This window comes from Microbacterium sp. GW823-FHT02G05 (assembly GCF_058797175.1).
Map to the genome: position 1 here is coordinate 908,750 of NZ_JBXAJK010000001.1, position 112,363 is coordinate 1,021,112.

At 67.5% G+C, this 112,363-nt stretch carries 108 protein-coding genes (2 of these 108 cut by a window edge); 65 read left to right on the forward strand and 43 right to left on the reverse strand.

The window, feature by feature from the left end:
- Together AC1REM_RS04270 and AC1REM_RS04275 are read right to left on the reverse strand one after the other, a co-directional pair.
- Nucleotides 1–480, reverse strand: partial view of a GntR family transcriptional regulator gene (locus AC1REM_RS04270; protein WP_492513485.1) — the 5' portion only. 240 nt of this gene lie to the left of the window's left edge; only the first 480 of its 720 coding nucleotides appear in the window; its start codon is at nt 478–480; the stop codon falls past the left edge of the window.
- 167 nt (nt 481–647) lie between these two features.
- Nucleotides 648–1,475, reverse strand: coding sequence for a BtpA/SgcQ family protein (locus AC1REM_RS04275; RefSeq protein WP_492513486.1), 828 nt, complete (start codon nt 1,473–1,475; stop codon nt 648–650).
- A 253-nt stretch (nt 1,476–1,728) separates the two neighbouring features.
- Here AC1REM_RS04275 and AC1REM_RS04280 point away from each other — a divergent pair, with 253 nt between their 5' ends.
- The 6 genes from AC1REM_RS04280 to AC1REM_RS04305 are packed head-to-tail and all read left to right on the forward strand — an operon-like array spanning nt 1,729 to nt 8,959.
- A complete protein-coding gene (locus AC1REM_RS04280; RefSeq protein ID WP_492513487.1) occupies nt 1,729–3,012 on the forward strand; it encodes an ABC transporter substrate-binding protein in 1,284 nt (427 codons plus the stop codon).
- Between the two features lie 14 nt (nt 3,013–3,026).
- Complete coding sequence (locus AC1REM_RS04285) at nt 3,027–3,995, forward strand: carbohydrate ABC transporter permease (RefSeq protein WP_378788087.1); 969 nt, start codon at nt 3,027–3,029, stop codon at nt 3,993–3,995.
- Nucleotides 3,995–4,894: a carbohydrate ABC transporter permease gene (locus AC1REM_RS04290; protein ID WP_492513488.1), complete on the forward strand. Its 900-nt coding sequence runs from the start codon at nt 3,995–3,997 to the stop codon at nt 4,892–4,894. Before AC1REM_RS04285 ends, AC1REM_RS04290 begins: the two co-directional genes overlap by 1 nt.
- Complete coding sequence (locus AC1REM_RS04295) at nt 4,891–6,345, forward strand: sulfatase family protein (RefSeq protein WP_492513489.1); 1,455 nt, start codon at nt 4,891–4,893, stop codon at nt 6,343–6,345. Before AC1REM_RS04290 ends, AC1REM_RS04295 begins: the two co-directional genes overlap by 4 nt.
- Entirely contained in the window at nt 6,342–7,661 is a 1,320-nt protein-coding gene (locus AC1REM_RS04300) for a glycoside hydrolase 5 family protein (RefSeq protein ID WP_492513490.1), read from the forward strand. The genes AC1REM_RS04295 and AC1REM_RS04300 overlap by 4 nt, the downstream gene beginning before the upstream one ends.
- Nucleotides 7,658–8,959, forward strand: coding sequence for a sulfatase family protein (locus AC1REM_RS04305; protein WP_492513491.1), 1,302 nt, complete (start codon nt 7,658–7,660; stop codon nt 8,957–8,959). Before AC1REM_RS04300 ends, AC1REM_RS04305 begins: the two co-directional genes overlap by 4 nt.
- 17 nt (nt 8,960–8,976) lie before the next feature.
- Here the strand turns inward: AC1REM_RS04305 and AC1REM_RS04310 are convergent, their stop codons facing one another.
- Nucleotides 8,977–9,468 carry an FBP domain-containing protein gene (locus AC1REM_RS04310; protein WP_492513492.1) on the reverse strand — a complete coding sequence of 164 codons (492 nt, stop codon included), beginning with the start codon at nt 9,466–9,468 and terminating at the stop codon, nt 8,977–8,979.
- A gap of 83 nt (nt 9,469–9,551) precedes the next feature.
- Between AC1REM_RS04310 and AC1REM_RS04315 the strand changes: the two genes are divergently transcribed.
- Nucleotides 9,552–10,094, forward strand: coding sequence for a TetR family transcriptional regulator (locus tag AC1REM_RS04315; RefSeq protein WP_492513493.1), 543 nt, complete (start codon nt 9,552–9,554; stop codon nt 10,092–10,094).
- A 28-nt stretch (nt 10,095–10,122) separates the two neighbouring features.
- On the opposite strand, the gene AC1REM_RS04320 is transcribed toward AC1REM_RS04315, so the two are convergent.
- Nucleotides 10,123–11,145, reverse strand: a complete 1,023-nt coding sequence (locus AC1REM_RS04320) for a LacI family DNA-binding transcriptional regulator (protein WP_492513494.1) — start codon at nt 11,143–11,145, stop codon at nt 10,123–10,125.
- Between the two features lie 68 nt (nt 11,146–11,213).
- Here AC1REM_RS04320 and AC1REM_RS04325 point away from each other — a divergent pair, with 68 nt between their 5' ends.
- Complete coding sequence (locus tag AC1REM_RS04325; RefSeq protein WP_492513495.1) at nt 11,214–14,204, forward strand: alpha-mannosidase; 2,991 nt, start codon at nt 11,214–11,216, stop codon at nt 14,202–14,204.
- Between the two features lie 68 nt (nt 14,205–14,272).
- Here the strand turns inward: AC1REM_RS04325 and AC1REM_RS04330 are convergent, their stop codons facing one another.
- The 5 genes from AC1REM_RS04330 to AC1REM_RS04350 all read right to left on the reverse strand — a co-directional run bounded on the left by AC1REM_RS04330 (nt 14,273) and on the right by AC1REM_RS04350 (nt 19,796).
- The gene (locus AC1REM_RS04330) at nt 14,273–15,733 is read right to left on the reverse strand and encodes a sulfatase family protein (protein WP_492513496.1); all 1,461 of its coding nucleotides are present in this window, start codon (nt 15,731–15,733) and stop codon (nt 14,273–14,275) included.
- Between the two features lie 71 nt (nt 15,734–15,804).
- The gene (locus AC1REM_RS04335; RefSeq protein WP_492513497.1) at nt 15,805–16,836 is read right to left on the reverse strand and encodes an aliphatic sulfonate ABC transporter substrate-binding protein; all 1,032 of its coding nucleotides are present in this window, start codon (nt 16,834–16,836) and stop codon (nt 15,805–15,807) included.
- A 23-nt stretch (nt 16,837–16,859) separates the two neighbouring features.
- Entirely contained in the window at nt 16,860–17,675 is an 816-nt protein-coding gene (locus AC1REM_RS04340; RefSeq protein WP_492513498.1) for an ABC transporter ATP-binding protein, read from the reverse strand.
- Nucleotides 17,672–18,526: an ABC transporter permease gene (locus tag AC1REM_RS04345; protein ID WP_492513499.1), complete on the reverse strand. Its 855-nt coding sequence runs from the start codon at nt 18,524–18,526 to the stop codon at nt 17,672–17,674. Before AC1REM_RS04345 ends, AC1REM_RS04340 begins: the two co-directional genes overlap by 4 nt.
- A 25-nt stretch (nt 18,527–18,551) precedes the next feature.
- Nucleotides 18,552–19,796, reverse strand: coding sequence for an ROK family transcriptional regulator (locus tag AC1REM_RS04350; protein WP_492513500.1), 1,245 nt, complete (start codon nt 19,794–19,796; stop codon nt 18,552–18,554).
- A gap of 249 nt (nt 19,797–20,045) precedes the next feature.
- Here AC1REM_RS04350 and AC1REM_RS04355 point away from each other — a divergent pair, with 249 nt between their 5' ends.
- Complete coding sequence (locus AC1REM_RS04355) at nt 20,046–20,456, forward strand: MmcQ/YjbR family DNA-binding protein (protein ID WP_492513501.1); 411 nt, start codon at nt 20,046–20,048, stop codon at nt 20,454–20,456.
- A gap of 39 nt (nt 20,457–20,495) precedes the next feature.
- Here AC1REM_RS04355 and AC1REM_RS04360 read toward each other — a convergent pair whose 3' ends face one another.
- Nucleotides 20,496–21,086 (reverse strand): hypothetical protein, encoded by a 591-nt coding sequence (locus AC1REM_RS04360; RefSeq protein ID WP_492513502.1) that lies wholly within the window; start codon nt 21,084–21,086, stop codon nt 20,496–20,498.
- Between the two features lie 148 nt (nt 21,087–21,234).
- On the opposite strand from AC1REM_RS04360, the gene AC1REM_RS04365 reads away from it, so the two are divergent.
- The 3 genes from AC1REM_RS04365 to AC1REM_RS04375 all read left to right on the forward strand — a co-directional run bounded on the left by AC1REM_RS04365 (nt 21,235) and on the right by AC1REM_RS04375 (nt 24,882).
- Nucleotides 21,235–22,458, forward strand: coding sequence for a glycosyltransferase (locus AC1REM_RS04365; protein WP_492514468.1), 1,224 nt, complete (start codon nt 21,235–21,237; stop codon nt 22,456–22,458).
- Nucleotides 22,459–22,461: 3 nt separating this feature from the next.
- Nucleotides 22,462–23,685: a glycosyltransferase family 4 protein gene (locus AC1REM_RS04370; RefSeq protein ID WP_492513503.1), complete on the forward strand. Its 1,224-nt coding sequence runs from the start codon at nt 22,462–22,464 to the stop codon at nt 23,683–23,685.
- Between the two features lie 222 nt (nt 23,686–23,907).
- Nucleotides 23,908–24,882, forward strand: coding sequence for a GlxA family transcriptional regulator (locus AC1REM_RS04375; RefSeq protein WP_492513504.1), 975 nt, complete (start codon nt 23,908–23,910; stop codon nt 24,880–24,882).
- Between the two features lie 44 nt (nt 24,883–24,926).
- On the opposite strand, the gene AC1REM_RS04380 is transcribed toward AC1REM_RS04375, so the two are convergent.
- Nucleotides 24,927–25,712 (reverse strand): ABC transporter ATP-binding protein, encoded by a 786-nt coding sequence (locus AC1REM_RS04380; protein ID WP_492513505.1) that lies wholly within the window; start codon nt 25,710–25,712, stop codon nt 24,927–24,929.
- Between the two features lie 69 nt (nt 25,713–25,781).
- On the reverse strand, nt 25,782–26,729 hold the full coding sequence (locus tag AC1REM_RS04385) for an ABC transporter substrate-binding protein (RefSeq protein ID WP_492513506.1): 948 nt from the start codon (nt 26,727–26,729) through the stop codon (nt 25,782–25,784).
- 40 nt (nt 26,730–26,769) lie between these two features.
- Between AC1REM_RS04385 and AC1REM_RS04390 the strand changes: the two genes are divergently transcribed.
- The 3 genes from AC1REM_RS04390 to AC1REM_RS04400 are packed head-to-tail and all read left to right on the forward strand — an operon-like array spanning nt 26,770 to nt 29,697.
- Nucleotides 26,770–27,816, forward strand: a complete 1,047-nt coding sequence (locus AC1REM_RS04390; RefSeq protein WP_492513507.1) for a FecCD family ABC transporter permease — start codon at nt 26,770–26,772, stop codon at nt 27,814–27,816.
- Complete coding sequence (locus AC1REM_RS04395; protein WP_492513508.1) at nt 27,813–28,886, forward strand: FecCD family ABC transporter permease; 1,074 nt, start codon at nt 27,813–27,815, stop codon at nt 28,884–28,886. The genes AC1REM_RS04390 and AC1REM_RS04395 overlap by 4 nt, the downstream gene beginning before the upstream one ends.
- Nucleotides 28,879–29,697, forward strand: coding sequence for a siderophore-interacting protein (locus AC1REM_RS04400; RefSeq protein ID WP_492513509.1), 819 nt, complete (start codon nt 28,879–28,881; stop codon nt 29,695–29,697). Before AC1REM_RS04395 ends, AC1REM_RS04400 begins: the two co-directional genes overlap by 8 nt.
- Here the strand turns inward: AC1REM_RS04400 and AC1REM_RS04405 are convergent.
- A complete protein-coding gene (locus AC1REM_RS04405) occupies nt 29,694–30,395 on the reverse strand; it encodes an NRDE family protein (RefSeq protein WP_492513510.1) in 702 nt (233 codons plus the stop codon). The genes AC1REM_RS04400 and AC1REM_RS04405 overlap by 4 nt on opposite strands.
- Nucleotides 30,396–30,483: 88 nt before the next feature.
- On the opposite strand from AC1REM_RS04405, the gene AC1REM_RS04410 reads away from it, so the two are divergent.
- Nucleotides 30,484–31,554: a PucR family transcriptional regulator gene (locus tag AC1REM_RS04410; RefSeq protein WP_492513511.1), complete on the forward strand. Its 1,071-nt coding sequence runs from the start codon at nt 30,484–30,486 to the stop codon at nt 31,552–31,554.
- A gap of 11 nt (nt 31,555–31,565) precedes the next feature.
- Here AC1REM_RS04410 and AC1REM_RS04415 read toward each other — a convergent pair whose 3' ends face one another.
- Nucleotides 31,566–32,489 carry an aminoglycoside phosphotransferase family protein gene (locus AC1REM_RS04415; RefSeq protein WP_492513512.1) on the reverse strand — a complete coding sequence of 308 codons (924 nt, stop codon included), beginning with the start codon at nt 32,487–32,489 and terminating at the stop codon, nt 31,566–31,568.
- 200 nt (nt 32,490–32,689) lie between these two features.
- On the opposite strand from AC1REM_RS04415, the gene AC1REM_RS04420 reads away from it, so the two are divergent.
- Genes AC1REM_RS04420 through AC1REM_RS04435 form a run of 4 tightly spaced genes read left to right on the forward strand, consistent with a single transcriptional unit; the run spans nt 32,690 to nt 36,295 of the window.
- Nucleotides 32,690–32,917 carry a ferredoxin gene (locus AC1REM_RS04420; RefSeq protein WP_492513513.1) on the forward strand — a complete coding sequence of 76 codons (228 nt, stop codon included), beginning with the start codon at nt 32,690–32,692 and terminating at the stop codon, nt 32,915–32,917.
- Nucleotides 32,918–32,919: 2 nt separating this feature from the next.
- Nucleotides 32,920–34,050 carry an NAD(P)/FAD-dependent oxidoreductase gene (locus AC1REM_RS04425; RefSeq protein WP_492513514.1) on the forward strand — a complete coding sequence of 377 codons (1,131 nt, stop codon included), beginning with the start codon at nt 32,920–32,922 and terminating at the stop codon, nt 34,048–34,050.
- A 17-nt stretch (nt 34,051–34,067) separates the two neighbouring features.
- Nucleotides 34,068–35,114 carry a zinc-binding dehydrogenase gene (locus AC1REM_RS04430; RefSeq protein ID WP_492513515.1) on the forward strand — a complete coding sequence of 349 codons (1,047 nt, stop codon included), beginning with the start codon at nt 34,068–34,070 and terminating at the stop codon, nt 35,112–35,114.
- An 11-nt stretch (nt 35,115–35,125) separates the two neighbouring features.
- Nucleotides 35,126–36,295 carry a cytochrome P450 gene (locus AC1REM_RS04435; protein ID WP_492513516.1) on the forward strand — a complete coding sequence of 390 codons (1,170 nt, stop codon included), beginning with the start codon at nt 35,126–35,128 and terminating at the stop codon, nt 36,293–36,295.
- A gap of 72 nt (nt 36,296–36,367) precedes the next feature.
- On the opposite strand, the gene AC1REM_RS04440 is transcribed toward AC1REM_RS04435, so the two are convergent.
- The gene (locus tag AC1REM_RS04440; protein ID WP_492513517.1) at nt 36,368–38,914 is read right to left on the reverse strand and encodes a lamin tail domain-containing protein; all 2,547 of its coding nucleotides are present in this window, start codon (nt 38,912–38,914) and stop codon (nt 36,368–36,370) included.
- A 136-nt stretch (nt 38,915–39,050) separates the two neighbouring features.
- Between AC1REM_RS04440 and coaBC the strand changes: the two genes are divergently transcribed.
- The 4 genes from coaBC (at nt 39,051) to AC1REM_RS04460 (ending at nt 44,275) form a co-directional block, all read left to right on the forward strand.
- A complete protein-coding gene (coaBC, locus tag AC1REM_RS04445; RefSeq protein WP_492513518.1) occupies nt 39,051–40,271 on the forward strand; it encodes a bifunctional phosphopantothenoylcysteine decarboxylase/phosphopantothenate--cysteine ligase CoaBC in 1,221 nt (406 codons plus the stop codon).
- A gap of 173 nt (nt 40,272–40,444) precedes the next feature.
- A complete protein-coding gene (locus AC1REM_RS04450; protein ID WP_492513519.1) occupies nt 40,445–41,668 on the forward strand; it encodes a hypothetical protein in 1,224 nt (407 codons plus the stop codon).
- Complete coding sequence (locus AC1REM_RS04455) at nt 41,604–43,748, forward strand: ATP-dependent Clp protease ATP-binding subunit (protein ID WP_492513520.1); 2,145 nt, start codon at nt 41,604–41,606, stop codon at nt 43,746–43,748. The genes AC1REM_RS04450 and AC1REM_RS04455 overlap by 65 nt, the downstream gene beginning before the upstream one ends.
- Before the next feature lie 62 nt (nt 43,749–43,810).
- Nucleotides 43,811–44,275 carry a hypothetical protein gene (locus AC1REM_RS04460; protein ID WP_492513521.1) on the forward strand — a complete coding sequence of 155 codons (465 nt, stop codon included), beginning with the start codon at nt 43,811–43,813 and terminating at the stop codon, nt 44,273–44,275.
- 17 nt (nt 44,276–44,292) lie between these two features.
- Here the strand turns inward: AC1REM_RS04460 and AC1REM_RS04465 are convergent, their stop codons facing one another.
- The 4 genes from AC1REM_RS04465 to AC1REM_RS04480 form a co-directional block, all read right to left on the reverse strand.
- The gene (locus AC1REM_RS04465) at nt 44,293–45,342 is read right to left on the reverse strand and encodes a hypothetical protein (RefSeq protein WP_492513522.1); all 1,050 of its coding nucleotides are present in this window, start codon (nt 45,340–45,342) and stop codon (nt 44,293–44,295) included.
- A gap of 121 nt (nt 45,343–45,463) precedes the next feature.
- Nucleotides 45,464–46,042 carry a nitroreductase family protein gene (locus AC1REM_RS04470; RefSeq protein ID WP_492513523.1) on the reverse strand — a complete coding sequence of 193 codons (579 nt, stop codon included), beginning with the start codon at nt 46,040–46,042 and terminating at the stop codon, nt 45,464–45,466.
- Between the two features lie 125 nt (nt 46,043–46,167).
- The gene (locus AC1REM_RS04475) at nt 46,168–46,896 is read right to left on the reverse strand and encodes a hypothetical protein (protein ID WP_492513524.1); all 729 of its coding nucleotides are present in this window, start codon (nt 46,894–46,896) and stop codon (nt 46,168–46,170) included.
- Between the two features lie 50 nt (nt 46,897–46,946).
- Nucleotides 46,947–47,807 carry an ROK family protein gene (locus AC1REM_RS04480; protein WP_492513525.1) on the reverse strand — a complete coding sequence of 287 codons (861 nt, stop codon included), beginning with the start codon at nt 47,805–47,807 and terminating at the stop codon, nt 46,947–46,949.
- A gap of 176 nt (nt 47,808–47,983) precedes the next feature.
- Between AC1REM_RS04480 and AC1REM_RS04485 the strand changes: the two genes are divergently transcribed.
- From AC1REM_RS04485 to AC1REM_RS04525, 9 genes are all read left to right on the forward strand, one after another.
- Complete coding sequence (locus AC1REM_RS04485; protein ID WP_492513526.1) at nt 47,984–48,769, forward strand: ABC transporter permease; 786 nt, start codon at nt 47,984–47,986, stop codon at nt 48,767–48,769.
- Nucleotides 48,759–49,589 carry an ABC transporter permease gene (locus tag AC1REM_RS04490; RefSeq protein ID WP_492513527.1) on the forward strand — a complete coding sequence of 277 codons (831 nt, stop codon included), beginning with the start codon at nt 48,759–48,761 and terminating at the stop codon, nt 49,587–49,589. Before AC1REM_RS04485 ends, AC1REM_RS04490 begins: the two co-directional genes overlap by 11 nt.
- Nucleotides 49,576–50,382, forward strand: coding sequence for an ABC transporter ATP-binding protein (locus AC1REM_RS04495; RefSeq protein ID WP_492513528.1), 807 nt, complete (start codon nt 49,576–49,578; stop codon nt 50,380–50,382). The genes AC1REM_RS04490 and AC1REM_RS04495 overlap by 14 nt, the downstream gene beginning before the upstream one ends.
- A 63-nt stretch (nt 50,383–50,445) precedes the next feature.
- Nucleotides 50,446–51,501: an ABC transporter substrate-binding protein gene (locus AC1REM_RS04500; RefSeq protein ID WP_492513529.1), complete on the forward strand. Its 1,056-nt coding sequence runs from the start codon at nt 50,446–50,448 to the stop codon at nt 51,499–51,501.
- A gap of 19 nt (nt 51,502–51,520) precedes the next feature.
- Entirely contained in the window at nt 51,521–52,579 is a 1,059-nt protein-coding gene (locus tag AC1REM_RS04505) for a Gfo/Idh/MocA family protein (RefSeq protein ID WP_492513530.1), read from the forward strand.
- On the forward strand, nt 52,576–53,616 hold the full coding sequence (locus AC1REM_RS04510; protein ID WP_492513531.1) for a Gfo/Idh/MocA family protein: 1,041 nt from the start codon (nt 52,576–52,578) through the stop codon (nt 53,614–53,616). Before AC1REM_RS04505 ends, AC1REM_RS04510 begins: the two co-directional genes overlap by 4 nt.
- Entirely contained in the window at nt 53,604–55,157 is a 1,554-nt protein-coding gene (locus AC1REM_RS04515; RefSeq protein ID WP_492513532.1) for a DUF3604 domain-containing protein, read from the forward strand. Before AC1REM_RS04510 ends, AC1REM_RS04515 begins: the two co-directional genes overlap by 13 nt.
- Nucleotides 55,157–55,870, forward strand: a complete 714-nt coding sequence (locus AC1REM_RS04520; RefSeq protein WP_492513533.1) for a hypothetical protein — start codon at nt 55,157–55,159, stop codon at nt 55,868–55,870. The genes AC1REM_RS04515 and AC1REM_RS04520 overlap by 1 nt, the downstream gene beginning before the upstream one ends.
- 44 nt (nt 55,871–55,914) lie before the next feature.
- Nucleotides 55,915–57,105 (forward strand): ROK family transcriptional regulator, encoded by a 1,191-nt coding sequence (locus tag AC1REM_RS04525; protein WP_492513534.1) that lies wholly within the window; start codon nt 55,915–55,917, stop codon nt 57,103–57,105.
- A 53-nt stretch (nt 57,106–57,158) separates the two neighbouring features.
- Here the strand turns inward: AC1REM_RS04525 and AC1REM_RS04530 are convergent, their stop codons facing one another.
- From AC1REM_RS04530 to AC1REM_RS04545, 4 genes are all read right to left on the reverse strand, one after another.
- The gene (locus tag AC1REM_RS04530) at nt 57,159–57,692 is read right to left on the reverse strand and encodes a gluconokinase (RefSeq protein WP_492513535.1); all 534 of its coding nucleotides are present in this window, start codon (nt 57,690–57,692) and stop codon (nt 57,159–57,161) included.
- Nucleotides 57,689–58,927, reverse strand: coding sequence for a D-mannonate dehydratase ManD (manD, locus tag AC1REM_RS04535; RefSeq protein WP_492513536.1), 1,239 nt, complete (start codon nt 58,925–58,927; stop codon nt 57,689–57,691). Before manD ends, AC1REM_RS04530 begins: the two co-directional genes overlap by 4 nt.
- Nucleotides 58,928–59,028: 101 nt before the next feature.
- Entirely contained in the window at nt 59,029–60,168 is a 1,140-nt protein-coding gene (locus AC1REM_RS04540; RefSeq protein WP_492513537.1) for an N-acetylglucosamine-6-phosphate deacetylase, read from the reverse strand.
- Nucleotides 60,165–60,959 (reverse strand): 6-phosphogluconolactonase, encoded by a 795-nt coding sequence (locus tag AC1REM_RS04545; protein ID WP_492513538.1) that lies wholly within the window; start codon nt 60,957–60,959, stop codon nt 60,165–60,167. The genes AC1REM_RS04540 and AC1REM_RS04545 overlap by 4 nt, the downstream gene beginning before the upstream one ends.
- Before the next feature lie 71 nt (nt 60,960–61,030).
- On the opposite strand from AC1REM_RS04545, the gene AC1REM_RS04550 reads away from it, so the two are divergent.
- The 7 genes from AC1REM_RS04550 (at nt 61,031) to AC1REM_RS04580 (ending at nt 68,693) form a co-directional block, all read left to right on the forward strand.
- On the forward strand, nt 61,031–62,035 hold the full coding sequence (locus AC1REM_RS04550; protein WP_492513539.1) for a LacI family DNA-binding transcriptional regulator: 1,005 nt from the start codon (nt 61,031–61,033) through the stop codon (nt 62,033–62,035).
- Between the two features lie 32 nt (nt 62,036–62,067).
- A complete protein-coding gene (locus tag AC1REM_RS04555) occupies nt 62,068–63,069 on the forward strand; it encodes a Gfo/Idh/MocA family protein (protein ID WP_492513540.1) in 1,002 nt (333 codons plus the stop codon).
- On the forward strand, nt 63,066–64,061 hold the full coding sequence (locus AC1REM_RS04560) for a Gfo/Idh/MocA family protein (protein WP_492513541.1): 996 nt from the start codon (nt 63,066–63,068) through the stop codon (nt 64,059–64,061). Before AC1REM_RS04555 ends, AC1REM_RS04560 begins: the two co-directional genes overlap by 4 nt.
- A gap of 64 nt (nt 64,062–64,125) precedes the next feature.
- Nucleotides 64,126–65,418, forward strand: coding sequence for an ABC transporter substrate-binding protein (locus AC1REM_RS04565; RefSeq protein ID WP_492513542.1), 1,293 nt, complete (start codon nt 64,126–64,128; stop codon nt 65,416–65,418).
- An 11-nt stretch (nt 65,419–65,429) separates the two neighbouring features.
- Complete coding sequence (locus AC1REM_RS04570) at nt 65,430–66,353, forward strand: carbohydrate ABC transporter permease (RefSeq protein ID WP_492513543.1); 924 nt, start codon at nt 65,430–65,432, stop codon at nt 66,351–66,353.
- A gap of 76 nt (nt 66,354–66,429) precedes the next feature.
- Entirely contained in the window at nt 66,430–67,278 is an 849-nt protein-coding gene (locus AC1REM_RS04575; RefSeq protein WP_492514469.1) for a carbohydrate ABC transporter permease, read from the forward strand.
- 56 nt (nt 67,279–67,334) lie between these two features.
- Complete coding sequence (locus AC1REM_RS04580; protein WP_492513544.1) at nt 67,335–68,693, forward strand: mannitol dehydrogenase family protein; 1,359 nt, start codon at nt 67,335–67,337, stop codon at nt 68,691–68,693.
- 41 nt (nt 68,694–68,734) lie between these two features.
- On the opposite strand, the gene AC1REM_RS04585 is transcribed toward AC1REM_RS04580, so the two are convergent.
- The 3 genes from AC1REM_RS04585 to purL all read right to left on the reverse strand — a co-directional run bounded on the left by AC1REM_RS04585 (nt 68,735) and on the right by purL (nt 71,745).
- Nucleotides 68,735–69,169, reverse strand: coding sequence for a VOC family protein (locus AC1REM_RS04585; RefSeq protein WP_492513545.1), 435 nt, complete (start codon nt 69,167–69,169; stop codon nt 68,735–68,737).
- Between the two features lie 114 nt (nt 69,170–69,283).
- A complete protein-coding gene (locus AC1REM_RS04590; protein WP_492513546.1) occupies nt 69,284–69,421 on the reverse strand; it encodes a hypothetical protein in 138 nt (45 codons plus the stop codon).
- A complete protein-coding gene (gene purL, locus AC1REM_RS04595) occupies nt 69,418–71,745 on the reverse strand; it encodes a phosphoribosylformylglycinamidine synthase subunit PurL (protein WP_492513547.1) in 2,328 nt (775 codons plus the stop codon). The genes AC1REM_RS04590 and purL overlap by 4 nt, the downstream gene beginning before the upstream one ends.
- A gap of 295 nt (nt 71,746–72,040) precedes the next feature.
- On the opposite strand from purL, the gene AC1REM_RS04600 reads away from it, so the two are divergent.
- Nucleotides 72,041–72,568: a hypothetical protein gene (locus AC1REM_RS04600; protein ID WP_492513548.1), complete on the forward strand. Its 528-nt coding sequence runs from the start codon at nt 72,041–72,043 to the stop codon at nt 72,566–72,568.
- A 344-nt stretch (nt 72,569–72,912) separates the two neighbouring features.
- A complete protein-coding gene (locus AC1REM_RS04605) occupies nt 72,913–73,392 on the forward strand; it encodes a hypothetical protein (protein WP_492513549.1) in 480 nt (159 codons plus the stop codon).
- A gap of 52 nt (nt 73,393–73,444) precedes the next feature.
- On the opposite strand, the gene AC1REM_RS04610 is transcribed toward AC1REM_RS04605, so the two are convergent.
- Together AC1REM_RS04610 and AC1REM_RS04615 are read right to left on the reverse strand one after the other, a co-directional pair.
- Entirely contained in the window at nt 73,445–73,927 is a 483-nt protein-coding gene (locus AC1REM_RS04610) for a pyridoxamine 5'-phosphate oxidase family protein (RefSeq protein WP_492513550.1), read from the reverse strand.
- A 148-nt stretch (nt 73,928–74,075) separates the two neighbouring features.
- On the reverse strand, nt 74,076–75,044 hold the full coding sequence (locus AC1REM_RS04615; protein ID WP_492513551.1) for a sugar-binding transcriptional regulator: 969 nt from the start codon (nt 75,042–75,044) through the stop codon (nt 74,076–74,078).
- Between the two features lie 167 nt (nt 75,045–75,211).
- On the opposite strand from AC1REM_RS04615, the gene AC1REM_RS04620 reads away from it, so the two are divergent.
- The 4 genes from AC1REM_RS04620 to AC1REM_RS04635 are packed head-to-tail and all read left to right on the forward strand — an operon-like array spanning nt 75,212 to nt 79,957.
- Complete coding sequence (locus AC1REM_RS04620; RefSeq protein WP_492513552.1) at nt 75,212–76,573, forward strand: MFS transporter; 1,362 nt, start codon at nt 75,212–75,214, stop codon at nt 76,571–76,573.
- The gene (locus tag AC1REM_RS04625) at nt 76,570–78,003 is read left to right on the forward strand and encodes a sulfatase family protein (RefSeq protein ID WP_492513553.1); all 1,434 of its coding nucleotides are present in this window, start codon (nt 76,570–76,572) and stop codon (nt 78,001–78,003) included. The genes AC1REM_RS04620 and AC1REM_RS04625 overlap by 4 nt, the downstream gene beginning before the upstream one ends.
- Complete coding sequence (locus AC1REM_RS04630; RefSeq protein WP_492513554.1) at nt 78,003–79,034, forward strand: NAD(P)-dependent alcohol dehydrogenase; 1,032 nt, start codon at nt 78,003–78,005, stop codon at nt 79,032–79,034. Before AC1REM_RS04625 ends, AC1REM_RS04630 begins: the two co-directional genes overlap by 1 nt.
- Nucleotides 79,031–79,957, forward strand: a complete 927-nt coding sequence (locus AC1REM_RS04635) for a carbohydrate kinase family protein (RefSeq protein WP_492513555.1) — start codon at nt 79,031–79,033, stop codon at nt 79,955–79,957. The genes AC1REM_RS04630 and AC1REM_RS04635 overlap by 4 nt, the downstream gene beginning before the upstream one ends.
- On the opposite strand, the gene AC1REM_RS04640 is transcribed toward AC1REM_RS04635, so the two are convergent.
- Complete coding sequence (locus tag AC1REM_RS04640; RefSeq protein ID WP_492513556.1) at nt 79,954–80,280, reverse strand: DsrE family protein; 327 nt, start codon at nt 80,278–80,280, stop codon at nt 79,954–79,956. The genes AC1REM_RS04635 and AC1REM_RS04640 overlap by 4 nt on opposite strands.
- 130 nt (nt 80,281–80,410) lie before the next feature.
- Nucleotides 80,411–81,406, reverse strand: coding sequence for an SDR family NAD(P)-dependent oxidoreductase (locus tag AC1REM_RS04645; protein ID WP_492513557.1), 996 nt, complete (start codon nt 81,404–81,406; stop codon nt 80,411–80,413).
- 83 nt (nt 81,407–81,489) lie between these two features.
- On the opposite strand from AC1REM_RS04645, the gene AC1REM_RS04650 reads away from it, so the two are divergent.
- Complete coding sequence (locus tag AC1REM_RS04650; protein WP_492513558.1) at nt 81,490–82,062, forward strand: TetR/AcrR family transcriptional regulator; 573 nt, start codon at nt 81,490–81,492, stop codon at nt 82,060–82,062.
- 154 nt (nt 82,063–82,216) lie between these two features.
- The gene (locus AC1REM_RS04655; RefSeq protein WP_492513559.1) at nt 82,217–83,305 is read left to right on the forward strand and encodes a DNA cytosine methyltransferase; all 1,089 of its coding nucleotides are present in this window, start codon (nt 82,217–82,219) and stop codon (nt 83,303–83,305) included.
- Here the strand turns inward: AC1REM_RS04655 and AC1REM_RS04660 are convergent.
- Nucleotides 83,302–84,936 (reverse strand): TIGR02391 family protein, encoded by a 1,635-nt coding sequence (locus AC1REM_RS04660; RefSeq protein ID WP_492513560.1) that lies wholly within the window; start codon nt 84,934–84,936, stop codon nt 83,302–83,304. The two genes, AC1REM_RS04655 and AC1REM_RS04660, sit on opposite strands and share 4 nt — an antisense overlap.
- A 313-nt stretch (nt 84,937–85,249) precedes the next feature.
- Complete coding sequence (locus AC1REM_RS04665; RefSeq protein WP_492513561.1) at nt 85,250–86,815, reverse strand: SDR family oxidoreductase; 1,566 nt, start codon at nt 86,813–86,815, stop codon at nt 85,250–85,252.
- A gap of 104 nt (nt 86,816–86,919) precedes the next feature.
- Here AC1REM_RS04665 and AC1REM_RS04670 point away from each other — a divergent pair, with 104 nt between their 5' ends.
- The 7 genes from AC1REM_RS04670 to AC1REM_RS04700 all read left to right on the forward strand — a co-directional run bounded on the left by AC1REM_RS04670 (nt 86,920) and on the right by AC1REM_RS04700 (nt 92,838).
- Complete coding sequence (locus tag AC1REM_RS04670; protein ID WP_492513562.1) at nt 86,920–88,089, forward strand: DUF4303 domain-containing protein; 1,170 nt, start codon at nt 86,920–86,922, stop codon at nt 88,087–88,089.
- 177 nt (nt 88,090–88,266) lie between these two features.
- Nucleotides 88,267–89,028 (forward strand): DUF2520 domain-containing protein, encoded by a 762-nt coding sequence (locus tag AC1REM_RS04675; protein WP_492513563.1) that lies wholly within the window; start codon nt 88,267–88,269, stop codon nt 89,026–89,028.
- Nucleotides 89,025–89,906, forward strand: a complete 882-nt coding sequence (gene panC, locus AC1REM_RS04680) for a pantoate--beta-alanine ligase (RefSeq protein WP_492513564.1) — start codon at nt 89,025–89,027, stop codon at nt 89,904–89,906. Before AC1REM_RS04675 ends, panC begins: the two co-directional genes overlap by 4 nt.
- Nucleotides 89,906–90,298: an aspartate 1-decarboxylase gene (gene panD / locus AC1REM_RS04685; protein ID WP_492513565.1), complete on the forward strand. Its 393-nt coding sequence runs from the start codon at nt 89,906–89,908 to the stop codon at nt 90,296–90,298. The genes panC and panD overlap by 1 nt, the downstream gene beginning before the upstream one ends.
- On the forward strand, nt 90,295–91,164 hold the full coding sequence (panB, locus tag AC1REM_RS04690; RefSeq protein ID WP_492513566.1) for a 3-methyl-2-oxobutanoate hydroxymethyltransferase: 870 nt from the start codon (nt 90,295–90,297) through the stop codon (nt 91,162–91,164). Before panD ends, panB begins: the two co-directional genes overlap by 4 nt.
- Nucleotides 91,165–91,223: 59 nt before the next feature.
- The gene (locus tag AC1REM_RS04695; RefSeq protein WP_492513567.1) at nt 91,224–91,580 is read left to right on the forward strand and encodes a TraR/DksA family transcriptional regulator; all 357 of its coding nucleotides are present in this window, start codon (nt 91,224–91,226) and stop codon (nt 91,578–91,580) included.
- 31 nt (nt 91,581–91,611) lie between these two features.
- Nucleotides 91,612–92,838 carry an MFS transporter gene (locus AC1REM_RS04700; RefSeq protein WP_492513568.1) on the forward strand — a complete coding sequence of 409 codons (1,227 nt, stop codon included), beginning with the start codon at nt 91,612–91,614 and terminating at the stop codon, nt 92,836–92,838.
- Nucleotides 92,839–93,078: 240 nt separating this feature from the next.
- On the opposite strand, the gene AC1REM_RS04705 is transcribed toward AC1REM_RS04700, so the two are convergent.
- The 3 genes from AC1REM_RS04705 to AC1REM_RS04715 form a co-directional block, all read right to left on the reverse strand.
- On the reverse strand, nt 93,079–94,176 hold the full coding sequence (locus AC1REM_RS04705) for an ABC transporter permease (protein WP_492513569.1): 1,098 nt from the start codon (nt 94,174–94,176) through the stop codon (nt 93,079–93,081).
- A complete protein-coding gene (locus tag AC1REM_RS04710) occupies nt 94,173–95,069 on the reverse strand; it encodes an ABC transporter ATP-binding protein (protein ID WP_492513570.1) in 897 nt (298 codons plus the stop codon). The genes AC1REM_RS04705 and AC1REM_RS04710 overlap by 4 nt, the downstream gene beginning before the upstream one ends.
- A gap of 95 nt (nt 95,070–95,164) precedes the next feature.
- The gene (locus AC1REM_RS04715; protein WP_492514470.1) at nt 95,165–96,352 is read right to left on the reverse strand and encodes a benzoate/H(+) symporter BenE family transporter; all 1,188 of its coding nucleotides are present in this window, start codon (nt 96,350–96,352) and stop codon (nt 95,165–95,167) included.
- Between the two features lie 159 nt (nt 96,353–96,511).
- On the opposite strand from AC1REM_RS04715, the gene AC1REM_RS04720 reads away from it, so the two are divergent.
- The gene (locus AC1REM_RS04720) at nt 96,512–97,078 is read left to right on the forward strand and encodes an NADPH-dependent FMN reductase (protein ID WP_204938798.1); all 567 of its coding nucleotides are present in this window, start codon (nt 96,512–96,514) and stop codon (nt 97,076–97,078) included.
- A 62-nt stretch (nt 97,079–97,140) separates the two neighbouring features.
- Here AC1REM_RS04720 and AC1REM_RS04725 read toward each other — a convergent pair whose 3' ends face one another.
- The 3 genes from AC1REM_RS04725 to AC1REM_RS04735 all read right to left on the reverse strand — a co-directional run bounded on the left by AC1REM_RS04725 (nt 97,141) and on the right by AC1REM_RS04735 (nt 99,497).
- The gene (locus AC1REM_RS04725) at nt 97,141–97,368 is read right to left on the reverse strand and encodes a multidrug transporter (RefSeq protein WP_492513571.1); all 228 of its coding nucleotides are present in this window, start codon (nt 97,366–97,368) and stop codon (nt 97,141–97,143) included.
- Nucleotides 97,369–97,515: 147 nt separating this feature from the next.
- Complete coding sequence (locus AC1REM_RS04730) at nt 97,516–98,196, reverse strand: response regulator (RefSeq protein ID WP_492513572.1); 681 nt, start codon at nt 98,194–98,196, stop codon at nt 97,516–97,518.
- Nucleotides 98,193–99,497: a sensor histidine kinase gene (locus tag AC1REM_RS04735; RefSeq protein WP_492513573.1), complete on the reverse strand. Its 1,305-nt coding sequence runs from the start codon at nt 99,495–99,497 to the stop codon at nt 98,193–98,195. The genes AC1REM_RS04730 and AC1REM_RS04735 overlap by 4 nt, the downstream gene beginning before the upstream one ends.
- Before the next feature lie 165 nt (nt 99,498–99,662).
- Here AC1REM_RS04735 and AC1REM_RS04740 point away from each other — a divergent pair, with 165 nt between their 5' ends.
- Both AC1REM_RS04740 and AC1REM_RS04745 read left to right on the forward strand, forming a co-directional pair.
- Complete coding sequence (locus AC1REM_RS04740; protein ID WP_492513574.1) at nt 99,663–100,109, forward strand: VOC family protein; 447 nt, start codon at nt 99,663–99,665, stop codon at nt 100,107–100,109.
- A gap of 22 nt (nt 100,110–100,131) precedes the next feature.
- On the forward strand, nt 100,132–100,764 hold the full coding sequence (locus AC1REM_RS04745; RefSeq protein WP_492513575.1) for a dihydrofolate reductase family protein: 633 nt from the start codon (nt 100,132–100,134) through the stop codon (nt 100,762–100,764).
- A gap of 3 nt (nt 100,765–100,767) precedes the next feature.
- Here AC1REM_RS04745 and AC1REM_RS04750 read toward each other — a convergent pair whose 3' ends face one another.
- From AC1REM_RS04750 to AC1REM_RS04770, 5 genes are all read right to left on the reverse strand, one after another.
- Entirely contained in the window at nt 100,768–101,616 is an 849-nt protein-coding gene (locus AC1REM_RS04750) for a Cof-type HAD-IIB family hydrolase (protein WP_492513576.1), read from the reverse strand.
- The gene (locus tag AC1REM_RS04755) at nt 101,613–102,458 is read right to left on the reverse strand and encodes an exodeoxyribonuclease III (RefSeq protein ID WP_492513577.1); all 846 of its coding nucleotides are present in this window, start codon (nt 102,456–102,458) and stop codon (nt 101,613–101,615) included. Before AC1REM_RS04755 ends, AC1REM_RS04750 begins: the two co-directional genes overlap by 4 nt.
- Nucleotides 102,459–102,648: 190 nt before the next feature.
- Entirely contained in the window at nt 102,649–103,191 is a 543-nt protein-coding gene (locus AC1REM_RS04760) for a YbhB/YbcL family Raf kinase inhibitor-like protein (RefSeq protein WP_492513578.1), read from the reverse strand.
- A gap of 22 nt (nt 103,192–103,213) precedes the next feature.
- Nucleotides 103,214–104,392 carry an MFS transporter gene (locus tag AC1REM_RS04765; protein ID WP_492513579.1) on the reverse strand — a complete coding sequence of 393 codons (1,179 nt, stop codon included), beginning with the start codon at nt 104,390–104,392 and terminating at the stop codon, nt 103,214–103,216.
- The gene (locus AC1REM_RS04770) at nt 104,392–105,294 is read right to left on the reverse strand and encodes a MurR/RpiR family transcriptional regulator (RefSeq protein ID WP_204938807.1); all 903 of its coding nucleotides are present in this window, start codon (nt 105,292–105,294) and stop codon (nt 104,392–104,394) included. Before AC1REM_RS04770 ends, AC1REM_RS04765 begins: the two co-directional genes overlap by 1 nt.
- Nucleotides 105,295–105,459: 165 nt before the next feature.
- On the opposite strand from AC1REM_RS04770, the gene AC1REM_RS04775 reads away from it, so the two are divergent.
- The 7 genes from AC1REM_RS04775 to AC1REM_RS04805 all read left to right on the forward strand — a co-directional run.
- The gene (locus AC1REM_RS04775) at nt 105,460–107,013 is read left to right on the forward strand and encodes an ABC transporter substrate-binding protein (RefSeq protein WP_492513580.1); all 1,554 of its coding nucleotides are present in this window, start codon (nt 105,460–105,462) and stop codon (nt 107,011–107,013) included.
- A 67-nt stretch (nt 107,014–107,080) separates the two neighbouring features.
- Nucleotides 107,081–108,052, forward strand: a complete 972-nt coding sequence (locus tag AC1REM_RS04780; RefSeq protein WP_204938809.1) for an ABC transporter permease — start codon at nt 107,081–107,083, stop codon at nt 108,050–108,052.
- Nucleotides 108,049–108,936 (forward strand): ABC transporter permease, encoded by an 888-nt coding sequence (locus AC1REM_RS04785; RefSeq protein ID WP_492513581.1) that lies wholly within the window; start codon nt 108,049–108,051, stop codon nt 108,934–108,936. The genes AC1REM_RS04780 and AC1REM_RS04785 overlap by 4 nt, the downstream gene beginning before the upstream one ends.
- Nucleotides 108,933–109,838: an N-acetylmuramic acid 6-phosphate etherase gene (murQ, locus tag AC1REM_RS04790; RefSeq protein ID WP_492513582.1), complete on the forward strand. Its 906-nt coding sequence runs from the start codon at nt 108,933–108,935 to the stop codon at nt 109,836–109,838. The genes AC1REM_RS04785 and murQ overlap by 4 nt, the downstream gene beginning before the upstream one ends.
- Nucleotides 109,838–111,028, forward strand: coding sequence for an anhydro-N-acetylmuramic acid kinase (locus AC1REM_RS04795; RefSeq protein WP_492513583.1), 1,191 nt, complete (start codon nt 109,838–109,840; stop codon nt 111,026–111,028). The genes murQ and AC1REM_RS04795 overlap by 1 nt, the downstream gene beginning before the upstream one ends.
- A complete protein-coding gene (locus tag AC1REM_RS04800; protein WP_492513584.1) occupies nt 111,025–111,516 on the forward strand; it encodes a GNAT family N-acetyltransferase in 492 nt (163 codons plus the stop codon). Before AC1REM_RS04795 ends, AC1REM_RS04800 begins: the two co-directional genes overlap by 4 nt.
- A protein-coding gene (locus AC1REM_RS04805; RefSeq protein WP_492513585.1) for a mandelate racemase/muconate lactonizing enzyme family protein crosses the window boundary here: on the forward strand, nt 111,513–112,363 show its 5' portion. The gene runs 286 nt beyond the window's last position; the window shows 851 of its 1,137 coding nt (coding positions 1–851); the start codon lies at nt 111,513–111,515; its stop codon lies beyond the right edge, outside the window. Before AC1REM_RS04800 ends, AC1REM_RS04805 begins: the two co-directional genes overlap by 4 nt.

Genomic DNA, 112,363 nt, shown 5'->3' on the forward strand with positions numbered 1-112,363 from the left:
GAAGGGGTTGCCGGCCTGGATGCTGATGAGGGAGTGGAAGTGCTCGTCGGCGATCCAGCTCGCCTTGAGGGCTTCGGGGTCGGTGACCTCTCCTGCGTCCTCCATCGTCGTGATGGTGTCCATGAGCTGCTGCAGGAAACCGGTATCAGCGCGCGCGGAGGCTTCGGCGGCGAAGGACGGCTCGAACAGCAGACGGGCGTCCATCAGCTGGCCGATCTCAGTGGGGGAGAGGAGCGGTGAAACCTCGTAGCCACGTAGCGGATTGCGGCGTACGAGGCCGGTCGGCTCCAGCCGTGCCAGAGCTTCACGGATCGGGGTTGCGGAGAGGCCCATCTCGCGTGAGAGGGCGCCGATGTTGAGCCACGCGCCGGGTGGCCGGTTTCCTCCGATGACCTGCAGCAGCAGGGCTTCGTAGGCGCGGTCGGCCAGCGGCACGCGCGTGGATCGCTGTCGCGACGGCGGGACGCGATTCTCGCTCATCGAACTCCTTGGAAGGGGGCAGCCGGACAGTGCTTCCGGGGTCCTGCACCTCTCTGACGAAACTATCGCCTCCACGCGGCGCATGCCGCAGAACTGCCGCTCATGAGAGGTGCGGGGAAAAGAAGTGAGGCCCGCGCCTTACGGCACGGGCCTCACTCGGGGACTGCTTAGGCGGTCTTGCCGCCGCGCCACAGGCCGACGAACTCGCGGGTCAGCTCGCCGCTGGCGGGCAGGTCCATGTCGTGGCCCTTCTTCGAGCCGTAGCCGAAGACGGCACCGTCGGCGACCTTCGCGTACTGCGCAGCGTGGCGGGCGGTCATGCCCGAGCCGAGAATGATCGGCGCGTCCGAGATCGCCTCCTTGACGGCGTGCAGGCGCTCAAGGCTCGGCGGCATGCTCGTGTCGTCACCGGCGAGGATGATCGCGTCGGCGCCACCGCGGTGCAGCATGTCGGCCGCGATCACGCCGACCGGACGGTCAACGAGCGGACGGGCGTGCTTGGTGAGCAGGTCAGCCAGGGTGAGGATGTGCTCGCCGCCGATGTGCTTCTTGTAGCGAGCGACGAGGTGCGCCTCGCTGTTGATGATGCCCTGATCGGTGACCGATGCGTCGGTCAGGATGTTCAGGCGGATGAACTGCGCGTCGACCGCTGCGGCGATTCCGAGCGATGCCTTCCACGAGTTGCGCAGGATGTTGATGCCGAGGGGCAGGTCGGTCTGGCGCGCGACCTCGCGAGCGACGACGGCCGCGGAGGCGACGGTCTCGGGCTCGACGGTGTCGGGGTAGAAGGGGTAGTCGTGGAAGTTCTCGACCAGGAGCGCGTCGACACCGCCCTCGGCAAGCGTGGTCGCGTCGGCCACGGCGCGGTCGATGACGTCGTTCAGGTTGCCCGAGAAGCCCGGGGCGCCGGGAAGCGCGTACATGTGGACCATGCCGATGACGGGGGACTTGCCGGCGAAGACGCTGTTGTAGCGCTGGAGGTACGGGTTGCTCATGGGGGTCTCCTCATTGATGGGTGAGCGGCTGACACTTCAAATAATATTCGATAATTTGGACCTGTCAACACACTGTTGGGTGACGGCGAGGGCGGCGACCCCGTGCGGTCGCGGGGAGTGTCGGCGCGACGGGCGAGGTTGCAATGAGGAACTAAAGCGTATTAGTGTGCATGACATTGGGTCTGGTCCCGACTGCACCCAGGGCGCTAATGCGCTTCAGTAATCACAGAGCCGTCTACAGGAAGTGTGTTCAATGAAGAAATCACGTGTTGTCGTTGCAGGTGCAGCGGTTGCGCTGACCGCCATGCTGGGTGGCTGCGCCACCGGTGGGGCTCCCGCGGGGGGCGGAAGCGACGCGAACGGCGAGGTCACTGGAGAGATCACGTTCCAGACCTGGAACCTGAAGGCCAACTTCCAGGAGTACTTCGAGGGCGTCATCGCCGACTTCGAAGAGGAGTACCCCGGCACGAGCGTGAAGTGGGTCGACCAGCCCGCCGAGGGCTACGCCGACAAGCTCTCCGCGGATGCCGCCGCCGGAACGCTCCCGGATGTCGTGAACCTGGACCCCGGCACGGGCTACCCCCTCGCCCAGGCCGGCATGCTCATGAACCTCGCGGACGCCGATCCCGAGGCGAAGGACCTCTACCTCCCCGAGGCATGGGCGGCGATGGACTGGAAGGCCCTCGACGGCAACTTCGGCTACCCCTGGTACCTGAACACGGGCCCCTCGATGTTTAACAAGGCGCTCTTCACCGAGGCTGGCCTCGACCCGGAGAACCTCCCCGAGACCTACGACGAGCTCTTCGCGCAGGCCGGTGAGATGGCGAAGGCCGTCGGCGGCAAGTACTCCATGATCGGCCGCACGCCGAACATCGAGGTCTTCGGCATGTACGGCGTCGAGCTCATGAACAAGGACCAGACCGAGTTCACGTTCAACAACGCCAAGGGTGTCGAGCTGGTCGAGACCTACCAGAAGCTCTACAACGAGGGCGCGTTCCTTCCCGAGTCGCTCGCGACCGACTACACAGGCGTCGACAAGTCGTTCCAGTCGGCCAAGATCGCCTACATGCCGGGCAGCGCGTACAACGTGCAGGCTCTGCAGGACAACGCGCCGACCGTGTTCGAGAGCCTCGCGCTCACGCCGCTGATCACCAACGAGAAGCCGAACATGTACATCCAGCTGGTCGCCGTCTCGGAGCAGTCCAAGAACAAGGCCACCGCCAAGGAGTTCGCCCGCTGGGTCACGAACGCGCAGAACCAGCTCGCCTTCGCCAAGGTCGTCAACATCTTCCCGTCGACGGTCGGCACGATCGAGGACGAGTTCTTCACGACGAGCGACGGCACGCCGAACGAGGATGTGCGCGTCATGGCCGCAGCGCAGCTCAAGGACGCGATTGTGTACTCGCCGGCATCCTTCACCGAGCCCATGAAGAGCGAGCTGCGTGACCAGCTGGCCCAGGCCATGCTCGGTGAGAAGACGGCCCAGGAAGCTCTGGACGCCGTCGTCGAGTACGCCAACCAGCGTCTGTCGAAGTAACGGAGTTCGCTCGAATGTCGACGACAACCGCGCGCGCCGCCCGGCCGGGATCCACTCCCGGCGGGGCGGCGCCCGCCGCGTCCACCCGGGGTAAGGGTCGCGGCATTCGCTACAACTGGTGGGGAACACCCTGGCTCTTCCTCGCCTTCGGCCTGACGATCGTGGGCGTGTTCACGGTCTACCCGTTCCTGAACACCCTCGTCCTGGCCTTCACCGACGCCACGCGCCTGCGCGCCGGCGAATTCGTCGGCATCGACAACTTCGTGCGCATGGCCGGCGATGAGCGGTTCTGGACCGCTCTGCTCAACTCGACGCTCTACACCGTCATCGTCGTGCCGCTCATGATGCTGCTGCCGCTTCTGCTGGCGCTGCTCGTGAACAGCTCGATCCCCGGCATCAGCGCATTCCGCACGGCGTACTACATCCCCGTCGTCGCCTCGGCCGTGGCCGTCGGCGTGATCTGGACCTGGATGCTCGACAGCCGCGGTCTGGTCAACCAGACCCTCATGGCGCTGCAGTTCATCACCCAGCCCATCCCCTTCCTCTCCGACCGGTGGCTGCTGCTGTTCAGCGCCATGGCGGTCACGGTGTGGAAGGGCCTCGGCTACTACATGGTCATCTACCTCGCCGCGCTCTCGAACGTGAACCGCGAGCTCTACGACGCCGCGGCCGTCGACGGCGCGAGCGCATGGCGCACCTTCTGGTCGGTCACCGTGCCGGGCGTGCGCAACACGATGGTGCTGATCGGCGTGCTCTCCGCCGTCGCTGCCTTCCGCGTCTTCACCGAGGTCTTCGTGCTCTCCGGCAACACCGGCGGACCCGGAGGCAAGGCCATGACGATGGTCATGCTCATCCAGCGCGAGGGCACAGGCCTCGACGCGCAGCTCGGCTACTCCTCTGCCATCTCGCTCGTCATGTTCGTCATCACGATCGGCCTCATGCTCGCGATGCTCAAGCTCCAGACCAAGGGAGGCGAGGACTGATGGCCGAGACCGCCACCCTCGATCAGCAGGACGAGATCGCCCTCCGGGCTCGCGAGGCCCGCCGTGCGCGCCTGCGCAAGAAGGCGCCGGGAATGGTGCTGCGCTACGCGATCCTGCTCATCATGCTGGTCATCATGATCGGGCCCTTCCTCTGGCAGCTGTCGACCTCGCTCAAGGGCATGGGGTCGGATCTCTACTCGATGCCGCCGCAGTTCATCCCGGAGGACCCCACGCTCGCCGCCTACGGCCGCGTCGGCGAGGTCGTGCCGGTGTGGCGCTACGTGCTGAACTCGTTCATCGTCGCCGGCGGCGCCGTGGTCGGCGAGGTCATCGGAGCGACGCTCGCGGGCTATGCGCTCGCGCGGCTGCGCTTCCGTGGTGTGAAGCTCGCCCTCTCGGTGTTCCTCATGGGCATCCTGATCCCGGGCGAGGTCATCCTCATCGCGAAGTACCTGCTCACGCAGGAGCTGGGCTTGAACAACACCCTGCTCGGCGTCATCCTGCCGACCGTCGTCGGCTCGCTCAACGTCCTGCTCATGCGGAGCGCCTTCATGGCGATCCCGCACGCGATGGACGAGGCCGCGATGCTCGACGGTGCGAACGCCTGGCAGCGATTCCGTCACATCGCCCTGCCGTCGGTCAAGGGCATGGTCACGGTCGTCGCGATCTTCTCGTTCGTCGGCGCCTGGGATGAGTTCCTCTGGCCGCTCATCGTGCTCTCGGATCAGAACCTCTACACGCTGACCGTCGGACTCAACTTCCTCCAGGGCACGTTCACGAACGACCCGCGGGTGGTCGCCGCCGGCACGATCATCGCGATCGTTCCGCTGATCATCCTCTTCTTCTCGCTGCAGCGGTACTTCTTCCGCGGCATCGGCGAGGGTGGGCTGAAGGGATGAGCGCCGCGCAGCAGACGCCGAAGCGTCCCAACATCGTGTTCGTCCTCACGGACGACCACGCGGCGAACGCGATCAGCGCCTACGGGTCCGTGATCAACCAGACGCCCGGCATCGACGCGATCGCCGAGGCGGGGGTGCGCTTCGACACGGCTCTCGTCGAGAACGCGCTGTGCACGCCCAGCCGTGCGGCCTTCCTCACCGGCACGTACTCGCACACGAGTGACGTGACGACGCTGGCCACGCACCTGACGAACGACCATGAGACCTTCATCACGGCGCTCAAGGCGGCGGGCTACCGCACGGCGATGTTCGGCAAGTGGCACCTCGGCCACGGCGAGGGATACGACCCGGTCGGCTTCGACCACTGGGAGGTGCTGCCCGATCAGGGCGAGTACTTCGATCCCGAGTTCTACACGCCAGAGGGCTCGGTGCGGTTCGAGGGCTACGTCACCGACATCATCACCGAGCGCGCCCTCGCGTGGATGGCCGCACAGGGCGACGAGCCGTATTGCGTACTCGTCTGGCACAAGGCGCCGCATCGTCCGTGGCAGCCGCATCCGAAGTACGCCGACGCGTACAACGACCCGATCCCGCTGCCGCCGACGTTCTTCGACGACTATGACGGCCGCGGCACTCCCGCGCACCACGCCACCATGCGGATCGCCGACTACCTGACCGACATCGACCTCAAGGAAGAGCCCCCCACGGAGCTCGGCTACAACGAGCGGGCGATCTGGAAGTACCAGCGTTACATGCAGGACTACCTGCGCTGCGTCGCCTCGGTCGATGAGGGCGTCGCCGCGATCACGCAGGCGCTCCGCGACCGTGGACAGTGGGACGACACCGTCACGATCTACGCCTCCGACCAGGGCTTCTATCTGGGCGAGCACGGCTGGTTCGACAAGCGCTTCATGTACGAGGAGTCGCTGCGGATGCCGTTCGTGCTGAGCTACCCCGCGCGCATCGCGGCGGGACAGCAGATCGCGAGTCTCGTGTCGAACGTCGACGTCGGACAGACGATCCTCTCCTTCGCCGGAGTCGAGGCGTCTGTGGAGATGCAGGGTCACGACCTCGTGCCGCTGCTCGCCGAGGCATCCGGAGCTGCCGCTCCCGCCGACGCCGTCCGCGACGCGCACTACTACCGCTTCTACGAGCACGACGACCACATGCACCATGTGTGGGCGCACTACGGCATCCGCACGGATCGCTACAAGCTCATCTACTACTACGCCGATGGGATGGGCCTGCCCAACACCTCGAACGTGACCTATCCGCCCGAGTGGGAGCTGTTCGATCTGCAGAACGACCCCTTCGAGCTCTCCAGCGTGCACCTGGATCCGGCCTATGCCGAGATCCGCTCCGACCTCACCCTGCGACTGTGGGATCTCCAGCACCAGCTGGGCGACACCCCGCACCCCCGCCAGCCTGTACCGGAAAGACCCCTGCAATGACCTTCGCCCTCACGCCCGACGAGCCGCTCCGCTTCGGAGCGAACTACACGCCGGCGACCGAGTGGATGCACTCCTGGCTCTCCTTCACCCCCGACAACGTGCGCCGCGACTTCGCGGGGCTCGCAGAGCTCGGCCTCGACCACGTGCGCGTCTTCCCGCTGTGGACGGTGCTGCAGCCGAACCGCACCCTGATCCGTCAGGAGGCGATCGACGACGTGCGCACGGTTGTCGACATCGCGGCGGAGTTCGGGATGGACGCCAGCGTCGACGTGATCCAGGGGCACCTGTCGAGCTTCGACTTCATCCCGTCGTGGCTGTTCACCTGGCACGACAAGAACATGTTCACGCACCCGCAGGCGCTGAGCGGCCAGGTCGAGCTCGTGAAGGCGCTGGGGGCGTCGCTGGGCGAAGCCTCCAACTTCCTCGGTTTCACTCTCGGCAACGAGACCAACCAGTTCTCGGCGAAGAACCACCCCTCGCCGTGGCCGGTGACCCCCGACGAGGCGGCGAACTGGATCACGACGCTGCTGGATGCTGCAGAGCAGAGCGCTCCGGGGCTGCCGCACGTGCACAGCGAGTACGACGCGGCCTGGTACATGGACGGTCACGGCTTCGTGCCCGCGCACGCCAGCCGACTCGGCGCGATGACCACGATCCACTCCTGGATCTTCAACGGCACCGCCCAGCGTTACGGCGGGCGCTCGATCGCCAGCGACCGTCACGCCGAGTACATGATCGAGCTGTCCCGCGGCTTCGCCACGGACCCGACCCGGCCGATCTGGCTGCAGGAGATCGGCGCTCCGTCGAACTGCCTCACGCCCGAGCAGACGCCCGACTTCCTCGAGGCGACCGTGCGCTCTGCGGCCCGCACCGAGAACCTCTGGGGCGTGACCTGGTGGTGCTCGCACGACGTGAGCCGCGAGCTCGCCGACTACCCCGAACTCGAGTACTCGCTCGGTCTGATCGACAACGGCGGCGCGGCCAAGCCGATCGGGAAGCGGTTCGCCGAGATCATCCCGGAGCTGCGCGCGCGCCAGACGCCTCCCGCTCGTCCGGTCGGCATCGTCGTTCCCGTCGATGAGAACGAGATCCCGATCAGCCGCGGTGCGATGAGCCCGGGCGGCGCGATCTTCCAGGCGTGGGTGGATGCCTGCACCGACGGCATCGACCCCGCGATCGTCACCTCGAAGGACGCCGAGAACCCGGCGCTGCTCGCCGCACGCGGCATCACCGAGCTGATCCGGCCCGACCTGGGGGCGGCGACCGAGTACTCGTCGAACAACACGGTCGTCGACCACACCGCGAGCGCGCTGTGACGCGCCCCAACGTCGTCGTCATCTACGCGGACGACCTCGGCTACGGCGATGTCGGATGCTTCGGCAGCGAGGACATCCGCACACCGCACCTCGACCGGTTGGCCGCCCGTGGCATCCGCCTGACGAACTGGTACTCGAACTCTCCGGTCTGCTCGCCCTCACGCGCGTCCCTGTTGACGGGACGCCACCCGGTGAACGCCGGGGTGCAGGAGATCCTCGGCGGCAAGCGCGGAACACCCGGTCTGCCGGAGCAGCCCACACTCGCTTCGCGGCTTCGTGATGCCGGGTACGGCACCGGGCTCTTCGGCAAGTGGCACCTCGGCGCGAGCGACGGCTACCGGCCGATGGATCGCGGCTTCGACCGCCACTTCGGCTTCCTCGCCGGATGCGTCGACTACTACTCGCACATCTTCTACTGGGGTCAGGGGCAGAACCCCGTCCACGATCTCTGGGATGACGAGACCGAGGCCTGGGACAACGGCCGCTACCTCACCGACGTCATCGCCGAGAAGGCCGCGGAGTTCATCCAGGCGCAGGGCGAAGACCCATTCTTCGCCTTCGTGCCCTTCAACGCGCCGCACTATCCGATGCACGCGCCGAAGGAGTACGTCGACCGCTTCCCCGAACTGCCCGAGGGTCGCCGCATCATGGCAGCGATGATCTCGGCGATGGATGACGGAATCGGACGCATTCTCGACACGCTCGAGCAGCGCGGCCTCACTGAGAACACGATCGTCTTCTTCTCCAGCGACAACGGCCCCTCGACTGAGAGCCGCAACTGGCTCAACGGCGAGGAGATCGACTACCAGGGCGGGTCGACCGGTGGCCTCCGCGGCAACAAGGGCTCGCTCTTCGACGGCGGGATCCGCGTGCCGGCGATCGTCTCCTGGCCCGCGGCACTGCCCCAGGGCGCGGAGTGGACGGAGCCGGCGGCGATGATGGATGTCGTGCCGACCGTGCTCGACGCCGTCGGTCTGCCCGCGGCTCCCGGGGTCGACGGCGTGAGTGTGCTGGAGGCCTGGAAGGCTCAGGATGCTGCGCCAGAGCGGACGCTCTTCTGGGAGTACGGTCCGCAGCTCGCGGCCCGCCGCGGCCCGTGGAAGCTCGTCACGTCGGCCCGTGAGCACCTCGGTGGCCCCTTCGAGCTGGGCAGCGTCGTGCTGGTCAACCTCGACGACGACCCTGCAGAGAGCACGGACGTGTCGGCACAGCATCCGCAGATCGCCGCTGAGCTGCAGGCGGAGCTCTCGGCGTGGGCTGCGAGCTTCGACTGGGATCCGACGCCCTGGGTCGCGTGAGCTGACGCGCCGCGCGCTCAACGGAGCACGGCGCGGAAGAAGGCGTCGAGTCGCGATTCGAAGCCGTCGATCCGGGTCGAGATGATCTCGTCGATCGACGCATCGAGCGAACCTGGCGCGGGCGGTGAGCGCAGCTTGCGGTGGCATCCGAGATCTTCGCAGGCGAGAATCCCGACCGCATCGCCGCGAAGCCCGGCGCTCCCGCTCCGTGGCGCTGTCAGAAGGACGACCTCGTCGAACCGTGCCGTGAATCGGCAGAGACTGCACATCACTGCGCGGTCGGGACGCGCCGGTGAGGCGCCGACTCTGAGCAGGACGCCCTCGGGTCGGTTGCAATGCCAACGCACGATGTAGCCGCGATGTCGAGCCCGCGGATCGCGCCAGGCCAGGGCGTCGCGGCCAGCCCAGTCGAGCGTGGACAGATCGCGGGGCAGCTGCATGGTGTGGCGGGCACGCTCGTCGACGTTGCGGAGCGACGCGCGCACCTGGGCGGGGGACATCGGCTGCATGGCTCTTCTCTCTCGTGTGACGAAATTGAGCGTATGTCCAATTTGGGCAGATGTACAATTTGAAGACTGACAAAGGGAGCCTCATGTCCTACCTGCCGAAGGATGAGCGGCGCGCCGACCTGGTGCGCGCTGCCGTGCGGGTGCTCGCTCGTGACGGGCTCTCGGCGGTCACGACGCGTGCCGTCGCCGCAGAGGCCGGAGTCTCCGCAGGGCTCGTGAGCCATCGCTTCTCCGGGGCGGCGGAGCTCGTCGCCGAGGCGTGGCTGGTCTGGGTGGAGAGTGAGAGCGACGACTTCGTCGCCGTCGGACGCGAGCCGGGCCCGGCCGCGGCTGCGGCCTTCTTCGACGGCTTCGACCGGCCCGACGGCGCGTTGGATGTCTGGGCGGATGCCTGGCGCTATGCGCAGACGGAGAGGGCCTTCGCGCCTGCGTTCACGCGGAGCTTCTTGCTGCTTGCGGAGGCTCTGGCATCGTGCCTCGGAGGTGATGCGGCGGCGCAGGGAGCCGCCGTGCGGCTCCTGCTGCTTGCGTTCGGCCTCGCGGCGGCTCGACAGATCTCGTCGGGCCTCGTGGCGGCGCCCGCGGTGGTTCTGCGAGAAGCGATCGAGCGCGAACTCTCTGACTGACCCGCGTCCGCCGACAAGTGTGGCCGGTTCAGCGGGCCGCGGCGGTGCTCTCGCGCACGGTGAGTCGCGGCAGTGGGCCGGAGAGGCTCGGCAGCGCGACGGGGGAGTCGATCTGCTCGAGCAGCAGGCGAGTGGCCGTCTCGCCGAGTTCGAACGTGTCGCGGGTGAGGCAGGTGATCGACGGATGCACGAGGTCGGCGATCACGGAGTCGTCGAACGATGCGAGGGACAGGGCGTCGGGAACCGTGATGCCCATCTCCTGTGTGACGCGGAGTCCAGCGACCGCCATCACGTCGTTGTCGTAGACGATCGCGGTCGGCCGTGCCGTGCGGCTCAGCAGGCCACGCGTGGCTTCGGCCGTGCGCTGTGACGAGAAGTCCGTGATGATCGTCTCCGCGCGCACGCCGCGCGCCTCCAGCTCGTGCAGCACACCCGCACGCAGCGTGGTGTGCTCGAACTCGGCGGGACCGGTGATGTACGCGATGTGCCGGTGTCCGAGGGCGACGAGGTAGTCGAACAGGGTGTGCGCAGCCTGCGCGTCGTCGATCCAGACGGTCGGTGCCTTGCCGTCGGGGGAGGGGTGGGAGCCGACGACGACGGCCTTGGCGCCCATCGATGCGAGCGCGGTGAGACGCGGGTCGTCTTCGCGGGGATCGATCACGATCACGCCGTCGACCTGGTGCGAGCTGTGCCAGCGACGATAGGTCGTGATCTCTTCGTCGATCGACGACACGAGTCGCAAGTGCATGCCGACCTGCGTGGCCGAGAGGCCCGACTGGATGCCGGCGATGAGGTCGGTGAAGAACGCCTCGGTGCCGAGCGTGCGGGCCGGGCGGTTGACCGCCAGCCCGATGACCCCGGCGCGGGATCCGACGAGTGCGCGGGCGGCCGAACTCGGCTGCCATTGCAGCTCCTGTGCGATCGCGAGGATGCGTTTGCGCGTGTCCTCGCTGACACCAGGACGGTCGTTCAGCGCGAACGACACAGCGCCGACGGACACCCCCGCGAGTCGGGCGATGTCCGAGATCGTCACGCGCTTGCCCGGTGTCATAGACTCACCGTACTAGATCGTTTTAGTTCCCGTGATAGTTGCTGTGAACCACCCTCGGAGATTGCCCCATGCATGACGACACCTCGCTCACCGTCGGCCGCGTCAAGCGCGTGCTTGACGAGCGCATCCGCCCCACTGTTCACTCGGCGTCCAAAGCCCTCACAGTGGAGATTCACGAGCTTGCTGGTGAGCCTATCGCGCCGAGCGAGGGCATCGCGCTCGACTACACCCCGACCGAGGTCGGAACGATGTGGGGACCGGCGTGGGGGACGACCTGGTTCAAGGTGACCGGCACCATCCCCGCGGAGTGGGCGGGGCGCCGCGTCGAGGCGCGCATCGACCTGGGCTTCGACATCAACATGACAGGATTCCAGTGCGAGGCGCTCGCCTACCGCGCCGACGGAACCCCGGTGAAGAGCCTCAACCCGCGCAACCAGTGGGTGCCCATCGCCGAGAACGCAGAGGGCGAGGAAGCGGTCGAGCTCTATCTCGAAGCCGCCTCCAACCCGGTGCTGCTCGACTACCACCCCTTCCTGCCGACGCAGGAGGGCGACATCCTGACCTCTTCGAAGGACAAGCTCTACCGCACGCGCCAGATGGACCTCGTGCTGTTCGAGTCGGATGTCTTCGAGCTCTCGCTCGACCTGGAGGTGCTCTTCGAGCTGCAGGCAGAGCTGCCCGCGACCGCGCCGCGCCGCATGCGCATCCTGCAGGCGATGGACAACGCCCTCGATGTGCTCGATCTGCAGCGCATCATCGAGACCGCCGCCGATGCCCGCGCCGAACTCGTCGAGGTGCTCTCGGCGCCGGCCGAGGCGAGCGCGCACCGCATCGCCGCGATCGGCCATGCCCACATCGACTCGGCCTGGCTGTGGCCGGTGCGTGAGACGATCCGAAAGGTCGCCCGGACCTCCTCGTCGATGACGGCACTGCTCGACGAGGAGCCGGAGTTCCAGTACGGGATGTCGAGCGCCCAGCAGTACGCCTGGCTCAAGGAGCACCGTCCCGAGGTGTTCGCGCGCGTCAAGGCCGCTGTCGCCGAGGGGCGCTTCCTGCCGCTCGGTGGCATGTGGGTCGAATCCGACACCGTCATGCCCACCGGCGAGTCACTCGTACGCCAGTTCTCGCACGGCCAGCGCTTCTTCGAGCGCGAGTTCGGCATGCGCTCGAAGGGTGTCTGGCTGCCCGACAGCTTCGGCTACTCGCCGGCTCTGCCGCAGCTCATGCGCCGCGCGGGCTTCGAGTGGTTCTTCACGCAGAAGATCTCTTGGAACCAGCAGAACGTCTTCCCACACCACACCTTCCTCTGGGAGGGCATCGACGGTTCGCAGATGTTCACGCACTTCCCGTCGATGGACACCTACAACTCGCAGCTGTCGGGCATGGAGGTCGCCAAGGCCGCCCGCCAGTTCAAGGAGAACCGTCTGTCGTCGCGCTCCATCGCACCGGTGGGCTGGGGAGACGGCGGCGGCGGCACGACCCGCGAGATGGTGGGGCGCGCTCGCCGCATGAACGACCTCGAAGGCAGCGCGCGCGTCGAGTGGCAGCATCCGGATGCCTTCTTCGACGCGGCCAAGGCAGAGCTTCCGCACCCCGCAGTGTGGGTCGGTGAGCTCTACCTCGAACTGCACCGCGGCACGCTCACGAGCCAGCACGGCACGAAGTCGCGCCACCGCTGGGCGGAGCACGCGCTCATCGAGGCCGAGCTGTGGGCCGCGACCGACGCCGTGCGCACCGGTGCCGCCTACCCGCAGGACGAGTTCGACGCGCTGTGGCAGCAGGTGCTGCTGCACGAGTTCCACGACATCCTGCCCGGCACCTCGATCGCGTGGGTGCACCGCGAAGCCGTGGCCGTGCTGGAAGACGTCATCACACGGGCGCGTGCGATCTCTGACGCCGCGCGCCAGTCGCTGGCGGGCGAGGGGGAGCGCGAGCTCGTCTTCTCGCCGGTGTCGGTCGCGGGTCCGCTCGCGCTCGGTGCGACGGCCGCTGTGGCATCCGCGGATGCTGTCACGCTGGATGCCGCCGGCGACAGCATCGTGCTGCAGAACGAGCTTGTGCGCGTGACGATCTCGGCGGAGGGGCTCATCGTCTCGGCGATCGACCTCGCGACCGGCCGGGAAGCCGTCGCGGAGGGCGCGGCAGCGAACCTCCTGCAGTTGCACCAGGACTTCCCGAACATGTGGGACGCCTGGGACATCGACAAGTACTACCGCAACCGGGTCAGCGACCTGCGCGATGTCACCGCGCTCACGTCACGCCTGGTCGACGGCGTCGCCGAGGTCGTCATCGAGCGTGCCTTCTCGGAGTCGACGATCGTGCAGACGCTGACGCTCGCCCCGGGGGAGCGCACCGTGCAGATCGTCAACACGATCGACTGGCGCGAGACCGAGAAGCTGCTCAAGCTCGCCTTCCCGCTCGACGTGCAGGCGTCGCACACGGATGCCGAGACGCAGTTCGGCTACCAGTCGCGCGTGACCCACACGAACACGAGCTGGGAGGCGGCGAAGTTCGAGACCTCGATGCACCGTTTCGTGCTCGTGCGCGAAGCGGACTTCGGTGTCGCGCTCGTGAACGACTCGATCTACGGTTACGACACCACGCGCGAGGTCGCTGATGACGCGATCACGACGAACGTGCGGCTGTCGCTGCTGCGCGCCCCGCGCTTCCCCGACCCCGACACCGATCACGGCGTGCACGTGATCACGGTGGGCATGGTCATCGGCGCGGATGTCGCCGAGGCGACGCGTGCGGGTATCGAGCTCAACGCTCCGGCCACCACGGTGCGCGGAGGCAACGACGTCGAGCCGCTCGTCGCCGTCGAGGGCGAGGGCATCATCGTCTCGGGCGTCAAGCTCGCCGACGACGGCTCCGGTGACGTGATCGTGCGCGTCTACGAGTCGCTGGGTCGTCGCACCGTCGGCTCGCTGAAGGTCGGCTTCGAGCACCGCGAGGTGCGCGAGGTCACGCTCATCGAAGACGCCCTGGAGGGCGCCCGCGTCGGCGGCGAGCTGAGGCTGCGGCCGTTCGAGGTTCGCACCGTGCGCATCACCCGCTGAGTCACAGACAAAGGGCCGCACCCCGACGGGTGCGGCCCTTTGTCGTTGGGGGGATGCTGTGCGGAACCTCAGTCCGCCGTGTTCGCTGCGGAGAGCAGACTCGGCACGGGTTGGGTGTGGTGGGGTTCGTCGAGGAGCTCTGCTTGCAGCGTCCAGAGTGCGGCTTTGAGTTCTTCGCGGATGTCGGCGTATGCCGGGTCGTGGTAGATGTTGTGCATTTCTTCGGGGTCGGTGGCCAGGTCGTACATTTCCCATTCGGGTGGGTAGGTGTGGGGGGAGGATCCGGGGAGGCCGAGGCCGTCGTTGTAGAAGTAGATGAGTTTGTGGGTGTCGGTGCGGATGCCGTAGTGGGCGAGGGCGTGGTGGTTGATGTCGTCGTTCTCGAAGTACCGGTAGTACATCGCCGCACGGGTGGGCGCGTCGGGGGTGGTGGTGAGGTGCGGCCAGATGCTGACGCCTTGCATGCGGGGGTGTGCGGGGAGGCCGGCGGCGTCGAGGATGGTCTGCGCGAAGTCGACGTTGGTGACGATCTGCTCGATCGGGGTGTCGGTGGCGGGGATGCGGGCCGGGTAGGAGATCACCAGCGGCATGCGCAGCGATTCGTCGTACATGAACCGTTTGTCGAACCAGCCGTGGTCTCCGAGGAAGAACCCCTGGTCGGAGGTGTACATCATCATGGTGTCGTCGAGCTGGTCACGCTCACGCAGCCAGTCGATGACCCGGCCGACGTTGTCGTCGACGGACGCGACGCAGGCGAGGTAGTCCTCCATGTACCGCTGGTACTTCCACAGCGCGGCCTGCTCGTAGGTGAGCCCCTCCGGGGGCATCTGCTTCAGGTCGGTGAGGGTGAGGTGGTCCGCGATCCGCATCGCCGCCCGGTGCGCGGCCGAGGAGCGTGTCGCGTAGTCGTCATCGAACGTCGCCGGCACCGGGATCGGGTCCGCATACATGCCCTTGTGCTTCTCATCCGGCTCCCACGGCCGATGCGGCGCCTTGTGATGAATCAGAATGCACCACGGCTCGTCGCCGTCCAACGACTCCAGCCAGTTCAGTGACAGGTCGGTGATCACATCCGTCGCATACCCGGGCACGATCTGCACCCCGTCTTTCGTGAGGATCTGCGGGTCGAAGTACTCGCCCTGATCCCGCAGCACCGCCCAATAGTCAAACCCTTCCGGGTCGTGCCCTGGCCCCTCACCCATATGCCACTTCCCGACAATCGCGGTGCGATACCCCGCCTGCTGCAACTGCGACACGAACGTGGGCTGCGACGCATCAATCGGCGTCTCCAACGTCGTCACCCCATTCACATGACTGTATGTCCCGGTCAGGATCGACGCCCGACTCGGGGTGCACAACGCGTTCGTGCAGAAACAGTTGTCGAGTCGCACACCCGCCGCCGCGATCTCATCAATCCGCGGTGTCGCATTCACCACCGACCCATACGCACCGATCGCATGCGACGCATGATCATCCGTCAAAACCAACACGATATTCGGGCGGCGGTTCTGGTCGTTCATCTTCCTCATTCGTTCCAGGAGGGGTGGGGCTGATGCGGGGCGGGCAGAGTGCAGTCCACCCGCCCCGCAGGACTTTCGTGTTACTTGCCGGCGCTGACGAACTGCTCGCCGAGGTAGTACGTCGACGCGTCGGTGGGCTTGTCGAGCTTCCCGGCCGAGACGAAGTACTCGTTCAGGCTCGTGAGCCAGGTGGCGACCGTGCCGTCCTCGGTCAGGGCGTCGAGCTCGGCGGCTGTCAGGTACTTCGCGTTCTTCGCGTCAGAGGCGAAGCCCGCCGCGTCGCCCTTGAGCATCTTCGCGGTGAGCTCGACGGTCTCGTCGATGTTCGCGGCGCGGAAGTCCATCGCCTCGCGGAGCACGGCGAGCACGGCCTCGGTGGCCTCCGGGTTCGCCTTCGTGAACGCGGGGTTCGCGACGAAGGCGCTCGGGAACGCGACCTCGTCGGAGAAGTCCTCGTTCTCCGCGAGGATCTCAAGGTCGGGCACCTGCGCCTCGATCGTGTTGATCAGCGGGTACCAGATGCCTGCGGCATCCACCTGCTGCGAGGAGAACGCGGCGACGACGGTGGCCGGATCCATCGCGACCTTCTCGACGTCGTTGATCGTGAGGCCGACGGACTTGAGAGCCATCGTGAGGATCATGTCGCCCGAGGTGCCCTCGGGAACGGCGATCTTCTTGCCCTTGAGGTCCTTGAGGGAGGTGATGCCGGGCTGTGCGATCACGCGGTCGGCGTTGCCGAGGCTGTTGATCGCGGCGACCTCGGCCTGACCGGATGCCGGCAGCCACATGGCGCCGGGGCCGATGTATCCGAAGTCGAGGTCGTTCGTGCCCAGAGCCTGGATCTGCAGCGGTCCGTTCGTGAAGACGGGCGTCTCCACCTCGAGTCCGTGCTTGTCCCACAGGCCTTCGGCATCCGCGATCGCGAGCAGGCTCGCACCGTTGAAGTCGGCGATGTACCCGAAGCGGATCTTCGGGAACTCGACGGCGGGAGCAGCGCTCTCGCCGTCCGCGGCGGGAGCCTGGGCGGCGGGGGCGCAGGCGGCCAGCGCGAGGGCGGCAGCAGCAGCGACGGCGACGGCGACGATGCCGCGGCGCGATTTCCTGATGTTCATGAGGTTCCTTGTGCGTTGAGCTGTCAGGCGACAGCGGGGGTGGATCGGTGTCCGGGGGTCTGGTGGTAGACGGCGCTCCACACCCGGTTGCGGAGTTCGGTGAACTCCGGGCTGAGGCGCATCTCCTCCGTGCGGGGGTAGGGCAGGTCGACGTCGATGACGTCGTAGATGCGGCCGGGGCGGGCCGCCATCACCACGACGCGGTTGGCGAGGAACACGGCCTCGTCGACGTCGTGGGTGATGAACATGACGGTGCGCTTCTCGCGGCTCCACGTGTCGAGCAGCTGCTCCTGCAGCTTCACGCGGGTGAGGGCGTCGAGCGCGCCGAAGGGTTCGTCCATGAGCAGGATGCTGGGGTCGACGGCGTAGGCGCGAGCGATCGCGCAGCGCTGCTTCATGCCTCCGGAGAGCATCTTCGGCAGGGCATCGGCGAAGTCGGAGAGCCCCACCATCTCGATGAAGTGCTCGGCCTTCGCACGGCGCTCCTTGGCACCGAGGCCGGCGGTCTTCAGGCCGAACTCGACGTTCTTGCGCACCGTGAGCCAGGGGAAGAGCGCGTACTGCTGGAAGATCACACCGCGGTCAGGGCCGGGGCCTCGCACGGCCTTGCCGTCGACGAGAGCCTCTCCGCTGGTCGGTGCGTCGAGGCCGGCGAGGATGTTCATGAGCGTCGACTTGCCGCATCCGGAGGGTCCGACGACGGTGATGAACTCGTTGTCCGCGACGTCGAGCGAGACGTCGTCGAGGGCGTAGAAGGCCTCGCCCTTCAGGTCGAAGGTCTTGGTGACGTTGCGCACCGAGATGCGCGGCTGCTGCGGGTCCAGCGTCTGGGCGGTCATCGACGTTCCTGCCATTTCGTGAGCTTCTTCTCGGCGAGCAGCAGCAGGCGGTCCATGACCAGGCCGAGCACGCCGATGACGATGAGTCCGACGAAGATCGTCGGGAGGTCGTAGTAGAGCTGTGCCTGCTGCATCCGGTATCCGAGACCGGCCTGTGCGGCGATGAGCTCGGCGGCGACCAGGGTCGCCCAGGCGGCGCCGAGGCCGACCCGCATGCCGACGAGGATGAAGGGCACGGATGCCGGCACGACGACGCGCACGAAGATCCCGGCGTCGTTCGAGCCGAGCACGCGTGCCGCGTTGATGAGCGTGCGGTCCACGTTCACGACGCCCTGGAAGGTCGAGATGACACAGGAGAAGAACGCCGCGAGGAAGATGACGAGGATCTTCGGCTCCTCGCCGATGCCGAGCAGCACGATCGCCAGCGGGATGATCGCGAGGGGCGGGATGGTGCGGAAGAACTGGATCCACGGCTCGATGAGTCCGCGCGCCCAGGCGTACCAGCCCATGAGGAAGCCGACCGGGATGGCGACAGCCGTGCCGAGCGCGAAGCCGATCAGCACGCGGGTGAGGCTGGCGACGATGTCGGAGCCGAGCGTGCCGTCGGCGGCGAGCTCACCGGCGCGGACGACGACCTCGACAGGGGTCGGAAGACGGAAGCCGCTGACGGAGAGCAGCCACCAGATGCCGATGCCGGCCGCGATGCTGATCGCGCTCAGCAGCAGCATCCGCTTCTTGCCGCTGTCTTTCTTGTCGCGACGGGCGCGCGCACGGGTCGTCGGCACAGGATTCGCGGATGTCGCGGTTTCGGGGGTGCTCCCCATGACGAGATTGTCACTCATCGAGGGCATGGCGTTCCTCCTCGGGATGGACGGGTCACTTGCGGGTGCTCCTTCGCACTAGGGTTTCGGCGCGTGCGCTCTCCCCGTGGAGTTCGCCGTAGCCGACGAGCAGGGGGGAGTTGCGCAGCAGCGCGATGATGCCGCCGATCGCACCGGCCTCGTCGCCGAGGACCGTGCGTCGGATGCGGGGTGAGAACTCACTGAACGGGACGAGCTCGTAGCCGACGGTCGCCGCGATCTGATCGATGATCACGGGGGAGATGTCGGCGACCTCGCCGCCGATCACGATCTCTGCCGGGTTCGTCGCGACGGCGAGCGAGCCGAGGACGTGCCCGACGGACTCGCCGACGGCGCGCAGGATTCCGAGAACGAGCGGGTCGCCCTTCTCTGCTGCGGCGGTGACGTCGGCCAGGGTCGTCGCGGACAGTCCGGCGTCGGCGCAGCGCTGGAGGATGCCGCCGAGGGATGCGACGGTCTCGAGGCATCCGCGCTTGCCGCAGGCGCAGTCCGCCTGTGAACCGGGGACGGTGATGTGACCGAGCTCACCGGCGAATCCGGCCGCGCCGCCGACCAGGCGTCCGCCGATCACGAGGCCACCGCCGATTCCTGCGGAGAGGCGCATGTAGAGCAGATGCTCGGTGGGGGCGCCGACATCGCCCGCAGCCTCCGCCAGTGCGGCGAGGCGTGTGTTGTTGTCGATGAGGATCGGCATCGCGAAGTGGGTTTCGAATGCGCTGCGCACGTACTCGGCGCCCGCACGTCGTGCTTCGGCGACGGGTTCGGTGTCGCGCCGCGGCAGACGGGAGGAGAACGGACCGGGGAAGCCGATCGCGACGCCCCGCAATCCGTCGAGGTGCAGGGCGGGGCTCGCGCTCATCTGTGCGATGAGGTCGAGGCTGAGGCGGACGCGCGCGGGCCAGTCCACGCCGGTGTCGTAGGCGGCGGTGTCGGAGGCGATGATCTCGTGGGCGGCGTTGGCGAACACGATCCGCACGCGGCGGTGCGAGAAGTCGACTCCGGCGTACTGTCCGGCTGCGGGATCGAGGGTGAGGATCTCGGCGGGACGTCCGCGTCCGGCGCGAGGCGCGGCATCCTGCGTGACCGAGATCACGCCGCGCTCGATGAGGTCTCCCGAGATCTCCGAGAGCGTCGTGCGAGAGAGTCCGATGTGGGTGGCGATCTCCGCGCGGGTCATCCCGCCGTGCTCGCGCAGCAGCTGAAGCACACGGCCTTCGTGTGTTCGTCTGACGAGTGCATGCACTCCAGTGGGCATTGGCATGGGTGCAACGCTAGGAACGCCGATTTTTTCCGTCAACTTACCGACATAATTCCGCCCGATATTTTCCATAACATTTTCGAAAAGACGCCCGGAAGAATTTCTGACGCTCCCGCCGTGCAGAATCGTGCGTCGTTTCGGAGGGGATCCTCGTTCCGGAGGGCTGATCTGGCAGATTCATCCTCCTTTGCGCAGATCTCCTCCGAAGCGCAGAGGCATTGAGGCAGGATCATCGCGGTGTGACGATGGAGCATGGCCTCCGTTGACGACGTCCGTGAGATCGCGCTGGCGCTCCCCACGGTCGAGGAGCGCGCCAGCGGGTTCACAGGCGAGCCGATGTGGCGCACGACGCGGGGGCTCGTCGTGTGGGTGCGGGGCCCGAACGGTTCGGATCTCCGTCAGCTTGACGAGATCGGGCAGGAATGGCCCGAGGGCGAGGTCGTCGCGGTGCGTGTGGAGAGCCTGGAAGACAAGGACGCGCTGCTCGCCGCCGAGCCGGAGTTCCTCTTCACGATCCCGCACTTCGAGGGCTACTCGGCGGTGCTGGTGCGGCTGGACCGCATCGATCGCGAGCGTCTGGCCGAGCTCATCACGGATGGGTGGCTCACGCGGATCCCCGTGCGCATGGCACGCGAGTGGCTCGCCGAGCACGGCCTCGAGTAGCAGGTGGATGCGGCGCAGCATCCGCCCTCGTCATTCGGCCTATGCCGGATCGATGCGCAGCACGCCGGGCGTCTCGCCGAGCGTGAGGTCTTCCACGGTGCGCAGCGTGCGTGCGATCTCGTCGACCGCTCCGATGACGGTGCCGAAGCGCTCCTTGTCGGCGCAGACCGCCTGCAGAGTGATGAGGTGCGTGCCGGTGTCCCACGTATAGGTGACGAAGGGCGGCGTCTTCGGCTCGGGCGGCATCGCCATCACGAGCTTCTCGCCCGCACCGAGGTAGGGATTGCGGAACTCTTCCGTGTCGTCGTACTCGATTGGCATCATCGCGCGCGCCGTGCGCAGCTGTGGAGTGAGCTCTTGCGCGGTCGCCATCGCGACGATGAGCTCGGGTTCGGCCTTCCACGTCCACACGAGAACTCGGCCGTCGGCCTTGCGCATGAGGAGGGGTGCTGCCTGGCTCATCGCCCAGGCGGCGAACCCGGATCCCGGGCGCGGGGTCGCGCCGGCAGCCTGGTTCATCTGTCCGAGCAGCATCCCGATCGCCGCCTTGCGATGACGGCGTCCCTTCCATCCGAGGGATCCGGTCACGGGGATCCAGCGGGCGGGGTCGGCATCGGCGTCAAGGCGCATGACAACCACGGTAGAGGATACGGCTGAACGGCTGCCGACCGGCTCTGCACACCTCGTCGTGGCACCCGGTCTCGCTCAGCGCGCTCAGGTAGAGTTGCCTCCGCCCGAACCTGGGCGCATTCCCTGTCCGCGGGCCAGAAAAGGCAGCATCCACGTGACCTCACCCGGCGATCATCGCTCCTCGTCCGAGCCTGCGCAGTCGACCCGACCGCTCAAGATCCTCATCGGCGCCGACACCTTCGCTCCTGACATCAATGGCGCTGCGCGGTTCGCCGAGCGCCTCGCCGCCGGTCTCGTCCAGCGCGGGCACGATGTGCACGTCGCCGCCCCCAACTCGGCGTACCGCCGGGCGGCCGCACGCACCGAGGTCATCGAGGGTGAGCCGATGACGATGCACCGCCTGCCGTCGGTGCGCTGGGCTCCGCACGACTGGCTGCGTTTCGTGTGGCCGTGGCGCGCTAAGCACTATGCGCGTGCCGTGCTCGATCGTGTTCAGCCCGACGTCGTGCACATCCAGTCGCACATCATCATCGGCCGCGGCCTCGCGCGCATCGCGCACGAGCGCGGCATCCCGGTGATCGCCACGAACCACGTGATGGCCGAGAACCTTCTCGATCACTCCGCCATGCCGCGCGCCTGGGACGCCCAGATCGTCAAGTGGGCCTGGGCGGATGCGGCGCGCACCTTCGCGCTGACGCGTGCCGTGACGACGCCGACGCGTCGTGCCGCGGACTTCCTGGAGCGCACGGTCGGCATCAGCGGCGTGATCCCGATCAGCTGCGGTATCGACCGCTCGCACTACCTGCCCGTGGTCGGCCCTCGCGAGAAGAACCGCATCATCTTCGTAGGGCGCCTCACGGCCGAGAAGCAGATCGACGTGATCCTGCATGCGATGACGAAGCTCGACTCTGCTCTCGATGTCACGTTCGACATCGTGGGCGGCGGCGACCAGCGCAAGAACCTCGAGAACCTGACGCGAGACCTCGGCCTCGCGGATCGGGTGACGTTCCACGGTCGCGTGAGTGACGAGGACCTGCGCGCGCTGTACTCGCGCGCCTCGGTGTTCGTGATCGCGTCGATCGCCGAGCTGCAGTCGATCGCGACGATGGAGGCTATGGCATCGGCACTGCCGGTCGTCGCAGCCGATGCTGTCGCGCTGCCGCACCTCGTGCACGACGGCGAGAACGGCTACCTGTTCCCCCCGGGAGACGTCGCGGTGCTCGCTGAGCGTCTCACGACGGTCCTGACGGCGGATGCTGCGGAATACGAACGGATGCAGCGCGCATCCCTCGACGGTGTGGCCGTGCACGACATCACGCGCACGCTCGACACGTTCGAGGCCCTGTACCGCGACGAACCGCTGCCGGAGTAGTCCGTGCACGTCGTCTTCTTCGGCGACCAGCACCTGGAGTCGCTGGGCGGGGCGCAGGTGTCGATGAGACTGCAGCGCACCTACCTGGAGCGTGCAGGGCACAGGGTGACGGTCGTCGCCCCGCGCATGCACGGCCCTCGCGCGGCGCTCGGTGCCGGAGACGCCGGGTACCTCGACCTGCCATCGATGCCGATCACGCTCGATCGGGAGTACTCGATGAGCTGGCCGGGGCGGCGCACGGACGTCTACCTCGACCTGGCATTCCGTGATCTGCCGCCCGTCGATCTCGTCCATGTGCAGGCCGACTTCTGGGGTGCGTTCATCGGACACCGCTTCGCCCGGCGGCACGGCATCCCGGTCGTGCACACGATGCACAATCGGGTCGAGGTCGGCATCGCTGCCGTCACGCCGCTGCACCGACAGGTGCTGTGGGTCCTCAACGCCTGGCGCCGCCGCGCGGTCGGAGGCGGTGCCGGATCCGACGGGTGGGCCTACCTTCGGGGTATCGCTGAGGGCTCGCGCGCGGTGACTGCGCCGTCGGGACACTTCGCGCGTCGGCTCGAGCAGCACGGCGTCTTCTCTCCGGTCGAGGTCGTCTGGAACGGCATCGACGACGAGATGCTCGCAGAGGTGCGCGCCGAGGTGGCGAAGGACGTGACGGATGCTGCGCCTCGGCGCCCGCGGTTCATCTGGCTCGGTCGGATGAGCCCCGAGAAGCGTCTCCTGCCGTTCCTGGAGGCGGTGGTGGCCTCCGACGTCGATGCAGATGTCGAGATCATCGGCGGTGGCGGCCAGCTACGCGCGGCCGAGCGGATCGCCGCACGTGCGACGAACACGCGCATCCGCTTCGCCGGCCGGGTCAGCTATCGCGACGTGCTTCTGCATGTCGCGCGGGCGGATGCCGTCGTGCAGACCTCGATCGGATTCGAGACGCAGGGCATGACGCCGTTCGAGGCGGCAACCCTCGGCACTCCGACGATCGTGAGCGACCCGGACATCGCGGGGGAGCTGCGTGGTGGCCTGTGGGCGGTTCCGGATGTCGGTGCGGACGAAGCCGCGCGCATTGCCGCGCTCGCGGAGACGTTGCGCGTCGCCGCTGCCGACATCCGCTCGGGCACCGCGCCGTTGCCGCATCCTGCGGTGGTCGCGGAGTTCACGCAGTCATCGCGCACCGCCGCGATGATCGAGGTGTACGAGCGCGTGCTGCGCGAGGCGCACGGCGCCTGAGCAGGTCCGCGGTCTAAGCGTGTTCGCGCTGGGGATCGGTCGGGAGGGCTCGATAGCCATCCGTGCGCAGTGCGCGCACGGTGCCGACGAGACCCCAGAGGGCTAGTGCGGTGAGTGCGATGATGAGTACCATGGCAGAAACACTACGTTCAGCGCAGAACGGCCACGAGTGGCAGGAATGCCGATGAACATAGGAAATCCGCCAATCGTGTGAGGTTCCTGATGAAGACCGTCGCCTGCATCATCCAGCCGCACTTCTCGCCGTTCGAGTTCGGCATCGCGTGCGAAGTGTTCGGCCTCGATCGTTCCGACGACGGCATCCCGAAGTTGGACTTCCGTGTGGTGACCGCAGAACCCGGTGTCGTGCCGTCGAAGATGGGCTTCTCGGTCAACGTCGAGCACGATCTGTCCTTTGCGCACGAGGCCGATGTCGTGGTCGTGTGTCCTTTCCCTCGGGAGATGTGGGACACGGTCGACGAGCGAGTGCTCGACGCGATCCGCGCGGCCGACGAGCGCGGCGCCTGGATCGTCAGTGAGTGCAGTGGGGTGTTCGCCCTCGCCGCCGCGGGCGTGCTCGACGGCCGCCGTGCGACGACGCACTGGATGTACGCCGGGGAGCTTGCGCGCCGATACCCGCAGATCGACGTCAACCCGGATGTTCTGTTCGTGCACCACGACCGCATCATCACGAGCGCCGGAACCGCGGCGGGCATCGATGCGTGCCTGTCACTCCTGCGCATCGAGCTCGGTGCCGAGACGACGAATCGCATCGCCCGCCGCATGGTCGTCCCTCCGCAGCGCGACGGCGGGCAGGCGCAGTTCATCGACCGTCCGATTCCATACGACGCGGACGCGTCCCTGGCGCCGATCGCCACCTGGGCGGTGGGGAATCTGCGCGATGACCTGTCGGTCGAACGCCTCGCCGCGCACGCGCACATGTCGCCGCGCACCTTCGCTCGTCGCTTCAAAGCGGAGTATGGGGCGACGCCGGCAGCCTGGCTCACCCGGCAGCGTCTGATCCAGGCGCAGCGGATGCTGGAGCGCACGGACCTCTCCATCGAGCAGATCGCCGATGAGTGCGGCTTCGGTTCCGCCGCCGTGCTGCGTCAGAACTTCACGCGCGTGCTCGATACGACGCCCACGGCGTACCGTGCGCGGTTCTCATGCGCGGATGCTGCGGAGATGTCGGTCGCATAGCGCGCATGCTCGATTGCGAGGGCGTGCGCGCATGATCCGGGCTATTAGCGGCGGATGACCATGGGCGTGCCTGTCACCGGGTCGGGCACGACGAGCGCGTCCAGCCCGAAGACGTCGCGGATGCGGTCTGCGGTGAGGAGCTCCTGCGGTGAACCGGTGCCGGCCACCTGGCCGTCCTGCATGAGGATCAGGTCGCTGGCGTAGCGTGCGGCCTGGTTGAGGTCGTGCAGCACCGCGACGATCGTCTTGCCCTCGTCGTTGAGGGTGCGCAGCAGATCGAGAAGCTCATATTGGTGCGAGATGTCGAGGAAAGTTGTCGGTTCGTCGAGCAGCAGGACGGGCGTCTGCTGGGCGAGGAGCAGTGCGACCCACACGCGCTGCCGCTGACCGCCGGAGAGCTCGTCGACGCGCCGCTGCGCGAGATCGCTCGTGCGCGTCGCCTCGAGGGCGCGACGCGTCGCCTCGTCATCCTCTGCGCTCCAGCGGCGCAGTGGCGTGTGATGCGGGTGCCGTCCGCGGGAGACGAGGTCGACGACGCGCATCCCCTCCGGTGCGATCGCATCCTGCGGGAGTAGCCCGAGCTGACGGGCCAGCTCTTTCGACCCGTAGTCGGCGATCGCGCGGCCGTCGAAGCGCACCTCGCCGGAGGCGGGATGCAGCACGCGGGCGAGTGCGCGCAGCACGGTGGATTTGCCCGAGGCGTTGGGGCCGAGGATGACCGTGAATGACCCCCGCCGCACTTCGATGCTCACGCCGTTCACGACTGTGCGGGTGTGGTCGTAGGTGACGGTCAGCTCGTGCGCTTCGAGGGCGGGCGTCGTCGGGTTCACGGGGTTCCTGATGGTGGTTCGGGTGAGAAGGCGGGGCTCCTCATCGTTGCATGAGGAGCCCCGTCGCGCTCAGGAGAGCTGATCTTCGATGTCGTCGAGGATCAGGTTGGCGCCGATGACGCCGATGCCGACCATCCAGGTGTCGTCGTCGACGCCGAAGGCGTTGCCGGATGCGACGCCGGGGAGGCCGCCCCACAGGGTCGAGATCGTGGCGTAGCTGGTCGCAGACGGGTCGCCGCCGGGCGTCGTGTAGAACACGATGTCGCCGTCGATCTGCTCATAGAGCTCAGGGCTGAGCTCCATCATGGAGTACTCGTTCCAGTCGCGCTCACCCAGGTCGAAGCCCATGTCGGCGAGGATCGAGCCCGAGAACGTGCCCGGACCGTAGAGGCGGAAGTTGTCGGTGCGGAAGCGGACGATCGACGCCGTCTTACCGGTGGCCTTCACGGCCTCGCCGACCTCGGCGGCCCGCTCGGACACCTGTGCGAGGAGGCCATCCATCTCGGCGGACTGGTCGACCGCGGCGGCCGTCAGCTCTGCCTGCTCGGTCCAGTTGGTGCCGGAGTCCTTCGCGAAGACCGTCGGTGCGATCGCGTTGAGCTCGTCGTAGATGGCCTCGTGGCGCACCTTCGAGCCGATGATCAGATCAGGGGCCAGGTTGGCGATCGCGTCGATATCGGGCTCGGCGATGTTGCCGACGGTCTCAGTGCCGTCGAGCTCATCGGCGAGGTAGGCGGGGAAGCCCTGACCTGCACGCACCTCGGGAGCGCCGACAGGCGTGATGCCCAGGGCGACCAGCGCGTCGAGAGCGGGGGAGTCGAGCACGACGATGCGCTCGGGAACGGCGTCGAACTCGACCTCGCCCATTGCATCGGTCACGGTGTACGAGGTGCTGGCCGCAGCGGGCTCGGCCTCGGACGGGGCGGGAGCGCTGCTGCATCCCGTCGCGACGAGCGCGAGGGCGATGACGGATGAGGCAGCGGCGAGAAAGGAGCGGGTGCGCGAAGATCTGTTCACAGTCACATGATCTTAGACAGTTTGGGTAGGCTAACCAAACGTGTCTACCCGACAAGCTCCTCCACCGATCCTCGCGGATTCCGCGCAGCGCATCGGGCGCGGTGCGCTGCCCTTCGTCATCGCCGGCGTCGCGCTGGTCGCTGCTGTCATCCTGAGCCTCGCCATCGGGGCCCGCGCTGTGGCGATCGATGAGGTGGCTCTCTCACTGCTGGGAATCGGCGATGAGAACGTCGTCGGAATCGTGGGCACACTCCGTGTAAACCGCACGATCAACGGGCTCATCTGCGGTGTGGCGCTGGGCCTCGCCGGAGTCCTGATGCAGGCGCTGACGCGCAACCCGATCGCGGACCCCGGGATGCTCGGCGTCAACGCCGGTGCCGCTTTCGGCGTCGTCGTCGGGCTCAGTGCCTTCGCGACGCTCGGTGCGGGAGGAACCATCTGGTTCGCACTCGGCGGCGCCGCGCTCGCGGCCGGAGTCATCTTCGCCTTCTCGACGAGCCGGGTCGTGGCGGGCTCGCCTGTGCGACTCACCCTGGCCGGCGTCGCGTTCTCCGCCGTGCTGGCCGGGGCATCGCAGGCCATCGTGCTGTCGAACGAGACCGTGCTCGACAGCTTCCGGTTCTGGCGTGTGGGCTCGCTCACGGCGCGCCCCGTCGAGGACGCGCTGCCGCTGATCGGATTCGTCGTCGCCGGGACGATCCTGGCGCTCCTGCTTGCATCATCGCTGAACATGATGGCGCTCGGTGACGACAGCGCCATCGCGCTCGGAGTTCGCCCCGGAGCTGTACGCCTGCTCGTACTCCTCGCGGTCACTCTGCTCTGCGGAACCGCGACCGCGCTCGCCGGTCCGATCTCCTTCGTCGGACTGCTCGTCCCGCATCTGCTGCGCCGCGTCGTCGGGCCGGACCTGCGCATCATCCTTCCGCTCGCGCTGCTCGCATCGCCCGTGCTGCTGCTCGTCGCCGACGTCTGCGGCCGCGTGATCGGCAACGGAGCCGAGGTGCAGGTCGGTGTCGTGACCGCCCTCATCGGAGGTCCGCTGCTCATCGCGATCGTCAGCGGCCGTCGCCGGAGAGCCCTCTCATGACCACCACGGAGCGACCGATCGTCGCGCCTCGGCACGTCCTGGGCGATGAGCAGCGCGTACTCCGCACCCGCCGCGGCTGGTCGATGCGCTATCACCGCCGCACGGCGATCGTCGTCGGTGTGCTCGCGCTCGCGCTGGTGCTGCTCCTGGTCGCCGCCCTGATGCTCGGCGACTACGTCGTGAGCCCGGCCGCCCTGATCGACACGCTGCGAGGGCAGGCGCCGGATCGGCGGACGGAGTTCTTCGTCCTCGGGCGGCGGCTGCCGCGAGCACTCGTCGCGATGACAGTGGGCGCGTGCCTCGCCGTCGCGGGTGCGATCTTCCAGGGACTGACCCGCAACCCGCTTGCGAGTCCCGACGTCGTCGGCGTGAGCAGCGGAGCCGCGGTCGGCGCGGTCCTGGTCATGCTGGTGTTCGAGGGCTCTGTCGATCAGGCCGCGATCGGAGCAGCGGTCGGAGCGATCGTCGTCGCCGCTGTGATCGTCCTGTTGACCTGGCGATCCGGGTTGCACGGGGTGCAGCTCATCCTCACCGGCATCGCGCTCTCGGTCATCGCGATGGCGATCGTCGACTACGTGCTGTCACAGGTCTTCGTGGCCAGCGCGACCACGGCGCAGACCTGGCTGGTTGGTTCGCTGCAGGGCCGCAGCTGGTCGGATCTTCTTCCGGCGCTCATCGCGCTCGCTCTGATCACTCCGCTTCTCATCTGGAAGTCGGCGGATGCCCGGGTCATGGCTCTGGGTGACGGCATCGCGATCGGGCTGGGTGTACGCACGACGCGCGCTCGCTGGCTGCTCCTGGTCGCCGCGACGCTCCTCGTCGCCGTCGCCGTCGCGACCGCGGGGCCGATCTCCTTCGTCGCTCTCGTCGCGCCGCACATCGCGCGCAGTCTGACGAAGACGCCGAGCTTCGCAGCATCCGCCCTCGTCGGAGCGATGCTGCTTCTCGTCAGCGACCTCATCGCGCTGTATGCCTTCCCCGCGCCGCTGCCGGCAGGGGCCGTGACGATCACCGCCGGAGGAGCCTTCTTCCTCTGGCTGCTGTGGAGAGAGGGAAGAGCCCGTGCCTGACAAGACCGAGGTGCGAGAGCGCGAGGAGCGTGCACCGCAGCGTCCGCAGCGCGAGATGAGCCGAATCTTCCGGGCTGAGGTCACGGCCGTGATGGATCTGACCCCGCACCTGCGGCGGCTCACGATCCACGCTCCCGAGCTGGCTGATTATGAGACGGTCGGCCCGGACGAGTATCTGGGTCTCATCCTGCCGCGCACCGAGGCCGATCCGCTCGTGCTTCCGGATGCCTCGAACCCTGCAGCGATCCGCGCGGCGGTCGCCGAGCTTCCCGAGGACGTGCGTCCGGATCTGCGCTGGTACACGGTCCGGGAGCACCGACCGGAGGCATCCGAGCTCGACATCGACTTCGTCGTGCATGGCGACGAGGGACCAGGGTCGCGATTCGCGCTGCGTGCCCGCCCGGGAAGCGTGCTCGGCGTACGCGAGTGCAGCGCGCTCTACGCATTGCCCGACGGCGCGCGCAGCCGCGTCATCATCGGAGACGAGTCGTCGCTCCCCGCGATCGCACGCATTCTGGAGACGACACTCGACGAACCGGAGCCGTTCGTCTTCATCGAGACCGCCGATCCCCGCGACCGCATGGAACTGGCCGCGCAGGTCCGGTGGGTCGATCGCGTCGGCGAGCCCGGCGTTGCCCTGGAGGCAGCCGTGCGGGAGAGCGCCCTGCCTGAGGAGGTCGACTACGCCTGGGTGTGCGGAGAGCGCGTCGGCGTGCAGAACATCCGGCGCCATCTGGTCGCCGATCGCGGTGTGGCGAAGAGCCGGATCACCTTCTCGGGCTACTGGCGTCTCGGTGAGGTGCGCGCCTAGCCCCAGTGACCCGGACGGGTCAGCTCCCGATCGTGCACGGTGACGCCGGTCGGCGAGACCTCGGCGACGGCGTAGAGCAGGGAGAGCGTCGGATAGCCGTGCGGACGGTTGTCGCGGATGATCGCACGGTCGTCTTCGGGATCCAGGCGAGCGGATTCGCCGAGCAGCGACACCCAGGGGCGCCACCACTCCTCATCCGTCGTCGACGCGTCCGCGCGTTCGGCGAACTCCGGAAGCCAGCGCGCGATCCGGGGCGTCTCCGGGTCGTCGAGGTCATCGTGCGCGATCATGTGCACACCCGCGTCAATCGGCGTCTCGCGCAGGTCGGCGCCATCCCACGACAGGACCCGAGCGCCATCCGCCCACACCTCCAGCAGGTTGAACCCGTGCATCCGCTGGGGCCCCTCGGGTGAACGCCCCGCCACGGACTCGAGTGCGAGCGATCCGCGGGAGATCGTCTCGGTGTCGGCGAGCTCCAGGACATCCGCGCGGTTCAGCAGCACCGCAAGCCGACCGGAGTTCCGGTCGGCGGCCAGCCACGCGCCCCCGGCTCGTCGGTCGCGCACGCCGATGACGCCGGGATAGGTCTCGGGCCACCATTCGCCGATGGGGTCCCACGCGCGGTGCGGGTCTTCATCCCGCACCGCCAGCAGACGGGAGGAGCCATCATGAGCGACATCGATCATCACTGTGCACACGTTTTCGAGTCTAGGCACCGTACCGGCGCCCGTCCCCGTCCCCGCGAATCGAGTGGTCGGTCTCTGATCTGTGACAGTCTGGGGTGCTATGCACGATGGGGTCGATGAACAGCTCGCGATACTCGCTGACGAGATCGGGGCGCCGTTGGTGCTGCTGGACGCCGAGTACTCGGTCGTCGCGTTCACCCCGCACAGCGTCGACGCCGACCCCTCGCGTGCGGGTGTGATCCTGCGCGGCTCGCCCCGCGAGTCGGTGCGGCAGGGCTTGGATGCTGCGGGCGTGCGCGAGGCGCGCGGACCGGTGCAGACCCCCGCGGTGCCGGGCGTTCCGCTGCGGATCCTGCTCCCTTTGCGTGTCGATGACGTGCTGATGGGCTTCGTGAGCTGGCTCGACGAGAACGATGACGCACAGGTGCGTTGCGCCGAGGGCAGTCCCCGTGTGCGAGCGATGGCCCAGCTGCTGCACGCGCGCGCGAGTGCCGATGATCGCTCGGAGCTGGTGCGTCGTCTGATCGCCGGGCAGGTCTCGGTCAGCGAACTGCAGGACGCGGGCCTGACGGCGGATACGCCCTCTCGGGCGATCTCCGTGCGCGCCGACGGCACGGTTCCCGCAGTCGCGGAGCTGCTGCTTCCCGGTGCGCTCGCTGCGCAGGTCGGCGGGGTGCTGGCGTTCATCGTCGCCGATGAACTTCCCCTCGATGCTCTGCGCGAGCGCCCGGGTATCGCTGTGGGTGTGGGCCCGGCGCTCCCTCTGGCGGACGCGGCGACATCATGGCGGCAGGCGGTGCTGGCGTCGCGGATCGCGTCCCGCGGTGACACCGAGCACGGCAGCTTCGTGCGCTGGGATGACCTGGGCGTCGAGCGTCTGCTTGCGCGCATCCCGCTGGAGCTCGTGCGGCACGAGGATCTGCCGAGGAGCGTGCGGATGCTGCTCGCTGACAGTCGGGGGCTCGACCTTGCTGACACGCTTCTCGCGTTTCTCGATCGCGGGGGCGACGCGGCGGCCGTGGCCGCCTCACGCGGGATCGCGCGCAGCACGGTCTATCACCGGCTGGAGCGCGCGAGTGCGGTGTCGGGTGTCCGGCTCGACGACGGTTCGGCACGCCTGGATCTGCATGCCGGTCTGCGCATCGCGCAGTTCGCGGGCCTGCTCGACTGAGAACTCGACGCTCACGCGTCGACGGCGCGGAGCACGTCGTCCATGGTCTTCGCGGGGCCGCTGATGGCGCGGTGCCCGTCTTCGATGTCCCACAGCGTGTTCTGCAGCAGGCGGGCGAGCGTCCAGGCGGCCGCACGATCACGGTCGAGCGAGAGCATCTCGGTGAGGATGTCGAAGCGCCGCCGCACGATGCGCGGCGCGTCGGCGACGCGGTCATCCGTGCTCCACCCGCTGTCGAGGGCAGGCCAGAGATCGAACCCGGCATCGCCGACGAGGGGCTCCGGATCGATCGCCAGCCAGGGCTCGCGGTCGGCGGCGAGGACGTTGCCGTAGTGCAGGTCCCAGTGCAGGAAGCGTGCGCCGGGCTCCCTCGCTACCTCGGCGACCCTGCGTACCCAGCGATCGATCCGAGACTGATCGTCGCTGTCGAGATGACGCATCGCCGGAGGCACGCCCTCGATCATCTCCGCGAGGATCGCCCCGAGGGTGGGGAGACCATCGGGGGCAGGCACGCCGTGCAGCCGCGTCAGGAGGCCACCGATGACGCGGATCGCCGCGTCATCGTCTTCGACGGATTCAAGACTGCGATCGCCGTGCAGGCGCTCGAGCAGCATTGCACCCCGCTCGGTGTCGCTGTCGAGGAGTCGAACCACTCCACGGCCGTCCCACCGGTCGAGGCCGAGAACGGCTGCCCGAGTCTCCGGGCTCGGAGCCTGCAGCTTCAGTGCGGCCTGCGTCCCGTCGGAGCGGCGGACGGGCACGAGGACCCCCGCCTCACCCGAACGGATCGTTCCGTCCGGTCGAAGATCCCACCGCCGCGCGAGATCGTGGGCGATCGACGGCAGCGCGCTCGCCCAGGTGCGGCGCGCGTCATCCCCGTCCTCGAACCTGCGGAGGCTCTCCGCAGGAATGACGATCTGCTGCTCTTCGCCCATGCTCAACAGTTCACCACGGCCCGCGAGGCCTCGGCCGAGTGAGACGCGAATCCGATCAGGTGCGGTCGGATTGCGACACTGTGTCGGATGCAAGCCCGAGGATGTCGGACTGGAGTCCGATGAGTGGTCTCCCTCCTCGTTCGTAGGCTGACGGCACGACGGTGAGCCCGTCGCATCCGTTCACCGACGAAAGGCTGATCATGGGCTCCGATACCGGGATCTTCCCCCTCACGATCGACCAGACCCGCTGCGAGGCCTATGGCTTCTGCACCGAGGCGGCACCCGGGCTGCTCGAACTCGACGATGAGGGTTACTTGCACGCTCTTGCGCACCCGGTGACAGCCCAGGCGATCACTGACGCGGAGGCTGCTGTGCGCGTCTGCCCGGTCGCGGCGCTGCGGCTCGAAGCTGAGCGCGTCGGAGGGTGAGCATGAAGCACATCGTCATCGTGGGATCCGGAATCGCGGCCGTGACCGCCGCCAACGCTCTGCGCCGTGCCGGTCATGTGGGGCGGATCACCGTGATCGGTGCCGAGCCGCACCTTCCTTACTCGCGTCCGCCGCTCTCGAAGGGCGTGCTCAAGAAGACAGAGACGCTCGATTCCGTCACGCTCCCTCCGCTGCCCGCCGATGTCGAGCTGCGCACGAGAACGGCCGCCGTCGCTCTCGATCGCGAAGCGCGGACCGTCCACCTCGCCGATGGACAGTCCCTCGCCTACGACGGCCTCGTGATCGCCACGGGAGCGCGGGCGCGCACACTGCGCGCGGATGGCGTCGGGGAGACCGTGCTTCGCAGCATCGGCGACGCGCTCGCACTCGAAGCCCGCTGGGCACATGCCCGCTCCGTCCTCGTGATCGGCGGTGGATTTCTCGGCATGGAGATCGCCTCCACCGCGCGGCATCTCGGTCTCGACGTCACCGTCGTCGATCTGGTTCCCCCGCTCGTCCGGCAGTTCGGCGCCTACCTGGCGCAGCGGATGACGGCGGTCGCCGAAGCATCCGGAGTCTCCCTCGTGGTCGCCCCCGAGGGCATTGAGCTCATTGGCGACGACGTCGTGCAGGGGGTGCGCACCGTCGGTGGGGCGGAGCTGCGCGTCGACGTCGTCGTCAGTGCTGTCGGCGACCTGCCGAACGTCGAATGGCTCGCATCGGCGGGGCTCGCGGATCCGCGGGGTCTCCTCGTCGACAGCCGTTGCAGAATCGCCTCCGACATCGTTGCGATCGGCGACGTCGCGCGCACGGGAGAACGTCGCACCCCGCACTGGGGAGCCGCGATCGATCAGGCGCGCGTCGCGGCGGCGGCCCTGCTCCACGGCGACGAGGCGCCGGAGTACGTTCCCGCGCCGTATTTCTGGACGGAGCAGTGGGGACTCGACCTCAAGATCTGCGGGGAGATTCCGACCGACGTCGAGCCGGAGATCATCGCCGGGTCCTGGGACGAGAACTCACTCCTGCTGCAATACCGCGTCGATGGGGTGCCGGTCGCCGCCGCATCCGTGAACCGACGCTTCCCCATCACGAAGCTGCGCGCACTCGCGCAGCCCGCTCTCGTCGCTTCCTGACGCTCGAAGGAGAAGCCATGCGCGCTGCGCTTCTGGAAGAACCCGGACGGGTCGTCGTCGCCGACGTGCCCGAACCCGTCATTGTCGACCCGCGCGACGTCATCGTCGACATCCGCTTCGCCGGGGTCTGCGGCTCGGATCTGTGGCCGTACCGCGGTCTCGTGGCGAAGACGCCCGGCTCGACGAGCGGGCACGAGTTCCTCGGGGTCGTGCGCGAACTCGGTGCGGAGGTCGCTGGGCTTGCCGTAGGCGACGCGGTGATCGCGCCCTTCCTGTTCTCGGACGGCGACTGCGAGGCGTGCGGCCGCGGTCACACCTCGCTCTGTGCGCGGGGCGGGATGTGGGGGAAGGATGCCGGTGGCGGGCAGGCCGAGCGGATCCGCGTGCCCTTCGGTGACGCGACCCTCGTGCGACTCCCGTGGGCTGCCGACGAGCTCGACGGAGCTCTGGCGCGGGCGCTCATGCCCGTGACGGATGTCTTCGCGACCGGCACGCACGGCGCGATTCTCGCCGAGATCGCGGACGGCGATGCCGTCGTCGTGATCGGCGACGGTGCGGTCGGCATCTCTGCGGGCATCGCCGCACGCCGCCAGGGTGCCGGCAGAGTGCTCGTCGTCGGTGAGAATCCGGCGCGGCTTGCCGTGGCATCCGACTACGGGCTTGACGTTCTTCTCACGCATCGGGGAGATGACGCCGCGGGCAGTGTGCTCGCATCGACCGGGGGTCGTCGCCCCGATCGTGTGATCGAGTGCGTTGGCGTCGATGCGTCTTTCGACACAGGGCTGGATCTTGTGCGCGACGGCGGACGGATGAGCTTTGTCGGTGTGCCGCACGGTGTGGCACCGATCGCGCCGATGCGGGTGTTCGCCCGCCAGGTGTCGCTCGTCGGCGGAGTGGCGCCTGCGCGGCACTACCTGCCGGGGCTCGTCGAAGAGGTGCGGTCCGGGGCGCTCGACCTCGCACCCCTTGTCGAGGCCGAGTACGCGCTCAGCGACGTGGCAGACGCGTACGCGGCGATGGACAGCAGGGAGGCCCTCAAGGTCATCCTCGACGTGAGCAGATGAAAGAGCAGACCATGATCCAACCGACACTCGACATCGACCTCTTCACGGACGAGACCCTCGCTGAGCCTTTCGAGGGATACCGGCGGATCCGCGATGCAGGACCGGCCGTGTTCCTGGAACGCTACGGCGTCTGGGCCATTGGGCGATACGAGCCGCTGCGTGCGGCACTCGCCGACTGGGAGACCTTCTCCTCGGCGCAGGGGATCGGTCTGAGCCAGGCGTCGAACCGCACGACCAAGGGGCTCATCATCGCGACCGATCCGCCTGAGCATGACCGGCTGCGCGGGGTGCTGGCGGACAAGCTGTCACCGCGGGCGCTGCGCGGGATGGGCGGATGGATCCGCGAACAGGCCGAAGCGCACGTCGAACGCGTGCTGGCGCAGGGCGAGTTCGACGCCGTGACCGACCTCGCCGCACCCTTCCCTGTGCAGATCGTGCTCGACCTCGTGGGGCTTCCGCAGGAGATGCGGCCCAAGGTGCTGGGGTGGGCCGAGGCCGCATTCAACGCGGGCGGACCGCCGGTGCCGCGCACATTCGAGGCACAGCCGCTGCTGGAGGAGCAGTTCGCGATGCTCGCCGAGATCGACTCCGATGCGCTCGCCGAGGGCAGCTTCGGTCGGGCGATCTACGATGCCGCGGCGGAGGGCAAGATCGATCGTGACTCCTGCGTGCCTCTCATGTCGGCCTACGTCACGGCGGGGCTCGACACGACGATCAATGCGGTGAGCGCAGCGATCCAGCTCTTTGCGGAGCATCCGGAGCAGTGGGATGCGATCCGTGCCGACCAGTCACTGATGGGCGGAGCATTCAACGAGATCGTGCGGCACCAGTCGCCGGTGTCGTGGTTCAGTCGGGTCACGACGCGGGATGCGGATGTCGACGGGGTCGTCATCCCCGCCTGCTCGCGCGTCATGATGATGTACGCCTCGGGCAACCGTGACGAGCGCAAGTGGGACGATCCGGAGCGGTTTGATGTGCACCGCAACCCCGTCGACCATCTCGCGTTCGGATACGCCGTGCACGGCTGTGCGGGACAAGGGCTTGCTCGGCTGGAGGCCATCTCCCTGCTGCAGGCGCTGAGCACGCGGGCCGCGCGCTTCGAGATCGGCACCCCGATGCCGCGGCTGAACAACCGCATCCGTGGCCTCGCCTCGTTGCCGACGGTGGCCCATCGCGCCTAATAGACGTTGAAGGAGCGATGTTCACCCTGATCTCGACGATTCCAGGGCGAACATCGCTCCTTGAGTGGTGCGTCAGCTCTCGGTGCGGCGGCGGCGTGCGATCACGAGGATCGCGCCGCTCAGCGTGAGCATGACCGCCATGCCGATGAGCGCCCAGGCGGGCTCGGCTCCGGTGGTCGCGAGGGCGCCGGTAGCGGATGCTCCGGAGCCGCCCGCGTTCGCGCCGCCTCCGGGCGTCGTGCCGGGGGTGTCGGTGCCGCCTCCGGGGGTGCCGGGGATGCCGGGCTCACCGGGGGTTCCGGGTTCGCCAGGTGTTCCGGGGCCGCCCGGTTCGCCGCCGCCATCGGTCGTGCAGGCCATCGCTCCTGCGCGCAGCGCGTGTCCGCCGGTCTCACCGTCATCCGCCCAGACGGCGCCGCGCGCCCCACCGGTGCAGATCGGGGAGAGCGCGAAGCCCTCGTTGTTGAGGTTCGGCATGCCTGCGGGGCGTGCGACGACGGTCGACACGGTGAAGGATCCGGATGCGGCGCGGGCTGCCGGTGCAGCATCCGCACCGATCTCCAGCGCGGCCATGCGGCCCTCGCAGGTGTCGTCGCAGACGGCCCACAGCGTGTCGGACGCGGGGTCGTACTCCAGCTCCATGACGCCGGGAAAGCCGCTGTCGATCGTCGCGACGCGGGTGAAGCCTGCACCGTCCGCGTCGAGCACGTAGCCGTAGACGCCGCCGGTCGCTTCGAGGGCGACGAAGAAGACGCCTCCGGCATGCGGGCCGTAGCCGCTCGGATCGTAGGCGAGGCCGGTCGACTCGTCAACGAATCCTGCGGCGACGAGGTCGGCATCCGGGATCCACGCGATGCCCTCGAGGCCGGCGTTCGCACCGACCACGGGCAGATCGCTCACCAGGTTCCACTCGGCGCTTGCGACGAGCTCACCCGCGGTCGGTCCGGGCTGGTACCGCAGCACGGACGGGCGGCTGATCTTGCTGGCGCTGTTGTTGCGCTCGGATGCCACGAAGATCTGGTCGCCGACGAGGGCGACGCCTTCCGCGTCGACCTTGCCCGTGCCGTCGGGGTAGCGCAGGGCGCTTCCGCCGGTCCAGCCGGCATCTTCAACCCAGGCGGCGCCGTCGCGCACCAGGCGGTGCAGCGTGCCGTTGCCGTTGTTGACCGCCCAGAGGACGGTGCCGTCGGCAGAGAAGGAGAGGCCGCTCATGTCCGATCCGAAGGTTCCCGCGACATCTGCTGCCGTGATGTCGGCTGCACCGGGCCAGACGTCCGCGGTGGGTTCCGTGCTGACGCAGGCGTTCGCCGCACCCGGCGTCGCCGCGGTGCTCTCGGCGAAAGCGCCCGTGCCGTCGGGGCAACGCGCCCACGTGATCGCGGCGTGCGCGGACCAGGCGTGCTCGTCGATGAGGGTGCCGGTGGCATCGAACAGACGCGCAGCATCCGCTCCGCCCAGACCGAAGTTCTCGAACACGCTCACCTGCAGGTATCCGCCCGCGGCGATCGTCGTGCCGACGGGAAGGACGACCGGCGCCTTGTCGCCGGAGTCGCGCAGGCTGAAGCCTGAGGCGTCCACCGGCTCGTTCGAGATGTTGATGAGCTCGATCCAGTCGCCCACGGCATCGCCGTTGCTCTCGATCTCGTTGATGCGCACGGGCGTCGCGCAGTCGTTGGGAGCGCCCTTGGTCGGTGCCGTCGTGACGCCCCACGCTCCCGTGCCATCGGGGCAGCGGCCGAACGTGGTCGGGGAGTGGCCGCCGTCGGCGCCCGCCGTCCAGGAGTAGGAGTCGACGAGCGTGACGCCGTCGGCGAGGAACAGACGTGCCGAGTCGGCCTTGCCGAGTCCGTATCCGAGGAAGGTCTCCTCGGCGACCCAGAAGCCACCCGCGGGGATGCTCGTGCCCGCCGGGATCACGGCCACGTGCGCATCGTCACTGTCGCGCACGATGAAGCCCGAGAGATCGACGGCGGATGCCTCGGTGTTGTAGAACTCGATCCAGTCGCCGGGAACACCGTCGCTGGACTCGACCTCGTTGACGACGACCTTCGGAATCGTCGAAGGATCGACCGGGTTGACGGGGTCGACCGGCTTCTCCGGGATCGTGCAGTCGTTCGCCGCACCCGGCGTCGCCGTCACCGAGACGAGGAATCCGTCACCGCAGAAGCTGTAGGAAGTGGGGGCGTGGTCGGTCCAGGCGAACTGGTCAACGAGCGTCGTCGCGTCCGGCAGGTAGACACGCACGGTGTCGGCGCGGCCCAGACCGAAGCCCGATTCGGAATCGTCGTCGACCGTGATCAGCGCGAAGGCACCCGGGGCGAGGAGGGTTCCGGCGGCAATCGCGAAGGTGCGGTCGTCCTTGTCGTCCTTGACGACCCAGCCCGAGAGATCGACGGCCGCGTCACCGGTGTTGGTCAGCTCGACAGCATCCGCGACGGTGCTGTTGTTCTGGAACACCTCGTTGATGCGGATGCTTGGAGCCGGTGCAGCCGCGGGCAGTGGCTCGGCGGCTGCCGCGGGGCTCGCCGCCAGCAGCGGCGCGACGAGTGCGAACGCGGCGAGCGCGGTCGATGCACCGCGGGCGACGGTGCGATTCGGAGGTCGGACGGATGAACGCAAGAGCAGCTCCTTCGGGTGGGCGCGATGTCACGCGCATGCCCGTTCACGCTCCCGAGGTCGGGTGAACGCGGGCCGTGCGTCCGGTGAACGCCCCGGTGCGTCGGCATGAACGTCCACCCGACCGTGCGCGCACCGCGTGAGGCAGAATCGAAGCGTGAACATCGTCGTAGGGGTCACCGGTGGTATCGCCGCGTACAAGTCAGTCCAGCTCGTGCGGCTGCTGATCAAAGCGGGGCATGAGGTGCATGTCATCCCTACCGAGGATGCGCTGCGCTTCGTCGGCCTGCCGACGTGGGAGGCGATCAGTCGCAACCCGGTCACGACGAGCGTGCACGACGACGTCGCAAAAGTGCGCCACGTCGCCCTCGGCCAGAACGCAGAGCTCGTCATCGTCGCCCCCGCCACCGCGAACACGATCGCGAAGATGACGGCAGGGCTCGCCGATGACCTGCTCGGCACGACGCTGCTGGCGACGAAGGCACCGGTCGTGATCGCCCCCGCCATGCACACGGAGATGTGGCAGCATCCGGCGACGCAGGCGAACATCGCGACACTGCGTGCACGCGGCGTGCACATCGTCGGCCCGAATGCGGGTGAGCTGACGGGCGGCGACAGCGGACCCGGGCGGATGGTCGAGCCGGAGGCGCTGGTGGATGCTGCGTTCGCCGTGCTCGCTCCACAGGATCTCGATGGAGCGCGGGTCGTCATCTCTGCCGGTGGAACCCGCGAACCGATCGACCCCGTGCGCTACCTCGGCAACCGCTCTAGCGGACGGCAGGGGGTGGCGCTCGCCGCGGAGGCGGCCGCCCGCGGCGCAAGCGTGACGCTGGTGGCGGCGAACATTTCGGGAGATGTGCTCGCCGCGGCATCCGGAGTGCGGGTGGTTTCGGTGGGGACGGCGCGCGAGCTGCAGGACGCGATCGGGGATGCTGCGCCCACCGCAGATGTCATCATCATGGCCGCCGCGGTCGCGGACTACCGGCCGGCGACCGTCTCGACCTCGAAGCTGACCAAGGAGGACGGTGTGCTGGAGCGCATCGAACTCGTCGAGAACGACGATGTGGTTGCAGGGCTGGCGGCAGCGCGCGTGCCAGGTCAGATCGTCGTCGCGTTCGCCGCGGAGACCGATCTGGATGCCGCAGCCCGTCGCGATCGCGCTCGCCGCAAGCGAGAACGCAAGGGCGTCGACCTGCTCGCCGTGAATCTTGCGAACGAGGAGCACGGTTTCGAGAAGGCCGACAACGCGGTGGAGATCATCGGTGCGGAAGGCGCTGTCGTGGGTGAGGCTTCCGGGCCGAAGCGCGTGGTCGCCGCGGCGATTCTCGACGCGGTTGTTGCGCAGCGGGCCTCCCGCTAGCGGAGGCCTTCTCCTCCATCGGAGGGCCTCTTGCTCAGAAGAGTCCTCCGATCAGCGAGTTCTCCTTCGCAGCGGCGGCGCGAACGTGGCGCGGGCATCCTCCTCCGGGCGTGTCGTCCACAGGCTGCGGGAAACAAGCCGCGCGAGTCCGGTCTGTTCGCCATGATGTGAGCGTGAACACACAGAGCACCGAGAATCATGGCCCTCCGGTCGATAGCAATCATGTGGGCGGGAGTCTGGAGAGTAGTCAGGCTGCACTGTTTCTCATCGCAGGTCCGTTCCTGACGTTCTCGTGCGCCTTGATTCCCTTCATGCTGGCCGGTGTGTTCACGAGTCCCAGCCAGCCGGATTACTGGCTGCAACTGGGGCAGATCGCAGGCCTGCTTCAGCCTCTCCTCGGCGACTTCATCGGCGTGGCCGGAGTCATCGCAACGCTTCTGGTCGCACTTGCCGCCGCTACGAACTTCGGCCGGGGACACCACATGCTTGATGCGCGAGCGAGGTTCGCGATCGCCGCGATCGTGCTCATCTGTGTGATCGGACTGTCGATCGTCGCCGCGGGAACGATCGTGATTGCCGTTGACAATCCACGGGAGTGGGTGAGAGTTCTTCCGATCCTTCTCGTCTCGTGGGTTGTCGGACTGGCTGGGCAGGTCGTCGGATCGGGCGCAACGCCGCAGCTTCGTGCACATGAGGCCAAGAAGGTCTGGCATGCGCGCAAGAAGCGTGCGCAGGCTCGAGGGATTCGCTGGCGGGACTCGTATCCGACGACGTGGAAGCGAGTGCTCGCAGAATTGCTCCTGTGGGGCGGGCCGGTCGTCGTCTGGGGAGTGATCGTCGGGGTGTTGATCGTGACGGGCGAGGATTGGCTGCGCGAGAACGGCCCGTCGATGTTCGGGCTGGGGATGACGCTCTTCGGTGGCAACCTGCTCGTGGTAGCTGGCTGGCGGGTATCCGCCGATGTGTCGGTGTCGCCATGGGCGCGGGTAGTGCAGGCCCTGAGTATCGGGATCGTCGGACTGGCTATGAGTGTCTCCCTCGCGATCGTGGTCATCACTTCGTCCACGGTCATCGCATCGTTTGGCTGGTGGGTTCTCGGCGCCTCAGCGGTGACGGCTGTCGTGGTCGCGGTTCCGTGGGTTCGTCGTCGGATATGGCCGATGGCCATCATTGAGCACGCTTCCACGATTGGGGCGTTGAGGCGTGTTCGCGCGTGGAGGGATCGGATGATCGCCGCGCGAAATGCGGAGGCTCCTGGCGAAGCATCCGCCCCTCTGTTAAACTTGAGTCCAAGCCACTCAACTTTGAAGGAGTCTCTCCAAGGAGGAAACGATGACAACGCCCCAGAACGACGAACAGCAAAGCGCCCTCGAACAGTTCGGAATCAACCTCACTGACCGCGCCCGCCAGGGCAAGCTCGACCCGGTGATCGGTCGTGACAGTGAGATTCGCCGTGTGAGCCAGGTGCTCACCCGCCGCACGAAGAACAACCCTGTCCTGATCGGTGAGCCCGGCGTCGGCAAGACCGCCGTGGCGGAAGGGCTGGCGCAGCGCATCGTCGCCGGTGACGTCGCCGAATCCCTGAAAGACAAAGAGCTCGTCTCTCTCGACATCTCAGCTCTCGTGGCCGGCGCCATGTACCGCGGCCAGTTCGAAGAGCGCCTGAAGAGCGTGCTCAAGGAGATCACCGAGTCGGATGGCCGCATCATCACCTTCATCGATGAGCTGCACGTGCTCATGGGCGCGGGTGGCGGCGAAGGCTCGGTGGCGGCATCCAACATGCTCAAGCCGATGCTTGCGCGCGGTGAGCTGCGCCTGATCGGCGCCACGACGCTCAACGAGTACCGCGAGTTCATCGAGAAGGATGCTGCGCTGGAGCGCCGCTTCCAGCAGGTGTACGTGGGCGAGCCATCCGTCGAAGACACCATCGCGATTCTTCGCGGGCTCAAGGGCCGCTATGAAGCGCACCACGGCGTGACGATCTCCGACAGCGCGCTCGTCGCTGCCGCTGCGCTCTCGAACCGCTACATCCCGAGCCGTCAGCTGCCGGACAAGGCGATCGACCTCGTGGATGAATCGATGTCCCGTCTCAAGATGGAGATCGACTCCTCGCCCGTCGAGATCGACCAGCTCAAGCGCCAGGTCGACCGGATGAAGCTCGAAGAGCTGGCGCTCAAGAAGGAGAAGGATGCTGCTTCGAAAGAGCGCCTTGCTGCGCTTCGCGAGCAGCTTGTTGACTTGGAGCGCGAGCTCGATGTTCTCGAACAGCGCTGGGCACGCGAGCGCCAGAGCCTCAACCGCGTCGGCGACCTGAAGAAGAAGGTCGACGAAGCGAGGACCGAGCGCGACCGCGCGCTGCGCGAAGGCGACTACGTCAAGGCGTCGAAGCTCGAGTACGACACGATCAAGCGGCTTGAGCTCGAGATCGCCGAGGCCGAGCAGGCCGAGGCATCCGGAGCGGATGAGCCCCGCATGGTCAACGAGCAGGTGACCGAGGAGGACATCGCCGCCGTCATCGCCGCATGGACGGGTATTCCCGTCGGCCGGCTCATGCAGGGTGAGAGTGAGAAGCTGCTGCACCTGGAAGCCGAGCTGGGTAAGCGCCTGATCGGTCAGAAGAATGCCGTCGCAGCGGTGTCGGATGCAGTTCGTCGCTCGCGTGCGGGCATCAACGATCCCGGGCGTCCGACCGGATCGTTCCTGTTCCTCGGGCCGACCGGTGTCGGAAAGACCGAGCTGGCCAAGGCTCTCGCGGAGTTCCTCTTCGATGACGAGCACGCCATGGTGCGGATCGACATGTCGGAGTACGGCGAGAAGCACTCGGTGTCTCGGCTCGTCGGTGCCCCTCCGGGCTACGTCGGCTATGAGCAGGGCGGTCAGCTGACCGAGGCGGTTCGTCGCCGCCCCTACAGCGTCGTGCTGCTGGACGAGGTCGAGAAGGCGCATCCGGAAGTCTTCGACGTGCTCCTGCAGGTCATGGATGACGGACGCCTGACCGACGGTCAGGGGCGCACGGTCGATTTCTCGAACGTGATCCTGATCCTCACCTCGAACCTCGGTTCGCCGATTCTCATCGATCCGACGCTGTCGCTCGAAGAGAAGAACGACGCCGTGCAGGCGCTCGTGCGCCAGGCCTTCAAGCCGGAGTTCGTGAACCGGCTCGATGACATCGTGATCTTCCAGGCGCTCAGCGAAGACGATCTCGCGCAGATCGTCGAGCTCGCGGTCGATCAGCTGCAGGCTCGCCTGCACGAGCGTCGGCTGACTCTCGCGGTGACTCCGGATGCTCGCGCCTGGCTGGCCGAGCGCGGATACGACCCGGTGTATGGGGCGCGCCCGCTGCGTCGGCTCATCCAGAAGGAGATCCAGAACCGTCTCGCCACCGCGCTGCTCTCGGGCAGCGTGCACGACGGCGACACCGTGCGGGTCGACGTCGCGACCGACGGGGCAGGGCTCACGCTCATCCCGCAACGCTAAGACGCGATCTCACTTGTGGCGCGCATCACGCTTCGGCGGATGCGCGCCACTATCATTTCGGCATGAAGCTCTCGGGACGATTCGTGTTCGTCTTCCAGTGGATCGCGCCGATCGTGCTCATCGGATGGGTGCTCTTCGGCAGGGGACTGCTGGGGGCGCCGCTCGGATGGCTCGCCGCGATCGGTCTCTTCCTGTCGCCCATCGCGCTCCTCGCCATGTACATCCCGCCCGTACTCGTGCTCTTCGACCGCGAGGCGCGAATGTCGGCACGCACGCGGCGTGGGTATGAGATCGCGAGCTATGCGCTCTGGGGCGTGCTGGTCGTCATGGGCCTCGTGATCGTCGACGGAGGAGACGCCGGTCCCGTCGGTTCGGTGCTCACGACGTGGACCGGGATGGATGCTGGCGCGGGCGAAGTGTTCCTCGTCCCGGTGATGATCCTTGCCGTTCTGGCGCTGGCCGCGCAACTGGTCATGGCTGTTGTCGGGATCGTCGCCGGCCGGACGGCTACGGTCCTCGCGAACTAGACGCCAAAGGCTTCGGGTCAGGCGTGCGGTTGAAGTCTGCTTAGGTACGCATAAGTCGATGCGATCGATTTCTGCAGGCCACGGAGTCCGACGGCGGCGAGTAAATACTTCCCGCGCCAGCGTACGAGATTGACGATTGGCGCTAGCGTCAGTGCCAGCGTCGAGAGCGTTGGCGCAGGTGTTCCACTTTCGACGGCGACGACCACAGTAGTCGCAAGCGATACGAAAGCCGTTGTGATGATTGCGGTGATACGTGCTGCGCACTGAGTGGCTTCGCGGCCCGAAAATGCTTCGATCCAGAGCGCTATCGGAATCCAGCAAAAGACGACGAGGTATCCGAAAACCGCCCAGGCGGTTCGCGCCTCCATGGCACCGAATTTGCTGAGAACGAGGAACAGCAGCGCTGGCGCGAGCAGAACCCCAACACCGAGGGCAACAGGCCACCATGCCGGGCGCTCATTCACATGGATCGTCTGGGAGGTCACGCGAGGTACTTTCAGTCGCCGCTGCACGAGCACTGCGCGGGCATCGCTTCGGCGCTGTTCCCGTGTTCCCAACGATGCTCGTGAGCCGAGAAGCGCCAGCGTCAATGTCAGTACTAGTCCGATCAGTGTCCCCACTCCCGAAGAGCCGGGGCTCCACCCTGGTATCAGCCATGCAAGCACGATCCAGATTGTCCAGATGAACAGGGCGAGAGCGACCCCCAGGCATAGGTTGCCGATGAGGCGGCGCACTTCTGCGGAATCGACCAGGTCGACACGTCCGATGGCTGCGCGGGCCCGCCAGTCGGGAAGGTAGATGACCGCGATGCCAGCGATGAGTGCCGACATGCACATCGGGAGTACCCAGGATGCGGCGGAGCCAGCCTCGCCGAGCGCGCGATTCACCGTGACGGCCATGTTCAGGGACAGAAGGGCCGTGATACCGCTCGCGACCGGGACACTGCTTGCTGCCAACAGGCTGCCGAGGACGACTACTTGGACGGATGCGAGCCGAATGGTGAAGAGACCGTCTGGGGTCGGGCTTTGCTTCCGTCGGGGTCGACTCTGGTTCGCAGGCGTAGTCATGCCCCGATCGTAGGAAGCCCGCACATCGCTACCGCTCTGTGTGACATCGGAATGCAGCTACACGCGAAATCGCCCTGGTCGCCACGCAGAATGCATGACGGCCAGGGCTGTCGATGACAACTCAGTCGTTGAGAAGAACCGTCTCGGCCAGCACGCGACGCTCGCGCGGTGCGACCTCGCGCTCAGCGAGCGGGCCGGGCAGGGATGAAGGGTCGCCGACGAGGCCGACAGCGATCATTGTCGTGGGAACGAAGCGGCCTTCGAGGCCGGCGATCTCACTGACGGCGGCACGATCGAAGCCACCCATCTGGTGCACATGCAGACCGTCGTGGTGGGCCTGCACGGTGAAGTGCGCGACTGCCTGGCCGAGGTCGTACGCGGCGAAGTGAATCGGCTGGCCCTCGGCATCGGTCGTCTCGGCGACGGCGACGATCAGCGCCGCAGCGGAACCTGCCCACGCGGTGTTGAACCCGGCGAGCGTGCCGAAGAGCTGGCGGTGAAGCTCGGACCCGCGACGGGCGACGATGAAGCGCCAGGGCTGCACGTTGTTGGCAGAAGGCGACCAGCGTGCGGCCTCAAGGGCCGAGGAGAGAGCGTCCTCATCGATGGGCGTGATCGGGTCGAACGCGCGAGGGCTCCAGCGCCCGTCGAGGACGACGGGGTGGTCGGTGGGAGCGGTGCGATCGAGGACAGCAGTCATGAAGAGGCCTTTCGTGGTCGGAGTGCTTGGACCACGCTGTCCGCAACATGATCGTAAACGCATGCACGCGGATGGATATTCCGCGCTTCGCCAGCGAGAGCGCGCGAGTTGACGCGGAGGGGTGCTCACGCCCCGAGTTCCGGAGCGACCTTCTTCTCGAGTACCTGCACGGCTTCGTCCGACAGCGAGATGAGGCCGTCGAGCTCTTGGCGGACGCGCTTGTACGCGGCCTGGCGTTCGGCTGATGTCGCGGACTCGTCGACGGCGACCTTCAGCAGCTGCTGTGCGCGGTCCAGACGTTTGCGCTCGTCCTCGGTGAAGGTCGAGTTGCGCAGTCGGCGCGCATCCTTCTCGGCGATCTCGAACGCGACAGCGTAGTCGCCGACGGCATCGAGGTACTCGGCCGCCTGCTGCTCGGTGATCTTGGCGTCGGCGGAGGCGGGGCGCAGCGCATCCGCGGTCTTCTTCGCGCGGAGGAACGCCGCCGTCAACGGCTGCCGACCGTCACTCATGGCAGGAAAGGCGATGAGCTTCGCGACGTCGAGCTCGTAGTCGAGCCAGCGGGCGGTGATCTCGTCATGTTCGGCGAGGGTGCGCGCGAGGAGCTGCGCGGATGCTGCGGCAGGCGCGCTCTTCGCGGGAAGAACGGTCCGCGCAGGTGCTCCTCCGCGCGCGGCGATCTGCGCGGTCTTGATCTCCGCCTTGAGGCGCAGCGTCTCCATGCGACGCTCGTGGCGGCGTTTCGCACTCTTCTCCATCGCCTTGTAGACGCCGCCGACCGCGCCGGACGTCATCGCGAGGATCGGAAACGCCAACCACCAGTAGTTGCCGGCGAAGGTCCAGAACTCGTTCATGATGCTGACAGCCTACTGTCCGCCTGGCCCTGTCAGCAGGGGCGCAGGACCTACAGTGCGGGCGAGAGCGACGCCGCCGCAGCGAGCCGCAACGCACCCTGCGCGGGGGCATCGCCGCCGTGCTCACTTACGACGATGATCGCGTCGATCGCCGGGTCGAGGTGCCGACGGAGCGCTGCGCGGGTGGCGGGTGCGCCGCCGAGGCCGCCGGTCAGCACGATCCGCCCCGGATCGACGGTCGCGACGACCGTGCGCATGCCGTAGGCGAGCCACTTCGCGTACTCATCGATCGCCTGAGTGGCGGCGGGGGAGCCCGCGGATGCCTCGTCGAACAGCTCGTTGGTGTCGGCGGCTGTTGTTCCTCCGGCCGCGCGATATGCCTGCAGCAGGCCGCTGATCGAGACGTGGTCTTCGAGGATGCGCCCGTCCGGGAGTGGCAGGTCGGCGATCTCGCCGGCGGCGCCATGAGCCCCGCGCAGGACCGATCCGCGGTACACCAGTCCGAGACCGATTCCGGTGCCGGCGGCGACGACGGCGAGCGGCTCGCCCGCGTCCTCGCCGCGCTCTGCGAGTGCCGCCGTGAGGACGTCATTCTCCACAGCGACGGGAGCGCCGAGTGCCTGCTGCAGATGCGCGGAGAGAGTGAGTCCCTCAAGTTCGGGAACGTTCGGCACCTTGGTGATGACGCCCGTCTCAGGGTGCACAGCCCCGGGCACTCCGATGCCGATGCCGTGTGCGGGGCCGAGGTCGCGGATGAGGCGGACGAGCTGCGCGACGATCTCCGGCGCGGTCGGCTCCGTCGCCTCGGCGAGCACGACGCCGTGCTCGTCTGCGGCGATGGCGCGCACCTTGGTGCCGCCGACGTCGATGCCGATCAACCGGCGTCCGGCGTCGTTCTGAGAGAAGGTCATGAGGTCTTTATACCAAATTGATAGAAAGGAGGGAAGTCGTCATGCGACGCATCATTACGGGAAAGTATCGAAGATGAACGCACGAGCGGCCTCGTGTTGACAGGACGCTTTCGGCTGTGCATGATTGCCTTTAGTTCAACCTGAAACTATCAATGACGAAAAGGAAGGGGTGGCTCGTGCCCAAGCGAATGCGTTACACGCTGATCTCGGTGGCATCGATCGTCGCCGCGCTGCTGGCGTGGTACGTCGCCAGTGATGTGCTGCGTCTCGCGCCCCCGGTGATGCTGCCTTCGCCGGTCACGGTCTGGAACCGCTTCGTATGGATGCTGTCCAACCCCTACCAGGGCTCGACGCTGCTCACTCACCTGTGGGCGAGCCTCGGAGTCGTCGTTGTCGGATGGCTGCTCGCCGTCGTGATCGGCGTTCCCCTCGGCATCCTCTTCGGATGGAACAAGAAGGCGCGTGAGTTCCTCGAGCCGCTCTTCAACCTGATCCGTCCGATTCCGCCGATCGCCTGGACCCCCTTCGCCCTGCTCTGGTTCGGCATCACCCCGGGCGCGCGCATCTTCGTGGTCGTGATGGCGGCATTCGCCCCCTGTGTGATCAACGCCTACGAGGCCGTCCGCGGCGTCGACAAGGGGCTCATCGGAGCCGCTCGCGTCTCGGGAGCATCCCGGTGGCAGACGCTGCGCTCTGTCGTCGTCCCCACGGCGCTCCCGCGCATCCTCGTCGGCACCAACCTCGCGCTCACCGGCGCATGGATGACGCTCGTCGCCGCAGAACTGCTGGCCGCACAGGCTGGTATCGGATACATGATGCAGATCGCGCGTTCGGCATTCCAGGCCGACATCATCATGGTCGGCATGATCCTGATCGGCCTCCTCGGCCTGGCAATGACCTTCGTGCTCAAGCACGCGTTCGCGCGGGCCCTCGTCTGGGATGGAGCTTCTCGTGAGCGTTGAAACCGTCGCCGCCACAACGATCGTGCCGGCATCACGCCCGCGCATCAGCTCGGGAGTGCGCCGCGGTGCGATCTCGATCCTCGTGCTGCTGCTGGCCTGGTTCATCTTCGATGACCTGCTCGGCCTCATCCCGACCCGCACGCTTCCGCCGCTCATGGAGGTGTTCGGCACCGCCGCGAACCTCATGATCGAGCCGTATGCCGGTGAGACCCTGTGGGGCCACATCGGGCAGTCGATGATCCGCTGGTCGCTGGGTGTGCTCGCGGCCGTCGGGCTCGGCGTTCCGTTGGGCATGCTCATGGGCTGGTATCGGTTTGCGGATGCTGCCCTCAACCCGCTCTTCAACGCACTGCGCAGCGTGCCGCCGCTGGCCTGGATCCCCCTGGCCATCCTGTGGCTCGGCACCGGCCTCGTCACGGAGCTCCTGCTCGTCTTCATCGCGGCTTTCCCGCCGATCGTGATCAACGCGTATCACGGTGCCCGCAGCATCGATCCGCAGGTCATCGGCGCTGCGCGGACCGCGGGCGCGAGTTCGCTCCGCCAGCTCGTGCAGATCGTGATCCCGACCGAACTGCCGCAGCTCGTCAGCGGTCTGCGGGTCGCCCTCGGCAACGGTCTCATGGCCGTGATCGCCGCGGAGCTCGTGAGCGCCAAGTCGGGCCTCGGGTTCCTCATCATCCGCGGTCAGCAGGATTTCCAGCCTGACCTGATCGTCGTCGGCATGCTCGTGATCGCCTTCATCGGCCTCACCGTCGACGCTCTCCTCACAATCGTCACCCGTCCGCTGCTCCGCTGGAGGAACACCGATGACCGCCACTGACCAGACCCCGAAGCTGCGCATTGACGCGCTCACCAAGGTCTTCCAGACCCGCAAGGGCCCCCTGCAGGCGCTCGAGCCTGTCTCCTTCGACGTGCCGCGCGGCGGCTTCGTGACGCTCGTCGGACCATCCGGCTGCGGCAAGAGCACGCTCCTGCACATCGTCGCCGGTCTCGAAGACGCCACGAGCGGCACGATCGAGGTCGACGGCAAGAAGGTCACCGGCCCTGGCCGCGACCGCGGCATGGTCTTCCAGAGCTTCGCGCTGTACCCGGCGATGACCGTCGCGAAGAACATGGAGTTCGGCCTCAAGGTCGCAGGACTCAGCAAGGCGGAGCGCGCTGCGCGGGTGGAGGAGTACCTCACGATGGTCGGGCTCGCCGGCTTCGAGGACCACTACCCGAGCCAGCTCTCCGGCGGCATGAAGCAGCGCGTCGCGATCGCCCGCTCGCTCGCGATGCGCCCCGATGTGCTCCTCATGGACGAGCCGTTCGGCGCCCTCGACGCGCAGACGCGCATCATCCTGCAGGAAGACATCTCCCGCATCTGCCGTGAGCAGGACCTGACGGTGCTCATGATCACGCACGCCGTCGAAGAGGCCGTCTTCATGTCGGATCGCGTCCTGGTGATGACCGCGCGCCCCGGCCGTATCAAGGAGGACGTCGAGATCGAAGGCCGCGAGGAGTGGCGCGGCGGCCCGGTCGACGACGCCTACACGAGCGAGCGCTTCTCGTACTGGCGCGAGCGCATCTGGTCCTCGGTCCGCGAAGAGATCTCCAGCCCGCGACCGGCCTGATCCACCCACCACCGCACCACCGCACCACCCGAACCCGAAGAAAGTTCCAAGGAAGGAATCACCATGCTTCGCTCTACCCGCACCGCACTCGCCGGCGTCGCCCTGGTCGCCGCCGCGGCGCTCAGCCTGACCGCCTGCAGCTCCGCTGCTCCCGCTCCCGCCGAGTCCGAGGGCGCCGCCGCCGCCGACGACGTCACGATCCGCATCGGCGCGCAACCGGTCTTCGCGCTTGCCCAGTGGTGGGCCGCCGACCAGCTCGGCTACCTCGAAGAGAACGGCGTGAGCATCGAGCTCGCCGAGATCTACCCGAACGGTGCGCCGCAGGTCGAGGCCGGCCTTCGCGGCGACTGGGACATCGCTTTCACCGGCGAGCTTCCCGCGATCAACGCCGGCAAGGCGTGGGACCTGCAGACCATCGGCTTCTTCGGCAACGAGCCCTTCGCGCACGGCATCTACGTGAAGAGCGACAGCGGGATCACGGCCAAGAACGCCAAGGACAAGCTCGCGGCTCAGCAGGTGCTGTTCACGCAGGGCTCGACCGACCAGCTGTTCTTCGAAGGATGCCTCGACCAGTTCGGCCTCGCGTTCGAGGACATCCAGCCGGTCAACCTCGCCCCGGTCGACATCGTCGCCGCCCTCGCCTCGGGCAACGGCGTCGCCGCATCCGCCTACCCTCCGTTCTCCTTCCAGCTCGAGGCCGACGGCTACGAGAACATCTGCGACATGTCGAAGCTCGACGTGGCCGCATACCCGACGATGGTCGTCCGCAAGGAGTTCCTGGCGGAGCACCCCGAGGCCGTCGCGAAGTTCACCGAGGCCGTCTTCCGCGCCAATGCGCTGTTCGCATCCGATGCGGACAAGGCGTTCGAGCTGGCCAAGGGCTTCTACAAGGAGACCGGTGTCACTCAGACCGATGAAGACCTCAAGCGCACGATCGGCCTGTACGAGTGGGTCGACCTCGCCGGTGGCCAGAAGATCTTCACCTCGGGCGACGCCGAGAAGAGTGTGAACGCCTACCAGGACATGCTGGTTCGCAACGGCACGGCGACAGACGTGCTCGAGCCCACTTGGCTCAACGTCTCGGCCATCGAGGGCGCGCTCGCCCTCGGCTCCAAGTAATCCCTCAGAAGGAACAGCGATGACTCAGCCCGGCACCTCATCCACCCCGCTCCGTGTGGGCATGGTCGGTGCCGGGCTGATCAGCGCGTACCACCTGGACGCCCTGGGTTCCGTCGCCGACGCGGATGTCGCGATGCTCGTCGCCCGCGATGTGCAGCGAGCCCAGGCCGTCGCAGACCGCCACGGAATTCCACACGTCGTCGCGGACTGGAGAGAGCTGGTCGGTCACGTCGACGCCGCGATCGTCGCGACGCCCGATGACACCCATGTGGAGATCGCTCGCGGTCTCATGTCCGCGGGGATCCCCGTCATGGTGCAGAAGCCGATCGCGACGAGCGCTGCCGCGGCGGAAGCTCTCGTCGCCGATGCGCCTGCGGGGCTGCTGTCAGCGAGCTTCATGCACCGCCATCTCGATGCGACCGTCGCGCTGGCTGACATCCTGGCGCGCGGCGAGTTGGGCGAGATCATGAGCGTACGGATGCGCAACGCCACCCCCGGGCCGGATTGGGGTGCCTGGTTCTTCGAGGCAAGCAGCCCGACGGCGGGTGTCGTCTCGCAGCTCGGCGTGCACGGCATCGATCTCGTCGAGCACCTGATCGGGCCGATCCGCACCGTGCAGGCGCTGACCGCGATCCGCATGCCCGTGCGCCCCCTGCGTGACGGCACGACCGTGATCTCCGCCGTACCCGATCATGCGCACGCGATCTATCGGCTCGCCTCGGGTGTTCTCGTCTCGCACGAGCAGTGCTGGGCGGAAGCAGGTGGCACGGAGCGCTTCCAACTGGAAGTGCACGGAACGAACGCGACGGCCGTGATCGACGCACCCTCCCGCCCCGTCACCGTGCATGAGCGCGGTGGGGCGTCGCGCTTCGTCGCCCTCGACCCCGAGCCCGTGCTCGGTCACCGACACCATGCCGCATGGGTGCGCGATGTGCGCACCCGACAGGATGACGGCACTGCCGCAGCGGCTGCCCGCGGGCTGCGTGTCGCGGAGACGATCGCCGTCGCCGCTGCGTCCGGTGCCCTCTTCACCGTTCCCGATCTTGACCTTCCCGCACCCGAGGAGAGTGCTCGATGAGCATCCTGAACGTCGCCTTCGTCGGCCTCAGCCACTATCACGCCCGCGACTGGACGCAGGCAGTCGCCGCGCACCCGCAGGCGCGCCTCATCGGTGTCTGGGATCGTGACGCCCAGTTGGCGAAAGAGTTCGCCGTGGCGGCCGGTGTGCCTGCGTTCACCTTCCGCGACGAGCTCCTCGCCGCCGCAGATGTCGTTGCGATCGCATCCGTCACGACGGATCATGAATCGGATGCTGTCGCCGCTGCATCTGCGGGCTGCCACATCCTTCTGGAGAAGCCGCCGACCGTGGACCAGGAGGCGCTTGACCGCATCGCCGCGGCCGTCGCGGAGAATCGCGTCACATTCGCGCAGAATCTGCCGAAGCGCCTCGATCAGGCGAGCATCGCGCTGCGTGACCTCGTCCGCGGCGGCGACCTCGGACCGATCGTCTCCCTCCGCCTGCGGCACGGACACTCGCAGGGCTGGGATGAGGGATTCCGCTCGTCCTGGTTCGTCGACCCGGCCCGCGCAGGGGCGGGCGCACTGCTCGACGAGGGCATCCACACTCTCGACTTCTGCCGCTGGCTGCTGGGGGAGCCGTCGTGGGTCACCGCGCAGACCTCCTCGCAGCTTGGCCTGCCTGTGGAAGACACCGCGCTCATCACCGTTGGATACGAGGACGGTCCGTTGGTTTCCATCACGACGTCGTGGTCGATGGCGGGCGCTGACGGCAGCATCGAAGTGCACGGCCGTGATGCGAGCGTCGACGTCGGCGGGGTCGACATGGCGTCGCGCTCTGTCAGCGGGGATGCGCTGGTGCGCCGGATCGATCGCGTCGCCGCATCCCGCACCGCCGAGCGCACGTGGCAGGATCTGGGCATCACCCCGACCTTCAGTGCGGGTGGCTTCCACGGCCTGGGCATCACTGACCTGCTCGGCGCGCTGATCGAAGGCCGAACTCCTGCCGCCGGCCTTGATGACGCCGCTGCTGCTCTGCGTCTCGTCGACGCCGCTTACGAATCTGCACGAACCGGAAGGACGACATGGCTCTCTTGAGACCGACCACAGACCTCGACGGATACTCGGGGCTCACCGGGTACGCCGGCGACCTGCACAACCACTGCGGCATCAGCTACGGTCACGGCAGCATCGAAGACGCCTACCGCAACGCACAGTTGCAGCTCGATTTCGCGACGGTGACCGGGCACGCGAACTGGCACGACATGCCGGAAGAGCCGACGCACGTCGCCGACTACCACCGGCAGGGCTTCGCCCGTCTGCGCGACAGCTGGGAGCACGTGCAGGACGTCACGGAGGCCGCGCACGAAGACGGCCGCTTCGTCTCCTTCCTCTCCTTCGAGTGGCACAGCATGACGTACGGCGACCACTGCGTGTACTACCGCTCGGGTCGTGGCCCGTTGGCTCCGGCCCAGTCGGGCAGCTTCGACGAACTGCGCACGAATCTCCGGTCACTCGCCGCGGGCGGCTTGCCGACCATGGTGCTGCCGCACCACATCGGCTATCTCAAGGGCTACCGCGGCATCAACTGGGACACCTATACAGAAGAGCTCTCGCCCGTCATCGAGCTGCTGTCGATGCATGGCAACGGCGAAGACGACCACGCGCCTCGTCAATACCTGCACACGATGGGCCCGCGCGACAAGGCGAGCATGGCGCTCGCCGGTCTCGGCGCCGGGCACCGCTTCGGCTTCATCGGATCCACCGACCACCACAGCGCCCACCCGGGCAGCTACGGCTACGGTCGTGCGATGGTGTGGGCGCCCGAGCTGACCCGCGAGGGCATCTGGTCGGCGATCCAGAACCGCCAGACGTACTGCGTCACCGGTGACCGCATCATGCTCGCCGTCTCGCTCGATGGCCAGCCGATGGGCTCCGTGGTGGATGCCGCAGGAACGCGCCGTTTCGAGATCGCGGTGTGCGGTGGATCCGCCCTCGACTACGTCGAACTCGTCCGCAACGGGACCGTCGTCGCCCGCACGCGTCCGACCGCACCGGGCAGCGCTGACGAGTTCCGCGGTGTCGTGTCGTTCGGCATGGGCTGGGGCGAGATCGGCGTCGACACGCCCTGGGATGTCGAGCTCGAGGTTGAGGGCGGTCAGATCGATGCGGTCGAGCCGCGTCTGCACGGCTACGACATCGTCGCGCCCAGTGCGGAAGAGCCCGAGCACTACTCCTTCTCGGACTGGGAGCGCACGGGCGAGCGCTCGGTGCGCCTGCGCACGCGCACGCGTGGAAACCCGACGGTCATGACGGATGCCACCCAGCGGCTCGCGCTGCACCTGACCGGCGACGACAGCACCCGTGTGAAGGCGCGCATAAACGGCGACATCGAGGCGAGCTACACGATCGGCGAGCTGCGGGAAGGCCCTCGCGTGGGCTTCACCGGTGGCTTCGTCAGCGGCAGCTTCGTCTTCGAGCGGGCGGAGCCCGCAGGTGCGATCGAGCTCGCCTGGTCCGTCGAGGACGAGGGGACCGACGCTGAAGAGGACTGGTACTACGTGCGCGTGCGTCAGCACAACGAGCAGTACGCCTGGAGCTCGCCCATCTGGGCGCGCCGCGAGCCCGCGCAGGGCTGATGGAGTGGGTGCTGCTGCTCGCGACGTTCCTCATCGCGGGCATGGCACAGCGCATCACGGGGATCGGCTTCGCGCTCATCGCGACGCCGATCGCCGTCGTGCTGATCGGTGCGGAGGCGGTGTCCTCGGTGGCGGTGCTCGGCGCGATCTCGAGCGCGGCGGCGCTCATCGCGACGCGTCGGCAGCTGCAGTGGAGGGAAGTGCTTCCAGTCGTGCTCGCGACGGTGCTCTGGATGCTGCCGATGATCTTCCTCGTGCAGCTGATGAGCGCCTCGGCGACGGGCATCGCGGCGGGTGCGCTCGTGATCGCGGCGACCGTGCTCGCGGCCATGCCGCTACGGGGAGCGCTCGCAACGGTGTTCGGATCGAGGATCCTCGGGGGTGCTCTGGTCGCCGCCTCCGCTTCGATGGCGGGACTCGGGGGTCCGGCCGGCGCGGCCCACGGCACCGTGCGCCAGTGGGGTGAGGCCTTCGTGCCGAATCTGCAGGTGCTGCTGCTCGCGACGACGCCGTTCGTGGTCTTCGCCCACGGCTGGCCCGCGTCGCTGGATCTGCTGCCGTTCGCCGCATCCGCTGCGGCCGTCGCCGCAGGAACGATCGCGGGCTCGTGGGCGCGCTCTCGGATCAACGGTCGGCTTGCGCTTCTGCTGACCCGCATCCTCGCGGTGATAGGTGGCGTCTTCGCCCTGGTCGGCGGGATCGCGTCGTTGTGAACAAGTTCAGCGCACAGAGAAGAAAAGACGCCATGATGAGGGATATGACCGTTTCGAGCGATCGCCGCCCTGTGCCGCGCACGGCCTCGAACCGTACCGCCTCGCAGGTCAACAGCACCGTGCTGCTCGATGCGCTGCGCGCCGGTGGTGCGCTCTCCCGTGCAGACCTCGCCCGCCGCACGGGTCTCAGCGTCGCCACGGTCAATCGCCTCGTCGAACGCCTCGTCGAAGACGGCAGCGTCACCGAGACCGGACAGGAATCCGCGACGGGCGGGCGCCCGGCACGCCTCCTGGAGTTCAATGCCGCGGCGCGTTCGGTGCTCGCGATCGACCTCGGCGGTCGTCGCGCGACGGCGGCCGTCATGGATCTTGAAGCCCGATCCCTCGCCCGTCGAGAGCGCGCGCTGAGCGTCCCGATGCAGTCGCGCGAGGCCGCACGCGACGTCTTCGAAGCGGTCGCGGAGCTCGCGTCCGAGATGCTGGATGAGGCCCGCCGACTGAAGTCCAACGTGCACACCGCCTGCATCGGAGTGCCGGGCGTCGTGCGCACGCAGAGCGGTCGCGTTGACTTCGCCCCCGCACTGCAGTGGTTCGACTTCCCGCTCGTCGCCCTTCTCGAAGAGCGTCTCGGCATCCCGGTCAGCGTCGAGAACGACGTCAATCTCGTCGCGCTCGCCGAGCTGCGGCACGGCGTCGCGCGTGATCGCGCCGATGTGCTCACGATCTCGGTCGGCACCGGCGTCGGCGCCGCGCTGATTCTGGATGGCCGGCTCTACCGCGGTGCCGCGGGTGCTGCAGGTGAGGCCGGGTACACGATGCTCGACCGCGCCTCGCTCGGCAGCCCCTGGCCTGGCTTCGGCGACCTCGAGTCGCGCGTCGGCACGGCGGGCATCCTGCGCAGGCTCGGCGACGAAGCATCCGACTCCGAGGCATTCCTCGCCCAGGTGCGCGCCGGTGACGCACCGGCGGTCGCCGTCTTCGATGAGATCATCGACAACCTCGCGCTCGTGATCGGCAACGCCAGTGCTCTTCTGAACCCGGAGCTCATCGTCCTGAGCGGCGGTTTCGGCCGAGCTGCGGCCGACCTGCTCATCCCCGCGATCGAGCGCCGACTGCAGGGCCGCATTCCGTTCGAGCCGCAGATCGTGCGCGCCGAACTCGCCGATGCTGAGCTCATCGGTGCCGCAGAGGTCGCGATCGACGCGTCCGCGCAGAGCGCCGCGCTCGCCGACTGACGCCGACGAGAGAAGGTGGGATCCGATGCGGATCCCACCTTCTCTCGTTCGGCCTAGCTCGCGTGTGGATGCGCGAGACGGATGCCGTAGCGGCGCAGCATCCGCTCGACGAGCACCTCGGGAGCCGCATCCACCTCGATCGTGATGCCCTGCTCATCGTCGCCGAGCGGCTCGAGCGCGGCGAGCTGCGACTGCAGCAGCGCGGGCGGCATGAAGTGCCCCTGGCGCGCCGATACCTGGGCTTCGATCTGCGTGGCGTCCGCCGAGAGCAGCACGAACGGAGTCTGCGGAGCTTGCGCACGCAGCGCATCGCGGTATGCGCGCTTGAGGGCGGAGCAGGCGACGACAGCAGGAGGATGCTGCGCCAGCTCGGCGCCCACCCGGGCAAGCCACGGCCAACGGTCCTCGTCGGTGAGCGGAATGCCCGCGCTCATCTTGGCGATGTTGGCCTTCCCGTGCAGGTCGTCGGCGTCAACGAAGCGGAGACCCGTGCGCTGCGCGAACAGCTCCGCCACGGTCGACTTTCCCACTCCGGAGACCCCCATCACCACGAGGGAGGTGCCGACTTCGGCCGACGTGGGGATCACCAGTCGTGCACCGTGCCGTCGGCGAGTCGGTTGTACGGCAGGTAGGCCTGCTCGTACGGGTACTTGCCCGCCTCGTCCACGTTGAGCTCGACGCCGAGTCCCGGCTTGTCACCCGGGTGCAGCAGGCCGTTCCGCCAGGTAAAGGACTGCTCGAACACCTGATCGGTCTTGGCTCCGTGCTGCATGTACTCCTGGATGCCGAAGTTGTGGATCGCGAGACCCAGGTGCATCGCGGCGGCCATGCCGACGGGGGAGATGTCGGTGGGCCCGTGCATGCCGGACTTGATCTGGTACATCGCCGCGTAGTCGAGAGTCTTCTTCAGCGCGCTGATGCCGCCCATGTGCGTGACGGCGCCGCGCACATAGTCGATGAGCTGGTCGCGGATGATGTCCTTGAAGTCCCAGACCGTGTTGAAGATCTCGCCGATCGCGAGTGGCGTCGTCGTGTGCTGGCGCACGAGGCGAAGGGCTTCCTGGTTCTCGGCGGGCGTGCAGTCCTCGAGCCAGAACAGGTCATACGGCTCGAGCGACTTGCCGAGCTTCGCCGCCTGGATCGGCGTCATGCGGTGGTGACCGTCGTGCAGTAGCGGGATGTCCGGGCCGAACTCATTGCGCACGGCTTCGAAGACACCGGGGAGGTGGTGCAGGTACGCGCGGGTGTCCCAGTCCTCCTCGACGGGCTTGGCGCCGCGGCGGGCGGGCTCGTGGTCGTAGCGTGCCTCGCCTCCGCCGGTGTCGGCGGCCTGAGATGCGATGCCGTAGATCGCCTTCAGCCCGGGGACGCCCGTCTGGATGCGGATGGCGCGATACCCCTGCTCCAGGTGGGAGCGCACCGAGTCGAACAGCTCGGGCAGTTCCTTGCCGGAGGCGTGGCCGTAGGCGAGCAGCCCGCTTCGCGATGCGCCGCCGAGCAGCTGATACACGGGCATCCCGGCCTTCTTGCCCTTGATGTCCCACAGCGCCATGTCGACCGCGGCGATCGCCGCCATCGTCACCGGACCGCGCCGCCAGTAGGCGCTGCGGTACAGGAACTGCCAGGTGTCTTCGATGCGGTCCTCGTCGGCGCCGATCAGCAGCGGAACGACGTGTTCGCTGAGGTACGCGACGACCGCGAGCTCGCGACCGTTGAGGGTTGCGTCGCCGAGGCCGGTGATGCCATCGGCGGTGGTGATCTTCAACGTGACGAAGTTGCGGTCGGGGCTCGTGACGATGACGTCGGCTCTGTCGATGGTCATGGGTCTCCTCAGGAGGGTGGTGGGTCGCCAGCGTTCTGGATCGACGGGAAGGGATGCCACGGCGCAGCGGTGCGCGTGGCGCGAGGGGGGGAGAAGCGGCGTCAGACGGTCGCGGGTTCGCCGGCGATGAGCACCCGCACGGGCTGGATCTCGGTATCGCCCGGGGCCCATTCGAACTGCACGACATCCGCGCGTGCGCCCGGCCGCCAAAGCGCGGGCAGCCCGAGGGCCACTGCAGGTGCATGCGTAGCGAGGTGGTACGCCGTGGCGAGGGAGCCGGTGATGCGGGCGACAGTCGCGACGCCCACGTCGAGCGTCTGAACGGATCCGGCGAGGTAACCGGTGGCCACGTGTCGCAGTGCTCCGTCGGAGGCGAGTTCGACGCCGCCGCCCACGGTCGACTCGCCGCCGTGGCGCAGAGTGGCAGGCGTGGCGACGGCATCGCTCACGAGGAAGATCCCGTGGTCGCGCTTGGCCGCCAGCATCGTCGCGAGGGTGGAGTCGGGCAGGTGATGACCGTCGGCGATGACCCCGGCGCGGAGGCGGGGCTCAGCGAGCTGCGACCAGATGTAGTTGGGGTGTCGGGGCAGCACGCCATGCGCACCGTTGCCGAGGTGCGTCGACAGTGTGGCACCGGCGTCGACGACCGCGCGGATCTGCTCCTCGTCGGCATGTGTGTGGCCGATCGAGACCTGCACGCCGTTGGCGACCAGAAAGCGGGTCGCCTCGACCGCACCGTCGTGGTGCGGAGACAGGGTGACGACGCGGAGCAAACCTGATGCGGCATCGAGCCAGCGCTGCAGCTCGTCGATGCGGGGAGGACGGATATGCGCGAGAGGATGCACACCGCGGGGTCCGTCCTGCTCGGAGAGGCTGGGCCCTTCGATGTGAATGCCGGCGACAGAGCGGGCGACCGCAGGATCGGCGCAGGCGTCGACGACGGCGCGGATCCGGGCGAGGATGTCGGATTCGGAGGCGGTGATGATCGTCGGAAGGAAGCGGGTGACGCCCCGAGCGCTCAGGCTGCGGGACATCGCGGCGATCTGCGACGCATCCGGCTGCGCCGCGTTCGCATCGCCTTCCGCGTGCCCATTGACCTGCAGATCGATCAGGCCGGGGCCGATCCACGGAAGGCTTGCGGCGGATGCGGCAAGCGGGCGGATCTCGACGATCTCATCCCGTTCGACGACGATCTCCACAGCCTCGCCGCTGAAGACGTCGCGACCGTGCAGGACAGTCATGAGCCGTGTACGACGACGCGCTGACGCGCCGGTCCGGTCAGAGGGATGAGCGACGCCGCATCGCCGTCGACGTGCACCTCGCAGCGGGTGTGACGACGCAGGACCGTGCACGGCCACGCCTCGGTCACGGGTTCCTCGATGAGTGCACGCACGGCGTCGGCTTTACGGGCGTCGGGAACGGCGCACACCAGATGGGCGCCTGCGAGAAGCGCCGGGATCGTCAGCGTGAGTGCGTGGGTCGGCACGTCTCCGAGGGTATCGAAGCACTCGTCATCCACCTGCTGCACGCGGCTGGCCTCGTCGAGAGCGACGATGCGCACCGGGGATGCTTCGTCGAAGCGCGCCTCGGGCGGATCGTTGAAGGCGATGTGCCCGTTGACGCCGATGCCGAGGCACACCAGATCAATCGGTGCCTCCTCCAGCAGTGCGACGTATTCAGCCGCTGACTGCTCCGCGCCGAGCTCGGTGCGCATCGCGTGGAACACCGGCGGGGAGGAGAGCGCGTCGAGAAGGTGCGCGCGCAGCCAGTTCCCGAATCGCTGGGGCGCGGCGGCGTCGAGGCCGACGTACTCGTCCATGTGCAGCACGGTGACCTTGGACCAGTCGATCCCCGGCTCCTGCGCAAGAGCGCGATACACATCGAGCTGGCTCGGCGCTGCGGCGGCGATCATGCGGGCCGCACCTCGGTCGGCGATGGCCGCACGCAGCGTCGCGGCGGCGGATCGGGCAGCGCTCAGGCCCATCTCGACGCGATCGGGATGGACATGCAGGGCGAACGTAGGCGTGCTCATGCGACACAACAATAGTGCAACCGGTTGCAAGCGCAAGTCCGGATCTGTCGAATCCCCACTATCGTTGACGCATGACCTCGAAACGCAACGGCAGGGCGACCCTGGCCGATGTCGCCGCGGCCGCGGGTGTGTCAAAGTCGACCGCCTCCCGCGCTTTCAGTCGCCCCGAGCTGATCAGGCCGGAAAACGTCGATCGCATTCGGCGGATCGCCGCAGAGCTCGGCTACACGGCCGATCCCCGTGCCCGCGCGCTCTCGACAGGGCGAACGGCGAACATCGCGGTCATCGTTCCCGACATCGCCAACCCCTTCTTCCCTCCGCTCGTCCGGGCCGTCGAGTCGGGGGCCGAGCGGGCGGAGCTCGCCGTGTTCCTCGGCGACACCGACGAGAGCGCCTCGCGTGAGCGAGTCCTGATCGACCGGCTCGAGAAGCAGGTGGACGGCTTCGTGCTCGCCTCCCCGCGCCTTCCCGATGCGCAGATCCGCGAGCTCGCTGAGCGGGTGCCCACGGTGCTGATCAATCGCGACATTCCGGGCGTGCATCGGGTTCTGGTCGATGCGGCGACCGGTGTGCGCGAGGCAGTCGAACTGCTCACCGCCCTCGGACACCGGGCCATCGCGTACCTCGCGGGTCCGCCGGAGTCGTGGGCGGATCAGCAGCGCCGGGCCGCCGTCGTGCAGGCCGCCGCGCATGCGGGGCTCGCGCTCTCGGTGCTCGAGCTCGGGCGCCCCAGCTATGAGGCAGGCCGTGAATGCGTCGGCTCCATGATCGCGACGGGGGCGACGGCGGCGATCGCCTTCGACGATGTCATCGCCCATGGGGTGCTCGCCGGTTTCGCGACGCTCGGTCGCGAGGTGCCGGCGGACTTCAGCGTCATCGGGTGCGACGATGTGCTCGCGGCGACGACGTTCCCGGCGCTCACGACGATCTCCGGCGGGTCGGCGGCGAGTGGTGCGGCTGCGCTCGACACGCTGCTCGCGCTCATCGACGGCGAGCACCCGGAACAGCGCACCGCGATCGCGGGTCATCTGGTGCATCGGGCGAGTGTCTCGGCGGTGCGTCAACACGCACGTTGACACTGCAACCGGTTGCATGACACAATGCCGACATGACAGGCATCGTGATCGCCGGCGTGGCCCACTCCCACGTCGACTACGCCACCGCAGAGCTGCGGGCGCGACAAGACCTCTCCCTGCTCGGCGTCTTCGACGCAGACCGTGACGCGGCGGCGCGCATCGCCGAGCCCTTCGGCGCACCCGTGGCCGAATCGCTCGACGCACTGCTCGCGCTCGGCCCGGAGATCGTCGTCTGCGCCGGCGTGTACAGCGAGCGCGCCGCCACCGTGGTCGCCGCCCTCGATTCCGGCGCCGATGTGCTCTGCGACAAGCCGCTGTGCATTGCCCTCGACGAGCTCGACCAGATCGTCGCGGCCTGCCGCCGCACCGGGCGCCAGGTCGCGCTCATGCTGGAGAAGCGCACCTACCCCGAGACACTCGCGCTGCAGGCGGCGCTTCGTTCAGGAGATATTGGTCAGCCCGTCGCCTTCTCGTCATGGGCGCCGCATAAGCTCCTGCGCGACGTGCGCGCTCCCTGGTTCCTCGATCCCGCCCGCTACGGCGGCATCCTCGCCGACCTGCTCGTGCACGATGTTGACATCGCGCTGCAGGTGACGGGGGCCACCCGCGGAACCGTCCGCGGCTGGCTCGGCCCGCAGATCGACACCGGCTTCCACCTGCAGGGCGGGGCGACGGTCTCGTTCGGGGGCGAGAGCGGAAGCCCTGTGCTCAGTGCCGAAGTCGATTGGCTCACCCCCGCAGGATCCGAGATCCACGGTGACTACCGCATGCGCGTCGTGGGCACCGAGGGCACCGCGGAGCTCTATTGGGGCCGCGGCCGCTGCGAACTCACCACCGCGACCCAGGCTCGCCACGATGTGACCCTCGACGCCGGCCGTCGTCCCGCAGAAGACGCCCTCGACGCCCTGCTGGCCGGTGGGGAGCGTGCGGCCGAGGCCACGAGTGACGCGATTCTGGCCACCCGCATTGCGCTGCTCGCCGAGCAGAGCGCCCGCTCCGGTGGGATCGAACTCACTTGGGAGCACTCCGCATGATCGACATCGCCATCATCGGAGCCGGATTCATCGGCGGCGTGCACGCGCGCCTCATCGACTCGATCGAGGGCGCGCGGGTCAGTGTCGTCATCGATGCGAACCTCGATCGCGCCGCCGCCCTCGCGGAACCGCGGGGTGCTCGGGTCGCCGCGTCGCTCGACGAGCTGGGCGATGAGATCCCTGACCTCGTGAGCATCTGCACGATCAGCGCCGGTCACGCGGATCTCGCGATCGCCGCGCTCGAACGCGGCTCTCACGTTCTCGTCGAGAAGCCCATCGACATCACGCTCGAGGCCGCAGCCCGTCTGGCCGACGCGGCCCGTGTGCATGATCGTGTCGTCGGAGTGGTCAGTCAGCGCCGCTTCCTCCCGACTTCGCAGGCGCTGCGCGAGGCCATCGACGCCGGACGCCTCGGGAAGCTGACCGGCGGCACCGTCGAATCGCCGTTCTTCCGGGCCCAGTCGTACTACGACTCGGGCGATTGGCGCGGCACACGCGAATACGACGGCGGTGGCGCACTGATGAATCAGGGCGTCCACGCCCTCGACCTGCTGCTCTGGTTCCTCGGCGACCCGGCGAGCGTCAGCGCGGCATCCGCCTGCGTGGCGCATGAGCGTATCGAGGTCGAAGACGTCGTCGGTGCGGCGATCGCGTTCCGCTCCGGGGCCGTCGGCACTGCCTTCGCCTCGACCGCTGCTTTCCCCGAAAGCGGTGTTCGGCTGTCGGTGTTCGGCACCGAAGGATCAGCCACGATCGCCGACGGGCGCCTCACGATGCGCTTCGCGGACGACGAGGTCGTCGTCGATGACGCGGCGCCCGACGGCTGGTCGACGATCGACTGGGCGCACCGGGCACAGTACGTCGACCTTCTCTCAGCCATCGCCGAGAACCGCGCGCCGGCGATCGGCATCGAGGACGGCCGCCGAGCACTGGCATCCGTCCTCGGCATCTACGAATCGGCCGAGACCGGCCGTGCCGTCTCTCTCATCTGAAATCCCGACACCATACCCACCCGGTGGTGGATTCCCCACCACCGCTACCAACGGAGGTAGAAGCATGAAGCGCACAGCACGACTCAGCATCGCTCTCGCAGGCGTCACCGCAGTGAGCCTGGCACTCGCAGGCTGCGCGGGCAGTTCAACGCCCGCCACGGAAGAAGGCGGCGATGTGACGCTGCGCTTCGCCTGGTGGGGTTCGGATGCACGCCACACAGCCACGCAGGCGGCGATCGATGCCTTCGAGGAGGCCAACCCCGGCATCACGGTGGAGGCCGAATTCGGTGACTGGGGTGGCTACTGGGATCGCCTGGCGACGCAGACCGCCGGCGGTAACGCCCCCGACGTCATGCAGATGAGCGACGCCTACCTTGCGGAGTACGCCGGTCGCGGAGTGCTCCTGCCGCTCGATGATCGCGCGGAGATCGACTTCTCGGGTCTCGATGAGGGCGGTGTCGCGAGCGGCGAGGTGGACGGAAAGCTCTACGCGCTGCAGGCGGGAGCCAACTTCCCGGCGGTGCTCGCCAACCCGGCGCTCTTCGAAGCCGCGGGCATCGAGATGCCGGATGACAGCACCTGGTCGTGGGAGGACTACGTGCAGGTCGCGGCGGACCTCACCACGGCCGGCGTCGGCGCTGTCGGCACGGACTCGATCATCGGAGACCCGGTGACCAACGCCTGGCTGCTGCAGCACGGCGACTCGCTCTTCACCGCAGACGGCAATGTCGGATTCGACAAGGACGGTCTGACCGGATTCTTCGAGCTCGCCTCCGAGCTCTCGACATCGGGCGCGGCCCCGGCGGCCTCGGTCATCACTGAGCAGATGGTGCTCTCGCCCGATCAGTGGGGCATCGCCACCGGCAAGAGCGCGATGGGCTTCGCCTGGTCGAACCTGCTGACCACGATCGAGGGATCGCTCGGGTCAGAGCTGGATCTGCTGCGCATGCCGACCGACAGCAAGGAATCGGGCATCTACCTTCGCGGGGCGATGTACTACGCGATCTCGGCCGGCACCAAGCACCCTGTCGAGTCCGCGAAGCTCATCGACTTCCTGCTCAACGATGAAGCGGCAGCCGACGAGCTGCTCGCCGAGCGCGGCCTGCCCCTGAACACGAGCATCCGCGAATACATCGCAGACAAGGTCAGCGACCCCGAGCAGCGACTCATCGCCTTCACGGTCGACAACGCCGACGCTCTCGGCAAGGCGCCGTCGGTCCCCGCCGTCGGTGGCGGGACGTACGACCAGGTGATCCAGCGCGGCATCTCGGACGTGCTGTTCGGCACGCAGACGCCCAAGGCCGCATCCGAGCGCGTGCACACGGAGCTCAGCGACCTGTTGACGGCCGCCGGCTGACGGATCCTCTCGTGACAGACACCACCCTCACTCGCACCCCCTCCCGCGCCAAGCGCGGGAGGGGGTGGCGGGACTCCCTCGCCGCCTACGGGTTCCTCGCGCCGTGGATCATCGGCATGCTCGCCTTCACGATCGGGCCCGTGATCGCGTCGTTCTTCCTCTCCTTCACGCAGTACAACCTGCTGCAGCCGCCCACCTGGATCGGCACGAAGAACTACGAGATGATGCTGCAGGACGAGCGCCTGCACCACTCGATCGGCGTGACCTTCACGTATGTCGCGATCGCCGTGCCGTTGCAGCTGATCGTCGCTCTCACGCTCGCGATGCTGCTCGACCGCGGCATGCGCGGCATGTCGTTCTACCGCTCTGCCTTCTACCTGCCATCGATGCTCGGGGCGTCGGTCGCGATCGCGGTGCTGTGGCGGCAGATGTTCGGTGCCGACGGACTCGTCAACCAGGTGCTTGCGATGTTCGGGGTGGAGGGCGCCAGCTGGATCGCCAGCCCCGACACGGCGCTCGGCACGCTTATCCTGCTGCACATCTGGACGTTCGGTTCCCCGCTCGTGATCTTCCTGGCGGGGCTGCGCAACATTCCGCGCATGTACTACGAGGCCGCACAGGTCGACGGTGCAGGGCCCCTGCGTCGATTCGGCGCCATCACGCTTCCGCTGCTGTCGCCCATCATCTTCTTCAACCTGGTGCTGCAGATCATCGGAGCGTTCCAGACCTTCACACAGGCCTTCGTGGTCTCGAACGGAACAGGCGGCCCCTCGGACGCCACGCTGTTCTTCACGCTGTACCTCTACCAGAAGGGCTTCCCGGGCTTCCAGATGGGCTATGCCTCGGCGATGGCCTGGCTGCTGCTGCTCATCGTCGCCGCGGTGACGGCCCTGAACTTCTGGATCTCGAAATGGTGGGTGTTCTATGAAGACTGAGACCGCGAAAACAGGCGCTGCCGGCGAAGGCTCGGCAACGCAGCTGATCGTCACGGGGTCGACGGATCCGCGGCCGATGCGGATCACACGTACCGCGGGAGCGCGCATCCGGTCTGTGCTCAAGCACGTCGGTCTCTCGCTGCTGGGACTGCTCATGCTGTATCCACTGCTCTGGATGCTCGTGAGCTCGTTCCGCCCGACGGAGGACATCTTCGGCTCGCCGGGACTCTCGCTGGAGGGCTTCACGCTCGAGAACTACACGCTCGGCTGGGACGCGCTCTCGCATCCCTTCGGTCGCTACCTGCTGAACTCGGCCGTCGTCGTGCTCGGTGCGATCGTCGGTAACCTCATCTCCTGTTCGCTCGCCGCCTACGCGTTCGCCCGGCTGACGTTCCGTGGCAGCAAGTGGATGTTCGGGCTCATGCTGCTGACGATCATGCTGCCGCTGCAGGTGATCATCGTGCCGCAGTACATCATGTTCAATTCGGTCGGCTGGGTGAACACGGTGCTGCCGCTGATCATCCCGAAGCTGTTCGCGACGGATGCCTTCTTCATCTTCCTCATGGTGCAGTTCATCCGCGGGCTGCCGCGCGAGCTCGACGAGGCGGCGCGCATCGACGGCTGCGGTCACTTCCGCACCTTCACGCAGATCCTGCTGCCGCTCATGACCCCGGCGCTCGCGACGACGGCGATCTTCACCTTCATCTGGACGTGGAACGACTTCTTCAGCCAGGTGATCTACCTCACCTCGCCTGAGTCGTACACAGTGCAGCCCGCACTGCGCGCGTTCCTCGATTCGCAGGGACAGAGCTCGTGGGGTCCGCTGTTCGCGATGTCGATCGTCTCGATCATCCCGGTCTTCCTGGCGTTCCTCTTCGGCCAGAAGTACCTGGTGCGGGGTATCGCGACGACGGGAATGAAGTGAGCGAAGTGCTTCTCGGGTCCCCTCGGCTTCGTCGGGGGGACCTTCCCCGTCCGCCTGTGCGCCTTGTTCACCTGGGCCTTGGGGCCTTCCACCGTGCGCATCAGGCCTGGTACACGGCTCGCGCGGCGGATGCCTCCGAGTGGGGGATCGCTGCGTTCACCGGTCGCAGCCCCGAGGCGGCGCGCGTACTCGCAGAGCAGGGCGGCGTGTATACCCTCGTGGAGCGCGGCCCGGAGGCCGATCGGTTCGAAGTGATCGGCTCCATCGTCGAGACGCGGGATGCGTCGGAGACGACGGCGCTGCGCCGGCTGGTGAGCGACCCCGCGGTGACGATCGTGACGCTCACCGTGACCGAGAAGGGCTACCGACTGGGGGCGGATGGCACGCTGGACCTGGGCGATGCCGATGTCCGCGCGGACGTTGCCGCGCTGCAGACTGCACGCGCGACCGGTGCGCTCGATGACGCTGTGCTCCGCACGATGCCCGGGCGTCTGTTCTGGGCGCTGGACGGGCGTTTCGCCCTACGCGACGACGTGGCGATCGCCGTCGTCTCCTGTGACAACCTGCCAGGGAACGGCGCGGCGGCCCGCGCCGCCGTCGAAGGTGTTGCGATGGCCGTGCACGGTTCTGTGCCCGCATGGCTCGATGGGGGAGTCGACTGGATCGAGACATCCATCGATCGGATCACCCCGCGCACGACCACCAGTGACCTCGCCATCGTCGAGGAGAACTGCCGGTACGTGGATCGTTCCCCGGTCGTCACCGAGCCGTTCTCGAGCTGGATCCTCAGCGGGGAGTTTCGAGCGGCGCGCCCGTCATGGGAGACCGCGGGAGCGGAGTTCGTCGAGGAGCTCGCACCCTTCGAGAGCCGCAAGCTCTGGATGCTGAACGGGGCGCACTCACTGCTCGCCTACGCGGGGATACTCCGCGGGCATGGCACCGTTGCCGCCGCGATGGCGGACCCGATCTGCGCATCGATGGTGCATGATCTCTGGGACCTCGACGAGTCGATCCTCCGTACATTCGACGCTGAGCTCTCTGTGGAGGCCTACCGGGCAGCCTTGGTGACCCGTTTCGAGAATCCGGCGATCGTCCATCAGCTGCGCCAGATCGCCGCCGATGGCAGCGTCAAGCTGCGCGTTCGGATCGCCGACCCGGTGCGGCGTGCGCGGGCTGCAGGTGGCATGGGCGATGCCGGCTTCCGTGTGATTGCGACGTGGATCCGCTTCGTGCGGGACGAGCATGCGAGGGGGCACGCGATCGATGACGTCGCCGCCGACGAAATCGCCCGCGGCGCAGCATCCGAGGATCCGGTCAAAGCGCTGCTGAGCCTGATCTCGCCGGAGCTGGCGGACGACCCGCACAGCCTGGCGCAGGTCCGCGCGCAGACCGTCGAAGGCGCGGTCACGGGCTGAACCCGGAGAGGCGCGGTGCGCGAGTCTGTCCAGCAGAGGCGTCAGCCGCTGAGCTTCTCGGCGAGCATCACCAGAATCCCGCTGGGACCGCGCAGATAGGTGAGCTTGTAGATGTCCTGGTAATTCGCCACGCCGCGCAGCGGGAAGCATCCGTGCCGCGCGGCGATCTCCAGAGACGCATCGAGGTCATCGACGGAGAACGCGATGCGATGCATGCCGATCTCGTTCGGGAGCGTCGGCTCCCTCTCGACCGCGTCAGGATGGATGTACTCGAAGAGCTCGATCTGACCATGTCCGTCGGGCGTCTGGAGGACCGCGATCTTCGCGTGATTGCCGTCGAGCCCCACCGCGGTCGAGGCCCACTCGCCGCTGACCTCATCACGCCCGAGCACCGTGAGCCCGAGATCCGTGAAGAAGGCGATCGTCGCGTCGAGGTCTCGCACGGCGATGCCGACGTTCTCCAGGGTGATGGGCATGGTTCGGATGCTACGCCCGGAGCGCGGGCGGCGCCAGGGAAATCAACCCGGGTTGATTTCACGAAGAAGGCGGGCACCCCCTCAGGGATGCCCGCCTTCTTCGTGTGTTGCGAATCAGCCGAAGATCAGCGTCAGCACGGTCGCGCCGCCGCCGACGAGGATCAGCGATGCGATCACGACCCACGCGATGATGCGGATACGCCGGTTGCGCTTGTCGCCGAGGTCGCCGTAGTCCTCGCTGAGGTCGCTCATGCGACGGGCTCGGTGACGGTCGGGCCGAAGGCAGCGGTCAGGGTCGCCTTCGAGGTCTCGCGCAGTTCGGCGACGGATGCCGTGAAGACATCCTGGATCTCGAGCTGCGGTTCGCTGTCGGTGACACCGATGCGGAGGACCGGGTAGTTGCGGCCTTCGCAGAGACCGCGGAACTTCACGTCGTCTTCGCGGGGAACGGTCACGATGACGCGGCCGGTGGACTCGGAGAAGAGGGCGGATGCGGCATCCACACCGTCGCGCTCGATGATTTCGTTCAGCCACACGCGGGCGCCAACACCGAAGCGCATGACGCCCTCGGCGAGGGCCTGGCCGAGACCACCCTCGGAGAGGTCGTGCGCCGACGAGATCAGCCACTCGTCGCGCGCTGCGCCGATGAGGCCGGCGAGGCGACGCTCCGCGGCGAGGTCGACCTTCGGGGGCAGGCCGCCGAGGTGGTTGTGCACGGTGTCGGCCCAGGCCGAGCCGGAGAGCTCGGTCGAGGTGGTGCCGAGCAGGTAGATGTTCTGCCCCTCGTCCTGCCAGCCCGACGGGATGCGACGCGAGACGTCTTCCATGATTCCCATGACGCCGACGAGCGGAGTCGGGTGGATCGGGGTGTCGCCGGTCTGGTTGTAGAACGAGACGTTGCCGCCGGTGACGGGGGTGCCCAGCTGGAAGCATCCGTCGGCCAGACCATCGACCGTCTGACCGAACTGCCACATGACCTCGGGGTTCTCGGGGGAGCCGAAGTTGAGGCAGTCGGTGATCGCGGTGGGCGTCGCGCCGGTGACGGCGACGTTGCGGTACGCCTCAGCGAGGGCCAGCTGGGCACCCGCGTACGGGTCGAGCTGGCAGTAGCGGCCGTTGGCGTCGGTCGAGATCGCGAAGCCGAGACCGGTCTCCTCGTCGACGCGGATCATGCCGGCGTCATCGGGGAAGGCCAGGGCCGTGTTGCCGAGCACGTAGTAGTCGTACTGGTTGGTGATCCAGCTGGTGTCGGCCAGGTTCGGCGAGCCGACGAGCGCGAGGAACTGCTCCTTCAACGTGGCCGGGTCATTCGAGCGGGGAAGGTTCTCCGCAGCATCCGCCTGCAGTGCGTCGATCCACGTCGGGTAGGCGACCGGACGCTCATAGACCGGGCCGTCGACGGCGACGGTCGACGGGTCGACGTCGACGATGCGCTCGCCCTGCCAGTCGATCGTGAGCCGTCCGTCGCCGGTCACCTCGCCGATCACACTGGTCTCGACCTCCCACTTGTTCACGACGGCCATGAAGGCGTCGATCTTCTCGGGGGAGACGATGGCCATCATGCGCTCCTGCGACTCCGACATGAGGATCTCCTCGGCCGTGAGCGTGGGGTCGCGCAGCAGCACGTTGTCGAGCGAGACCTTCATGCCGCTGTTGCCGTTGGCGGCCAGCTCGCTGGTCGCGCACGAGATGCCGGCCGCGCCGAGGTCTTGGATCGCCTCGACGAGTTCGGCCTTGTAGAGCTCGAGGCAGCACTCGATGAGCACCTTCTCGGCGAAGGGGTCGCCCACCTGCACCGCGGGGCGCTTGGTGGGGCCGCCGTCGTCGAACGAGTCGGAAGCGAGGATGGATGCTCCGCCGATGCCGTCACCACCGGTGCGTGCGCCGAAAAGCACGACCAGGTTGCCGACGCCCGTGGCGTTCGCGAGCTTGAGGTCCTCGTGACGCAGCACGCCGACCGCGAGCGCGTTGACGAGGGGGTTGGCCTGGTAGACACCGTCGAAGACGGTCTCGCCGCCGATGTTCGGCAGACCCAGGCAGTTGCCGTAGAAGGAGATGCCGCTCGTGACGCCGTGCACGACGCGGGCCGTGTCGGGGTGGTTGATGTCGCCGAAGCGCAGGGCATCCATGACGGCGACGGGGCGTGCGCCCATGGAGATGATGTCGCGGACGATGCCGCCGATGCCCGTCGCCGCACCCTGGAAGGGCTCGATGAACGACGGGTGGTTGTGCGACTCGGCCTTGAAGGTGACGGCCCAGCCCTCGCCGATGTCGACGACGCCGGCGTTCTGGCCCATGCCGACCATGAGGCGCTCGCGCATCTCATCCGACACCTTCTCGCCGAAGCGGCGCAGGTAGTTCTTGGACGACTTGTAGGAGCAGTGCTCCGACCACATCACCGAGTACATCGCCAGCTCGCCCGAGGTGGGGCGGCGGCCGAGGATCTCCTTGATACGCGCGTACTCGTCGGGCTTCAGGCCCAGCGCGGCGTACGGCTGCTCCTTCTCCGGAGTGGCGATCGCGTTCGAGACAGAGTCGGGAACATGCTTCTTGACGGATGCTTCGGGGGTGGTCACGCGCACTCCAAGGGAAAGGGCCGGCGGGGCAGCTTCAGTCTACCGGCGCGAACTGGGCGTGACGCGTGGGTTGCGGGCGTCGCGCCGACGGAGTCGTTGCGTCTGCGAAGCGCGTGGCGAGAGCGGCGGCGGTTGCGCGTGGCCGGTGCGCGACGGTTGCGCTTCGTGCGCGAAAAGCCCTGTCTGCCGTGGCTTCTCGGGCAGGAAATGGTTTCTCGTGGAACGCTCGCGGGGAGTCGCTGGCAGCCTGTGGAAAACCCGAATGAGGCGGATGCTGCGCCGTTAGCGTGGACGGATGATCACCCGCACACGCCCTGTTGTTGCGATCGCCCTCTCGTTCGTCGCGTTGGGGGTGCTCAGCGGCTGCGCCCCGCAGTCAGAGCCCGAGCCGACGCCCAGCGCCGTGTTCGCCAGCGAGGAAGAGGCATTTGAGGCGGCGGAGGAGACGTATCGGGCTTACACGGACGCGCTCAACTCCCAGCGGCGAGGCGAGTCCGACGCTCGCCCGCTGGAGTTCTTGACCGGATCTGCCCTAGAGGATGAGATCACCGGCCAGCAAGAGATCGTGGAGCAGGGACTCGAACTCAAGGGGGACGTCGCTATGGTCAGCTTCGAACCTGGATCAATCAATCAAGAACGCTCACCCATCGATATTGCCGGCACCGTGTGTCTCGATACATCGCAGGTGCGGGTGACTTCGGCCGACGGAGAAGATCTGTCCCCGCCGGATCGAGAAAGGGTAGCGATGAAGATCTCCTTCATCGCTACTGATGATCGCAGGGTACTCATTAGCGAATCGATTGGCGGCCAGGGAGCATGCTAGGTCGCGCCATGCTTCTCGCAGCGCTGGTATCGGTGATCCCTGCTACAGCAACTCCGGCGGTCGCCTCTCAGTGCAGTCAGGTGACTGAGATCGCGGGGCTGTGTCCAGAGGAAGTTGATAATGACGGTACAAGTCTCGGAGTCGGCGGCGAGCAGGACACAGGTGGTGGCCCTGGGCGCCCTGGCGAGGACGGTGGCTCCGCCGGTGATGACAGCGGTTCGGGCGGTGAGGTTGAGGCTGGGCCTCCGGCGGTCGTGCCGTTCGATCCCGAGGACTGTTTTCGGGGCTCTGACAATCTGAGCCCCAACATGTATTGTCCCCAGCCCGGGGAGGATCCGCTCCCCGTGATCACGATTCGCGACCTGGTGCGTTTCGTTCCCTCGGACAGCACGATCGCGGGGGAACCCAGCAACCTCGGCGTCGCGGGGCTCGCGACCAACTTCGTCGCCAACGCCCAGACGACGGTTGTCGAGGCGACCCTCTTCGACCGTCTGATCAGCGTGGAGTTCACGCCCGTCGAGTATGACTTCGACTATGGCGATGGCGCAGCCGCGAGTCACGCGACGGGCGGAGCATCCTGGGAGTCCCTCGGGCTCGCGCAGTTCACGCCGACGGATACCAGCCACGTGTATCTCGACCGCGGCACGTACACGGCGAGCATCACCGTCGACTACACGGCCCGCATCAACTTCGGATTCGGCTGGCTTCCCGTCGACGGCATCGTCACCGGTCCACCCGCGACGCAGGACATCCAGATCTTCGAAGCCCGCACCGCGCTCGTCGACCGCACATGCGACGAGGATGCCCACGCCGCAGGCTGCTGAACGCACACGGTGGGGCGATGGCACTCGCGCACCATCGCCCCACCGGTGAAATCTAGAGCTGGACCTTGCCGCTCTCTCCGCCGTCATAGGTCTCGCCGGTCAGCTTCGACTTCACAAAGCTGAAGACCGACGCGATCCTGCCGCCCGGCGTATCCCAGTACTGGGCGGACTCTGCGGAAAAGCGCAGGATTCCAATGTCGGGATCCTCTGGCCCTTCCGGGAACCACGCCTCGACGAACGGGTTCCACAGGTCCTTGATCTTGGTCCGGTCGTCGCTGAGCCACGCCGTGCCGGAGAGCGAAAGCCAGGAGTCGCCGGAGCTCATCGCGACGTTGGCCTCCGCGTCTGCGGTGAGGTCCTTCACGGGAGAGGAGCTCTTCGAAACGAGGAACCAGAGATCCCCGTCGAATTCTGCCTCCTGGACGGTGAGCGGGTGCGCGACCAGCTTTCCATCCGCATGCTTCGTGGTCAGCATGGCGAAGCGGAACTTCTTGATCAGCGCGGCGATCTTCTCGCGGTCTGCGGTGTCGGTCATGATTCACGCCCTTCTCGATCGGATGCGGGTGTCCGAACACCCTCGCCGCGGAGGCGGGTATGCGCGAGGGGGTTGCGGTATCGCCTCTCACCGACTAGCCGGCCCCCGGCGATCGCACGCTGGAGCGCAGGACGACCTCGGCCTCTGATCAGTGCGTGGTCTCGGTGCCCAGGATCGCGCGGGCGAGCAGTTCGTCGGCAACAAGCACGTCGATGAGTCCCGACCGAGCCGCGGCCGTCGTGGCCGCCGCACGGTGACTGCCGTACGAGGTCGCAATGATGTGCGGGACGTCGCGCAGCGCATCGAGGGTCGCCCCGATCACGCGCCGATCGATCTCGGGGCTGACGGAGCGCCCCTCGGCGTCGAACACTCGACCCGAGACCTCTCCGACGGCCCCCGCGCTGCGCGCGGCCTCCGCCATCTCGCGCGGCACGATCGGATACAGGGCAGAGCCGGTCTCCTCCCACGTTCCTACCGAGACAACGGCGACGTCCAGCGACGACACCCGCTCCAGGCATTCGGCGATCTCCGGCTGCTGCCTCAGTGCCGCGGCGGCGTCCAGATCACCGACGAACAGCGGGGCGTACATCGGGTGCGCCGTGCCCTCCGCGACACGGGCAACCTGGCGGATGACCTCGACGGAGCCGAGTCGATCCCCGGAGAAGGTGAGAGCGCCCGCGAGCTGCACGACATCGCACGGGGCAAGGCGGTCGAGGTGATGGGTCATCGCCTCGATCGCTCGACTCCAGGTCAGGCCGATGGTCTGCCCTGCGTGGACCTCCTCGGCGAGGAGCGCGGCGAGAGCCCGTCCGATCCCGTCGATCGTCGGCGAATGCGCGGACTCATCCGCCCGCGAGATCACAATCGCCGACTTCAGGCGCAGGTGCGCAGCGAGGCGGCGACCGAGTTCCTCGTTCTCCTCGCTCGGGTCTCCGACCTCGATCCGCACGAAACCGCGGGTGCGCGCGGTGGAGATCAGACGCGCCACCTGCCATCGGGAGAGTCCGGTCTCGGCGGCGATCTGCACCTTCGAGTGGTCGTCGAGGTAATACGAGCGGGCGACCCGGAGCATCAGCTCGTCGTCGAACAACTCGACAGAAGGTGGTTGTGTCGCCACGGGGAACCTTTCGTCGGGCGTGGATGCCATCGCATCAACGCGCTCATATGAGCACCACTCTAGCGCTCAGAATTGAACTTTCTGCAGGTGCGTCGTACGTTAACCAGACCCGCGCTCAAACGTGAGCCTAGGTATGCTCAAAAGTGAGACACCCCTGGAGGAATCCCATGACCGCACCCACCCGTGGCACAGTCGCCGCTCGGGCTGAGGGCAAGACCGCACGTCGCGCCACGACCGCCGCCTTCGCAGGCGCCTTCATCGAGTGGTACGACTTCTATCTGTACGGCACCGCGTCGGCGCTGATCTTCCCGGCGGTGTTCTTCCCCGAGACGACTCCCGCGCTCGCGCTCATCCAGTCGTTCGCCGCTTTCGCGGTCGGATTCCTCACGCGCCCCATTGGCGCGATCCTCTTCGGTCACTTCGGCGACAAGATCGGCCGCAAGCCGATGCTGCTGCTGACCGTTCTGCTGATCGGCATCGGCACGTTCGCGATCGGTCTGATCCCCAGTGCGAACCAGATCGGCATCTGGGCTGCCGTCCTGCTGATCTTCTTCCGCCTCGTGCAGGGTGTCGGCATCGGTGGTGAGTTCGGCGGTGGATCGCTCGCTGCGCTGGAGAACGCGCCGACCGGCAAGCGCGGCCTCATGGGCAGCTTCCACCAGATGGGAACCCCCGCGGGTCTGCTCGTGTCGACCGGGGTCTTCAGCCTCGTGCAGCTTCTCCCGAAGGAAGCACTGTTCGACTGGGGATGGCGTATCCCGTTCCTGCTCTCCGGTGTGCTGACGCTCTTCGCGTTCTACATCCGTCGTCACCTGCCCGAGACCAAGTCGTTCACGGAAGACGCCGAAGCCACCCGCAAGATCCCGTTCTTCGCACTCATCCGCGAGAACTGGCGCGGCCTGCTCATCGGCATCGGCGCACGCATGGCGGATGCTGTCACCTACAACGTCATCAACGTCTTCGCCATCTCGTACGCCACGATGTACATGGGCCTCGACAGCAGCTACATCCTGACCGGCTTCATCATCTCCGCTGCCGTGCAGATGTGCATCCTGCCGTTCATCGGTGCGCTCTCTGACCGCATCGGTCGCCGCCCGGTCTACATCGCCGGCATCGTGATCTGTGCCGTCGGCGCGCTGTTCTACTTCCCAGCGCTGCAGGTGGGCAACCCCGTGCTCACCTGGGCGATGATCATCCTCATCCACGCGGTGGGCACCGGAAGCATGTTCGCCATCCAGGGCGCGTTCTTCGCAGAGCTGTTCGGCACGCGCATGCGCTACACCGGTCTCGGCGTCGTCTACCAGGGCTCGGCTCTGCTCGGTGGCGCACCGACCCCGGCGATCGCGCTGGGCCTCAGCCTGGCGTTCGGCTCGTACTGGCCGGCCGTCATCTACCTCGTCGCCATCTGCCTCATCAGCATCGTGTGCGTCTGGCTGGCCGGTGAGACCAGCCGCGTCGACCTCAACCAGGTCGGTCGCGCGCGCACCGCTGACAAGGCCAGTGAAGCGGCCGTCAAGGAGAACGCATGACAACCCGCCCGAACATCGTGCTGATCATGACCGATCAGCAGCGCTACGACTCGATCGCAGCCCTCGGTCACGACCACGCCGTCACTCCCGTGCTGGATCGCCTGGTCCACGAGGGTGCTGCTTTCACGAACACGTATGTCGCCAGCCCGTCGTGCGCACCGAGCCGCGCGAGCCTGTTCACGGGTCTGTACCCGCACAGCTCTGGCGTGCTGCGCAACGACGACCCGTGGAAGCACTCGTGGGTCGAGCTGCTGGCGGATGCGGGCTACCGCACCACCAGCATCGGCAAGATGCACACGTACCCGTACGAGGCGCCGGTCGGTTTCAAGGAGCGCCACGTCATCGAGAACAAGGATCGGGCGCACCCGAACCTGCCGTACTTCCTCGACAACTGGGACAAGGCGTTCTGGATCCGCGGCCTGCAGAAGCCCAGTCGTGTCACGTACCGCGACCTCCCCGACTACGAAGAGCGCCTCGGTGCCTTCGAGTGGGAGCTGCCGGAAGACATGCACGCCGACAACTTCGTCGGCGGTCTGGCCGAGCACTGGCTGCGCACCTACCCGAACCGTGATGAGCCGTTCTTCCTGCAGATCGGTTTCCCTGGCCCGCATCCGCCCTACGACCCGACCCCGCGTCACCTCGACCCGTTCCGGGACAAGGACATGCCGGAGGTCCCCCGGTCGCAGGAGGATCTGGACAGCCAGCCGACGCCGCTCAAGGAGCTGCGCAAGCACCACCAGGCGAACGACCACGACGCGATCGTGATGCTCGAGAACCCCACACTTGAGCAGCTGCGGCGTCAGCGTCGGCACTACTTCGCGAACGTCGCGATGATCGATGAGAAGGTCGGCGACCTGATCACCGCTCTCGACGAGCGCGGTGTGCTCGACAACACGATCATCGTGTTCACGTCTGACCACGGTGACGCGCTCGGCGATCACGGCCACTCGCAGAAGTGGAACATGTACGAGGGTTCCGTGCGCGTGCCCGGCATCATCTGGGGCCCGCCCTACCTGCGCGGTGCGCAGGTGCACGACGGCCTCATCTCGCTCATGGACTTCGCGCCGACGATCCTGGAGTTCGCCGGCATCACGCCGCCTGCCTGGATGGAGGCGGACTCGCTCGTTCCGGCGCTCTCCGGTGAGAAGTGGGAGGGGCGCGAGTACGTGTTCAGTGAGCACGCCCGCGACTTCATCCTCACCGAGACGGCGCTCATGACGATGGTTCGCGACGCGCGCTACAAGCTCGTCGACTTCATTGACTACGACGAGGGGCAGCTCTTCGATCTGCAGGAAGACCCGCGCGAAGAGTTCAATCTGTGGGCCGATCCTGCGCATGCGGAGACACGCGTGCGGCTGGAGAAGGCCATCGCCCGATGGCGTGCCGAGAGCTCGATGCACACCGCCACCTGGGGAAAGGACATGCGCTGATGGAAGCTCGCGCCACGATTCCGGAGCGCATGCGCGCCTCGGAACTGCTCGCGCAGGACTCGCTCACGGTGGGGGATCGGGCGGTGCCCGCTCCCGCCGCCGATGAGGTGCTGATCCGCGTCGCATCCGTCGGTGTCTGCGGTTCTGACACGCACTACTTCACGCACGGCCGCATCGGCCCGTTCGTCGTCGAGCAGCCCCTGGTGCTCGGACACGAGGCATCCGGTGTCATCGTGGCTGTGGGTGCAGGGGTGGATGCTGCGCGCATCGGCTCGCGCGTCTCGATCGAGCCGCAGCGCGCGTGCCGTGTCTGCGAGCAGTGCAAGAAGGGCGCATACAACCTGTGCCCCGAGATGCAGTTCTTCGCGACGCCGCCGATCGATGGTGCGTTCGCCGAGTACGTGACGATCCAGAGCGACTACGCACACGACATCCCCGACAGCGTGTCCGCGCATGCGGCCGCTCTCATGGAGCCGCTGTCCGTCGGCATCTGGGCCTGCCAGAAGGCGGGCGTCACCGCTGGGTCGCGCGTTCTCATCGCCGGTGCCGGTCCGATTGGTCTCGTCACGGCGCAGGTCGCCCGTGCGTTCGGCGCGACCGAGATCATCATCACCGACATCTCGGAGGAGCGCCTCGCGGTTGCCGCTCAACACGGCGCGACGCGCGCCCTGCACGCGAGCGAGTCGGTCGAGGACATGACCGTTGATGCGTTCATCGATGCCTCGGGTGCAGGTCCGGCGATCCGCGCCGGCATCCCGGCCGTCAAGCCGGGTGGACGCATCGTGCTGGTCGGCCTTGGTGCCGATGAGCTGACCCTGCCGGTCAACCTGCTGCAGAACCGCGAGCTGTGGCTCACCGGTGTCTTCCGCTACGCGAACACCTGGCCGCTGGCCATCGAGCTCGTGGCCGCAGGTCGGATCGACCTCGACGCGCTCGTCACGCACACCTTCGGGCTGGACGACGTCGAGAACGCGCTCATGGCTGGACGAATCCCCGGAGCCCTGAAGGCCATCGTCGAGCCGTGGCGATGAACGGCAGCCGACTCGTCGTGATCGGCGAGTCACTGGTTGATGTGATCGTCGAACCCTCCGGCACGCGCACCGCGCGACCGGGGGGTTCGCCCATGAACGTCGCGATCGGCGCCGCCCGTCTGGGCGTGCCGTCGACACTGGTGACGGCACTCGGCGCCGATGCGCACGGAGACCTGGTGCGTGCGCACATTGCGCAGGATCCGGTCACGCTGATCGAACGCGGCAGTGCCGCGCTGCCCACGATCGAGGCCATCGCCACGATCGATGAGACCGGTGCCGCGGAGTACGCCTTCCGGCTGACGAATCCGGTGCGCGGCGCAGCATCCGCGATTCCCGACGAGATCACCCACCTGCATGTCGGTTCACTCACCGCGGTCACCGACGAAGAGTGGGGCAGCCTGCTCGCCGTTGTGAAGGCAGTGCGCGGGCGTGCGACGGTCAGCTACGACCCCAACTGTCGGCCCGATATCGGCGTGCCGCATGCGGAGTACCGCGCGCGCGTCGAGGAGTTCGCCGCGAACGCTGACATCATCAAGGCCAGCGACGAGGACCTCGACTGGCTGTACCGTGACGAGACGATTGACGAGGTTGCGGCACGCTGGCTCGCCGGCGGAGCACGTCTGGTCGTCGTCACGCGCGGTGGCGCCGGCCCGATCGGCTTCACTCCCGGATCGAGCGTGGCCGTGCCCGCTCGCCGCATCACCGTCACCGATACGGTCGGTGCGGGCGATTCGTTCATGGCGACGATGCTCGCCTGGTGCGCGGATCACGGGATGCTCGGCCTGGAGGCCGCGGCTGTCGTGGATGCTTCGCAGGTAGAAGAACTGCTGGACGTCGCCGCGTGTGCGGCCGCGATCACCTGCACGCGCGTGGGGGCGAATCCGCCGACGCGTGCCGAGCTGGATGCCGCGATCCGCGCCTAGATGCGGATGTAGGCGGCGCCTGCCCATTGCGCGTCGCTGAGCGCAACGACGGCAGAGGGCGTGGTCAGGATGCCCGGCTGCAGTGCATCTGCGGTGATCGCATGCGCGCGCATGCCGACTTCGCACGCTTCGACAGTCGCGAACTCGGGCAGCTCCAGCGTCTCGGCATCGCGTGTGACCCCGGTGATCGCGGGCCCGTTCACGATGATGCGGATCTGCGCGTCGGGGCGGAAGCGGTGCAGGGTGCTCGCGGATCCGATCGCGCGCGCGAGGTCTGCGGGCGCGGTGGAGACGTGGAGGACGACGTTCTGCGAGCTGGGCATGATGCTCCTTGCCGGTGGGTAGGTGTCTCCCCACCCTACGAAGAAGGGGTGGAGCGCGTTCGGGTCGCACTCCACCCCACCGGCGGCGCTGACTCCGGGGGAATCGTCAGCGCCGGGGCATCCGGTTGTCTTACTGCACCGACCAGCCGCCGTCGGAGGCGACGATCGCGCCGTTGATGTTGACGGCGTCGTCGCTGAGCAGGAAGGTGATCGATGCGGCGAGGTGCTCGGCGGTCGCGACCGTCGGGATCGCCTGCTGGAACGGAGCGAGGCGGGCGGATCCGACCTCCGACATGTTCGGAGGCATCGGAATGCCGGTGGCGACACCGCCGGGAGCGACCGAGTTCACGCGGATGCCCTTCGGTCCGTACATAAACGCCGCCGACTTGGTGACGCCGATGATGCCGTGCTTGCTCGCGGTGTAGGCGTTGCCCGAGGCGTTGCCGCGCAGCCCCGCTTCGCTTGAGACGTTGAGGATGGATCCTGTGCCTGCTGCCTCCATGAGGGGGAGGACGGCGCGCATGAGCTTGAACGGTGCGGTGAGGTTGATCGCGATGACGCGGTCCCACACGGCATCCGGAGTCTCGCCCGCGGGGGAGAAGTCGTCGTTGATGCCGGCGACGTTGGCGAGGCCGTCGATGCGGTCCCCTGCGGCGGTGATGACCGCGTCAATTGCGTCTTGCTTCGTGAGGTCGCCCGCGACCGTGATGATGCCGGGGAACTCGGCCTTGAGAGCATCCAGCTTCTCGGCGGAGAGGTCGGCGGCGATCACGCGGCCGCCTTCGCGCGCGATGCGGGAGGCAGTGGCCTTGCCGATTCCGGATGCTGCGCCGGTGACGATGATCGTCTTGCCGTCGAAGCGCCCGGGGGTGACCTTCTCGATCCAGCCGGTCGGCTCGGTCTCGGCGGGGATCTCGCCGCCGTTGGCCGCGCGCACGAGGTCGTCGACGACAGACTGCGGCATCTGGCCCTGGCTCAGCGCGACGAGCTGCTGCAGGGGCAGGCCGAGGATCGGCGCGAGCGAATCGGCGTTGGCGCCGGACTGAGCGAGGAGGCTCTTGATGAGGTCTCCACCCGTCGGATCATTCAGCCAGTCGCCGATGGAGGACTGAGCGGTAAGTGCCATGACATCTCCTTCTTGTTGCCTACAGAGGCGATAACGCAACGCATCGTCTACTTATTCCAGCGTACGCCCGATAGCCTGGATCTGTGCCTCGTCCTCGCAGTGAAAAAGCCCGCCAGTCGGTTCTGGCGTCGATGCGCGCCGCCCTCGCAGCCGGCCACTACGAGGCGCTGACGATCGAGGGCCTCGCCGCCGAGGCTGAGGTGTCGAAGCAGACGATCTACCGCTGGTGGCCGTCGAAGGCCGCGATCCTTGGTGAGGCACTGCTGGAGGGTGAGCTGCTGGGGGCGGATGCTTCGGTGCCGACGACTTCGGATCTGGAAGCCGACCTGCGGGGGTGGTTCTCTCTTGTCTCACGCTCTCTGGGGTCGCCCGAGAGCGTTGCGGTCGCACGCGCGCTGATTGCGGTGACGGCGACGGATGCTGCGCTTGGCGCTGTGCTGAACGAGAAGCTGGCTGCGCCTGTGCGGGACTGGGTCGTGGCGCGGATCGGGGTCGCCGTGGCGGCGGGGGATGTTCGGGCGGATGTTGACGCGGAAGTCGTCGCGGAGCACTTTGTGGCGCTGGCGAGCTACGCGGCGCTGTTGGGGACGCCGCTCGGGGAAGAGCGGGTTGCGGCGATGGTGGGGGTTGTTGTGCGGGGGATAGAGGCGGGGTAATCAGGGTGGGGGTTGTAGCTGGAGCCTCCACGAAACTTTCTGGTCGCTGTGTGGGTGGTAACGATCGGACCCCCTCTGGCGCGCCGGCTGGATTTTGGTGTGGGCGAGCTCTATTTTCTGAAGTGTGGTACAAATATTGACCTCAGAGTCGGACATGAAGTCCGACGAGCCCATACGAGTGATCGATCTCTTTGCTGGCGCGGGGGGGCTCACGGCTGGCTTCCATGCTGCATCAGATCGATACTTGACGGTGCGAGCTGTCGAATGGGACTTGGCGGCTGCGGCCTCGTACGAGGCCACTTTCGGTACAGGGCTCGTCTACGCAGGCAGCATTCAGGATTGGCTTGCAAATGAAGATGTTCCAAGCGCGGATCTGATCATTGGTGGTCCGCCGTGCCAGGGCTTCTCGACGCTTGGCAAGCGGCGAGAAGAGGATGCGAGAAACGCACTCTGGCGCGAATATATGGAAACCATTCTCCGGGCAAAGCCGCGGTACTTTGTTATTGAGAATGTCGCAGCTTTCGCGAAGTCGCCGCAATACGCGCTCTTTCTCAAGGAGACGGAAGAAGGGGGCAGGCTTAGCCAATACACGTTTCAACATCGAGTGTTGAACGCCGCTGACTTTGGTTCCCCCCAAGCTCGAAAACGCACCGTCGTCATTGGGCATTTGCGTGCCGTTCCGTTTCCGGGTTGGCCCGAACCAACACATCTAAATAAGCCAAGATCCGTCAAGGACGCATTTACTGATGCCCGGATCCCTGCCACTACCAAAGGAATCGATCTCCCCGACGGCCGGAACATAACCGTTGCGGGGAGAGAACTCGCTGGACCTTTTACGCCGCAGGAACTTCATCTCGGGCGCAGATATACCCAACTTTCTCTCGACAGATTTGGCGTGATTGGAGAGGGCGGTAATCGCTTTGATATAGCGAGAAAGCGCCCAGACCTACTCCCGAAGTGCTGGAAGAACCATACGACAGGGTCGGCAGACGTCATGGGGAGACTCCACTGGGACAAGCCATCCGTCACGATACGCACGGAGTTCTTCAAGCCTGAGAAAGGTCGATATCTGCACCCGACGGAGAATCGTGCGATCACGCACTACGAGGCAGCGGTGCTGCAGGGCTTTCCTCCTGGGCACAAGTTCGTGGGGTCTAAAACCGCGATTGCGCGTCAGATCGGAAATGCCGTTCCAATTCCATTGGGTCAAGCGATCGCCAATAGGCTACTTGAGAGCTTCTAGTCACCGAGTGGTGTATTCGAAGCTTCCGGCTGGTCCTCTATCTTCCCGAGTCGCCTTCGTAGGTGAGAGACGAGACTCAGTGCATCCAGGCAATCTTGGTATGAGAACACGCCATTATTTCGTAGATCGCGGACGCTCTCATGCTGGATAGGATTCCGAAATCCAGTCCATGCGGCGACCGACAAGGCCTTTTGAGCCTCCCGCAAGTTCTTCTCTGTTTCTGGAGCTAGGCCTACCTGGGCGTATGGCCCAACGACATCAACGAGGGGGTTTCCTCCACCGTTGAAAGCGAAAGCACTCTGCAAAACGCTGTGCTCCGCCATACCGGAATCCTGTCCGCCGAGCCGGCGAACGTCCTTGACATATTGTTTGATCGCTTCCACCACGGCGTGGTGATAGTTCTCGGACTTATACTCGTCCTCAGCGGCGCCCTGGATGGCTGAGTGCAGCGCGCGCCAATGGAGATCCGCGTAGTCTGGAGCAATCCTGCGAAGGCTGGTTATGATCGTGTGGCGGTCATCGTCCTGAATGTCGTTGTCAGGGGAGACTAGGGTATCGATGACTTCCCTCAGGGCTTCAGATTCGGGTCCGTGGATTGTTGACGTCCATGCTTCTATGTCCACGCCAGCGTCCTTTCCCGCCTTCTCCTTGTTCTTCTTTTGGCGGAGCGCGCGATGTTTGGTCGCGGCCTCTCGAAGAACGGCGGCAAGATACTTCTGTACATGGGATGCGCCTTCTGTCTCCCATCCAACAGATCGCCGATCGGTGGAGATCACGTCAGCTTCGCTATCGAGGTCATCTGCGTCGATGTAGCCCGATAAGTACGCGTATGCCTGGGAGGAGTCAGGGACGCCAAAGAACTCAGGCTCGTTCGCCATGCGTCCGCGGACGTAGAGGGTTACGCCGCGCAGGTGCGCTGGAAGTGGGCGGGCGGCAGCGATGATCTTTCCATTCACCTCGATGGTTCCGGAGTTCTCAGCACGAAACTCCGCAGGTACCGCCCACTCAGCCTGTGTCGTAATCGAGTCATATCGAAGACGACGATCGACCGTAATTCGGTCGTTTCCCCTGTTCACTTCCAATAGGAAGTCTGCGTCCGTGTAGTTGAAGAGGCGGGAGAGCTGTTGCGCGAGTAGCAACGGTTTGATTTCGGTCTTGCGGCTCAGGTTTTTGATCAAGATGCGTGTGAAATGCTCATCTTTTCTTCCGGGTAGTATCTCGAGTTTGGGTTGGTACTCACTTCCGCTTGAGCGCTTGATGTCGCCCCAAATGAGGGTGACTCGCGCGTAAGCTGGAGACCCCGCGCGCTTTGTCTCAACCACGATAGTGTTACCGATCCCGAATACGGAGAGCTTGCCGAGCCCCTTCCGGCCGGCGGCCTTGCGTCTGCCGGACTCGGAGGTGTCGCTATCAGTGGCCTCGCGCCTGTTCCGGCCGATCTTTAGGTAGTTCTCTTGAATTTCCGCGATGGACATGCCATGTCCGTCGTCATCGATCCTGATTGAGTCGCCCGACGGGGAAATGCTGACACTGACGCGACTGGCATCTGCGTCGTATGAGTTTGCGATTAGTTCAGCGACGGCGTTAGGTAGATGGGAGTACATCTTGAATCCCAAGTGTTCGATCGTCATCGGATCGAAAGTCAGCTTTAGTACCGTCATCATCGCCTCCGGGTCGTGGGCATTGTTTAGAACATACCGAAGGGGAGTGTTCTGTGGCGACTACGATGCGGTCTGTTTCTTTGTCGGGATACGGATCTCCGCGAAACCGGGAACGCTCGATCGCCAGATGATCCCTGTGCCGCCGTGTGATCGTAGGAGTAGATTGAGTCTGGCCTGGGGCGTTCAACAGAATCAATCTGTCGGCACACCGAAGCCCAGCTTGTGGCCATGGCTCGCCGCTCGACCGACCCTGATCAAGGCGTTCTGAGGTTGGCTGCACCCCTCACCCAGGCTCAACGAACGCCTGCTCCTTCTTCAGCGCCTCCGCGGCCGCCGCAATCCGGGCGGCCATTCCGGCAAAGATGAACCCGTGGAACGGCAGCACTGCCAGCCAGTAAAGCCTTCCCGCGAGCCCGCGCGGGAAGAACACCGCCCGCTGCTCGTACTTCGCTCCCTCAGCATCCGGCACCGCCCGCAGCTCCAACCATGCATCGCCAGGAACCTTCATCTCGGCCCGCAAGCGCAGCAGCCGCCCAGCATCCGTCTCATCGACCGCCTCGACGCGCCAGAAATCGATCGCGTCGCCGACGCGTGCCCCGGCACGACTGCGGCGACCGCGCTGCAGGCCGACGCCGCCGACGAGGCGGTCCATCCACCCGCGCAGTGCCCACAGCAGCGGCGACGAGTACCAGCCGTTCGAGCCGCCGATGCCCTGGATCACCTGCCACAGCTCCTCGACCGACGCGGATGTCTTCACCGAACGCTCGTCGGTGAATACGGTCCGTCCGGCCCAGTCCGGGTCGCTCGGCAGGGGGTCGCTGGGCACGCCGAAGACCTCCGCATCCTGCCAACTCGTCTCCACCGAGTCCGCATCAACGCGACCCAGTGCCAGGGCGACCGCGCGGCGGTAGGGCGTCAGCCCTCCGGCCGGCGGCGGAATCAGCGCATCCACCGAGCGATCCTTCACGATGCACTCGTTCTGCAGTGATGCGACCAGCGGCCGGGCGATCGACCGCGGCACCGGCGTCACCAGGTTCACCCAGTGCGACGCGAGACCCGGCGTCAGTACCGGCAGTGCGGTGATCGCTCGCTGCGGCAGTCCTGCCTCGACGGCATATCCGTTCATCATCTGGCCATAGCGCAGCACATCTGGCCCGCCGATATCGACCGCCCGATTCACCGAAGGGTCAACCCGCGCCGCCCCCAGCAGGTAGTGCAGCACGTCACGCACGGCGATCGGCTGGATCCGATTGCGTACCCACTTCGGCGCCGGCATGTACGGCAGTACCTCGGTTAGATGCCGGATCATCTCGAACGACGCTGACCCCGAACCGATCACCACTCCGGCCTGCAACACGAGCGTCGGCACCCCCGATTCGAGGAAGATCTCGCCCACATGCACCCGCGAACGCAGGTGCGCCGACAGCTTCGCGTCATCCGGATGCAGCCCGCCCAGATACACGATCCGACCGACTCCGGCGCGACGGGCGGCCTCCGCGACGGTGCGCGCCGTGCGCTCGTCCGCCTCTTCAAATCCCTTGCCCGCGCTCATCGAATGGATCAGGTAGTAGACGACATCGACGTCATCCATGGCTTCCGCGACAGCGTCCGCGTCGTCCGCCGAGCCCTCGACGATCTCGCACTCGGAACCCCAGGGGAAGGATGCTGCGCGCACCCGATCCCGAGCCAGGACCCGCACTCGATACCCCGCGTTCAGTAGCCGCGGTGTGAGTCGCCCGCCGATGTACCCCGTTGCGCCGAGCACAAGCGCCCGCGGCGACGATCCGTCGGGGCGGGGGAGCGCATGCAGTTCGTCTTCGGTGCCGGTGGGCTGGGAGAGATCGACCATGTCTTGAGGGTAGGTCGGTGGGCGGATGTGAGACAGGGGGTTGCGCTCGGCGGATGTCGCGCCCCACCGCTACGCTGATGCGCGTCGCCCCCCGGAGGAGCCCCATGCCCGCAAAGACGTCTGACCTCGATTGGAAGGCGCTCGACGCGCACATCCTCGAACGCCTCGCTGCGTCGGTGCGCGCGCACGCGGCGGGGCATCCTGGCGATCACATCTACGGTGCCGCGTTCCATGTCTTCTATGGGGAGACCGGTGGGGTGGTCGCCTGGCCAGCGCTCGCGATCGCCACCGAAGAAGACCTCGCCGCGATCACCGCAGATTCGCGCTTCGAACCCGCAGATCTGCGGTGGAGCCCCGCGGACTGGAGCGAGCAGCTCGATCCGTCCGAGGAAGACGATGCGTGGGCTGCGAGAGTCGAGGCGCACGCCTGCGCGGGCGACGACGAGCACTGGGAGAAGGTCTACGACCGTTTCCTGCGTGCGTTCGCGAAGGCCGCGAAGAAGGCGCGCGGACCACTCGTCGCCGAGGGCACGGTCGAGAAGAGCTTCATCGCCGTCGCGATGGATGAGGCGTGGGAGCTCATCCCACTGAGCCTCACCCCGGCGCAGGTGCGCGCGCACTTTCCCGAACTCGACGAAGAGGCGCAGGAGCTCGCGCGGCTCGCCGCCCTTCCGCCCCGCGAGCGCGCCGCCGCACTCGGTGAGATCATCGATGCGTTTGTGCCGGGAGCGGTGTCGGGTGAGGATGCGGTGCGCCTGCTGGTGCAACTCGGCCCGGATGCCGCGGCCGTCGCCGTCGAGCGGATGCCCCGCTCCCGCGACCGCTGGCGCTGGGCGAAGGTGCTCGCCGATACCGGCATCGCCGACGACACCGTGATCGACGCGCTCACGCCGGTGATGAAGGGAAAGAAGCTCTCGGAGCCGGATCGCGCCTGGGCGGCGGCTGCGCTGGCGCGTCTGGGGCGTCTCGACGTCGTGCTGGCGGAACGCGAACAGTTGCCGCGCCCGGTGCTGGTGCGTGCGCTCGCCGCGCCGTACACGTCGTTCCGCGATCACGCGGTGACGCACATCCCCCTCGATTACACGCCACTCGAGGAGGTGCTCGCGGCGGACCTCGCACTGGCGGAGGAGATACTCGACGCCCTCGCGCCCGGAAGTGGCTACTGCACGATCACCCGTGAGGAGGTCGAGACCGCGCGCGCTGCGCTCGACTCGCCGTTCGAAGTCGTGCGTCGTCATGCGCGCATTGTGCTGGAGGATGCGGGAGCCTCGTAGGGGACGGGGGCCTCCACGAGGGAGAGAGCAATGTGACTACTGAAATCGTGCGCAAGTAGTCGAAACGCATACCAGTTTACCCTTGTTGGATTGCGTTTTGCTCTCCAATTTGGAGCGAGGGCCACTCGCGTCGGATACTCGTGGCGTCCCGCCGTCCCGCTCCTACCGGAAATCGCCATGACCAGCTCGCATGCGCTCGGCCCCGAAACGACGTTCGCCGTGATCGGCGCGGGACGCCTGGGCACGGTCCTCACCGGGGTCCTGCGTGCGGCGGGCTTCGCCGTGCACGGGCCGCTACGCCGCGGTGAGTCTGCGCACGCGGACATCGCGCTTCTCGCGGTGCCCGATGCGGTAATCGCGGATGCTGCCGCTGCCGCCCGCGGCTTCGCTAGCAGGGTCGGCCACCTCTCGGGTGCGACGTCCCTGGAAGGTGTGGACTTCCGCATCCATCCGCTTCAGACCTTCACGGGAACCGAGCATCCCGACGTCTTTCATGGCGTCGGCGCTGCGATCACCGGTCGCACTGCACAAGATGAGAGCCTCGCCGCCGACATCGCGTTGGCGCTGGGCGCCCGGCCCTTTCCTCTGGACGATGCGCACCGCGCGGCGTATCACGCAGCCGCATCCTTCGCCTCGAATTTCGTGCTCACCGTGCTTGACGCAGCGGAACAGCTCGCCGCAGCGAGTGACATCCGTGGCTCCCGTGAGCTTTTTGCCCCTCTCGTGCTGCAGACGGTTGAGAACTGGCGCAGCGCCGGTGCCACCCAGACGCTGACGGGGCCGATCGCCCGCGGCGACGAGGAGACGGTTGCGCGGCAGCGCGCAGCATCCGCTTCCGCGGATCTTGGCGACCTCTTCGACGCACTCGCGGCGGCGACGCGCACGATCGCGGCGCGCTCGGCGCAGCATCCGCCCACCGACAGGGAGACCGCCGCATGAGAATCCTCCGTACGATCGACGAGGTGCGCGCGGCTGTCCGCGAGGCCCGCAGTTGCGGCGAGAGTGTCGGCTTCGTCCCCACCATGGGTGCCTTTCACGAGGGGCACCTCTCGCTCATGCGCGAGGCGCGTGCGAACAACGACCTCGTCGTGGTCTCGCTCTTCGTCAATCCGACGCAGTTCGGCGCGAACGAAGACCTCAGCACATATCCGCGCGACGAAACCAGAGACGCAGCGCTCGCCGAAGCTGAGGGCGTCGACATCCTCTTCGCCCCGGATGCCGCCGAGATCTACCCCGACGGCTTCGCGACGAGCATCCATGTCGCAGGCGTCACCGACGTGCTCGACGGAGCATCCCGCGGTCCACACCACTTCGACGGCGTCGCGACGGTCGTGACGAAGCTCTTCGGCATCGTGCGGCCCGACGTCGCGTACTTCGGGCAGAAGGACGCCCAACAGGTGCTCGTCGTGCGCCGCGTCGTGCGCGACCTCGACCTCGACGTGCGGATCGTCGCTTGCCCGATCGTGCGTGAATCCGACGGGCTCGCCATGAGCTCACGCAACGTCTACCTCGACGCCGACTCCCGGGCGCAGGCCACCGCGCTGAGTCGGGCACTCGATGCCGCCGAGGCTCTGCGTCTCGCAGGCGAGCGCGACGGCGCGCGAATCGTGGAGGCGGCGCGCAGCGTGCTCGCAGACGCCGGAATCACCCCGGAGTACCTCGAACTGCGCGACGCCGAGACGCTGCATCCGGTGACGACGGTCGACCGAGACACGCTGCTCGCCGTCGCCGCCCATGTCGGCGCCGCACGCCTGATCGACAACCACACTCTGCAGGCAAAGAACGCACACGCAACCCACGGGAGAGGCGACGCCTGATGCGACGCACCATGCTGAAGTCCAAGATCCACCGCGCCACGATCACCGGCAGCGACCTGAACTACGTCGGCTCGATCACGATCGACCCGGACCTGCTCGACGCGGCGGACATCCTCGTGCACGAGCAGGTGCACGTCGTCGACGTCGACAACGGCGCGCGCTTCGAGACGTACACGATCGCGGGCGAGCGCGGCTCGGGTGTCATGCAGGTCAACGGCGCCGCCGCGCGTCTCGTGCACTCCGGCGACACGATCATCGTCATCTCCTACGCCGATTACTCGCGCGAAGACCTCACGACCTACGAGCCGACGGTCGTGCACGTCGACCGTGCGAACCGCATCATCCAGGTCGACGACGTGGTCGACGCGTTACTGACCGAGGCCACCGCATGAGCGCACACGCCGCCCCCGCAAAGCGCATGACGCTTGCCGACCTTGCCGTGAAGAAGGCCGCACGCGAGCCGATCGTGATGGTCACGGCCTACGACCACCCGAGCGCGCAGATCGTCGAGGCCGCGGGCGTGGACGTCGTGCTCGTCGGTGATTCGGCCGCGATGACGGTCCTCGGCTACGACAGCACCGTTCCCGTGACAGTCGACGAGATGCTCATGCTCACCCGGGCCGTGCGTCGCGGCCTCACTCGGCCGCTGCTCGTCGGTGATCTGCCGTTCGGCTCCTACGAGGCATCCGACGAACTTGCGATCGCCACCGCGCAGCGCTTCGTGAAAGAGGCCGGATGCGACCTCGTCAAGATCGAGCGCGGAGGGACGAGCGTGGATCGGGCGCGAGCGCTCGTTCAGGCGGGCATCCCGGTCGTCGGTCACATCGGGCTCACTCCGCAGTCCGTGGCTGCGCTCGGCGGCTATCGCGCCCAGGGGCGAACAGCGGAGGCGGCACTCGTACTGCGCGATGAGGCACTCGCGCTGCAAGAGGCCGGATGCTCGCTGCTCGTGATCGAGGCCGTGCCGAGCGAGGTGGCTGCGATGATCGTGGCTGCGCTGGAGATCCCGGTGATCGGCATCGGCGCGGGCGCTGCGGTCGATGGGCAGGTGCTCGTGTTCCACGATCTGCTCGGCATCTACGACGGTCCGGCGGCGAAGTTCGTCAAGCGCTACGCCGACCTCCGCGGTGCGATGGTCGACGGCGTCGCGGCGTACACACGCGATGTGCGCGACGGCTCCTACCCAGCCCCAGAGCACGAGTATCGGATGCCCGAGGACGAGTCCGCGCGACTTCGGGATGAGCTCGGCTCGCGCTGAGGAAGGCGGGTTCTTTCGAAATCCGGCCTGATGTCCGAGACCGGACGCAGGATGGGGGCATGACTCCCGAGTTCGCGCACTTCCGCACTCTGCTCGACGACCGGCGTGCCGAGCTCGAAGAGCTTCTCGCGCGGCTGGAGCGCGACGAAGCCAGCATCCGCCATGACCGCGCCGACGCGACCGCCGATGACGAGCACGACCCCGAGGGCACGACGCTCTCGGGGGAGTGGCAGAAGCTCGACGGACTGCAACGGTCGATGAAGGCAGAGCTCGCTGAGGTTCTCGCCGCACTCGGCCGTATCGACGACGGCACCTACGGAACCTGCATCCGCTGCGGCCAGCCGATTCCGAAGGGGCGGCTGGAGGTGCGGCCGATGGCGACGATGTGCGTGCCGTGCGCAGAGAAGGCGAGCTGAACGGCGCGCGGCGCGTGACAGGATTGTTCGGATGAATGCCTCGGGTGACTCCTCGACCGCCGACGCCCGTGTGATCCCGGATGCCGCAGCCCGCCGTGCGCGACTCGCGGTCGCCGCGCTCTTTCTCACCAACGGCGCGCTGTTCGCGAACCTGCTGCCGCGGTACCCGGAGATCAAGGCGGCGCTCGGCCTCGACAATGCGACGTTCGGGCTCTCGGTGGCGGCGCTTCCGGCGGGCGCGATCGTCGCAGGTCTTGCCGCGGCAGTGATCATCCGCCGCTTCGGGTCGGCGCGCGTCGCCGTCTTCGGCACGACTCTCACGAGCCTCGGCTTCCTTGCCGCAGGCCTCGCGCCGTCGGCGGCGCTCTTCGCGCTCGCGCTGCTGCTGGCGGGCGCGAGCGATGCGATCACCGATGTCGCCCAAAACGCGCACGGGCTGCGTGTGCAGAAGCGCTACGGGCGTTCGATCATCAACTTCTTTCACGCGATCTGGTCGATCGGTGCGGTCATCGGCGGCGTCATGGGGGCGGCGGCGATCGCGCTCGGCCTGCCGGTCGGCGTGCACCTTGGCATCTCGACGGCCGTGTTCGCGACGGTCGCGCTGTTCGCGCTGCGCTTCTGCCTGCCGGGCAAAGACGAGGCGGATGCTGTCGCTGACGTCCCCGAGGCTCTCACCCCGCCGCGCCGCGGCGTGAGCCCCCGGATCATCGTGATGCTCGCCGCGCTCACCCTCGTCGCGATGGCGGGCGGTATCGCAGAAGACGCCGGCAACTCGTGGGCCACGATCTACCTCGCCGAATCCCTGGGAGCGGCACCCGCCATCGCGCCCATCGGCTTCATCGCCCTCGTCGGAGCACAGTTCATCGGGCGCATGCTCGGCGACCCCATGACCGACCGGTTCGGTGCCCGCGTGGTCGCTCGCGTCGGCGGCCTGATCGCCGCGGTCGGGATGGGACTCGCACTCGCCTTCCCATCGATCCCCGGCACGATCGCCGGTTTCGCGGTCGTCGGTTTCGGCATCGCGACCCTGATCCCGGCGGCGATGCACGCGGCCGACGAGCTGCCCGGCCTTCGGCCCGGCGTCGGCCTCACGATCGTCTCGTGGCTGCTGCGCCTCGGATTCCTGCTGTCGCCACCGTTCGTCGGTTTCATCGCCGACAATGAGTCGCTCCGTGCCGGGCTCCTCATCGCCCCGGTCGCGGGGATCGTCGCGCTGCTTCTCGCCGGCGCCCTGCCCTCGCGTTCGTCACGGAAATAGCTCCGCTCTACGCGTCCAGCCCCGTCGGCCCGTCCACCCGTCGCACTGGTCCCAGCAATACAGGCGCTACGTCACATGGCGGCAGAGTTTCTGAGACCGCTGGGAGCGCCGGCCGTGAGCGGTCCCAGCAACGCGGCCTCGGCGACCGGAAGTGCCGTCTTTCTGGGGCCGCTCAGAAGCTCGGGAACACAAAGCGCCCGTCAGGTCCGAAGACCTGACGGGCGCTGTCCCAGCGGTGTCTCAGCCCCGCAGGGCCTCCTTGAGCTTCACACGGCTGCCCATGCGCAGCAGCGAGTTCTCGTAGATCTTCGCGCCGATCGCGATCGCTACGCCGCAGCTGACGAGCAGGATCGCGAGCGAGACGAGCGGCTCCCACCACTGCGCTTCGCCGACGAACAGGCGCATCGGCATGCCGACGGGCGCCGAGAAGGGCACGTACGACAGGATCGTCATGACCAGCGGGTTGTCGTTGAAGAAGATGACGAGGAAGTACGGCAGCATCACGAGCATCGTGATCGGCATGGTCGTCGATCCGATGTCCTCCTGGCGCGAGACCATCGCGGCGGCGGCGGCGAACAGCGACGCCAGCAGGATGAATCCGAAGAGGAAGAACACGGCGAACCACAGGATCGGTGCGCCGAGGAACGACAGCACCTCGCTCTGCCCGGTCACCGAGAGCCCGACGACGGCGATGGCGGCGAGCAGCAGGATCTGCCCCATCGCGAGCACCGTGTTGCCGAGCACCTTGCCGGCCAGGAGCGTACGGGCGGGGATGGCCGAGATCAGCAGCTCGACGACGCGCGTCTGCTTCTCTTCGACGACGCTCTGCGCGATCGTGCCGCCGAACGTCGATGCGGCGATGAGGAAGACGATGCCGAAGGCGATGGCGATGAAGTAGCGCAGCATCCCATCGGTCGTCGCCGGCTCGAGAATGTCGACCGACGGGACCTTCGCGAGCTGCATGAGCAGCGAGTTGGAGACGCCATCGAGGAAGACGGCGCTGTACCCGAAGGTCGGGTCATCGCTCGGAACGATCGCCACGCTCACGTCGCCGTTGCGCACCAGTTCTTCGGCAGCGGCAGCATCCGCGACCTCGGTGATCTTCGTGTTCTGCATCGCCTCGGCGACAGCGACGGTCTCGGAGGTCACGGCGATCGCCGTCGGGTCGGGGTTCTTCGCGGTGAAACCGCCGAAGAGCACGCCGGCGAGGGCGATCAGCATCATGATCCCGGTCGAGATCATGAACGCCTTGCTGCGCAGCTTCGAGCCGATCTCGCGCTCGGCGACCAGCCAGACCGCGGACGTCTCGCGCACCGGAGTGCGGGTGGGGGTGCTCACTGGATGACCTCCTTGAAGATCTGGGCAAGAGTCGGATGCTGCGGGGCGAAGCTGTTCACTCCGCCGCGGTCGACCGCGGAGCGCAGTACGCGCTGAGCGGTGTCGGGGCTGTCGACGTCGAAGACGGCCGAGCCACCCTCGAAGTCGACGACGGTGACGCCGGGCTCAGCGCGCAGCCAGCCCGCGTCTCCGGCAGAGACGAGTTCATAGCGGGGCGCCGAGTACTGCGCGCGGAGCGCATCACGCGACCCCGATGCGCGGATCGTGCCGCCGGCGATGATGACCAGATCGTCGCAGAGGCGCTCGACGACATCGAGCTGGTGCGAGGAGAACATTATGGACACACCCTGCGCGGCGCGCGCCTGCAGGACGCCGGCAACGACATCGACGGCCAGAGGGTCGAGGCCCGAGAACGGCTCATCGAGGATGAGCACCTCCGGGTCGTGCACGAGCGCCGCAGCGATCTGTGCGCGCTGCTGGTTTCCCAGCGACAGCGACTCGATCAGCGAGTCCAGACGCTCACCCAGGCCGAGCTCGGTCAGCAGCGCGGTCGCGCGCGCCGTGGCATCCGCCTTCGAGAAGCCGTGGAGGCGTGCCAGATAGGCGACCTGCTCGAGCACCTTCATCTTCGGGTACAGCCCGCGCTCTTCCGGCATGTAGCCGAAGCGACGGCGGTCGGCGGCCGTGATCTCCTGGCCGTTCAGCGTGACGCTGCCGCCGTCGGCGGACAGCACGCCCAGGATGATGCGCATGGTCGTGGTCTTGCCGGCGCCGTTGCCGCCGACGAAGCCCGTCAGGCGGCCAGGAGCGACCGGGAAGGTGATGTCATCGAGCACGCGCCGCGAGCCGTAGCTCTTGGTGATGCCGGAGAGGTTCAGCTGCCCTGTTGTCATACCTCCACGGTACGAATCCGCCGGGCGGCGGACATCCCCCGCGCGGCGGATTCTCATGGGTCATCCCTGCGGTGGAGTCGTCGCCCTTGACGGGGTCAGCGTCGCCCGAGATGCAGGACGCCCCGCACGAGCAGCCCGGCCACGATCGCCCAGAATGCCGCGCTGATGCCGAGGACCGCGACACCGGAGGCGGCCACCAGGAACGTCACCACGGCGGGGATGCGCTCGCCGGGGTCGTCGATCGCCTGCTGCACGGATGAGCCGAACGCGGCGAACAGGGCGATGCCGGCGACCGCCGGGATGACGGCGGGCGGTGCGAGCAGGACGAGTGCGGCGAAGGCGGCCGCGCATCCGCCGAGCAGAACGTAGGAGACCCCCGTGGAGAGCCCGGCGACCCACCGCCGCCTCGGGTCGGGATCCGCCTCGGGGGCTGCGGCCAGCGCTGCGCTGATCGCCGCAAGATTGATCGCGTGACCTCCGGCGGCGGCGCCCGCGGCAGTGCCCAGGCCCGTCACCAGCATCGCCGGACGCCACGGCACCTCGTATCCGAAGCTGCGCATGATCGCGATGCCCGGGACGTTCTGCGACGCCATCGTCACGACGAACAGCGGCAGGGCGATGCCGATCACGGCACCCAGCGTGAAAGTGGGTGCCGTCCACTCGAGTTGCGGGATGAGGAGGGCGGGATCGACCGTCTTGCCGGAGGTGACGACGCCGATGATGACGACGACGGTCGCGGCGACGAACGCCAACGGCACCGCCCAACGTGGCGCGAGGCGCGCGAAGATCAGCCAGGTGATCGCGACCGGCGCGACACCCCAGGGGTTCAGCGCGAGCCCGGTGACCGGCGCGAGACAGAGCGGCAGCAGCACCCCGGCGAGCATGGCCTGGGCGATCGACGCGGGGATGGACGCGATCAGCGCGCCGATCTGCGGCACGAGTGCGGTGAGCAGAATGAGCGCCGCCACGACGAAGAAGGCGCCGACGGCGGCGGGCCACCCGCCCTCGACGACGCCCGTGGCGGCGAGGAGCGCGGCGCCCGGCGTCGACCAGGCGACCGTGATCGGCATCCGGTAGCGCGTGGCGAGCACGATGCAGGCGATGCCCATCGTGAGGCTCAGCGCGAGCAGGCCGCTGGCGGCCTGGCCCGGGGTTGCCCCGACGGCGGCGAGTCCGGTGAGCACGACCGCGAACGAGCTGGTGAACCCGACGAGCGCGGTCACCACCCCCGCGATGATCGGGCGCGACAGGGGTGCGATGGTCGGCGCAGAAGAGTTCGTCATCGAGACCTCGCGGTAGGCGGATGCTTCGAGGCTAGCGTCGCTCGCGGTCTCCGCGAGGTATCCGCTCTCAGAAGTTTTTTGCATTCATTGGAATAGAGTTGCCCGACGCGTGTGTTCTCTTCTTCGTACGCACCACCTCAGACGCACAAAGGATTCTCTGTGACTCGCACCATCGGCTACATCGTCGGCAGCATCTCCAGCACCTCCATCAACCGCAGCCTCGCCACCGCGCTGGAGAAGCTCGCACCAGAGGGCACGACGCTCGTCGAGATCCCGATCAAGGACCTCGGCTTCTACTCGCCCGACCAGGACGCCGACTACCCGCAGGTCGCCCGCGACTTCAAGCAGGCCATCGCCGATGTCGACGGTGTCCTCATCATCACCCCCGAGTACAGCCGCTCGATCCCGGGTGTCCTCAAGAACGCCCTCGACTGGTCGGCACGCCCCTGGGGCCAGGGCTCGTTCAACGAGAAGCCCGTTGCGGTCATCGGCGGCTCGATCGGCGGCGTCGGCACGGCGGCTGCGCAGCAGCACCTGCGTGCGATCCTCGGTCACTACAACGCACTGACGATGGGTCAGCCCGAGGGCTTCATCCACATCACCCCCGGCCTCATCACCGAGGACGGCGACGTCACCAACGCCGGAACCGCAGAGTTCCTCACGGCATGGCTGGAGGCCTTCAACCTGCACATCTCGCGCTCGCACGCGGCTCTGCAGCTGGTCTGATTCAGCCCGAACAGCACACGGCGGATGCCCCGAAGACACGATCTTCGGGGCATCCGCCGTTTTCACCGGGTGATGGCGTCCTCATCGGCACCTGGCGCGCCAGGGCCAGGGCCGGGACGCACCTCGGCGTCGGGTGCGATGTCGACGCGAGTGTTGCCGTCATGCCTGCTGACGGTGATCCGCGCAGCTGCATCCTCCTCGGTGGCTTTCGGCGCCGTGGTGAGCTGATCGCGACGCTTCTCGGCGCGAGTCATCTCGTCGTCTTCGGGCGGAGGTGTGGTCTCAGACATTCCTGCTCTCCTTATCGTTTCCCACTGGTCAGGCGGCCGCAGCCACGCTATGCGGGGACGCTCGAGTGCACGACGGGGTTGACACGCGGGGCGCTCTGGCGAAGGGGCCAGGTGCAGAGGGGATCGCCGACGCCGAGTGGGAATCGTTCAGGCGATGCCGTGTCGCAGGGCGAGCACGATGGCCTGCACGCGGTCGCGGGCTCCGAGCTTCTGCAGCACGCGGGACACATGCGTCTTCACCGTTGCCTCACCGATGAAGAGGGCAGCCGCGATCTCGGCGTTGCTCCGTGCCTCCGCCATGAGCCGCAGCACCTCGGCTTCCCGCTCGGTCAGGGGCTCTGCGAGCACCGGAGAAAGGGAGCCGGATGCCGTGCGGACCGCGCCTGCCATCGGCGTCCCCACCGGTGCAGTGAAACGCTGCAGCACGCGTCGGGTGACCTCGGGGGCGAGGATACCGTCGCCAGCGCCGAGTGCGCGTACGGCCGTGACAAGCTCCTCCGGCGTCGCGTTCTTCAGGAGGAATCCGCTGGCACCGGCGTCGAGCGCGGAGAACAGATAGTCATCGTGATCGAAGGTCGTCACGATCGCGATCGCCGCGGTGACGTTCGCATCCGCGACGATGCGGCGGGTCGCCTCGATGCCGTCCATGTCGGGCATCTGCACGTCCATCGTGATGACGTCCGGCTGCAGAGCGGATGCGGCGGCCACCGCCTCCGCGCCGGTGGCAGCCTCACCGATCACCGTCATGTCGGGCTGGGAATCGATGATCGTGCGGAAACCGGCGCGCAGCATCGCGTGATCGTCGACAAGCAGAACACGAAGGTTCATGAGGCGGATCCTGTCGCGGCGGAGGTCGGGGTCAGGGCATTCGACGCCGTGTCATCGCGCAGCGGAACCGTCGCCCGCACCCGGAAGCCGCCGTGCTCGCGCGGCGTCAGCTCGATCGTGCCTCCGGATGCCAGAGCGCGCTCACGCATGCCGACGAGCCCCAGGCCGGGGCGCAGCACTGTCACCCGCCGTCCCGTGTTCACGACCTCCAGCTCGACATCATCCCCACCGAATCGCACCCGCACATCCGCAGACGCATGGGGCCCGGCGTGGCGCCGCGCATTCGTCAGCGACTCCTGCGCGATGCGGTAGAGGTTCACCGCAGTCAGGGAGGGGATCGGCGTAGGGTCACCGACGACGGTGTAACTCGTCGGGAGCCCCGCCTGCTCGGAGGCGGCGATCAGATCTGGGATGTCATCCAGGCTCACCGTCGACCCTGCTTCGTCAGTCTCGGTGTCCGGAGTGCGCAAGGTCTCGAGCAGATGCCGCAGCTCACCGATCGCGGTTCGTGCCGAATCCTCCACGCCCCGGAGAATGCGCCTCGTCTCCTCAGGATCCTGATCCAGCACCATCCGCGCAGCACCTGCCTGCACACCCATCACCGAGACGTGATGCGCGACCACATCGTGCAGTTCGCGTGCGATGCGCACCCGATCGAGAGCGACCGCCTGTGCTGCCGTCAGCTCGCGCTCGCGCTCCAGATCGGCGGTGCGCTGCTCCAGAACCGCACGCTGCTGCGCGGACGCCCAACTGCGCTCGCCGAAGTAGTAGGCGCCGCCGAAGTAGAGCACGTTCGTCAGGACGTTGATCAGCATGAACGCGATGTAGGGCGAGAACAGCCCCGCGGCGATGTCCATCTCATCCGCGTTGATGAGCGCGTCACGGAACATCGTGACGATGAGCCAGATGAACATCCCCACGATGATCGCGACGCGCACGAGCATCGCGCGCATCCGGTCGTTCATCCAGGCGCCCGCTGTGTACAGACCGATGAACATGGCGATGTTGCCCACATAGATCTCGGGAATGCGCAGCGTGACCGCGGCGAAGTACGCCGCAGCGACAACGACGGCGACGATCGCCGGCCACCGGCGGCGCACCGCGAGCGGCGCCGAGATCGCGAGGGCATAGATCGGAGCCGCCCACAGCGGCCCCTGCTCATCGCCGTACACCTCCGCGATGGAGCTGAGCCCGGCACTGAGCACCGCACCGACGAACACCACTCCCGCGAGGATGCCATCCAGGCGGTGATCCCGCGGGGTCGGGATGCGCGGCACGAGAGGCGCAGACGAAAGGGACATGTTTCCACCGTACGGGCAGGGCACGGCGCGCAGCATCCGTCACAAGGGGGATCTGCCGCGCCCGCGCTGCGGGACGAAGTGGGGCTTGACGATGCGGATGCGGTTTGCGAGCATCGCCGTGTCGCGCCGAAACCTCGTGTGCGATGCCGCGCCGAAGGAGTCACCATGACCAAGGTCTTCGTCAATCTGCCCACCGCCGATCTCGAACGCTCCAAGGCGTTCTACGTCGCTCTTGGATGCGAGATCAATCCGCTCTTCACCGATGAGAACGCCGCGAGCGTCGTGTGGAGCGACGACGTCTACTTCATGATGCTGACGCGCGACTTCTTCACCACGTTCACCGACAAGCGGCTCATTGAACCCAAGGACGACGTGCAGGTGCTTGTCGCCCTCTCCCGCGATTCTCGCGACGATGTCGACGCGATCGTGGCCGCGGGGCTCGCCGCCGGTGGCACCGAACCGCGCCCGGCCACCGACTACGGCTTCATGTACTCGCGCGATCTGGAAGACCCCGACGGCAACGTGCTCGAGTTCGTCTACATGAGCGAAGAGGCCGCCGAGCAGGGACCCGAGGCGTACCTGAACGACCAGGACGGGCTCGGCGCAGCCTGAGGTTGCGGCGAGAACCTCGATCATGAGCGCGGCAGGACGCATCGTCATCGATCTGTTCACGACCCTCGACGGCGTCGCGCAGGCGCCGGGAGGCCCGGAGGAAGACCCCTCGGGCGACTTTCCCTTCGGCGGATGGCAGGCTCCGCTGATCGACGAGGCGGTCGGCACCGGCGTCGATGAGGCCATGCGTGACATGGACGGGCTGCTGCTCGGCCGACGCACGTACGACATCTTCGCCGGATACTGGCCGCACCACACGACCGGGCCGGAAGGGGCGATCGGGCAGCTCTTCAACCGGATCCCGAAGTACGTCGCCACCCGCGACCCGGGGTACCCGCTGGAGTGGGAGGGCTCGAGTCGCATCGGGGACAACCTCACGGCGGAGATCGCACAGCTGCGCACCCGCCACCGCCAGGTGAACGTCATCGGCAGCGTCGACTTCGTGCAGACTCTGCTGGCCGAACGGCTCTACGACGAACTGCGCATGTGGGTCTACCCGATCGTGCTCGGCACGGGCAAGAAGGTGTTCCCCACGGGTGCCGCTCCCGCCAATCTGCGCCTCACGACACCGCCGGTGGTGTCGGATCGCGGCGCGGTGCTGCTGCGATACGCCCCCGAACCGGGGATCCCACAGACCGGGACGATGGGGGAGTAGGGGTCAGCGCAGGCGCAGCATCCGCTCGATCACCTGAGCGACCCCGTCATCGTCGTTCGATGCGGTAATCTCGTCCGCCGCGTCCTTCGCGGATGCCTCGGCGTTCGCGACCGCGACGCCATGCCCCGCCCACTGCAGCATCTCGACGTCGTTCAGGGCGTCGCCGAACGCGAGCACCTCATGCTGCGCGATACCGAGATGGGCGCAGAGCTGGGCGAGACCGGTGGCCTTGCTGACGCCCTCGGCCATGACTTCGACGAACGGGGCGCCGGAGAGAGTCGCCGCGAAGCCGGTGAGTCCGAGCGCCTGCAGGGATTCGTAGATGAGCGGAGGGGCGAGTTCGGGATGCCGGACGACGAGCTTGAGCGTCGGTGCATCCAGCACCTGATCGAGCGGTACGCCGCCCATCGTCTGCGGATCGCGTTTGTGGTCGTTCAGCTGCGCGATCGCCGCGTAACCGTGCTGGGCGACGAAGGCCTCGCCGCCCTCACGGACGCTGGCGAACAGCAGGCCAGGGATGCTCGCGCTCAGCGCCTCGGCGACCGTGCGCAGCGTCGCGGAATCGAGTTCGTCGGCGAAGAGCATCTCATTGGTCGTGAGGTGGATGCCGAAGGATCCGTTGCTGCAGAGTGCCCATGCGTCGAAACCTGCACCGGCCGCGACCGCCCGCAACCCGATCGGCTGACGCGCGGTCACGGGCACCACCTGGATTCCGGCGGCACGGGCCGCGTCGAGCGCGGCACGGGTGCGTGCTGAGACCTGCGCGTCGGAGGCCAGCAGCGTTCCGTCGAGGTCGGTCGCGATCAGGCGGACGCGTGGCTCCGTCGCCTCCGGAATCTGAGGCGTGCTCACGCGAAGATCATCGGCATGTCATCGTCGTCTTCGTCGCTTCGCAGGTCGAGATCGACGACGACGGGCACGTGGTCGCTGGGCTGCTCGCCCTTGCGCTCATCGCGGTGGATCGATGCGCCCGTCACTGCGTCGGCCAACGCACGGGAGCCGAGCACGAAGTCGATGCGGATGCCCTCGTTGCGGGGGAACTTGAGCTGCTGATAGTCCCAGTACGTGTAGCCGGTGGGAAGCAGTGGACGCACGACATCGGTGAGGCCCGCGCCCTCGAACGCGAAGAATGCGGCGCGCTCTGGCTCGGAGACGTGGGTCGAGCGGCCCTTCACGATGGCCGGATCGCCGTTGTCGTCATCGAACGGGATGATGTTGAAGTCACCGACGAGCGCCAGCGGGAGATCAGGCTTCGTCCTGAGCTCTGCCTCGGTCGCCGTGCGCAGCGCCTCCAACCAGTGCAGCTTGTACTGGTAGTGCGGGTCGTCGAGCGAGCGGCCGTTCGGCACATACAGGCTCCAGACGCGCACGCCGTTGATCGTGGCACCCAGCGCGCGGGCCTCCAGCGGAGCATCCGGACCTTCATGCCCCTTCGCGAAGCCCGGCATTCCTGCGAAACCCGTCTCGACATCGGTCATGGGCTCGCGGCTCGCGATCGCGACGCCATTCCACTGGTTCAGTCCGTGCACCTCGACGTGGTAGCCCGCCTCTTCGAAGGGCGCGTACGGGAACTGCTCGGGCTTGCACTTGATCTCTTGCATCGCGAGCACATCGATGTTCTCGCGAACCGCGAACTCGACCGTGCGACGAACACGGGTGCGGATGGAGTTGACGTTCCAGGTGGCCAAGCGCATGCCCCCAGCCTACGGCGGGGGCCGGACATCGCCGGACCGTCCGATGCCGGCGGCTGGCCAGACCAACATGGGTGCCCGGGGGACGGATGGCGGGAGAAATACCGGGTGGCGGGAGAAACAGCCGGGCCGGGGGTGCGGATGCTGCAGGCTCCCGCCATCCGTCCCCGCATAGGGGGTGTGGATGCTGCGCTCAGTGCTCCGTCGGATCCGCGGTGCCGATCAGCACGCCCCGGGCGAGCGTGTGGAAGTGCCGGTTGAAGCCGAGGATTGCCGGGGTCGATCCTGCGGGGATCTCCAGGTGGTCGATGTCGAGCGCATCCACCACGAAGAAGTAGCGGTGCACGCCCGTCCCCGCGGGCGGGGCGGCACCGATGTAGCGCTCGGTACGCGCCTCGTTGGGAAGTGTGAGCGCACCCAGCGGCAGCGCGCCCTGGTCGCCCGAGCCGACGCCGGCGGCCAGACTGCGGATATCGGCGGGGAGGTTGTAGACGGCCCAATGCCAGTATCCGGATCCGGTCGGAGCATCCGGATCGAAGCACGAGACGGCGAAGCTGCGCGCGCCCACCGGCGGCTCGCCCCAGGCCAGTGCGGGGGAGCGATCCGCGCCGCCGCGGCCTTCGGCCCACGCCGACAACGGCAACGGGCCGCCATCTGTGAAATCGGGGCTCGTGAGCGGCAGGGGGGCCATCGGGCGCAGCGCGGCGAGCTCGGCATAGGGGTCGAACGAGAACATGTGATTCCTCCTGCGGCCTACGTTAGGCCACGACGTGCGGAGGAGACGAGTGATGCGATGTCGCGCGCCGGGCTCGTGCCCCGACCAGCACGAGGACGGGGACGGCGGCGCAGAGCGCCGCAGACAGCAGGAACGTCGCGCTCGACGCGGGGCTGTCGCCGACCAGGAGCACGAGCGATGGCACGAAGGTGCCGCCGACGGCACCGCACGCGACGAGCGCACCGGTCGCGGCGGCGCTGTTCGCAGGATCCAGACGATCGAGGGCGACGCCGACGATGAGGCCGTAGCTCGGAGCGAACAGCACGATGACGACCGCGATCGCGAGCAGGGCGAACACTGGCGCGGTCTCGATGAGCAGTCCAGCCGTGGCCAGCAGCACAGCGGCACCCGCGGTGCAGCTGGCGAGGATCACGACCGGACTGACGTCGAGGCGGCGCAGGCCGGCCGCGGTGAACCGGCCGACCGCCATGAGTCCCCAGAAGACGGAGGTGCCGAGCGCGGCAAGGGCCGGATCCAGCGCGAGCGCACGTTCGGGGATCGTGGCCGACCAGCCCGAGAGGACGGTCTCCACGCCGACGTAGAGGGGAAGGGCCACGGCGAAGGGGATCAGGACGATCAGGGCACGAAGGTCACGACGCGCCGGGGCGTCGTCGGTCGTGGCAGGCGCTGAGTGCGCCGGTTCGGAGCGCCGGGCGAGCAGGACAGCGGTCGCGAGGGGCACGAGCGCGAGCAGGCTCAATACCGGCAGCATCGATGCTCCCAGTGCGACGAGCAGGGGGGTGACCGCCGCGCAGACGGCGACCGTGCCGAGCAGAGCGCTGAGGATGCCGGTCGCGCTGCCGGTGCTGACGCTTTTGGCGCTCACCGCGCCGGCAGCCTCGACGAGTCCGAATCCGAGCCCCGCGATCGCCGCGGCGACGAGGAACACCGCCGCGGTGCCCGCCCAGGGCGCGGATGCGATCGCCAGCGCCTGCAGCACGCTGCCCAGGATCAGCGTCACACGCGGGGGGAACCGCATGAGCAGCGGCCCAGAGAGCAGCACTCCGATCAGCAACCCGCCGAAGAGTGCGGGCACGGCGGCACTCAGTTCGCCGTCGATCGCACGCTCTGCGGCAGGAAGCATCGCGGGGATGAACGCGGCGGTGACTCCCAGGCTTGCGAACGCGGCGAACAGCCCCGTCCGCAGTCGTGTGTCGAGCATCAGGGCCGACCGTCGACGGCGCGGTGCACCGCGACGTAGGTGTTCCGCAGCGCTTCCATCGAGCGGTCGTAGCTGGACTGTGCGACGCCGATGAACATGCAGTCGACGACCATGAGCTGTGCGATACGGCTGCCGAGCGCGCCCGAGCGGAAGCCGGTCTCGCGGGCAGCGGTCGTTAGTACGATGTCGGCTTCGCGGGCGAGAGGCGCCCCTGCGTGGTTGGTGATCGCGATCGTCGTCGCGCCCGAGTGGCGTGCGATGCGCAGGAACTCGATCGTGTCGCTCGTCGCACCGCTGTGCGAGACGGCGATCGCGACATTTCCGGGGCGCAGGGTCGCGGCGGAGGTCCAGGCGGCGTGCGGGTCTGACCAGTCCAGGGCTGTGCGACCGATGCGGGTGAGCTTCCGCTGCAGGTCGAGGCCCACGATCGAGCTCGCGCCGACACCGAAGATGTCCACCCGCGTGGAGGTGGAGACGGCGTCGACGGATGCGCGCAGAGACTCCGTGTCGAGGACCTTGGCCGTATCGGCGAGAGAGAGGGTCTCCGCGAGGGACACCTTGGCCACGATGTCGGTGAGCGTGTCGTTGCGATCGATGTCGCCCGAGACATCCGGAAGGGATGCGGTGTCGAAGGTCTCTCGTTCGACGTCGCGGAGCACGGCGTTGCGCAGTTCGCGCACATGGTCGTAGCCCAGCCGCTTGCAGAAGCGCACGACAGAAGTCGTGGACGTGTCGGCGCGATGTGCGAGCTCGGCGACGGCGAAGCCGGCGGTCTCAGCGGGCGAACCCAGGAAGAGATCCGCGATGCGCTGTTCGCTGGGGCGCAGCTCGGGGCGGATGGCGCGCATGCGCACGAGCACGGGGATGGCGTTGGCTTCCTCGCGAACGACTTCTGGGGGCATGGCGTCTCCGATCACTAAAGATCACACTAGGGGAACATTTGGTACACGCAACAGAGAATTCGTGTACTTTTGGTACTTACCAAGACCAATGATGTTCGCTGGCGACATGGCAGTAGCCGACCCGGCGCCGATGCGATGCATCCACAAGCCTGGAGGAAAACAGCAATGAGCACAGCACGGCGGGCGTCATACGGCGCCATGACCGCGACGGGCATCGCTTTGGCGCTCGTCCTCACGGGATGCACGACGCCGACGTCGACTCCCGATGCCACCGAGACCGCAGCCGCCGGCGGCGACCTCGTCATCGGCGTCACCAGCGACCCGGACACCCTGTTCCCGTGGAAGGCCACGCAGTTCCAGGCCGTCAACGTCCTGCAGAACCTGTACGGCACCCTGACCGAGTTCGATGCCGACCTCAACGTCGTCCCCGGCCTCGCAGAGTCCTGGGATGTCTCCGAGGACGGCCTGACCGTCACCTTCACCCTGCGTAAGGGTGTCACCTTCGCTGACGGCAGCACGTTCGGCGCGGAGGATGTGAAGTTCTCGCTCGACGCGATCGCCACAGAGGCCACCGCAGCCGTCGCGCGCAGCTCCCTGGCATCCGTCGCCTCGGTCGAGGCGACCGACGAGCACACCGTGACCCTGACCCTCAAGGCCCCGGATGCTGCGCTGCCGGCCAACCTCGCCGTCATCAACATGGCGATGCTGTCGTCGGACGACACCGAGGAGGCGCTGAACACGACCCCGAACGGCACCGGTCCGTTCGTCCTCGACGCCCGCAAGCCCAGCCAGTCGATCACGCTCGCCAAGAACGACGAGTACTGGGGCGACACCGCGCTTCTGGACACGGTCGAGTTCCGCGTGATCCCGGATGAGTCGTCGATCGTCTCTGCCATGCAGTCCGGCAACGTGCAGTTCGCCGTCTTCAACGACCCGCTGGTCGCGCAGACCGCTGAGGGCGCGAACGTCACCGTCGCGACCACCCCGCAGCTGAGCTACCACGCCCTGCAGCTCAACGCCGCACGCGGCGGTGCGCTGGCCGACGTGAACGTGCGCCTCGCGATGCAGTGCGCGATCGATCGCCAGGAAGTCCTCGACACGGCTGCTCTCGGAGAGGGTGAAGTCACCGGTCCGATCACCTCGCCGGCGTACAAGTCCGACCCCGACGCGCGCCCGTGCGCGAAGCGCGACCTCGACAAGGCCGCCGAGTACCTGAAGAAGGCCGGTATGGCCGACGGCGTCACGATCAACGCGATCGTCTCGCAGGGTGAGTACGCGACCTCGGTCAACGAGGCGCAGAACCTGAAGGCACAGCTCGCCGACGCGAAGATCAACCTCGAGCTCGAGGTTCTCGAGTCGGGTGCGTTCGTCGACCGCTGGATCGCTGCCGACTTCGAAGCTGCTGTCGCGCTCAACGGCGGACGTCCCGACCCCGATGGCATGTACGGTCGCTACTTCACGAGCACGGGCAACCTGAACAAGGTCGCCGGCTACTCCTCGCCCGAGCTGGACGCGCTCTTCGAACAGGGCCGCGAGTCGTCTGACCCGGCCGAGCGCAAGAAGATCTACGCCGAGATCTCGGAGAACCTCGAGGACAACGCCGCCTGGATCTGGCTGTTCACCAGCTACACCTACACGGCAACAGCATCCACCGTCGACGGGTACGTCCCGATGGCGAACGGCTCGCTGCAGTTCCTGCGGACGACCTCCATCAAGTAGTACCTCAGGGGCGGCGCGGGCATCGGCCCGCGCCGCCCCTCCCAACGACAGGCAACCACCCACGCGCATGTTCAGACAGATCCTCCGCAACAGCGTGCTGCGCCGCATCCTCGCAGCACTCGGCACGCTCCTCGGCGTCGCCGTCTTCGTCTTCCTGATGCTCCGGGCGATCCCCGGAGACCAGATCAGTGCGGGCCTCGGCACCGAGGCGGCCGCCCTGACTCCGGCACAGCGCGCGGCGCTGGAGGCCTACTACGGCCTGGACCAGCCGCTCTTCGTGCAGTTCTTCTCGTGGCTGGGCAACATCTTCACCGGCAACCTCGGCTACTCCTCGCGAGCGCAGATGAGCGTGCTGGAACTCACCGCCGACGCGCTCCCCGTGACGCTGGAACTCGCGATCTTCTCGATCGTGATCGCGCTGGTCATCGGCATTCCGCTCGGCATGCTCTCGGCGTCGAAGCCGGACTCCTTCCGCGATGGTGCAGGGCAGGTCGTCGGACTTGCGGGCCTGTCGATCCCCGCCTTCCTCCTCGGCACCGCGCTGCTCGCCGTGCTCGCCTCGTCGTTCGGCTTCAACCCGAACGGTCAGGGCTACGCCTACCTCTTCGAGAACCCGCTGCTGAACCTGCAGCAGATGCTGCTGCCGTCCTTCGTGCTCGGCTTCGGCATCGCCGCTCCCATCATGCGCACGACGCGCACGGCGGTCCTCGAGATCCGGGCGAACGACTTCATCCGCACCGCCCGTGCGAAGGGCGTCCCGCCGCGTCGCCTGCAGCTGCGTCACGTGCTCGGCAACGCGCTCGTCCCGATCGTCACGATGACGGGTCTGCAGTTCGGCTACCTGCTGGGTGGCGCCGTGGTCGTGGAGCAGATCTTCTCGCTCCCCGGCATCGGCCGCCAGGTGCTGCTCGGCATCCAGCAGAAGGAGTACGCGCTCGTGCAGAGCACGGTGCTCGTGATCGCGCTCGCCTTCGTCATCGTCAACCTGCTCACCGACCTGCTCTACCGGGTCATCGATCCCCGGGTGCGTGCCGCATGACTGACATCTCGCAGACTCCCACACTGGCCCCTGGTGGCGGACGCACGATGGAGCGGGTCCGCCTGCTTCTGCGCAGCCGCAGCGGTCTGGCCGGTCTCATCATCGTCGTCGTGCTGGCGCTGCTCAGCCTCGTCTCGGCGTTCGGGTTGCTCCCGTTCGACCCGCTGGCGCAGGATCCGCCGTCGCGTCTGCAGGCGCCGAGCGCCACACACTGGTTCGGCACGGATCAGTTCGGCCGCGACGTGTTCTCCCGTGTGGCCGCGGGTGTGGCCAACTCGGCGCTGATCTCGGTCGTCGCCGTCGCCTTCGCGACGGTCGTCGGAACGGTCTGCGGTCTTATCGCCGGCTTCTACCGCGGGGTCTCGGACGGCGCGATCACCGCGGTGACGAACGTGCTGTTCGCGTTCCCCCCGCTGCTGCTGGCCCTGTCGCTGGCATCGGTGTTCGATCGCAACTGGTTCACGATCGCCGTAGCCATCGCGATCGTGTACGTGCCGATCTTCATCCGCGTGACGCGCGGTCCTGTGCTCTCGCTGCGTGAGGTCGAGTACGTCAAGGCCGCCAAGAGCACGGGTCAGAGCCGGATGGCGACGATGTTCCGCCACGTGCTGCCGAACATCACCTCGATCATCATCGTGCAGGTCACGCTGTCACTGTCGTGGGCGGTGCTGACAGAGGCATCCCTGAGCTTCCTAGGGCTCGGCACCCCGCCGCCGGCACCCTCGCTCGGCTCGATGATCTTCGAAGCGCGCACGCTCGTGACGATCGCGCCGTGGACCATGATCGCCCCTGGCGTCATCGTGGTGCTCCTCGTCGTGGGCCTCAACCTGCTGGGCGACGGGCTGCGCGACAGCCTCGACCCCCGCAACAGGGGGAAGCGATGACCGTCGAGAACCTCGGTGCTCTGGCGACGGAGTCTGTCGACCCCCGCTACGCGCGGATCGACCAGATGAGCGTCGCCGAGCTCGCACAGACGATGAATGAGGCGGATGCCACGGTGCCCGCCGCCGTGCAGCGCGCGCTGCCGCAGATCGTGCCGGCGATCGAGGCGACCGCCGAGCGGATGTCGCAGGGCGGACGTCTCGTCTACGTCGGTGCGGGCACCCCTGGCCGGATCGGCATCCTCGATGCCTCCGAGTGCCCCCCGACGTTCAGCACGCCGCCTGGCCTGGTCTTCGCGATCATGGCGGGCGGACCCGGCGCGATCGTCACGCCCGTCGAGGGCGCGGAGGACGACGCGGATGCCGGCGCCGCGGCGATCGACGAGGCCGGGATCACACCCCTGGACACCGTGATCGGCATCGCGTCCAGCGGTCGCACGCCCTACGTCGTCGCGGCGGTGCGCCGTGCGCGCGAGCGCGGTGCGCTGACGGTCGGACTGTCCTGCAACACCGGGGTGATCCTGAGTGATGTGGCCGAGCACGGCATCGAGGTCGAGGTCGGGCCCGAGGTGCTCTCCGGCTCGACGCGTCTGAAGTCAGGCACCGCGCAGAAGCTGGTGCTCAACATGTTCTCGACGATCGCGATGGTGCGTCAGGGCAAGGCCTATGGCAACCTCATGGTCGACCTCAAGGCGACGAACCACAAGCTGCGCGAGCGGGCAATCCGCATGGTGCAGACGATCGCCGACGTCGATCGGGAGACCGCGGTCGACGCTCTGGAGCGCGCTGACTACGACGTCAAGATCGCATCCATCATGATTCGGCGCGGCGAGGATCTCGCCGCCGCGACGATTCGACTCGCAGACGCCGACGGGCGACTGCGCGCAGCCTTGGAGGAGAGCTGATGCGGGTACTGGGACTCATCTCGGGAACATCTCACGATGGCATCGATGCGGCCGTGATCGATTTCGTGACCAGCGCCGGCTTCGCATCCGAGGGCGTCGAGCTCAGCGGCACCGTCCTCGCGGCGACGAGCGTCCCCTACGCCCCGGAGCTGCGCGCGCGACTGATCGCCGCGCTCCCGCCCGCGCAGACGACACTCGCCGAGGTCGCAGAGCTTGACACCCTGATCGGCCAGGCGTTCGCCGAGGTGGCGGCCGACATGGCTGCTCAGGTCGGCGGCGTGGACGTGGTGTGCTCGCACGGGCAGACGGTGTACCACTGGGTCGAGGGCGCGCATGCGCTGGGCACCCTGCAGATCGGCCAGCCCGCGTGGATCGCCGAGCGCGTGGGTGCGCCGGTCGTCTCCGACATCCGCATCCGCGACATCACGGTCGGCGGACACGGCGCACCCCTGGTCTCGTTCCTCGATGAGCTGCTGCTGCGCGCCCGCACGGGCACCTCGGCCGCGCTGAACCTGGGCGGCATCTCCAACATGACGGTCGTGAGCGACGCGGGTCTGTATGCCTATGACGTGGGACCTGCGAACGCGCTGGTCGACGCGATGATCGTCGAGCACGGTCTGAACGACCTGGGGTATGACGAGGATGCTCGCGTCGCGCGCACGGGGACGGTCGACGACGCGCTGCTGTCGGCCATGCTGGCCGATCCGTACTACGCGCTGACCCCGCCGAAGAGCACGGGCAAGGAGCACTTCCACCTGGCCTACGTGCAGTCGCATCTCGCCGCGCAGGGCCGGGAGATTCCGGTCGCGGATGCCATCCGCACGCTCACCGAGCTGACGGTGCGCACGGTCGCTCGCGACGTGCAGGCGGCGGGCATCAGCTTCCTCGCCGTCTCCGGCGGCGGATGCCGGAACCCGCTGATCCTCGACGGGCTGCGTGCCGCGCTCCCCGACACCGAGGTCGTCCTCGCCGACGAGCTCGGCGCCCCGGCGGATGACAAGGAAGCGATCCTTCTCGCGCTCATCGGCTGGTGCACGATGCACGGCGTCCCCGCGATCGTTCCCGGGGGAACCGGAGCGCGCGAGCCGCGCATCCTCGGCACGATCACTCCGGGCGCAGGCCCCCTCGTGATGCCCGAGATCATCGCCGGTGTCACCTCGCTCTCGCTGCAGGCGGCGTCGGCATCATGACGCTCGAGGTGCGCCGAGCGACCCCGGACGATCTGTCCGGGGTGCTCGGCGTGTTCCTCGGATGCTGGCGGGAGAGCTATCAGGGAATCCTCCCGGAGCACTCGATCACCGAGATGACGGATGAGCGCGCGGAGGCGCTGTGGCGTCGCGTGCTCGCAGACACCGTCGGGGTCGTGCTCGTCGCAGTTCGCGAGGGTGAGATCGTCGGCATGACCCGCTATGCGCTCGGCGACGACGGGGAGGGCGCGGTCCATTCGCTCTATGTGTCACCGCGAACCCACGGCGGGGGAATCGGGCGGCAGCTCCTGACCGCGGCGGTCGACGCGATGGCGGCCGCGGGGTCGACGTACGCACGACTCTGGGTCTTCGCGTCCAACGCCCCCTCGATCGGCTTCTACGAGAAGCAGGGCTGGGTCGCAGACGGCACGACCCGCACGCAGGACGAGTTCGGTGCGCTCGAGCAGCGGATGCGACGGGAGCTGACATGAGCCTCATCGAACGCGTTCGCGTGCTGCGCGTGCCGGTGCCGCTCTCACGTCCCTTCATCACGAACGTTCGCCGCGCTGATCAGATCGACGTCGTGCTCGTCGAGGCCACCGACGCCGACGGCCTCATCGGATGGGGCGAGGCCGCAGCGAGCTGGCGCGTCACCGGGGAGAGCCCGGAGAGCGTGGCTGCCGCAGTGAGCGGACCCCTGGGTGACGCGGTCCTCGGTCAGTCCGCCCGCGAGTCGTCCACCATCGACGCGCTGCAGGCATCCGTCTGGGGCAACGCCGCGGCGCGCAGCGCCATGGAGTGCGCTGTGCTCGATCTGGACGCCCAGCAGCAGGGGTTGCCGCTGGCGCTGTCCCCGGCGGCGGATGCTGCGCCGCGCCGCATCCGCACCGACATGACGCTCTCGGCTGCGGCTCCCGCCGAACTCGCCGAGCGTGCGGCCGCGCACGTGTCCGCCGGATTTCGCTGCCTGAAGGTCAAAGCGTCGGCGGGAACCGACACAGTGGCGGGGCTCCGCGCGATCCGCGCCGCGGTCGGGGAGAGCATCGAGCTGCGCGTCGACGCCAATCAGGCCTGGGACGCGGACACCGCCATCCGCGTCATCCGTGAGAGTGAAGACGCAGGACTCGCTCTCGCGTTCGTGGAGCAGCCCGTCGCAGCGCATGACCTCGACGCGCTCGCGCAGGTCGCAGGTGCGGTGTCGACACCGATCATGGCCGACGAGTCCGTGCGCACGGCGCGCGATGTGCGCGCCATCGCCGATCGCGGCGCCGCTGCCCTCGTCAACATCAAGCTGGCCAAGACCGGCGGACTCCGTGAAGCGCAGACTGCGGCGCGGAC

Coding starts and splice junctions, on each gene's coding strand:
- AC1REM_RS04285 (WP_378788087.1), top strand. CDS start 3,027: ATGTCGACGACAACCGCGCGCGCCGCCCGGCCGGGATCCACTCCCGGC.
- AC1REM_RS04430 (WP_492513515.1), top strand. CDS start 34,068: ATGCGCGCTGCGCTTCTGGAAGAACCCGGACGGGTCGTCGTCGCCGAC.
- AC1REM_RS04560 (WP_492513541.1), top strand. CDS start 63,066: ATGATCGACATCGCCATCATCGGAGCCGGATTCATCGGCGGCGTGCAC.
- AC1REM_RS04460 (WP_492513521.1), top strand. CDS start 43,811: ATGAAGCTCTCGGGACGATTCGTGTTCGTCTTCCAGTGGATCGCGCCG.
- AC1REM_RS04800 (WP_492513584.1), top strand. CDS start 111,025: ATGACGCTCGAGGTGCGCCGAGCGACCCCGGACGATCTGTCCGGGGTG.
- AC1REM_RS04355 (WP_492513501.1), top strand. CDS start 20,046: ATGGCCTCCGTTGACGACGTCCGTGAGATCGCGCTGGCGCTCCCCACG.
- AC1REM_RS04735 (WP_492513573.1), bottom strand. CDS start 99,497: ATGTCCCTTTCGTCTGCGCCTCTCGTGCCGCGCATCCCGACCCCGCGG.
- AC1REM_RS04520 (WP_492513533.1), top strand. CDS start 55,157: ATGGAGTGGGTGCTGCTGCTCGCGACGTTCCTCATCGCGGGCATGGCA.
- AC1REM_RS04645 (WP_492513557.1), bottom strand. CDS start 81,406: ATGGCACTTACCGCTCAGTCCTCCATCGGCGACTGGCTGAATGATCCG.
- AC1REM_RS04555 (WP_492513540.1), top strand. CDS start 62,068: ATGACAGGCATCGTGATCGCCGGCGTGGCCCACTCCCACGTCGACTAC.
- AC1REM_RS04505 (WP_492513530.1), top strand. CDS start 51,521: ATGACTCAGCCCGGCACCTCATCCACCCCGCTCCGTGTGGGCATGGTC.
- AC1REM_RS04785 (WP_492513581.1), top strand. CDS start 108,049: ATGACTGACATCTCGCAGACTCCCACACTGGCCCCTGGTGGCGGACGC.
- AC1REM_RS04775 (WP_492513580.1), top strand. CDS start 105,460: ATGAGCACAGCACGGCGGGCGTCATACGGCGCCATGACCGCGACGGGC.
- AC1REM_RS04375 (WP_492513504.1), top strand. CDS start 23,908: ATGAAGACCGTCGCCTGCATCATCCAGCCGCACTTCTCGCCGTTCGAG.
- AC1REM_RS04740 (WP_492513574.1), top strand. CDS start 99,663: ATGACCAAGGTCTTCGTCAATCTGCCCACCGCCGATCTCGAACGCTCC.
- AC1REM_RS04415 (WP_492513512.1), bottom strand. CDS start 32,489: ATGGGCGAAGAGCAGCAGATCGTCATTCCTGCGGAGAGCCTCCGCAGG.
- AC1REM_RS04665 (WP_492513561.1), bottom strand. CDS start 86,815: ATGGTCGATCTCTCCCAGCCCACCGGCACCGAAGACGAACTGCATGCG.
- AC1REM_RS04300 (WP_492513490.1), top strand. CDS start 6,342: ATGACCTTCGCCCTCACGCCCGACGAGCCGCTCCGCTTCGGAGCGAAC.
- murQ (WP_492513582.1), top strand. CDS start 108,933: ATGACCGTCGAGAACCTCGGTGCTCTGGCGACGGAGTCTGTCGACCCC.
- AC1REM_RS04435 (WP_492513516.1), top strand. CDS start 35,126: ATGATCCAACCGACACTCGACATCGACCTCTTCACGGACGAGACCCTC.
- AC1REM_RS04545 (WP_492513538.1), bottom strand. CDS start 60,959: ATGAGCACGCCTACGTTCGCCCTGCATGTCCATCCCGATCGCGTCGAG.
- AC1REM_RS04660 (WP_492513560.1), bottom strand. CDS start 84,936: ATGACGATCGAACACTTGGGATTCAAGATGTACTCCCATCTACCTAAC.
- AC1REM_RS04630 (WP_492513554.1), top strand. CDS start 78,003: ATGGAAGCTCGCGCCACGATTCCGGAGCGCATGCGCGCCTCGGAACTG.
- AC1REM_RS04655 (WP_492513559.1), top strand. CDS start 82,217: ATGAAGTCCGACGAGCCCATACGAGTGATCGATCTCTTTGCTGGCGCG.
- AC1REM_RS04510 (WP_492513531.1), top strand. CDS start 52,576: ATGAGCATCCTGAACGTCGCCTTCGTCGGCCTCAGCCACTATCACGCC.
- AC1REM_RS04770 (WP_204938807.1), bottom strand. CDS start 105,294: ATGCCCCCAGAAGTCGTTCGCGAGGAAGCCAACGCCATCCCCGTGCTC.
- AC1REM_RS04315 (WP_492513493.1), top strand. CDS start 9,552: ATGTCCTACCTGCCGAAGGATGAGCGGCGCGCCGACCTGGTGCGCGCT.
- AC1REM_RS04725 (WP_492513571.1), bottom strand. CDS start 97,368: ATGTCTGAGACCACACCTCCGCCCGAAGACGACGAGATGACTCGCGCC.
- AC1REM_RS04500 (WP_492513529.1), top strand. CDS start 50,446: ATGCTTCGCTCTACCCGCACCGCACTCGCCGGCGTCGCCCTGGTCGCC.
- AC1REM_RS04345 (WP_492513499.1), bottom strand. CDS start 18,526: ATGCCCTCGATGAGTGACAATCTCGTCATGGGGAGCACCCCCGAAACC.
- AC1REM_RS04550 (WP_492513539.1), top strand. CDS start 61,031: ATGACCTCGAAACGCAACGGCAGGGCGACCCTGGCCGATGTCGCCGCG.
- AC1REM_RS04700 (WP_492513568.1), top strand. CDS start 91,612: ATGAATGCCTCGGGTGACTCCTCGACCGCCGACGCCCGTGTGATCCCG.
- AC1REM_RS04695 (WP_492513567.1), top strand. CDS start 91,224: ATGACTCCCGAGTTCGCGCACTTCCGCACTCTGCTCGACGACCGGCGT.
- AC1REM_RS04410 (WP_492513511.1), top strand. CDS start 30,484: ATGCACGATGGGGTCGATGAACAGCTCGCGATACTCGCTGACGAGATC.
- AC1REM_RS04675 (WP_492513563.1), top strand. CDS start 88,267: ATGACCAGCTCGCATGCGCTCGGCCCCGAAACGACGTTCGCCGTGATC.
- AC1REM_RS04495 (WP_492513528.1), top strand. CDS start 49,576: ATGACCGCCACTGACCAGACCCCGAAGCTGCGCATTGACGCGCTCACC.
- AC1REM_RS04465 (WP_492513522.1), bottom strand. CDS start 45,342: ATGACTACGCCTGCGAACCAGAGTCGACCCCGACGGAAGCAAAGCCCG.
- AC1REM_RS04755 (WP_492513577.1), bottom strand. CDS start 102,458: ATGCGCTTGGCCACCTGGAACGTCAACTCCATCCGCACCCGTGTTCGT.
- AC1REM_RS04310 (WP_492513492.1), bottom strand. CDS start 9,468: ATGCAGCCGATGTCCCCCGCCCAGGTGCGCGCGTCGCTCCGCAACGTC.
- AC1REM_RS04715 (WP_492514470.1), bottom strand. CDS start 96,352: ATGACGAACTCTTCTGCGCCGACCATCGCACCCCTGTCGCGCCCGATC.
- AC1REM_RS04730 (WP_492513572.1), bottom strand. CDS start 98,196: ATGAACCTTCGTGTTCTGCTTGTCGACGATCACGCGATGCTGCGCGCC.
- AC1REM_RS04335 (WP_492513497.1), bottom strand. CDS start 16,836: ATGAACATCAGGAAATCGCGCCGCGGCATCGTCGCCGTCGCCGTCGCT.
- AC1REM_RS04620 (WP_492513552.1), top strand. CDS start 75,212: ATGACCGCACCCACCCGTGGCACAGTCGCCGCTCGGGCTGAGGGCAAG.
- AC1REM_RS04280 (WP_492513487.1), top strand. CDS start 1,729: ATGAAGAAATCACGTGTTGTCGTTGCAGGTGCAGCGGTTGCGCTGACC.
- AC1REM_RS04475 (WP_492513524.1), bottom strand. CDS start 46,896: ATGAACGAGTTCTGGACCTTCGCCGGCAACTACTGGTGGTTGGCGTTT.
- AC1REM_RS04670 (WP_492513562.1), top strand. CDS start 86,920: ATGCCCGCAAAGACGTCTGACCTCGATTGGAAGGCGCTCGACGCGCAC.
- AC1REM_RS04590 (WP_492513546.1), bottom strand. CDS start 69,421: ATGAGCGACCTCAGCGAGGACTACGGCGACCTCGGCGACAAGCGCAAC.
- AC1REM_RS04640 (WP_492513556.1), bottom strand. CDS start 80,280: ATGCCCAGCTCGCAGAACGTCGTCCTCCACGTCTCCACCGCGCCCGCA.
- AC1REM_RS04525 (WP_492513534.1), top strand. CDS start 55,915: ATGACCGTTTCGAGCGATCGCCGCCCTGTGCCGCGCACGGCCTCGAAC.
- AC1REM_RS04290 (WP_492513488.1), top strand. CDS start 3,995: ATGGCCGAGACCGCCACCCTCGATCAGCAGGACGAGATCGCCCTCCGG.
- AC1REM_RS04610 (WP_492513550.1), bottom strand. CDS start 73,927: ATGACCGACACCGCAGACCGCGAGAAGATCGCCGCGCTGATCAAGAAG.
- AC1REM_RS04600 (WP_492513548.1), top strand. CDS start 72,041: ATGATCACCCGCACACGCCCTGTTGTTGCGATCGCCCTCTCGTTCGTC.
- AC1REM_RS04295 (WP_492513489.1), top strand. CDS start 4,891: ATGAGCGCCGCGCAGCAGACGCCGAAGCGTCCCAACATCGTGTTCGTC.
- AC1REM_RS04515 (WP_492513532.1), top strand. CDS start 53,604: ATGGCTCTCTTGAGACCGACCACAGACCTCGACGGATACTCGGGGCTC.
- AC1REM_RS04470 (WP_492513523.1), bottom strand. CDS start 46,042: ATGACTGCTGTCCTCGATCGCACCGCTCCCACCGACCACCCCGTCGTC.
- AC1REM_RS04765 (WP_492513579.1), bottom strand. CDS start 104,392: ATGCTCGACACACGACTGCGGACGGGGCTGTTCGCCGCGTTCGCAAGC.
- AC1REM_RS04330 (WP_492513496.1), bottom strand. CDS start 15,733: ATGAGGAAGATGAACGACCAGAACCGCCGCCCGAATATCGTGTTGGTT.
- AC1REM_RS04455 (WP_492513520.1), top strand. CDS start 41,604: ATGACAACGCCCCAGAACGACGAACAGCAAAGCGCCCTCGAACAGTTC.
- AC1REM_RS04585 (WP_492513545.1), bottom strand. CDS start 69,169: ATGCCCATCACCCTGGAGAACGTCGGCATCGCCGTGCGAGACCTCGAC.
- panC (WP_492513564.1), top strand. CDS start 89,025: ATGAGAATCCTCCGTACGATCGACGAGGTGCGCGCGGCTGTCCGCGAG.
- AC1REM_RS04320 (WP_492513494.1), bottom strand. CDS start 11,145: ATGACACCGGGCAAGCGCGTGACGATCTCGGACATCGCCCGACTCGCG.
- AC1REM_RS04395 (WP_492513508.1), top strand. CDS start 27,813: ATGACCACCACGGAGCGACCGATCGTCGCGCCTCGGCACGTCCTGGGC.
- AC1REM_RS04745 (WP_492513575.1), top strand. CDS start 100,132: ATGAGCGCGGCAGGACGCATCGTCATCGATCTGTTCACGACCCTCGAC.
- manD (WP_492513536.1), bottom strand. CDS start 58,927: ATGACCATCGACAGAGCCGACGTCATCGTCACGAGCCCCGACCGCAAC.
- AC1REM_RS04625 (WP_492513553.1), top strand. CDS start 76,570: ATGACAACCCGCCCGAACATCGTGCTGATCATGACCGATCAGCAGCGC.
- AC1REM_RS04780 (WP_204938809.1), top strand. CDS start 107,081: ATGTTCAGACAGATCCTCCGCAACAGCGTGCTGCGCCGCATCCTCGCA.
- AC1REM_RS04360 (WP_492513502.1), bottom strand. CDS start 21,086: ATGCGCCTTGACGCCGATGCCGACCCCGCCCGCTGGATCCCCGTGACC.
- AC1REM_RS04795 (WP_492513583.1), top strand. CDS start 109,838: ATGCGGGTACTGGGACTCATCTCGGGAACATCTCACGATGGCATCGAT.
- AC1REM_RS04540 (WP_492513537.1), bottom strand. CDS start 60,168: ATGACTGTCCTGCACGGTCGCGACGTCTTCAGCGGCGAGGCTGTGGAG.
- AC1REM_RS04420 (WP_492513513.1), top strand. CDS start 32,690: ATGGGCTCCGATACCGGGATCTTCCCCCTCACGATCGACCAGACCCGC.
- panB (WP_492513566.1), top strand. CDS start 90,295: ATGAGCGCACACGCCGCCCCCGCAAAGCGCATGACGCTTGCCGACCTT.
- AC1REM_RS04565 (WP_492513542.1), top strand. CDS start 64,126: ATGAAGCGCACAGCACGACTCAGCATCGCTCTCGCAGGCGTCACCGCA.
- AC1REM_RS04760 (WP_492513578.1), bottom strand. CDS start 103,191: ATGTTCTCGTTCGACCCCTATGCCGAGCTCGCCGCGCTGCGCCCGATG.
- AC1REM_RS04480 (WP_492513525.1), bottom strand. CDS start 47,807: ATGACCTTCTCTCAGAACGACGCCGGACGCCGGTTGATCGGCATCGAC.
- AC1REM_RS04350 (WP_492513500.1), bottom strand. CDS start 19,796: ATGCCAATGCCCACTGGAGTGCATGCACTCGTCAGACGAACACACGAA.
- AC1REM_RS04635 (WP_492513555.1), top strand. CDS start 79,031: ATGAACGGCAGCCGACTCGTCGTGATCGGCGAGTCACTGGTTGATGTG.
- AC1REM_RS04275 (WP_492513486.1), bottom strand. CDS start 1,475: ATGAGCAACCCGTACCTCCAGCGCTACAACAGCGTCTTCGCCGGCAAG.
- AC1REM_RS04325 (WP_492513495.1), top strand. CDS start 11,214: ATGCATGACGACACCTCGCTCACCGTCGGCCGCGTCAAGCGCGTGCTT.
- AC1REM_RS04425 (WP_492513514.1), top strand. CDS start 32,920: ATGAAGCACATCGTCATCGTGGGATCCGGAATCGCGGCCGTGACCGCC.
- panD (WP_492513565.1), top strand. CDS start 89,906: ATGCGACGCACCATGCTGAAGTCCAAGATCCACCGCGCCACGATCACC.
- AC1REM_RS04710 (WP_492513570.1), bottom strand. CDS start 95,069: ATGACAACAGGGCAGCTGAACCTCTCCGGCATCACCAAGAGCTACGGC.
- AC1REM_RS04575 (WP_492514469.1), top strand. CDS start 66,430: ATGCGGATCACACGTACCGCGGGAGCGCGCATCCGGTCTGTGCTCAAG.
- AC1REM_RS04340 (WP_492513498.1), bottom strand. CDS start 17,675: ATGACCGCCCAGACGCTGGACCCGCAGCAGCCGCGCATCTCGGTGCGC.